Here is a 109675-nt window from a genome sequence, read left to right on the forward strand (position 1 = left end):
GCGCTGGCGGCTCTGCTCGTCCGGTGCCTCTGCGGCCTGCGCGACCAGCGTGTCGAAGGCGGCATTGCTCCAGCGGCCGTAGTTCAGCCCGCCCGTGGTCGGCGAGTTCGTGCGCAGCACCTCGTTCAGCGTGGAGTAGCTGTCCGCCAGCGGCAGGCCGGCATGGCCGAGCATGAAGATCGAGAAGTCGCGGTTCGCGGTGCGCCGCGACCACACCGCCGTCGGCTCGCTCTGCAGCTGCAGCCGGATGCCGACGCGCGCCAGCATGCCCGCGATGGCCTGGCAGGTGCGCTCGTCGTTCACGTAGCGGTCGTTGGGGCAGACGATGCCGACCGAGAAGCCGTTCGGGTATCCGGCCTCCGCCAGCAGGCGGCGCGACATCTCGGGGTCGAAGGGCAGGCGCGTATTGAGGTCCTGCGGCGCGCCGGCGAGGAAGGGGCTCACCATCATGCCTGCCGGCCAGGCCTTGCCGCGCATCACGCCGCGCACCAGCGCATCCACGTCGATGGCGCGGTAGATCGCCTCCCGCACGCGGCGGTCCTTCAGCGGGTTGCGGCCCTGCACGTCGCTGTAGAGAAGCTGGTCGCGCTCATGGTCGAAGCCGAGATAGATGGTGCGCAGCTCCGGCCCCTCGATCACCTGCACGCGCTGGTCCTGCAGCAGGCGCGGGATGTCCTGCAGGGGAATCTCCACCGCCGCGTCGATGCCGCCAGAAAGCAGCGTCGCGGTGCGCGTGGCGGCCGAGCGGATCGGCTGGAAGGTGACGCGCGTGAGGTTGTGCTGCGGCCTGTCCCACCAGCGCGCATGGGGCTCCAGCACGGTGCGCTCGTCCGGGCGGCGATCGGTGATGCGGAAGGGGCCGGTGCCGTTCGCCGTGCGCGTCGCGCCGCTTTCCTGCTGCTGCGCCAGGTTGGCCGGGTTCTCCGCGTTGTTCGCGCGGCTCCAGCCCTCGTCCATCACGTAGAACTGCGTGATCGAGGCCAGCAGGATCGGGAAGGGACGATGCGTCTCGATCTCGATCGTGTGGCTGTCGACCTTGCGCACCTCCTTGATCTGGCCGAGCAGGCCGCGCGCCAGCGAGCCCGGCGCGTTCACGCGGCGCCAGGTGAACAGCACGTCGTCCGCGTCGAAGCTCTCGCCGTTGTGGAACACCACGTTGCGCCGCAGGGCGAAGCGCCAGACGGTCGGGCTGGTGCGCTCCCAGCTCTCGGCCAGCGCCGGCTCGATCTCGATCTTGTCGTTGTGGCGCACCAGCGCCTCGTAGACATTGCCGAGGAAGCTGTTGGTGAAGGTGTTGTTGGAGGAGTGCGGGTCGAGCGTCAGCACATCCGCGTTGAAGGCCCAGGTGAAGTCCTTGGCCGCGGCGGGTTGCGCCAGCGCGAGCCCGGCGAGGCAGGCGGCGAGCGCCCAGGGACGCATTGTGTCTCGCATCGGTGTGATTCCCTGTCCGGTCAGGGAAGCCTCCGCCGCGCGCCCTTCGGCGTCAACCGGCGGCCTTGCCTGTGCCATGCTGCCGCCACGGGCGCCCCGCCCCATCGCGCCACCGGAACGGAGGAATCGCATGCGCCGGATACTCGCCCTGCTCGGGCTGCTCGCCCTGCCCACCGCCCTCGCCGCGCAGCCCACGCCGGTGGCGGAGACGGAGCTGCATATCGGCGAGAGCGCCGAGGTCACCCGCGCCCCGGACGAGGTGGTGGCGACGCTGCGCGCCGAGGCCCGCGCCAGCACCGCCGCGGCCGCGCAGGAGGCGGTGAACCGCGCCGTCGGGGCTGCGGTGGAGCGCGCCCGCGCCGTGCCGGGGCTGCGCGTCTCGACCGGCGGCTATTGGACCGGCCGAGTGGATGAGGGCCGCGCCTGGCAGGCGGCGCAGCAGGTGACGCTGCGCGGCGGCGACGGCGCCGCCCTGCTCGACCTCGCCGGCACGCTGCAGGGCCAGGGCCTCGCGATGAGCGCCCTGCACTGGCAGCTCACGCGCGAGACCGAGCGCGCGGCGCGCGAGGAAGCCTCCCGCCTGGCGCTGGACGGGGTGCGCCGCCGCGCCGCGGCGGTGGCCGAGCAATTGGGCCTCGTGCTGGTCGGGCTGAAGGAAGTGCGGATCGACGTGCCGGACCGGATGCCGCGCCCGATGCCGATGGCCATGGCCGCCCGCGCCGCCAGCCCGGCCGCGCCGCCGCCTGTCGCGGTGGCCGAGGATGTCGTGGTGCAGGCCAACGTGCAGGCGGTGGCGGTGCTGCGGCCGCGGTAGGGCGGTGCGGCCGGCGGGCTGCAAGGCACGGCGTCGGTCGCTATCCCGCCCCCTGCTCAGCGGGTGCCGGACGCCCCGCGAGGCAGAGCCCGCACCACAGCGCGAGCCCCGCATGCAGCAGCACCGCGGGCCAGAGCGCTGGGCCGGCCATGCCCAGCCCCGCGCCGGCATAGCCGAGCAGCGCCGCGGCCAGGATCGTGTAGACCGCAAAGCCGCCGACCAGGCCTCGCTGCATTCCGGCCGAGGCGTGATTGCGCGTCAGCCGGATGCTCGCCGCGATGCTGAGCAGTGCGGCGCCGAGCACGCGTCCGGCCAGCAGCGTTTCGGCGGGGGCCTGCCGCACCCCGAGCAGGAGCGCGAGCCCCAGGCCGGGAGCCAGCAGCAGGCCCGCACCGGCCACGACCTCGACCGCGGCTGCGACCTGCAGCAGGCGTGCCGGATTCGCGCGCATGGCCGATGACCTCCCCCGTGCCATCCGCGCGGCCGCGGGCCATGCCGGGCCGGGCGGAGGGCGTCTCGCGTTGCAGCGCGGGCAGGCTACCGCAGGAACGGGTTCGACCGCCGCTCCTCGCCGAAGGTCGAGCCCGGGCCGTGTCCGCACAGGAAGCGCATCTCGTCGCCGAGCGGCAGCAGCTTGGTGCGGATCGAGTCCAGCAGCGCCGCGTGGTCGCCATAGGGAAAGTCGGTCCGCCCGATCGAGCCGCGGAACAGCACGTCGCCGAGGATGGCGAAGCCGAGAGTCGGCGAGACGAAGACCACATGACCCGGCGCATGGCCCGGGCAGTGCAGCACCTGGAAGGACTGGTGGGCGATGCAGACCGCCTCGCCATCCTCCAGCCACCGGTCGGGCGTGGCGTTCTCCATGCCGTCCAGGCCGTATTGCGCCGCCTGCGCCGCGATGCCCTGCAGCAGGAATTCATCGGCGCGATGCGGACCCTCGATCGGCACCACGCTGGCCTGCTTCGCCTCCAGCGCCGTCTTCAGCGCCGCGGCGCCGCCGGCATGGTCGAGATGGCCATGGGTCAGCAGGATGCGGTCCACGCTGAAGCCCGCACGCTCGATCGCCGCGAGGATGCGCGGCACTTCGCCGCCCGGGTCCACCACCACGCCGCGCTGCAGCTCCGCATCCCAGATCAGGGTGCAGTTCTGCTGGAAAGGAGTGACGGCCAGCTGCGCGGCCTGGAGCTTCGGCATGCGCGCGGAAGTGCCGCCGCGCGGCGGATGCGTCAATGCCGCGCAGCGCGCGGCGGGTGCGTCAATGTCGGGTGGCTTGGAAGACGTAGCCCTGGCGGTGCGGCTCCCGCGCCAGCCGCACGAAGACCTGCCGTGCTTCCTCAGCCGTGGCGCCTGCCACGGCGCCGGCGGCCAGCGCCTCCCGGCTCCACATCCAGGAGGGGACGGCGTCGTCGCGCATCGTCCAGTCCGGGAACAGCCGCGCCGCGGCATCGCCGCTCCAGAGCAGCGAGACCTCCACATGCCGGTCGTCGCGCAGGATGCGGCCGAAGGCGGCGGTGACCTTGGCGCGCGGGCCTTCCAGTAGCTGCATGAACAGGTCGTGGCGGCAGATCAGCGCGCCGGTGATGTCGTCCTGCGCGTTGCGGTGGCGCGCGATGGCCAGGATGTCCTCCAGCGCGCCCGCATCGAAGCCGAAGGGGCGGGACGCGTAGACCAGCTGCAGCACGCGCATCGGCGGCCCTCCGCGGCGAAGGCCCTCCCTACACCGTTTCAGCGCCGGGCGAACAGCTTTTCCAGCTCCGCCTTGCCGAGGCGGATGAAGGTGGGGCGGCCATGGCTGCAGGTGGCGGCGCGCGGCGTGCGCTCCATGTCGCGCAGCAGCGCGGCCATCTCGGCCGCCGTGAGCCGCCGCCCCGCGCGGATCGAGCCATGGCAGGCCAGCCGCGCCACCGCGGCGTCCAGCCGGGTGGCGAGCGCCAGGCCCTCTCCCTCCTCGGCCAGTTCCTCCGCCAGGTCGGCCAGCAGGGGCGCGGGATCGGGATTGCCGAGCAGCGCCGGCAGGGCACGCACCAGCACGGCGCCGGGGCCGAAGCCCTCGATCTCCAGCCCGAGCCGCTCGAGCGACCCGGCCGCGTCGAGCAGCCGCGCCACCGCGCCGGAGGCAAGTTCCACCACCGCCGGCAGCAGCAGCGGCTGGGCGCGCACGCCGCCCGCCTCGAGCTGCGCCTTCAGCGCCTCATGCGTCAGGCGCTCATGCGCGGCGTGCTGGTCCACCAGCACCAGCGCGCCATCCGGCGCCTCGGCGAGCACATAGGTGGAGAGAAGCTGCGCCAGCGGCCGGCCGAGCGGCCCCTCCGCCTCGGGCAGGATCGGATCCGGCATCGGCGCTGGCGGCGGCGGGGCGAAGCCGAGCGGCAGGCGCGGTGACGGCGGGCGCGGCGGCGTGGGCTGCGGGCGCCAGCCTGCGAAGGACGGCGGCGGGGATGGCGGCATGGGCGCGGGTGATGCGGCTTCGGCGAAGCCGGCCATCGCGGCCTCGGGCATGGGTTGCGCCCCCGGCACGGCAGCGACGCCGACCGCCAGCGCCCGGCGCAGCGCGGAGATGAGCAGCCCGCGCACGCCCTCCGTGTCGCGGAAGCGCAACTCGGTCTTCATCGGGTGGACATTCACGTCCACCGCTTCCGGCGGCAGGTCGAGGAACAGCGCCGCGGCGGGGTGCCGCCCGCGCGGGATCAGCTCGCGGTAGGCGACGCGCAGCGCGGTGCGCAGCTGCGGATCGCGCACCGGGCGGCGGTTCACCACCAGATGCTGCGCGATCCCGGTCGGGCGGTGATGCAGCGGCGCCGCGGCGAGGCCCGACAGCGCAAGCCCCCCGCGCTCCGCCTGCACCGGCAGCGCCGCGGCCGCGAAATCCGGGCCGAGCAGCGCGGCGATGCGCGCATCGCGCTCCTGGGCCGGCAGCGCCAGCACTGGCCTTCCATCGCTCTCCACCTGGAAGGCGACGCCGGGCCAGGCCAGCGCGAGTGCGCGCACCGCCTCCAGGCTCGCCTCCGCCTCGCTGCGGGGCGATTTCAGGAAGGCGCGGCGCGCGGGCGTGGCGAAGAACAGGTCCCGCACCTCCACCCGCGTGCCGGTCGGGCCGGAGGCGGGTGCGACGGCGGAATTGTGGCCGCCCTCCACCGTGATCGCATGCGCCGCCCCGCCCTCGGGGCGGGAGGTGATGGTCAGCCGCGCCACCGCGCCGATCGAGGGCAGCGCTTCGCCCCGGAAGCCGAGGGTGGCGATGCGGAACAGCGTCGCCTCCTCCGGCAGCTTGGAGGTGGCGTGGCGCTCCACCGCCAGGTCGAGCTCGGCGGCGGACATGCCGGCGCCGTCATCCTCCACCAGGATGCCGCCGATGCCGCCTTGCTCCAGCCGGACGGCGATGCGCCGCGCGCCGGCATCGAGCGCGTTCTCCACCAGCTCCTTCACGGCGGCGGCCGGGCGCTCCACCACCTCGCCGGCGGCGATGCGGTTGGCCGTGGTGGGCGGCAGCAGGCGGATTCGCGGCGCGGCCATCGCCACCGGAATGCGCCGGGGCGCGGCGCCGGGCAAGCGCGAAGCGCCGCTCGGGGGGGCTCCCTTGCCGTGACCGTGAAAATTTTGTCATTGCCCGGGAATAAGGGCGGACGCTGGTGCGTCCCATGCATCACAACAACCTCGCGACAAGCGGATGCCGGGGATGGGGACGGGAACGGTGAGCGAGCGGGACGCGCGCATGGAAGCGCTGATCCCGGCGCTGCGCCGTTTCGCCTGGTCGCTGAGCCGCAATGCCGACGAGGCCGACGACCTTGTGCAGGACAGCCTGGCGAATGCCCTGGGCGCCTGGCACCAGCGACACGCCGAGAAGGATCTCCGCGCCTGGCTCTTCAGCATCCTCTACAACCTGCATATCTCGGGGCGCCGGCGCTGGGCGCGCCGATCCCGGCTGCTCGGCGAGGCGCTGCGCTTCCAGGACGCGGCGACGCCGAGCCACGGCCAGGACGCCGCGGTGCAGTGCGCCCAGGTGCTGCTCCAGCTGGACACCCTGCCGGAGGAACAGCGCGCGGTGCTGCTGCTGGTCGGCGTCGAGGGGCTTTCCTACGAGGAGGCGGCGCGCGTCCTCGACATCCCGGCCGGCACGGTGATGTCACGCCTGGCGCGGGGCCGGGAGCGTCTGCGCCGCATGGCGGAGGGACAGCCCGCGCCGGCGTCGCGCCTGCGCCGGGTGGTGTGAGCCGATGACCCACCACCCCGAGCCCCCGATCGGCGAGGATGACCTGCAGGCGCTGGTGGACGGCCGGCTCGATCCGGCGCGGCTTCCTGCCGTGCAGCGCTATCTGGACGCCCGCCCGGACGAGGCCGCGCGGGTGCAGGCCTTCATCGCCCAGCGCGACGCGCTCCGCGCCGCGCTCGCCTTCAAGCACGCCGAGCCGATCCCGCCCCGGCTGCGCATCGCGCATCTGCGCGTCGCTCGCCGGCAGGCGGCCCTGGCCCGCTGGCGCGTCGCGGCGGCGGCGGCGGTGCTGCTGCTGGCGGGCAGCGGCCTCGGCTGGGCGCTGCGCGGCGCGGTGCAGCCCGAGATCGCCGCCCTGCCGATGCCCGCGCCGGACCGCAGCGCCATGCCGGCACCGCAGGACTGGCCGGGACCCGACACCGATCTCGCCGCCTGGCTCGAACGCCGGCTGGGGGAGGCGCTGAGCCCGCCCGACCTCGAGGGTTTCGGCTTCACGCTGAAGGCGGCGCAGGTGCTGCCCGACAGCCTCGGGCCCGCCGCGCTGCTGCGCTACGCGGATGCGGCCGGCACGACACTGACCGTCTGGCGCGGGCCGACACGCGATCCGGTGCCGCGGGAGTTGCGCTGCGCCGACGTGCCGGGTGGCCTCGTCGCCTACACCTGGTCGGACGGCCAGCGGATGCACGCCGTCACCGCCGCGCTGCCGCGCGACCTGCTGCGCCCGATCGCGCTCGCGGTCGAGCGCGACCTCAAGGCGCCGCCGCCCGGCGCCTTCCTCACCAGCCGCGCCCGTCGTCCCTGCGACGCGGCGCTGGGCTGAACCGCTCCACACAACGTCCAACGGGAGGACATCAGGACATGACCCTGCGCCACGGCAAGGCCGAACGCTCCATCCAGGAACTCTACCGCGACGACCCCGAGCGCGCGGATGCGGTCGCCTTCGGACGGCGCGGCGCGCTGAAGGGCACGGCGCTGGCCGCGATGGGCGGCATGCTCGGCGCCGCCATCCCCTTCGCCGGGCGCATGCCCGAGGGCACGCTGCCCGCGCTGTTTGCCCGCCCCGCGGCCGCCCAGGGGGCCGCGCCGGCGGTGCTGCGCATGGAAGGCAAGGCGCCGCTGATCCTGCAGCAGGAGCGCCCGCTGGTCGGCGAGACGCCGGAGCACCTGCTGGACGAGCCGGTGACGAGCTACGCCAACTTCTTCATCCGCAACAATGGCGGCATCCCCGACCCGGTCGCCGATCCACGCACCTGGAAGCTCCGCATCGACGGCGAGGTGAACACGCCGCTGGAGCTGACGATGGGTGACCTGGAGAGCCGCTTCCCGGTTGTCACGCGGCAGCTGCAGATGGAATGCGGCGGCAATGGCCGCGCCTTCTTCGCGCCCCAGACCCGCGGCAACCAGTGGGGCAACGGCGCGATCGGCAATGCCGAATGGACCGGCGTCCGCCTGCGCGACGTGCTGCAAGCCGCCGGCGCGAAGGAGACCGCGCGCTACACGGGGCATTTCGGCGCCGACCCGCATCTCTCGGGCGCGGCGGACAGGGCGGCGATCAGCCGCGGGATGCGCATGGCCAAGGCGATGGACGAGGACACGCTGATCGTCTTCCGCATGAACGGCCAGCCCATCCCGCACATCCATGGCGCGCCGCTGCGCCTGCTGGTCCCGGGCTGGCCGGGCAGCCTGAGCCAGAAGTGGCTGACGCGCGTGACGCTGCTGTCGCAGCCGCACACCGGCGCCGGCATGGGCGGCACCTCCTATCGCATGCCGGTCCGGCCGATCGTGCCGGGCAGCAACAACAACGGCGCCGACTTCGCCGACATGGAGAGCATGCCGGTGCGCTCCATCCTGTCCTCCCACGCGCATGGCACGCGCTTGCCCGCGGGCACGCGCAGCCTGGATCTGCGCGGCGCGGCCTGGGCCGGTGACCTCACGGTGCGCGCGGTGCATGCCAGCGTGGATTTCGGCGCGACCTGGACCGAGATGCAGGTTGCCGCGCCGGCGAACCGCCACGCCTGGCAGCGCTGGACGGGTCGTGTGGCCCTGCCCTCCGACGGTTATTACGAGATCTGGTACCGCGCGACGGACAGCGAGGGCCGGATGCAGCCGCATGCGCCGGCCAACTGGAACCCGCAGGGCTACGGCGCGAACCCGATCAGCCGCGCCGCGATCCTGGTGGGCTGAGCCGTGCTGCGACGCCTGACGCTCGAGACCGTCGTCGTCGCCGGGCTGGCGGCGTCGGTGCTGCTGGTGATCGTGGAGGGGTCGGGGCCGCATGTCGCCCCGCCCCGCCCGGCCGCCCCGCCGACGCCGGCCGCGCTCGCCTTCCAGCAGGCGCAGGCCGAGGCCGCCGCGCGAGCCGAGGCGCAGCGCCGCCAGGCGGAGGCCGCGCAGGCCGTGATGCAGCCCGCCGAGGAGGAGACCATCCTGCCCGAAGGGCATGGACGGGCGGAGACCTTCGGCTACTGCGTGGCCTGCCACAACACCGCGATCATCCGCCGCAGCCACTTCACCCGCGCGCAGTGGGACGGGCTGATGGACTGGATGACCGAGAAGCACGGCATGAACGCGCTGGATGGCGAGCTGCGCCAGACGATCGTGGACTATCTCGCCACGCATTTCGGCCCGCGCCAGGCGCCGGCGCGCGGCGGCAACCCGTTCCTGAACTGAACCCGATCCCGTTCGCGCGGAGCCGCCTCCGGTTCCGCGCGACGAGGCGTCGTGTCATACCGGCGAGCCTTTCTGGTGATCCGATGGCGGCCCGCGCGTTTCGCGCGGGCGGAGCGGCCGAATGGCCGCCGCCGCGTGTGCGGCGCAGCCAAGCGAGCGGATGAGAGCGCCGGCGTCTGAGGGCGTTCTCGGGGCACCGAAAACGCAGGCCGGTATCAGTCCCGATGCGACAGGTAGTGCGCGAGCGCGGCGAGATCCGCGTCCGTCAGGCCGAACACCGCGCTGTTCATCACCGTGTCGGCGCCGACGCGCTGGCCGTCGCGGTATTCCTTCATGGTGTGCAGCAGGAAGTCCTCCCGCTGGCCGGTGATGCGCGGGATCTGCTCGCGCCCCGCGAGGCTCGGCAGGTGGCAGGAGGCGCAGTTGCGCGGCCCGATCAACGCCTGGCCGGCGGCAAACAGCGCCGGATCCCGCGCATTGCGGTCGTCGGGCGGGCCGGGCGGCAGGCTGGCGAACCAGGCGGCAAGATCCTCGATGTCCTTGTCGGGCATGTTCTGCGCGAAGGCCTGCATCGCCGGCACCTGGCGGATGCCTTCGCGGAACAGGATCATCTGCAGGGTGATGAAGCCCGGCTGCTGGCCGGCGAGGGACGGGATCCCCTCCATCTGGCTGCGCCCGTCGGCGCCGTGGCAGTTCGTGCAATGCGCCGTTGCGGCAAGCTCCCGGCCCCGCGCCGCGTCCTGCGCGACGGCGAAGCCGGGAAGCGCGGCGGCCAGCACGGCCGCCGCGAACAGCACCCGCAGTCTCACTGGCGATAGGTGATGCGGTAGATCGCGCCCATCTGCTCGCCCGAGACGAGCAGCGAGCCGTCGCGCATCACATGCACGTCCACGGGCCGATCGGCGAAGCGCTGGTTGGCGTCGTCGCGCAGGCCGGTCATGAACTCCTCGAGCCGCATCACGTTGCCCTGCGAGTCCAGATGCGCGACGACCACGTCGTAGCCGCTCAGCCGCGCCCGGTTCCAGGAGCCGCGGCGGGCGATGAAGATCTGGTTGCGGTACTGCTCGGGGAACATGGTGCCGGTGTAGAAGCGCATGCCGAGGGCGGCGACATGCGGGCCGAGCAGCGCGGCGGGCTGCACGAAGCCGCTGCAGGCGTGCCCCATGTTGTGCTGCGGATCCGCGGCGCCGCCCGAGCAGAAGGGGAAGCCATGGTCCTCCCCGCTCTGGCGGATGCGGTGGAGCGTGTCCTGCGGCCAGTCGTTGCCGGCCCAGTCGCGGCCGTTGTTGGTGGCGTAGAGCTCCCGCGTCACCGGATGATGCGCCATGCCGACGCTGTTCCGGATGCCGCGCGCCTCGATCCGGCGGTCGCTGCCATCGGGCTTGAAGGAGACCAGCAGGGCGAACTTGTCGCGGTCCGTCTGGCAGACGTTACAGTTCACGCCGACATTGGTGTAGATCCGCCCGTCCGGGCCCAGGATGGTGAACTTCCAGTGGTGGTTGCCGCCATGCTCCTGCTCCGTCGGCAGGCCGAAGGCGGCCGTCATGTCCACCGGCTGCGGCACGTTGTCGAGATTCGCCTCGATGTTGTCGTAGCGCAGCACGCGGTTGACCGCGATCACGTAGAGGCTGTCGCCCACCATCACCACGCCGTTCGGCTGCGCCAGACCCTGCGCGATGACGCGCGTGCGGGTCGTCCCGTCCGGGTTGCGGCTGATCGCGTAGACGCGGCCGATGGCGCGCGTTCCGGCGAAGATCGTCCCGTTCGGCCCCTCGGTCATCATCCGCACGCCCGGCATGCCATGCGCATACACCTCGGCGTGGAAGCCGGGCGGCAGACGCAGCGCACCGACCGGCACCTGATCGAGCGGCGTGACCGTCAGGCGCGGCGCATGTGGGGCGAGGGTGGAGCCTTCGGGCCGTCCGACAGCCCAGCCGGGCACTGGTGCGGCGGGGGCCTGTGCGAAGGCGGGCAGCGCTGTGGCGGCGGCGATCAGGCCGGCCGCGAGGGTCTGGCGGATCATGGATGCTCCTCTCCCGAGTGCGCCGCCTGTTGCCGACGGCCACTTTGATCGAGGATGTCCGAATGCATGGCGATCCGCAACAGGCGCGCGGCGTCGCGCCGACGCGCATGACAAGTCAGGATCAATTCGGGCAGAAGGACAGCATGATCCAGCTTCGCCGTCGCCACCTGCTGGCCGCCACCCTCGCCTTGCCCGCGCTGCGCCCGGCCGCCGCGCAGGGCGCCGCGCGCATCGCGCTGCTGCACCTCAACGACTTCCACAGCCGGCATGAGGGGGCGCAGGCCAATGGCGCCGCCTGCCGGCCGAATGCCGATTGCCTGGGCGGCAGCGCGCGCCTCGTCGCCGCGGTGAAGGCCGCGCGCGCCGCCGCGGCGGCGGAAGGCCGCGCGAGCCTCGCGCTCGATGCCGGCGACCAGTTCATGGGCAGCCTTTTCTACACCTACCACCGGGGCCTCGCGGAGGCGGCGATCCAGCAGGAATGGGGCTGCGAGGCCATGACCCTCGGCAACCACGAATTCGACAACGGGCCAGGGAATGCGGCGCGCTACATCCGCGCGCTCGGCGTGCCGGTGCTGGCCGCCAACCTCGACGCGTCGGCCGAGCCTTCGCTCGACGGGCTGGTGCGGCCCTTCGTCGCCTTCGGGCGCGGCGGTGCGCGGATCGTGGTGATCGGGCTGATCACGGAGGAGACGCCGCATGTCTCCTCGCCCGGCCCGAACCTCCGCTTCCGCTCGGCGGAGGAGGCGGCGGAGCGTGCCATCGCGATGGCGCGCGCCGAGGGGCCTGCCACCATCGTGCTGCTCTCCCATCGCGGCCTCGCGGCCGACCAGCGCCTTGCGGAGCGCTTGCGCGGCGTGGACGTGATCATCGGCGGCCATTCCCACACGATCCTGGCGAACCGCGCAGACGCGGCGGGGCCCGCGCCGACGCTGGTGGACGGGCCGGACCGGACGGTGCGCATCGTGCAGGCGGGCGCGCTCGGGCGGTTCCTCGGGCGGCTCGACCTCGACCTGGATGCGACGGGGCGCGTCGTCGCGCATGGCGGCGATCCGGTGGAGCTGACGCCTGCCCTCGCCGAGGATGCGGAGGCGGCGGCCATCGTCGCGCGCTTCGCCGCGCCGCTCGGCGAGATGCGCGCGCGGGCCGTGGCGCCGGCGCTGGCGCCCTTCGACAACGGCAGCTGTCGCACGCAGGAATGCGCGATCGGCAACCTGATCGCCGAGGCGATGCTGGCCGCGACGCCCGGCGCCGACATCGCGCTGCAGAATGGCGGCGGCATCCGCGCGAGCCTGCCGGCGGGGATGATCACCTATGGCGACGTGCTGACCGTGCTGCCCTTCGGCAACACGGTGGCGACGGCCACGATTCGCGGCGCGACCCTGCTGGCCGCGCTGGAGAACGGCCTCTCGCAGCCGGGCGCGGGGCGCTTCCCGCAGATCGCCGGGCTGCGCATCGAGGCGGACCTGAACGCGCCGGCCGGACGCCGCCTGGTCTCGGCCGAGGTGCTGCGCGGCGAGCGCGCCGGGCGCGTGGACCCGGAGCGCGCCTATCGCATCGTCACCAACAACTTCCTGCGCGCCGGCGGCGACGGCTACACCATGCTGCGCGACGCCGCGCTGGAGGCATACGATTCCGGGCCGCTGCTGGAGGAGATCGTCGCGGCGCACCTGACCGCGCTGGCGCCGGCCCAGCCGCGCACCGACGGGCGCATCCGCCTGCGATGAGCGGCGCGGATGCGCGGCTGTTCGCGCCGGCCGTCGCGCGCAACCGCGACGCCATCCTGGCGGTGCTGCGCGATGTGCTGCCCGGATCGGGCCTGGTGCTGGAAGTGGCGAGCGGCAGCGGCGAGCATTGCGCGCATCTCGCGGCCGCATTGCCCGGCCTGACCTTCCAGCCCACTGATCCGTCGCCGGAGGCGCGGGTGAGCTGCGACGCCTGGTGCGCGGGCATGCCGAATGTGCGCCCCGCGCTGGCGCTGGATGCGGCCGCGCCGGGCTGGCCGGTGGACCGCGCCGATGCCGTGCTGTGCATCAACATGGTCCATATCGCGCCCTGGTCGGCGGCGCTCGGATTGCTGCGCGGCGCGGCGCGCGTGCTGCCCGCTGGCGGACCGTTGGTGCTCTACGGCCCTTGGATCAGGCCGGGCGTGGAGACGGCGCCGAGCAACCTCGACTTCGATGCGAGCCTGCGGGCGCGGAACCCCGAGTGGGGGCTGCGGCGGCTGGAGGATCTTCGCGCCGCGGCGGGCGACGATTTCGAGGCGCCGGCGGTGACGGAGATGCCGGCGAACAACGTGACGCTGGTGCTGCGGAGGGCATGAAAAAACCCGCCCTTGCGGGCGGGTTCCTTCGTGGCCGGTGTCGCCGTCAGCCCTGCCGCGCGGCCAAAAGCTGCTTGATCTCGCCGATCGCCTGCGCAGGGTTCAGACCCTTCGGGCAGGTGCGGGCGCAGTTCATGATGGTGTGGCAGCGATAGAGCTTGAACGGGTCCTCCAGCGCGTCCAGCCGCTCGCCCGTCGCCTCGTCGCGGCTGTCCGCGATCCAGCGATAGGCCTGCAGCAGCACCGCAGGGCCGAGATAGCGGTCGCCGTTCCACCAGTAGCTGGGGCAGGCGGTGGTGCAGCAGAAGCACAGGATGCACTCCCACAGCCCGTCGAGCTTGGAACGCTCCTCCTTCGACTGCAGCCGCTCGGCGTCCGGCGGCGGCGGCGTGTCGGACTTCAGCCAGGGCTCCACGCTGCGCAGCTGCGCGTAGATCTGGCTGAGGTCGGGCACCAGGTCCTTCACCACCGGCATGTGCGGCAGCGGCGAGATCTTCACGTCGCCCTTCACGTCCTCGATCGGCTTGAGGCAGGCGAGCGTGTTCAGCCCGTCGATGTTCATCGAGCAGGAACCGCAGATGCCCTCGCGGCAGGAGCGCCGGAAGGTCAGCGTGCTGTCCACCTCGTTCTTGATCTTGATCAGCGCGTCCAGGACCATCGGGCCGCACTGGTCGAGATCGATCTCGTAGGTGTCGGTGCGCGGATTGTCGCCGCTGTCCGGGTCCCAGCGATAGATCTTGAACGCCTTGACGTTCTTCGACCCCGAGGGCGCTGGATGGCGCTTGCCCTCGGTGATCGTGCTGTTCTTTGGCAGCGTGAAGGTAGCCATTTCCGTCCGATCCTCAGTACACGCGGGCCTTCGGGGGGAAGACCTGCACCTCGTTCGTCAGGGTGCGCATCTTCACCCCGCGGTAGTCGAGGCGGACATTGCCCTCCCCGTCGCACCAGGCGAGCGTGTGCTTCATCCAGTTCTCGTCGTCGCGCTCGGGGAAGTCCTCCTGCGCATGGGCGCCGCGGCTCTCCTTGCGGGCGTCGGCGCTGACGATCGTCGTCATCGCGTTGCCCAGCAGGTTGTCCAGCTCCAACGCCTCCATCAGGTCGCTGTTCCAGATCAGGCCGCGGTCGCCGACCTTCAGGTCACCCATCCCGCCCCAGATCTTCCGCATCTTCTCCACGCCTTCCTTCAGGCTGGCGCTGTCGCGGAACACCGCGGCGTGGGTCTGCATCGCGCGCTGCATCTGCACGCGCAGCTCGGCCGTCGGCGTGCCGCCCTTGGCGTGGCGGATGCGGTCGAAGCGGTCGAGGTCGCGCTCCCCGGCATTGGCCGGCAGCGGCGCCTGGCTCGCACCCGGCTTGATCGTCTCGGAGGCGCGATGCGCGGCGGCGCGGCCGAACACCACGAGGTCGAGCAGCGAATTGGTGCCGAGCCGGTTCGCGCCGTGCACAGAGACGCAGGCCGCCTCGCCCACCGCCATCAGGCCGGGCACCACCGCGTCCTCGTTGTCCTTGGTGGGGCGCAGGACTTCCGTGTGGATGTTCGTCGGGATCCCGCCCATGTTGTAGTGCACGGTCGGCAGGATCGGGATCGGCTCCTTCGTCACGTCCACGCCGGCGAAGATCTTTGCCGTCTCGGAGATGCCGGGCAGCCGCTCATGCAGCAGCTCGGCGCCGAGATGCTCGAGGTGCAGCAGGATGTGGTCCTTGTGCGGGCCGACGCCGCGCCCTTCGCGGATCTCCACGGACATGGCGCGGGAGACGACGTCGCGCGAGGCGAGATCCTTCGCGGTCGGCGCGTAGCGCTCCATGAAGCGCTCGCCCTCGGAATTCGTGAGATACCCGCCCTCGCCGCGCGCGCCCTCGGTGATCAGGCAGCCGGCGCCGTAGATGCCGGTGGGGTGGAACTGCACGAATTCCTGGTCCTGCAGCGGCAGGCCGGCGCGCAGCACCATCGCGTTGCCGTCGCCGGTGCAGGTATGCGCGGAGGTGCAGGAGAGGTACGCGCGGCCATAGCCGCCGGTCGCCATCACCACGGTCTGCGCGCGGAAGCGGTGGATGGAGCCATCCTCCAGGCACCACGCCGTCACGCCGCGGCAGACGCCCTCGTCGTCCATGATGAGGTCGAGGGCGAAATACTCCACGAAGAACTCGCAGCCATGCTTCAGCGACTGCTGGTAGAGCGTGTGCAGGATCGCGTGGCCGGTGCGGTCGGCGGCGGCGCAGGCGCGCATCGCGGGCGTCTTGCCGTAATGCTGCATGTGGCCGCCGAAGGGCCGCTGGTAGATGCGCCCGTCCTCGGTGCGGCTGAAGGGCACGCCGTAGTGCTCCAGCTCGATCACCGCCGGGATCGCCTCGCGGCACATGTATTCGATGGCGTCCTGGTCGCCGAGCCAGTCCGACCCCTTCACGGTGTCGTACATGTGCCAGCGCCAGTCATCCTCGCCCATGTTGCCGAGCGCGGCGCCGACGCCGCCCTGGGCCGCCACGGTGTGGCTCCGCGTGGGGAAGACCTTGGTGATGCAGGCGGTCTTGAGGCCCGCGGCGCCCATGCCGAAGGTGGCGCGAAGCCCCGCGCCGCCGGCGCCCACGACCACGACGTCGTAGGTGTGGTCCACGATCCGATAGGCGCCCCGGGAGGGCTTGGAGATGGCGTTCATCGTGCCGTCCGTTGGTCTGGCCGCCGCCGGAATGGGCGTCGACCGGTCATCCGAAAACCTTGTGCGTCCTGCTCAGACCGCAATCCGCAGGACCGCGAGCGCCGCGGCGATGCCGAGCAGCCAGCAGATCCCCTTCACCGCCAGGACCAGCCCGATCTTCAGCCATTCCTGGTTCGTGTAGTCCTCGATGATCACCTGCAGGCCGGACGCCGTGTGGTGGAAGGTGAGCCCGATCAGCGCCAGCAGCAGCACGACGTTGAAGGGCTGCCCGATCCACAGCAGCACCTCGGCATGGGTCATCCCGGCCGAGGTCGCGAGCGAGAGGATGAACCAGATGGTGAGCGGCAGCAGCGCGATCGAGGTGACGCGCTGCATCCACCAGTGATGCGCGCCGGACTTGGCCGAGCCCATGCCGCGGACGCGGCCGAGCGGGCTGCGGAGGGTGGCCTGGCGCGGCGGCTGACCGGAAGTGGTGTGCGACATGCTCAGGCCCTCACCAGGAGATCAGCAGCATCAGCCAGGTGAGCGCCGTCAGCACCGCCGTGCCGATCAGCACCGCGCGGCCGGTCTTGTAGACCGTGGGGATGTCGTATCCCCAGCCGGCGTCCCAGGCGAGGTGGCGGATGCCCGCCAGGGTGTGGAACCACGCCGCGGCGGTGACGCCCATCAGGAACAGGATGCCGAGGAAGGACCCGAGGAACCACTGCACTGCATCGAAGGCGGAGGGACCGGCCGCGGCGGCCACCAGCCACCAGACCATCACCACCGCGCCCGCGGTCCAGATCACGCCGGTGATGCGGTGGGAGATCGAGAGCGCGCTGGTCATCTGCAGCATGTCGTACACCTGCAGGTGCGGCGATAACGGCCTGCGCACGAGCGTGCCGTCCGACCGGCGACCGATCATGGTCGCCTCGCGGGAATCCTGCATGGTGGACATACGCATACGCTCCCCATGACGCGCCGTTAATGCAGTCACGGCGCGCACCTTCCTCTCGGTTACCTTTATGGTGCAGTGCGCCAGAGCGTCAACGCGCCCCCGGCCAGGTACTGCACGGCCGGGGGCGCATGCCTGCTGTCCTGGGAAAGTATACCACGCCGGGCCGGGGTGCGGTCAGGCCCGCGACCGCGCCAGGCCGCGCCATTGCAGCAGGGCGAAACCCCCCACCGCCGCCGCCTGCGCCAGCACGAAGGCGGTGCCGAGGGCCGTCGGCGCCACCCAGCCCGAGGCCAGCAGCAGCAGGCTGTCGGCGGTCCAGACGGCGTTCAGGCCGATCACGCTCCAGACCGCCCAGGCCGGCAGGCTCGGGCGGCCGGTCATCCAGGCGAGCACGGCGGCGTAGGGCAGGCAGACCAGCCCCGCCCCGCGGAGCAGCCCCTCCGGCAGGCCGAGCGGATCGGCGAGCAGCGGCGCGCCGAGCAGCATGAGCAGCGCCAGCACGCCGCTCGCCGCGGCGTCCAGCCGCAGGGCGAAGCGCAGGAGAGGGGCAGGGGTGAGGGCGCGGGGGCGCCCGGCGATCGTGGCGTCCATGTCGAGAAGAATCCTCCGGCGCGGGCGGCGGCCGGGATGGCCGCCTTCTGGCCCGCGGCGCCAGGATCGCCACCGCGGGGTCGCGGAGCGATGACCCCGGAGGTAATCGAAAGTCTGCGCCGTTCCCGGCATGATCCGGCCATGGCGACGATGACGCGCGAGGTGGGCGGGCTGATCCGGGAATGGCGCCGGCGCCGACGTCTCAGCCAGCTCGACCTGGCGAGCGAGGCAGAGATCTCCCAGCGGCATCTCAGCTTCCTGGAATCCGGCCGGTCGCGGCCGAGCCGGGACATGCTGCTGCACCTGGCCGAGCAGCTCGAGGTGCCGCTTCGCGAGCGCAACCTCCTGCTGGTCGCTGCCGGCTTCGCGCCGCATTACCCGCAGCGCGACTACCAGGACCCGGCGATGGCGGCCGCGCGGGCGATGGTCGGACGCGTGCTGGCGGCGCATGAGCCCTTCCCGGCGCTCGCGGTGGACCGCCACTGGACGATGCTGGACGCCAACCGGGCCGTCGCGCCCCTGCTGGCCGGCGTCGCGCCCTGGCTGCTGCGCCCGCCGGTGAACGTGCTGCGGCTCGCGCTCCATCCCGAAGGCGTCGCGCCGCGCGTCGTCAATGCCGGCGAGTGGCGCGCGCACATCCTCGAACGCCTGCGCCGCCAGGCGGAGCAGACGGCCGACACGGTCCTGGTCGCGCTGCTGGCCGAGCTTCGCGCCCTGCCCGGCGCCGCGCCGCCGCGCCTGGACCATGCGGCAAGCGCCGTCGCCGTGCCGCTGCGGCTGCGGAGCGATGCCGGCGAGCTGTCCTTCATCAGCACGACCACCGTGTTCGGCACACCGGTTGACGTGACGCTCTCCGAACTGGCGATCGAGACCTTCCTGCCTGCCGATGCGGCGACTTCGGAGGTGTTGCGGCGTGCCGCTACTCCAGCAGCTTGAGCCGCAGCAGTTCCTCGGCCACCTGCACCGCGTTCAGCGCTGCGCCCTTGCGCAGCGAATCGGTCACGCACCAGAAGGCGAGACCATGCGGCACGGTCAGGTCGCGGCGCAGGCGGCTGACATAGACCGCATCCTCCCCGGCGACTTCCGAGGGCGTGGCGTAGCCGGCCTCCTCCCGCCGATCGAGCAGGATCACGCCCGGTGCCTCCCGCAGGGCAGCCCAGGCCTGCTTCTCCTCGACCGGGCGCTCGAAGGCGACGGTCACGCTCGCGGCGTCGCCGATGAAGACCGGCACGCGCACGCTGGTCGCGACGGCGGCGAGGTCGGGGTCGATCAGCTTGCGCAGCTCGGCGGCGATGCCGCGTTCCTCCGCGGTGAAGCCGTCATCGCCGATGTCGCCGACCTGCGGGATCAGGTTGAAGGCGATGGATTTCGGGAACTGCTCGGCCGGCGGCGCCTCGTTCACGTAGATGCCGCGGGTCTGCGCCCAGAGCTCGTCCATCGCCTCCTTCCCGGCGCCGGCGACCGCGTGGAAGCCGGTGATCACCGCGCGGCGCGCCTTGCCGATCGCATGCAGCGGCTTCAGCGCGACGGCGACGGCGGCAGCGAGCGGCGCGGGGCAGGCCACGATGCGCCGCTTGCGGGCGCGAGTCAGCGTCGCGGCATTCGCCTCCGGCACCACCAGCGGCACGTCGGGCTCCAGCCGGAAGCGCGCGGAGAGGTCAATCACCATCGCGCCCGCGGCCGCCGCGCGTTGTGCCTCGGCGGCGCTGGCGGCCTCCCCGGCGGCGAAGAAGGCCAGGTCGGTGTCGCGGAAATCGTGGCCCTCCAGGCCGCGCACGCGCAGCACGCGCTCCTCGCCGAAGGAGACTTCCTGCCCGCCGCCGCGCCCCGGGACGAGGGCAGCGACCTCCGCGGCGGGAAACTCGCGCTCCGCCAGGGTGCGCAGGATTTCCCGCCCGACCTGGCCGGTGGCGCCGACCACCGCGACCTTGATGCCCATCTGTCCTGTCCGTTGCCGTCACGGGGCAGGTAGTCGCGTCCCGCCCTCCGGACAACCGGCTGCGGCCTCACATGCTGCGCACGGCGCGCAGGAAGCCGGCGGACTTGTCGCGCAGCGCCGCGGCCTGGCCGGCCAGGGCGCCGCTGTCCTCGCGCATCGCCTCGGCCGACTGGCCGGTGCTCTCCGCCGCGCCGCGCACGCCGGCTATGCGCCCGGCGACCAGCTGCGTCGCCTCCGCCACCTGGGCGGCGCTGCGCGCGATCTCCTGCGTGGCCGCGCCCTGTTCCTCCACCGCCGCGGCGATCTGCGTGGCGATGTCGCTGGTGCGCTCCACCGTCGCGCCGATGCCGCGGATCGCGGCGACCGCCTGGCCGGTCGCGGCCTGCATCTCCGCGATCTGGCGGCCGATCTCCTCGGTTGCCCTGGCGGTCTGGCTGGCGAGCTGCTTCACCTCGCTCGCCACCACCGCGAAGCCCTTTCCGGCCTCGCCGGCGCGCGCCGCCTCGATGGTGGCGTTCAGGGCCAGCAGGTTGGTCTGGCCGGCGATGTCGCCGATCAGCTTCACCACGTCTCCGATCCGGGCCGCCGCCTCCGACAGGCCCTGCACCGTGGCATCGGTCGCGCGCGCCTCGGCCACGGCGCGGCTGGCGACCTCCGCCGCCTCGCCCACCCGGCGCGCGATCTCGGTCACGCTCGCCGCCATCTCCTCCGCCGCGGCGGCGACCGATTGCACGTCGCCATGCGCGCGGCTTCCCGCCTCCGCGACGGCGGAGGCTTCCGACCCCGCGGTTGCCGCCGTGGCGGAGAGGCCGCGGGCCGAGGCCTGCAGCCGCTCGGCCGAGCTCGCCACCGCCTCCACCACGGCGCCGATGTCGCGCTCGAAGGTGTCGGCCAGCCGCGCGCGCTGCGTGATCACGTCCCAGGTCAGCATGGCGCTGACGAACTCGCCCGCCGCGTCGCGGATCGCGGAGACCCGCAGCGCCAGCACCTCCTCGCCCATGCGGATCGTCGCCGTGTGCGGCAGGCGGGACGGGTCGCCGACGATGGAGCGCGGATGCGCCGGGTTGCGATGGAACATGTCGAAGCTGCGGCCCAGCATCTCCTCGGGCCGGCAGGGGAGGCCCGGCAACTTCCCCAGCAGCGCGTGGGAGGCCGGGTTCATGTAGCCGATGCGGAACTCGTCCTTCGGGTCCACGCTCATCACCGCGGTCGGCATCTGCTCGATCATCTGGCTCTGCGCGAAGGCATGGCGGACCGTGCCGCGCAGCGTCTCGAGCGCCTGCGCGATCGCGCCGATCTCGTCGCGGCGCGCGCGGTCCGTCACGGCGGTGTCGGTCCGGCCCTCGGCGATGGCGCCCATCGCGGCGGCCAGGCGGCGCAGCGGCGCGCCGACCCAGCGCCCCACCAGCACCGCGGACAGCAGCAGCAGTCCCGCCACCGCAAGCCCCGCCAGCAGCGTCGCCTCCCGCATCTGCTCCGCGGCGAGCGTGACGCTGGCCTGCCGCGCGGACGAGACCTGCCAGGCGGTCTCGGCCAGAGGCTCCAGGCTCTGCAGCAGGGCGGTGCGGGCGGGCTCCACCCGTTCCGCGCGGATCTTCGTCACGGCCTCGCCGGCGTTCAGGACCCCTTCCGCCGCCTCCGCCAGCGCCACGGCGCGCTGCGACAGCCGCGCGAACTCCTCCCGCAGGCGCTCAGGCCCCTCCTGGATTGCGGCAAGGCCGCGGCCATGCACGCGCACCTGCGCGATGCCGCGCCTGACGCGGCGGATCTGCGCCTCCTCGCCCGTGGCGAGCAGGCGCTGCACGCCGAGGCTGACATCGTTGACGGCGCCGTGCACGGTCATGATGCGCTGCCGCACATCCTCCAGCGCCTCGGGCGGGATGTCGAAGGCGATGCTGCCGTTCACCACCTCGAAGGCCGAATCGTATTCGGCCGCCTGGCCGAACAGCCTTTCGTCGCGCGTTGCGATCAGCCTTGCGCGTTCATCCGCCAGCGCCGTGATCGCCGCGCGGTAGGCTTCGCCCCGCTCGCGCAGCGGCGCCGCCTGGTCCGTCATGGCCGCGTCGCCGAAGTTGCGCACCGCGGTCTCGACATCCGAGAGCCCCTGGCCGAGCTGGCGCAGCAGGCGTTCCCGCGCGGGGGCCTGCCCCGCCGCGTCGGCGGTCAGCAGCAGCTCGAGCTCGCGTTCGGCGAGGCCGCGCAGCAGGTCGGCGCCCTGCTCGATGCGGTCGAGGACGCGGCTGGTGCGCGCCTGGTCATGCTGCGCGCGCAGCACCTGCCCGCTCTGGCTCCAGACCAGCGCCACGAGGCCGATGAGCAGGGAGATCGCCAGCGCCGCCGAAAGGCCCAGCTTCCGGGCGACGGAAAGGTTGAGCAGGAATGACATGCGGGGCCTTTCCCGTGGACGAAAGATGCGTCGCCACGTGGTAGCCCCGGCCCGCTTGACGGTCGGTGAATGCGAAGCCCGGCGCTGCACCGGGCAGGGGCGGCGAAGGCCGGAGCCTCCGCCGCCGCCGGGATCAGGCCGCGACCAGGTTGTCGGGCACCTGCTGCCCGACCTCGCGCAGGTAGCGCGCGGCGCCGGGGTGGAAGGGCAGGAAGGTGTTCTTCGACCAGTTCTCGGCCAGCGTCTCGGACGCCGCGGCGATCGCCGCCTTCAGCCGCGCATTCTGGCCCAGCACCGACTTGGTGATCTCATAGACCAGGTCATCGGGCAGGCTCTTGTGGGCGATGGCGAAGTTGTACATGCCCACGATGCGCAGCGGCCGCTCCTGCTTGCGATACGTGCCGACCGGCAGCGAGCCCGCCGCCATCTCCGGGAACTTCGCCGTGAGCTTCCGCACCTCCTCCTCGGTGAAGTCGAGGAAGTTCACGTCGGCCTGCACCTCCAGCTCGCTGAAGGCCGGAACCGGCACGCCGGAGGCGAAGACGAAGGCATCCAGCAGCCGGTCCTGCAGCTGCCCCGCCATGTCCGAGGCCGAGCCGAAGCGGATCGCGGAGGGCCGCGCGCCGAGCTCGTTCAGGATCAGCGGATAGTAGGTGCCCGGCGTGCCGCCGCGCGGCCCGACGCCGACATTCTTGCCGGCGAGCTGGGCATGGCCCGTGATGCCGGAGCTCTTCAGCGCAATCCCGTGGAACGGGGTGTCATACATCGGGAAGAGCGCGCGGATGTCACGGAAGCGGTTGCCCTGCGTCCAGTCGCCCTGGCCGTTCCATGCCTGCAGCGCGACGCCCATGGTCACCATGCCCAGCTCGACTTCCTTGCGCTGGACCAGGATGATGTTCTGGTTCGGGCCCTGTGTGGTGCGGTAGGAGATCTGCACGCCCGTGGCTTCCTGCGCCAGCTGGCCCCAGGCCGGGCCATACAGCGCATAGGTGCCGCCCGGGGCGGCGGTGCCCATGTTCAGCGCCCGCGGCCAGGCGGGGTTTTTCGGCTGCGCTGCGGCCGGCCGCAGGCCGATCAGCGCAGGTGCCGCGGCGCCGAGCGCGCCGATGATGATTCGACGATGCATATGTTGCCTCCCTTGGCGTTTGCTCGAACCGTTTTGCGTTACCCAATGCGTGCCGCATCCGCAACCCGCGCAGCCGGGGGCTTGCGCGGACTCGGCCGCCTGCCACATCGCTTTCCTGCGATGTTGCACATCATCAAGCTCTGCGTCGGCGTGAAGGAGGTGGCGGAGCTCGCCCAGTGGCAGGCGCAGCGCGCCCGGCTCGATCCGCCGCTGCGCCACCAGACGCGGATGATGCCGAAGCGCGTGGCGGAGATCCTGGATGGCGGCTCGCTCTACTGGGTGATCGGCGGCTTCACGCGGGTGCGCCAGCGCATCCTGGATGTGCGCGAGGAGACCTGGGACGACGGCACCGCCTGCTGCGGCCTGGTGCTGCACAAGGATCTTGTCCCGGTGGAGCTACGCCCGCAGAAGCCTTTCCAGGGGTGGCGCTATCTTGATCCCGCCGCGGCGCCGCCGGACCTGCCGCGCGGGACGGTGCCGGCCTCCGGTCTCGAGAAGCTGCCGCCGGCGCTGCGGCGCGAACTCCAGGCCCTCTGCCTGATCTGACCGCGAGGCGGTAGGGTCGTCCCCCGAACCGAGGAGGGACCATCCATGCCGTCACCCCAGCACGCCGCCCTGTTCGACCTCACCGGGCGCGTCGCCCTCGTCACCGGGGGCTCGCGCGGGCTCGGGGCGGCGATGGCGGTCGGCTTCGCCCGGGCCGGGGCCGAGGTGATCCTGAACGGCCGCGACCAGGCCGCGCTCGACCGCCAGGCGGAGGCGATGCGCGCCGAGGGGTTGCGGGTCCGCACCGCCGTCTTCGACGTCTGCGACCGCGCGGCGATGGATGCGGTGGTGCCCGGCCTCGGGCCGATCGACATCCTGATGCACAATGCCGGCCACCAGCATCGCGGCCCGGTCGAGACGCTGACCGACGAGGGCTGGTACGGCGTGCTGGACACCCACCTGACCGCACTGTTCCGCCTCTCCCGCCTGCTGGTGCCGGGGATGAAGGAGCGGCGGCGGGGCAAGATCCTGGCCATCGGCAGCCTCGCCAGCGATCTCGGGCGCGGGACCATCACGCCCTATGCGGCGGCGAAGGGCGGGCTCAAGATGTTCATCCGGGCGCTGGCGGTGGAGCTCGGGCCCTACAACGTGCAGTGCAATGCGATCGGGCCGGGCTGGTTCGACACCGAGATCAACAAGCCGCTGCTCGACAATCCGGAATGGCTCGCCACCGTGAAGCGCCGCTGCCCTGCCGGCCGCTACGCGCAGCCGGAGGAGATCGCGGGCACCGCGGTGTTCCTGGCCTCCCCGGCGAGCGACTTCGTCTCCGGCCAGCTGATCTTCGTGGATGGCGGCGTCACGGCCAACATGATGTAGGGGTTGCGGAGCCGGCGCCGGGGACGAGCACCAAGCGCGCGAAGCGCGCCGCGCGGCTCGCAACAGCGGAGCCGGCACGCCATGTCTGAGGCGCGAAGCCAAGCGCCCGGAGGGCGCGCCGGCGCCTGAGGACACAAAATGACTCTCGATTTCACCGAGAACGAGCTCCGTCGCTACTCGCGCCATATCCTGCTGGCGGAGGTCGGCGCCATCGGGCAGGCGAAGCTGCGCGAGGCGCGCGTGCTGGTCGTCGGTGCCGGCGGGCTCGGCTCGCCGCTCGCGCTGTATCTGGCGGCGGCGGGGGTCGGCACGCTCGGGCTGGTGGACCACGACACGCTGGAACTGTCGAACCTGCAGCGGCAGGTTGCCCACGTCACCGCGCGCATCGGGCGCAACAAGGCCGAGAGCGCGGCCGAGACGCTCGCCGCGCTCAACCCCGAGGTGCGCGTGGAGATCCACGCCCGCCGCATGGACGCGGAGGCGGCGCGCGAACTCATCCCGCACTATGACATCGTGTGCGACGGCACCGACAATTTCGGCACGCGCTTCCTGCTGGGCGATGCCTGCCACCTGCTGGGCAAGCCGCTGGTCTCGGCCGCCGTGCTGCGCTTCGAGGGGCAGCTTTCCGTCTTCCAGGGCCATCGCGGCGCGCCCCATCCCTGCCATCGCTGCCTGCACCCGGAGCCGCCGCCGGAGGGCCTGGTGCCCACCTGCTCCGAGGCCGGCGTGCTCGGCGCCGTCACCGGCGTGATGGGCACGCTGCAGGCGACGGAGGTGCTGAAGCTGATCCTCGGCATCGGCGAGACGCTGACCGGGCGCCTGCTGCTGTGGGATGCGCTGGATGCGCGCTTCCGCACCGTGAAGCTCTCGCGCGATCCGGCCTGCGCACTGTGCGGGGAGGCGGCGACGATCCGCGACCTCTCGGCGCATGAGCATGCGCCGGCGCCGGCCTGCGTGGCGTGAGCAAACTCCCCCCGCTTGGCATCCTGCTGATCTCGGGCGGGCATGAGCGCGCGCATTACGCGCTGGTGCTGGCCACCGGCGCCGCGGCGGTCGGACGCGAGGTCGTGATCTTCGCCACCAATGCCGGCTGCCGCTTGTTCGACGCCGCCCGCCCGCTCGAATCCGATCCGCGCGAGAAACTGCTGGCGGAACGCGGCGTCGCCGGCATCGCCACGCTGCTGGACGCGGCGCAGGAACTCGGCATCGGCTGCATCGCCTGCGAGGCCGGGCTGCGCGCCGAGGGCATGGCCCCCGAGTCGCTCCTCCCGGGCGTGGAGCTTGCCGGCGTGGTCACCTTTCTCGGCGCCGTCGGGGCCGGTCAGATCGTGACCTTGTGAGCGCGGCTTGACGCGGCGCAGCAAACTGTCGGAGGGAACGGCGATGCGCCTCTTCCTTCCGCTGCTGGCGGCGCTGCTGGCGCTGCCCCTCGGTTCGGCCTGGCCGCAGATCGTGGCGCCCGGCAGCCTGCCGCCGCCGCGCCCGCTGAACGGTTCGCCGCCGGCGAGCCCGCCGCCCAGCCCCGCGCCCGCGCCGCGGCCGCCTGTCGCCGCGCCCGCGCCGCAGCCCGCCCCGGCGGCGCGCCCCGCCCCGCCGCGTCCGAGCAGCCCGGCGCCCGCCCCGCGCAGCCAGGCCCAGCCCGCCCCGCGCACCCCGAGCCAGCCGGCGCAGCGAACCCAGCGGCCACCCGCGCAGCCGCCGACCGTCGGCGCCTCGACCCCGCCGCAGAATCGGCGGCCCGGCAGCGCGGCCGGGGCGGCCGCCGGCGCCGCGGCGGGCGCCGCAGCAGCCGGCGCCGCCAGCGCCGCAAGCCGCACCCCCGAGCCGCCCGCGGCCGCCACCCCTGCGCCGCCGCCCCCGCCCAGCGTCGGGCCGGTCAGCGGTTTCCCCTTGCCGCGCTTCGCCTCGCTGCGCTCCGACCAGGTGAACATGCGGGTGGGCCCGAACACGACCTTCCCGATCGACTGGACCTTCCAGCGCCGCGACCTGCCGGTGATGATCATCGGCGAGTTCCAGGTCTGGCGCCGCATCCGCGACGTGGACGGCGCCGAGGGCTGGGTCCACCAATCCACCCTGCAGGGCCGCCGCACCGTGCTGGTGCGCCCCGCCGGCGCGCAGGAGATCTCGTTGCGCAGCGAACCCTCGCCGGATGCGGCGGCCGTGGCGCGGCTGCGCTCCGGCGTGATCGCGCGTGTCCGGGAGTGCGAGGCGGAAAGCGCCTGGTGCGAGGTGCAGGTCGCCCGCCATCACGGCTATCTCCGCCGCGCCGATGTCTGGGGCCTGCTGCCCGAGGAAGAGGTGAAGTAGCGCGCGATTGAGCGCGCCGCCTCTCCGCCCTAACCTCGGGCGCCATGGACGACACGCCCCCGCCCGCCACCCATGACCTCGGCGGCGCGCCGCGATTCCGCTGCACGCCGGTGGACCCCGACGACGAGGCGCCGCCCGACGCCTTCGGCAAGCGCGTGGACGCCATCCGCCAGATCCTCGCCCGCAAGGGCCTGCTGACGGTTGACGAGATGCGCCGCGGCATCGAGGCGCTGCCCGAGGCCGAGTACCACGCCCTCGGCTATTACGAGCGCTGGCTGCGCTCGATCAGCGGGATCATGGCGGAGAAGGGCGTGATCGGCGCGGAGGATCTTCGGCCATGACCTTCCAGCCCGGCCAGCCCGTGCGCGTGAAGCGCGATTTTCCTGAGTTGCGCGGCCCCTGCCACATCCGCACGCCGCATTACCTGCGCGGCCTGGACGGCACGATCGAACGGCCGCTCGGCAGCTTCGCCAATCCCGAGGACCTGGCCTTCGCCCGCCCCGCGGCGAAGGTGCCGCTCTATCACGTGCGCTTCGACCAGCCCTCGCTGTTCAACGAGGGTGCGAAGGGCGACACGCTGCTGGTCGAGATTTTCGAGCATTGGCTGGAGGCCCGATAACGATGGCCGCGCCACCCACCGGCGATAGCATCGCCCTGCTCGAACGCTTCGTCGCGGCGCTGGCCGCGCGCGGCATCGTCAGCGAGGAGGAGATCGCGACGCAGATCGAGCGCACCGACCGGGCGAGCCCCGAGATCGGCGCGCGCATGGTCGCCCGCGCCTGGACCGACCCCGCCTATCGCGCCCTGCTGCTGCGCGACGGCACCGCGGCGGCGGAGCAGATGGGCGTTTCCATGGCCGGCGCGCCGCCGCTCGGCGTGCTGGAGGATTCGGCCACGCTGCATCACCTGGTCGTCTGCACCCTGTGTTCCTGCTACCCGCGCATGGTGCTGGGCTATCCGCCGCACTGGTACAAATCGGCCGCCTATCGCGCGCGCGCCGTGCGCGATCCGCGCGGCGTGCTGGCCGAATGGGGCACCGTGCTGCCGGACGGCGTCGGGGTGCGCGTGGTGGACTCCACGGCCGATTATCGCTGGATGGTGCTGCCGCAGCGCCCCGCCGGCACCGAGGGCTGGGACGAGACGCGGCTCGCCTCCATCGTCACGCGCGACCATCTCGTCGGCGTCGCGCTGCCCAGCGCGGCCTGAGATGGCCGGCATCAAGGGCATCGTCGTCTGCCCGCAGCCGCGGGCGGCGGATGTGGGCGCGGATGTGCTGCGCCGCGGCGGCACCGCCTTCGATGCCGCGCTCGCCACCGCCTTTTGCCAGATGCTGCAGGATCCCTTCATGTGCGGCATCGGCGGCATGGGCACGCTGCAGTACCGCGAGGCACGATCCGGCCGCCAGGGCATGATCGACTTCCACGCCCGCGCCGGCGCGACGGTGACGCCCGACATGTGGGCCGCCGACAGCAAGGGCCGCTCCGCCATCTCCGGCTATGCGCTGTTCGAGGATCACCGCGCGGAGCTCGGCTACACCGCGATCATGACGCCCGGCACCGTCGCGGGCCTCGCCCGTTTCCACGAAACCTTGTGCACGTGGGACTGGGCCAACCTGCTCGCGCCCGCGATCCGCATGGCGAAGGAGGGCATCACCGTCACGCCCTTCTTCGCCGACTTTCTCGTGCGTCCGCCGCAGCCGGGCCTGCCGACGGGGATGCAGCGCGTGACGAAGACGCCCGCCTGCGCGGCGCTCTACCTGAAGGACGGCGGCTTCCACGCGGTGGGCGACGTGATCCGCCATCCGCAGATGGCCGAGACGCTGGAACGCCTTGCGGCGAAGGGCGCCGCCGATTTCTACACCGGCGAGATCGCCGGGCGCATCGCCGACGACTTCGCCCGCAACGGCGCCTTCGTCACGGCCGACGACCTCGCCGCCTACAGGCCCGTGGAATCACCGCCGGTGATCGGCAGCTATCGCGGCTACGGGATCGCTTCCAACCCGCCGCCCGGCTCGGGCGCGGTGCTGATCGCGATGCTCAACATCCTCGAGCAGTTCGACTTCGCCGGCGTGCACCCCGGGAGCGTCCGGCACCTCGATCTCGTCGCGCGCGCCATGGCCGCAGCGCATGAGGATCGCGAGCAATGGCTCGGCGACCCCGCCTTCGTGGAGGTGCCGGTGGAGACCATGATCTCCAAGGCGCGCGCCGCGGAATGGGCCCGAAAGATCCGCGACGGCTGGCTGCCGGGCGGGAAGATCGGCGCGCCGCCCTCCTGCACCACGCATCTCTCCGTCTGGGATGCGGCGGGCAATTGCGTCTCCCTCACGCACACCCTCGGCACCGGCGCGGGCGTGGTCACCGAAGGTCTCGGCTTCAACTGGAACAACGCCATGAAGCTGTTCGACATGCGGCCCGGCCGCGCGAACAGCATGGCGCCGGGCAAGGCGCGCACCACCGGCATGGTGCCGACCATCGTCTCGAAGGAGGGCGAGCCCTGGATGGTGGTGGGCGCACCGGGTGGCAGCGTCATCATCTCCTCCGTGCTCACCACCATCGTGAACGCGATCGATTTCGGCATGAGCGCCGTCGAGGCGGTCTCCTTCCCGCGCATCCACTGCGAGGGCGGCCCGGTCTTCTGCGAGGCGCGCGTGCAGGGCGACGTGGTGGAGGGCCTGCGCGCGCTGGGCCATGAGGTGCGGCATTCGCCCATCTCCTACGACCCCACGATGAGCCGCGCCCATGCCGTGCTGCTGCGCGACGGCCGGCCGACCGGTGCCGCCGATCCGCGCGGCGGCGGCGGCGTCGCCATCGCCTGGTAGGGGCGCGTCACGTCGCGGGCAACGCCGCAACCTTCGCGGTCCCTGACGGTTCCGATTCCTGTTCGCCGGCGCCGCGCATCGCGACGCGGGCGCAGGAAGGAGAATCGTGCGGATGGGCGCAGGCGGCAAGGAAGCCTGGCTCGGCGCGGCGGCGGGCGCGCTGGGCGTGCTGGCGGTGGCCGGCGCGGCCGGGCTGCTCGTGGTCTATAGCGGCGCCTACAACGTGGCGGCGACGGAGGAGCATGCCTCCTTCACCCGCTGGGCCTTCGACACCACCATGCAGAACTCGGTGGAGCGCCGCGCCTCGGACCTGCCGGCGCCGGCGCCGACGGCGGAGATGGTCGCGGCCGGCGCCTCGGAATACCGCGAATACTGCCAGCATTGCCATGCCGGCCCGGGCGTCGAGCGCGCGGAATGGGCCAGCGGCATGCGCCCGCGGCCGCCGCACCTGACGGAGGCGGCCGCGAACTGGTCGCCGCAGGAGGTGTTCTGGCTCGTCCGGCACGGCGTGAAGATGTCCGGCATGCCGGCCTTCGGGCCGACGCATGACGATGCGACGCTTTGGAACATCGTCGCCTTCGTGAAGGAGCTGCCGGCGATGACGCCGGAGCGCTACGCCGAGCTCGGCGCGGGCGAAGAGGCCCATTGAGCATGTCGTACTGGCGCTTCGCCGCGATGATCGCGACCTCCACCGTCGTGATGTACGGGCTGATGTATCTGAACACCTATGCCTGGGAGCATGTGTTCTGGAGCGAGACGCGCGCTTGGATGGCGCTGCTGATGGGCGCGACCATGGCGGTGATCATGCTCGGCTTTATGCTGGGGATGTATCGCCGTCGCGCCTTGAACCTCGGCATCTTCGGCGGCGCGATTGCCGTCTTCGCGCTGTCGCTGTGGCTGGTGCGCAGCCAGGCGACGGTGAACGACCAGGACTACATGCGGGCGATGATCCCGCACCATTCGATCGCCATCCTGACCAGCGCGCGCGCGCAGATCTCCGACCCGCGCGTGCGCAAGCTGGCCGACGAGATCATCGAGGCGCAGGAGCGCGAGATCGCGGAGATGAAGTTCCTCGTCCGCGACCTGGCGGCGCGCGACTGATGCGCGCGCACGCAGGCTTCGGGGCGGTGGCGGCGCTGGGCGTGCTGCTCGGCGGCTGCGACGGCAGCGACGCGCCCGACGATGTGGTGCGGCCGGAGCGCGCGCCGCGGATCGCGACCGTGGTGCCGGTGGACCAGGCGCTGGAGAATGCGCATGTCCCGACGCTCGACCCCGGGACGATGAACGACGCGGAGATCCGCCTGGCGCTCGGCGCCGGCCCGCTCTGCATGGTCCAGTACACCACGGTGGGCGGGCCGGTGCTGGCCGTGTCGCAGGATCCCGGCGCGGCGGGTGCCGGGCTCGTGAAGTTCAACGGCCATCTGGTGCGCCTCGAGCCAGCCGCCGCGGAGCCGGGCTGGAGCCGGCTGCAGGCCGGCCCCGTGCGCCTTTCCGTCGCGCCGCCGCTGCCGGAAGGCGTGGCCCCGCTGCAGGACGCCGAGCTCGTCTTCGAGGTCGGCGAGGAGCTCCGCGTCGGCTATCGCGGCTTCCTGGACTGCGCGGGGGCACCGCCCACGCACCTGTCCCGCCGCTGAGGCCGCGCGCTACGCGGCCGCGAGGCGCGGCGTTCCGCGTGCGCGCAGCAGCAGCGTGGTGACGATCACCACATTCACCGCGTTCCACGCCACGCCGTTGAGGAAGGCGGCGAAGTAGCTGCCGGTCATGTCGAAGATCAGGCCGGAGAGCCAGCCGCCGAAGGCCATGCCGATCAGCGTGGCGAACAGCACGATGCCGACGCGCGTGCCCACCTCGGAGGCGGGGAAATGCTCGCGCACCACCACGGCATAGGAGGGCACGATGCCGCCCTGCATCAGCCCGAACAGCGCCGAGAGCACATAGAGCGATGCCAGCCCGTCGAAGAACAGGAACAGCGACAGCGACAGCCCCTGCGCCACCGATCCCAGCAGCAGCGTGCGCAGCCCGCCGATCCGGTCCGCGATGAAGCCGGACGCGATGCGGGAGACGATGCCGCAGGCCAGCATCAGGGAGAGCATCTCCGCCCCGCGCGCCACGCCGTAGCCGAGGTCGCCGCAATAGGCGACGATATGCACCTGGGGCATCGCCATCGCGACGCAGCAGGCGACACCGGCCGCGCAGAGCACCACGGTCAGCCCGTTGCGCGACAGGCCGATCGGCCGGTCGCCGCCGCCAGCCGGAAGCGGCGCGCCGCCACGCTGGCCCGGCGCGCGGGCGCGCAGCAGCAACGCCAGCGGCAGCATCGTCACCAGGCAGAAGATCCCGACCATGATGTGCGCGCTGCGCCAGCCATGCGCCGCGATCAGCGCCGTCAGCACCGGCGGCCAGACCGCGCCGGCGAGGTAGTTGCCCGACGCCGCGAGCGCCACCGCGATCCCGCGCCGCCGGCGGAACCACAGCGAGGCATCCGCCATGAGCGGCCCGAAGCAGGCCGCGGCGCCGAGCATGCCGATCAGCACGCCCTGCGCCAGCGCATAGATCGTGAGGCTCGGCGCGAGCCCCGCCGAGACATAGCCGACGCAGAGCATCACGGCGGAGAGCAGCAGCGGGCGCATCACCCCGTATCGGTCGGCGAAGCGGCCCATGATGATGCCGCCCGCGCCGAAGCCCAGCATGGTCAGCGTATAGGGCAGGGAGGCGCCGGCCCGCGTCGCGCCGAATTCCGCCTGCACATGCGGCAGCGCGACCACGACGGACCACATGCCGACGCCACCCAGCGTCGCCAGTGCGACCGTCGCCGCAAGCCGCAGCCAGGCCGCGCGGGAATCGACAAGCTCCTCGCTCATGCCTCTGGCCCGAAGGTGACGAAGGCCGAGAGCGGCTCGCGCGCGGTCAGCAGGCGGTTGGCCGGCTCGTCGGGGTCGGGCCGGCCGAGCGACATGCCGCAGACCAGGATGCGGTCCTCCGGCAGGCCGAGCTCACGCCGCACGATCCAGTGGTAGTCGCAGAAGGCCGCCTGCGCGCAGGTCTCGAGGCCGTGGCCGCGCGCGGCGAGCATCACGTTCTGGATGAACATGCCGCAGTCGAGCCAGGAGCCGAGCTCCATGTCGCGGTCCATGGAGAAGAACAGCCCGACCGGCGCGCCGAAGAAGTCGTAGTTGCGCGCGTGCTGCGCCTTCGTCGCCGCATGGTCGCCCCTGCCGATGCCGAGGAGCCCGTAGAGCCCCCAGCCCGTGGCGCGCCGGCGCGCCAGATAGGGCTCGCGCCATTGCCGCGGATAGTAGTGGTATTCCCGCGCCGCGGGCTCGCCCGCCGCGTGCGCGGCGCGCAGCGCGTCGGAAAGCCGCGCCTTCTCCGCACCTGTCGTGACCCGCACATGCCAGGGCTGGATGTTGGAGCCGGAGGGCGCGCGCGAGGCGGCGGCCAGGATCGCCTCCACCGTTGCGCGCGGCACGGGATCGGGCAGGAAGCCGCGGATGCTGCGGCGCCCCGTCATCGCCTCGATCACGTCCATCGCCGCGCCTGGTCCTTCCCGGTGGGACGCATCCTGGCCCGCCGCGGCGTGCCGCGCCAGATCAGGGGATGCGATCGGCCACGGCCTGCGCGACCTCACGCGTGCCGACGCCGCCGAACTCGGCGCTGCGCAGCCCCGCCGCGAAGGCGCCGTCCACCGCCGCCTCCAGCTCGCCGGCCGCATCCGTCCAGGCCTGGCCGGCGCCGCGGCTGCCGAGCCAGTCCAGCATCAGCGCGGCGGAGAGGATCATCGCGGTGGGGTTGGCGATGCCCTTGCCGGCGATGTCGGGGCCGGTGCCGTGGCTCGGCTGGAACACGGCGTGGGTGTCGCCGATATCGGCGCTCGGCGCATAGCCCATGCCGCCGATCAGCCCCGCGCCGAGGTCGGAGAGGATGTCGCCGAACATGTTCTCGGTCGGGAGCACATCGAAATCCCAGGGCCGCCGCACGAGATCCAGCGCCATCGCGTCCACATAGTGTTCGCCCGACGGAACATGCGGGAATTCCTGCGCAACGTCGCGAAAAACCTTCCGCATGAAGGCCATGGAGGTGAAGACATTGGCCTTGTCCACCAGCGTCACCGTCTGCGGCCGGCCGAGCTTCGCCGCGCGGCGCTCCGCGAGGCGGAAGGCGAAGCGGGAAAGGCGCTCGGTGGTGGCGCGCGTGATCACCATGGTGTCGCGCGCCTCGCGGTCCTCGATCACCTCGCCGCGGCCGCGTGCGGCGAAGAGGCCTTCGGTGCTCTCGCGCAGGATGACCATGTCGATCTCCTTCGCGCGCGGATGCGCCAGCGCGAGCGGCACGCCGGGGATGGCACGGATCGGCCGCACGCCCGCGTAGAGGCCCAGGCGGAAGCGCAGGTCGAGTTGCGGCGCGATCTCGGTCCCGTCGGGATAGCGGATGCCCGGCCAGCCCATCGCGCCGAGCAGGATCGCATCCGCCGCTTCCGCACGCCGGAATGTCTCCTCGCTCATCGCCGTGCCGTCCTGCCGGTAGGCGAAGGCGCCGGCGCGCAGCGTCTCGGTGGAGAGGCCGAGGCCGTGGCGGCGCGCCAGTTTCTGCAGCACGCCCATCGCGGCATCCATCACCTCCACGCCGATGCCGTCGCCCGGCATGAGCGCGAGGTTGATGGCGTTGGACCCGAGGGCCATGCGGGACGCTCCGTGCGGCGAGGATGGGCGATGGCGGCATAGAGGCACGCGGGTGGACCGCGGACAAGCGTCAACCTATGCCCGCCCTGCGTGCAAAGATGGGCAAAAACGTCCGACTGGTGGTTGAGAAACACCTGGTTCATACATCGCGGCATGGGACGCGCCGCAAAGCCCCTGCTGCTCGCCTCCACCGCCCTGCTGGCGGTCGCGCCGGCCCGCGCCCAGGCGCCCGATGCGCGGCCGCAGGGCGGCGCGGTCGTCGCCGGCCAGGCCAGCATCACCCAGACGCCGGGGCGCACGCAGGTGAACCAGTCGAGCAACCGCGCCGTGATCGAATGGCGCGGCTTCGACATCGGCGCCCAGCACCAGGTGGATATCCGCCAGCCCAATGCCGGCTCGTGGTCCCTGCAGCGCGTCACCGGCCCCGACCCTTCCGCGATCGCCGGGCGCCTCACCTCCAACGGCGGCGTCGCGCTGGTAAATCCGAACGGCATCGTGTTCCACCAGGGCGCGCAGGTGGATGTGGCGGGACTGATCGCGACCGCGTCGGATACGACGAACAACAACTTCATGGCCGGCCGCATGGCCTTCGACCGCGCGCCCCGCCCCGGCGCCCGTGTCGAGAACCGCGGCACCATCACCGTGCGGGAGCAGGGGCTGGCCGCGCTGGTCGGCCCCGTCGCCGCCAATTCCGGCACGATCCGTGCACGCCTTGGCCGCGTCGCCGTCGCGGGCGCCGAAGCCTTCACGCTCGACCTCGCCGGCGACGGGTTGCTGTCCTTCGACGTGACGCGCGAGGTCGGCGCCGGACCCTCCGGCGCCGCCGCGCTCGCCACCAACAGTGGCGTGATCGAGGCCGAGGGCGGCCATGTGCTGCTCACCGCGCAGGCGGCCTCTGGCGTGCTGGAAACGCTGGTGAGTGCCGGCGGCAGCATCACCGCCGGCACCATCACCGCGCATGCGCCGGGCGGCGGCGTGCTGGTGCCCGGCGGCGCGGTGCTCGACGCCTCCGGCGCGCAGGGCGGGCGCGTGACGGTCGGCGCGGGCGCGGCCAGCCGCATCGGCGCGCCGACGCAGCTCTCCGCCCGCACCAATGTCGCGCGCGACGCGACGCTGCGCGCCGATGGTCGTTCCGGCCGTGGCGGGGAGGTGATCGTCCACGCCGCGCAGCGCACCGAGATGCGCGGCCGCGCCGGCGCGCGCGGCACGCCGGGCGGCGGCATCGAGGTGTCGTCCCGCGGCGCGCTGGCGCTGGATGCGTCGCTGGATGCGGGGCGCGACGGCACGGTGCTGCTCGATCCGGAGACGCTGCGCATCGTCGCCACGCTCTCCGGCGCCACCGAACCGGCCGAGGTCACGGCCGACACCGTCAATACCACGCCCGGCCACCTGGTGCTGCAGGCCGAGCGCAGCATCCGCGTGGAGGCCACGGTCAACCGCGATGCCGGCCCGCTGACGTTGGAGACCACCAACGCGACCGCCGCGCCCGGCGACGGCATCGCCGTCGACGCGCCGCTGACGGTGCTGGGCGACCTGCGCCTGCTCTCCGCCGGCGACATCACGCAGACCGCGCCGCTCGATGCGACCACCCTCGCGGCGCGCAGCCTGGGCGGCGCGGTGCGGCTGGAGCACGCCGGCAACCGCATCCTGGCGCTGGATGGCGGCGGCGCCGCGACGCGCTTCGATGTCGCGAGCGCGCTCTCCTTCTCCGTGGATGCGCCTGTCGCCGCGGCGGCGATGCGGCTTTCCACGCCCGGGACGCTCTCGCTTTTCGCGCCGCTCTCGGCCGCCGGCACGCTGGAGATCGCGGCGCTTGGCGGTGTCACGCAGCAGGCATCCGGCGCCGGCATCGCCGCCGGCACGCTGCTGCTGGAGGCGCCCTTCGGTCCCATCGCGCTGCAGGGCGCGGGCAATGCGATCGGTGCCCTCGGCGATGTCACGGCGCCCTTCGGCCTGGCGCTGCGCAACGGCGGCGCACTGCAGATCGCGGGCGTGCTGAACGGTCTCGGCGCGGCGGTGACGCTCGGCCTCGATGCCGGCGACCTGACGCAGGGCCCGGCGTCTCGCCTGCTTGCCGACAGCCTGCGTGCCGAGGCGCTGGGCGGCTCGGTGCTGCTCGACGGCGCGGCGAACGACATCGCGCGCCTCTCCGGCGCCGCGCGCGACGCCTTCGTGCTCGATGCCGGGCGCGCGCTGCTGCTGGAAGGGCCGGTCACCGCCGCGCGGATCGCGCTCGCCGCCTGGGGCGAGCTGGCGCAGGTGACCGATGCGCTGCTCGTCACGCCCGATCTGTCCGTGCGTGCCACCGGCGGTCGCGTCGCGCTGAACGACCCGCTGAACGAGATCGGCGCGCTGCGGCAGGGTTTCGCCGATGGCCCGTTCAGCCTCGCCAACTCGGGCACGCTGCGCCTGCTCGGCCGCCTCGCCGCGCCCGCCGTCACGCTCACCGCCGGCGGCGGCCTGTTGCAGGAGCCGGGCAGCATCATCGAGACCGCGCTGCTGCGCGCCACCGCGCTGACCGGCTCGGCACGCCTCACGGAGCCGAATGCCGTCGCCGCGCTCGGCGCCTCCGCCGCCGCCCAGGATTTTTCGCTCGTCAGCACGCGCCCGCTGGAGGTTCTGGGCCGTCTCGATGCCGGCGGCGCGCTGCTGCTGGAGGCCGCCTCGCTGCGCCTCGCGACACCACTCGCGGGCGGTGACGTCACGCTGCGCGCGCTCAACGGCGGCATCGCGCAGGACAGCTTCACGCTGCTCGCCGCCACGCTGCGGGCCGAGGCGACGGAGGGCGTGGATCTTTCAGGCGCGGGCAATGCCATCGCCACGCTGTCGGGCCGCGCGGGATCCGCGTTCCGCTTCCGCACGCAGGGCGTCCTCGTGGTGGACGACCTCGTCGCGCCCGATGTGACGCTGCGCGCCGGCGGCACCATCACGCAGGGCAGCGCCGGCATCGGCATCGCCGCCGACAGCCTCGCGCTCGATGCCGGCGGCGCGGTGAGCCTCGCCGCGGCGACGAACGCGATCCGCGAGCTCGGCGCCGTCAGCGCGCCCGGCGGCTTCGTGCTGCGCAGCACGACCGATCTGCGCCTGGCCGGTCCCGTCGCGACGGCGGGCGCCGAGATCACGACGGGCGGCGACCTCACTCAGCTGCCCTTCGCGGGCCTCGCGGCGGATTCCCTGCGCCTCGACGTCGCCGGCGCGGCTACGCTGGACAGCGCCGGCAACGCCGTGCCGCGGCTGCTCGGCGCGACGATCGGCGGCGATCTCGCGCTCTCCACCGCCGGGCCGCTGGCGCTCGATGGCGTGGTGCAGGCGGGCGGCGGCGTGACGCTCATCGCCGCGGGCACGCTGAGCCAGGCCTCCGGCTTCGTCGCCGCGCCGATGCTCACCGCGCGCTCCGTCTTCGGTGCCGTGACCCTCGATGGCGCGAACCGTCTCGGCGCCGCGGGCGGCAGCGCGGCCGGCACCTGGCATCTGCGCGATGCAGGCACCGGCACCCTCGGCATCGCCGGGCTGATCGTCGCGCCGGAGGTAACGCTCGCGCTCGGCGGCGGGCTGCAGGAAGGCGGCGGGTCGCTGCGCGCGGATGTGCTCGGCCTCGACATCGCCGGCGCCGTGGTGCTGGAGGGCGCGGGCCATCGCGTCGGCGCGCTGTCCGGCCGAGCCGAGGCGCTGCGGCTCGCCGCGGGCGGGCCGCTTGACGTGACGGGGCCGCTCGAGATCGGCAGCGCGCTCGCGCTCTCCGCCGACCGGATCGGCTTGGCCGCGCCCGTCTCCGCCGGCGGCGCGGCGCTGCTGGTCGGGCTTTCGGGCGACGTGGCGCAGGCCGCGTCGGGCGCGCCGCTCCGCCTCGGCGGCGCGCTGGAGGTGCATGCCGCCGGCGCAGTCGCGCTCGCCGGCGCCGGCAACGCGGTGCCGCGGCTTCTGGCGGGGAATGCCGGGGCCGATTTCGCGCTGGCCAGCGGCGGTGCGCTCACCGTCGCGGGCGGCGTCTCGGGGGAGAGCATCACGCTGCACTCGCTCGGCGCCATGCGGCTGGATGGCGCGACGCTGCAGGCCGGGCGCGCCGTGCTGCTCGCCGCGCCGGCGGGGATCGAGGCCGGCGCGCCCAGCATGCTGGAAGCGCGCGATGCCGCGCTTCTGCCGGTGCTGATGCTCGACACGCGCCGCGCCAACGGCCTCTCTGCCATCCCGTCCTTCGTGCAGCCGGACATTCCCGGCCTGCCGGCCGCGCAGCAGCCGACGCAGCTTGCCGATTTCGGCCCGGCGAGCAGCGCCGCAGCGGGTGGCGCGGCCTTCGTGATCCAGGCCGGCGCCGCGCCGGTCTTCCTGCTGCTGGACGGCGCCCCCTCGGTCGGCACGGTGGAGGCCGGGCGCCTCGGCGTGCTCGGCCAGGGCGGCTCGGCCTTCCTGGTCGGCGTGATCGGCGGCGTGGGCGGGGAGGAAGCGGCGGCGCTCGTCACCCTGTCGAGTGCCGGCGCGAGCTACCGCTTCAACAACTGCCCGATGGGGGTGGCGAATTGCGGCCAGACGCCGCCGCCCGGCCCCGGGCCCGATCCGGGACCGGACCCGGGCCCCGACCCCGGGCCGGAGCCGCCGCCGCCCGATCCCGGCCCGGGCATTCCGCCGCTGCCGCCCCTCGGCGTGGCGCCGCTGCTGGTCGTGCCGGTGCGCGTGGACCTGTGGGATCTGGAATGGTTCGGGGAGGCGGCGGTGCCGGTCGAAGGGCGCCCCGCCGCGCCGCCGGGCTGGGCGCCCTGGCCCGTCGCGTGGCCGCTGCAGCCGCTCGCCGAGCTCGAATAGGCCGGATCGCCGAACCTACCGCGCGCCAACGCGTTCAAACCGGTGCGAGAACCAAGGGGGTGACCATGCCGGCAGACAGGAAACGCGACACCAGGCAGGACGAGGCCGTCCGCGAGACATTTCCCGCCAGCGACCCGCCGGCCAGCATGGCCAGCGGCGCTGCCCGCGCCGTGCCGCCCGGCGAGATGCTCGACCGGCCCGGACCCGGCGTGCCGGGCGCGGTCGCGTTGCACCGGCGCTTCCCGGACGGCGACGCCGCCAAGCTCGCGCTGGAATCCCTGGTGCGCCAGGGCCCGGTGGATCGCGCGGCGGCGGAGATCCAGCACGCTGATGGCGGTGCCGAATTGCGCCTCGCCGTGCCTGCGGAGGATGCGGAGCGCATCCGGGCGCTGTTGACGAAAGCGTGAGCAGCGCCCGCGACTGTGTCCGGGCAGCCGCATGATGGATCAAAACAGGAACAGATCGTAACGCGGGCCTTGATTTCAGGGGGTTGTCAGGCCTAGCCTCGCTCTGCAAGCGAGGGAGAGGCAGCCCATGCAGGCATGGCGCGAGCGTGCCCGGAGGCTGATCCGCGGGCTTTTCCTCGCCGCGCCGGCCTTGTTGCTGGCGGGCGTCTCTTTCGGCCAGCCCGTGGCGGTCGAGGCGCCCGGCGCCGTGGTCGTCGCTCCGCCCGCACCGCCGCCGGACCTGAGCGCGACGCTCACGCGGCTGCTGCCCTGGCTGATCGTCACCGGCATCCTGCTCGCGTTCCTCTGGGGATCCTGGCTGCTGCTGCGGCACCTCGCGAAGGAGACCCAGGCCAAGACGCCGGCCGGCGGCGCGCCCGAGGCGACGACGCTGACCGGCCGCTACTTCGACCTGCCGCTCGGCGTGCCAGAGGGCTCGGTACGCGCGCTGCTCTCGGTCTTCATCGTCGTCTTCGGCTTCGTGCTGCTGGCCTTCCAGAATGCTCTCGAGTTGCGCTCCGGCGAGGCGCTGACGGGCTTCATCGGCACGGTCATCACCTTCTACTTCGCCACGCGTTCCAGCGAGCAGTCGCGCAAGATCGTCGAAGGCGCGCAGGACGCGGTGCAGCGCGCGACCCAGGCCGCGGAGGGCGCCAGCGCCGCCGCCAACAATGCCAGCGCCGCCGCCACGGACGCCGGCGTTGCCGCGCGCAGCGCCGCGGGCACGGCGGTGGTGGTGGCCGGGGCCGGCGCAGGTGCCGGCGGCGCAACGCCGGAACAGCAGTCGCGGATGGCCACGCTGCGGGATGCGCAGACCAAGCTGCAGGCATTGCGCAGCCTGATCGCGGTGGCCGGCACGCTCGGCGTGGGTACCGGCGCGGTGGCCGGCGCCGATCGCGCGCTGCAACGGGTGGACGGGCTGCTGACCCGCATCACCCCCGTCATCGGCGGCCAGGCGAATGCGGAGACCGTCGGCAAGCTGGCCGAGGAAGCCGGCGCCGCGCTGCGCGACCTGGGCGATCTCGGCCCGGTCGGGAATGCGGTGGCGGACGCGATGGCGACCGTCGGCCGCGTCGCGCAGCAGAGCGCGCCCATCGCCAGCATGCTCGGCGGCATCTTCGGCGGCGGCGCGGTCGCCGGCCCCGCGGGTCTCGTCGCCGCGGTCGTCGTCGGCGGCCTGCAGCTGGTGAAGGAGAAGGAAAAATTCGACCGCTGGAAGGCGGCGATGCTGGACACGCCGCTCGATCTCGGACTGCTGCCGCAGGTGGTGGATGGCGGCCTCGCCACGGCGGCGCTGCTGCGCGCGCCGCTGCTCGCCCAGCGCCTCGCCCCGGGCGGCACGCTGGAACCCGCGCTGGCGCTTGCGGTGTGGGAGGCGGTCGGCGTCGCGCCCGGCCGGCCGCCGGTGCCGGCGCGCGAGCTTGCCGCGCAGGTGCTGGCCGACCTGCCCGGCCCCGGCTGCGACGAATTGCGCCGCCACTTCACCGGCAACCCGGACGCGCTGTCCGACGCCATCGAGGATTTCCGCGCCGCCATGACCGGCGCGGCGGCGCTGCAGGGCCTCGACATGCAGCGCATCACCGTGGGCGGGGCCGAAGTCTCGACCATGGCGCTGGCCGGCGCCGTGCGCGCCGCGCGCCAGGACAGTCGCGTGGCCGCCGAGCTCGAGCGGATGGTCTACATGGTGGAGGCGCTGGGCAAGGCCGATCCGGCCACGCTGGCCGAGGTCTCGGCCCGGCTCGGGGCGCCCGATTTCCTGCGCGGCGCCGAGGCCGAGGCAGCCGCCAAGGCACGTGCGGCGGAGCAGGCCTCCACCGCACCGCCGGCCGAGGGAGGATCGGGCTGATGCGCCGCACCGCCGCCCTTCTGCTCGTGCTGCTGCTGGCCGCCTGCCAGCAGCCCTCGCGCGAGACGGTGCAATTGGCCGGGGAGCTGCGCCGCAGCCCGCCTGGCACCACCCTCGCCATCGCCGACCGGCCCTTCGACTGCGATGTCGCGGATCGCGCCTGCGTCACGCTGTGGCTGCATCGCGGCGCCGCCTGCGCGACGCTCGCCGAGGCACCGACCACCCCGGAAGCGCAGCGCCCCGCGCGGCGGGATTGCGCCGTGCAATCCTTCAGCCGCGCGCGCGCCCTGATGCCGCCGGACGCGACGGCCGATGAGCGGATGGAGACCGCGATCCGGCTCGCCGATGCGCTGGAACGCCAGCGCGACCGCGCCATCGGCGAGCAGCGCCGCACGGACAATGCCGCCATCCTGGCGGCCGTCGCGCCGCTGCGCGCCAGCCCGCGCGGGCCGGGCGACGGCTATGCCGACTACTACGCCGCGGGCGTCACGCTGAACCGCGTGCAGTCGGGCGATATCGCCGCCGCGGGCCGTTGCGCCGCGCTGGCCGAGGCGCGGGACCAGGCGGCCGGCGCGGCGGAGGCGCCCGGCCTGCCGCCGCTCGGCAACCGCATCGGCCAGCGCCGTGCCGCCATCGCCGCGCAATTCGCCGCCCAGACCCCGAGGTGCCCCTGATGTCCGAGGTGGCCGCTCCCCCCGCGAAACTGACGCGCAGCTGGTGGTTCACCCAGCCGATGATGCGCGGCGACGAGGTGTTCTGGGCGCAGCGCCTGCTGAACGACCGCGCCGGCGCCGCGCTGAAGCCAGACGGCCTGTTCGGCGCCGCCACCCGCCAGGCGGTGATGGCCTTCCAGCGCCGCCGCGGCCTGGTGGAGGATGGCGTGCTCGGCCCGGTCACCTGGGCGGCGCTGAGCGGCGAGGGCAGGCCGGGCGCCGCGCTGAAGATCGGCGTCGAGAGCATCCTCGATGCCGATGCGCTCGCCGTGCTGGGCAAGGCGCATAGCCGATACCCGGATGGCGTGCTCTGGCGCCTGACCCGCTCGGGGTTGGAGGTGGACGGCGCGCTGGTGGAGCCGAGCGCGGCCGAGGCCGATCTCGCGATGCGGGTGCTGGTGGATTACGACGATGCCATCGCCACCGCCTCCGCCCGCTTCCCGGTGCCGGCCGAGCTGGTGGTCGCGACCATCTGCACGGAATCCAGCGGCGATCCCCGCGCCAAGCGCTTCGAGCCCGGCTGCGACCTGGAGGATCCGTCGCGAACGCCGCGCCGCGTCTCGGTCGGGCTGATGCAGACGCTGCTTTCCACCGCGCGGGAGGCGTTGGGCGAGGAGACGCTGAGCCTCTCCGCGCTGGAGAACCCGAGCACCTCGGTCCGTGCCGGCATGGCGTATATGTGGCGCCAGGCCGGGGCCACGCACTTCGATCCGCCTCTGGTCGCCTGCGCCTACAATGCGGGATCGGTGCGCTACCAGGGCTCGGCGGGCAACCGCTGGAAGCTGGCGCAGTACCCGATCGGCACCGGCAAGCATGCCGACCGCTTCGTCCGATTCTTCAACGCGGCGATGGCGGCCATCGCCACCCGCGGCACCGACGCGCTGCCCTCCCCGGCGGTGTGCTTCGTGGGGCTGCTGAAGCGCTGAGACGGCTTGGCGCCGGGGATCACCCGGCGACCGGCAGGCCCTTGCTGGTGCTGTATTCGAAGTGCAGCGCCTCGCCGGGGAAGACGCGCGGATGGATCGCATGGGCGGCCATCGCGGCTTCCGAAAACCCCTGCAGGATCAGCTTGAGCTTGCCCGCATAGGTCGCGATGTCGCCGATGGCGTGGACGCCGGGGATGTTCGTCTCGCAGGTGGCGGGGTCCACCCGCACATGCTTCATCTCGACGCCGAGCCCCCATTCGGCGATGGGGCCGAGCTCCATCGAAAGCCCGTAGAAGGGCAGCAGGAAATCCGCGGGGATCGCCTTCACCTCGCCCTTCAGCGTCGCGACCTCCACGGCCGTCAGCGCGCCACCTTCGCCCTGCAGCCCGTGCAGCTGGTAGGGGATCGCCATCTCGATCTCGCCCCGCTCGCCCGCCGCCTTGAGCTGCGCGGCGCTTTCCGGCGCGCAGCGGAACTTGTCGCGCCGGTGGACGACCGTGACCTTTTGCGCGATCTGCTTCAGCGACAACGCCCAGTCCACCGCCGAATCGCCGCCGCCCGCGATCACCACGCGCTTCCCCCGGAAGTCCTCGCGCCGCGTGACCATGTAGCGCACCGCGCCGGTGGCCTCGTAGGCGGCGAGACCATCGAGCGGCGGGCGGTTCGGGCCGAAGGCGCCGGCGCCCGCGGCGATGATCACCGCCTTGCAGGCGATGGCGTCGCCCTCGCTGGTCGTCAGCTCGAAGCCGCTTTCGGTGCGCGTCAGCTTCTCCACGCGGCGCGAGAGCAGCATCAGCGGATTGAAGGGCCGCGCCTGCTTCTCCAGCGCGGCGATCAGGTCGGCCGCCGCGATCTCGGGATGCGCCGGGATGTCGAAGATCGGCTTCTCGGGATAGAGCGCGCTGCACTGCCCGCCGGCGGCGTCGAGCGCGTCCACCACCACGGTCTTCATCCGCAGCATGCCGCATTCGAACACCGCGAAGAGTCCCACGGGCCCCGCGCCGATGATCGCGACATCCGTCTCTACCCTGGCCGGCATCGTCCGTTTCCTTGCCGAAAGCGGGCTTCCTTAGCGGGTGGCAGCCCTGCGATCAAACCGCGAACCGCGTGCTTGTGCCGGCCACCTTGCCGGGGGCAGATTGCGCCGCGAACCCGGCATGCAAGCTCCCGTGACGATCCATCTCCCCGATGCCGCGGCGACCGAGGCGCTGGCCGCCCGCCTCGCCGCGCGCGCGCGGCCCGGCGACGCCATCCTGCTGGAAGGCCCGCTCGGCGCCGGGAAGAGCACGCTCGCCCGCGCCTTCCTGCGCGCGGCCAGCGGCGACCCGGGGCTGGAGGTGCCCTCGCCGACCTTCACCCTGGTGCAGGGCTACGAGCTGCCCATCGGCGCGGCGCATCACTTCGACCTCTGGCGACTCGACGGCCCCGCGGACCTGGCGGAGCTCGGCTGGGAGGAGGCGCGGGAAGGGATCGTGCTGGTCGAATGGCCCGACCGGCTCGGGCCGCTGGCGCCGGCCGACGCGCTGACCATCGCGCTGACGCCCGGCGCGGCGGAGGAGCAGCGCGTCGCCACCCTCACCGGCTGGCCCGGCCGGCTGGCGGGGCTGGCATGAGGGAGGGCGCGGAGGACCTGCTGCGGGAAGCCGGCTTCGGCGCGGCGCGGCGCGAGGCGCTGCCCTCCGACGCGTCCTTCCGCCGCTATGTGCGGTTGCATGGCGGCCCGCGGCCTGCGCTGCTGATGGACGCGCCCCCGCCGCAGGAGGATGTGCGGCCTTTCCTGCACGTGGCGCGGCACCTCGCGCGCATCGGCCTGTCGGCGCCCGAGATCCTGGCCGCCGATGCCGAACGCGGGTTCCTGGTGCTGGAGGATCTCGGCGCCGACACGATGGCGATGCGGCTGGATTTCGGTGCCGATCCGCTGCCGCTCTACCTCGCCGCCGCGGAGGCGCTGGCCGCGTTGCACGCCGCACCGCCACCCGAAGGCCTGCCGGCCTGGGACGCGGCACGGATGGCGGAGACGGCGGCGGCCACCTTCCTCGACTGGTGGTGGCCTGAAGCGCTGGGCGCGCCGCCGGATGCCGCGACGCGCGCCGCCTTCCGCGAGGCGATCCTGGCGATGCTGGCCCCCTTCGCCGCGCGCGGCTTCGTGCATCGCGACTTCTTTCCGGCCAACCTCATGGCGCTGGACCGCGCGGCGCCGCGCCATGTCGGAATCCTGGATTTCCAGGACGCGGCCTACGGCCATCCGGCCTACGATCTGGTGTCGCTGGTCGAGGATGCGCGGCGCGACGTGCTGCAGCCGGTGCGCGAGGCGGCCGTGCGGCGCTACCTCGATGCCAGGCCCGAGCTGCACAAGGACGAGTTCGCGGCGGCGATGGCCGCGCACGCGGCGCAGCGGCATCTGCGTGTCGCGGCGCTGTGGACGCGGCTGGCCCGGCGCGATTCGAAGCCGCAATACCTGCGCCATGGCCCGCGCTGCTGGGCGCTGCTGGATCGCGCGCTGGCGCATCCCGCCACGCTGCCGCTGCGCGCGTTCCTCGATGCGCATGTGCCGCATGCGCTGCGCGCCAATCCCGCCTCGCTTCAGGAAGAACCGGCATGATCGCACCCACCCACGCCATGGTGCTCGCCGCCGGCCTCGGCACGCGCATGCGCCCGCTCACCGACGACCGCCCGAAGCCGCTGCTGCCGCTCGAGGGTCGCTCCCTGCTGCATCACGCAATGGACCGGCTGCGCGATGCCGGGATTTCGAACCTCGTCGTCAACGCCCACTGGTTCGCCGAGCAGATCGCCGACGCGGTCGAGGCCTATGGCGGAGCGCCGCCGCCCGTCGTGCTGCGCGAGACGGCGCTGCTGGAGACCGGCGGCGGCGTGAAGGCCGCGCTGCCGCATCTGGGAAGCGCGCCTTTCGTGGTGGTGAACGGCGACGCCTTCTGGCTGGACGGCCCGAACGCGGCACTCCGCCGCATGGCCGCCGCCTTCGATCCGGAGGAGATGGACGCGCTGCTGCTGCTGGTCCGCACCGCGCATGTGGATGGCGAGACGGGGCGCGGTGACTTCCTGCTGGACCCGCTCGGCCGCGCGCGCCGCCCGAAGGAGCGCGAGATCGCGCCCTACCTGTTCGGCGGCGTGCAGATCCTCTCGCCAGCCCTGTTCGCCGACACGCCGGACGGGGCCTTCTCGCTGAACCGCGTCTATGACCGCGCGATCGAGAATGGCCGCCTCTTCGGCCTGGTGCATGACGGCGCCTGGTTCCACCTCTCGACGCCGCGCGACCTCGACCGCGCCGAGACGATGCTGCGCGCGGGAATCCTGCCGGCGCTGTTCTGAGACGCCAGCGCATGCGGCTGTTCGACATCCCCGCGCATCTGCCGTTCCTGGACTGCCTCGCGGCCGGCATCCTGGAGGCGATGCGCGACCAGCCGCCGGAAGCGCTGGCGCGCGCCACCATCCTGCTGCCGACGCGGCGTTCTGCGCGCGCGCTGCGCGATGCCTTCCTGCGGGAAGCACGGGAGAACGCGCTGCTGCTGCCGCGCATGCGCGCGCTCGCCGGCCTGTCCACGGAGGACGCGGATGAGCTCGCCTTGCCGGCGCTGCTCGACCTGCCACCCGCGGTGGAGCCGCTGACGCGCCAGGCCGTGCTGACCGGCTTCGTCATCCGCCTGCCGCCGCGCCATGGCGGGCCCACCACGCCCGAGCAGGCGTGGCAGCTCGCCGGCGAGCTCGCGCGGCTGTTCGACGAGGTTGCGCTGGAGGAGAAGGACCCCGAGCTGCTGCAGGCCGCCGATCCGCTGCGCTTCGCGGAGGCCTGGCTGGCACGGCTGGAATCCCTCGTGCCGCAGGAACAGGCGGTGCATTGGCAGATCACCACCACCTTCCTGCGCGGCGTCGCCAGCGCCTGGGTGGGCTGGCTGGGCGAGCGCAACCTGCTCGACATCGGCCTGCGCCGCGTCCTGGCGCTGCGTGCGCAGGCCGAGGCGTGGCGCGCCGCCCCGCCGGCCGATCCGGTCATCGCCGCGGGCATCGGCATCGGCGGCACCATCCCTTCGGCGGTGGAGCTGCTGCGCATCGTGGCCGACCTGCCGCAGGGCGCGGTGGTGCTGCACGGCCTGGACCGCGCCGCGCTCGGCCGCATCTGGCCGCATGTGGAATCCGCGCCGACGCATCCCTTCGCCTCCCAGGCGCGGCTGCTGACGGCGATGGGCGCCGACGCCGCGCGCATCCGCCCCTGGCCCGGCTGCGATGCCATCGCTGCGCGCCGGGTTCCCGAAGCGCGTGCCCGCATGATCGAAGTCGCCCTGCGCCCGCCGCAGGCACTGGAGGAATGGACCGCCCCCGCGCCCGACACCTGGCGCGACGGGCTGCAGGGTCTCTCCCTGCTGCACGCCCCCGATGCGCAGTCGGAGGCCGTGGCGATCGCGCTGCTGCTGCGGGAGGCGCTGGAGAATCCGGGCAGCCGCGCCGCCCTCGTCACGCCCGATCGCGACCTGGCGCGCCGCGTCTCGGCCGAGCTCACGCGTCACGGCATCCTGGCCGATGACAGTGCCGGCGAGCCGCTGGGCACCACGCCGACCGGCGCTTTCCTGCGCCTTGTCGCGCGCATGGTCGCGGAGGATTTCGCGCCGGTGCCGCTGCTCGCCGCGCTGAAGCATCCGCTCGCCGCCGCGGGGATGGATCGTGCGGAATGGCTTGCGGCGCTGCGCCTGCTGGAACGCCGCGCGCTGCGCGGGCCGCGCCCGCGCGGAGGCCTCGCGGGTCTGCGCGATGCGGCGGAGGCGTCGCCCGCCAAGGACGCCGCGATGCAGGCGCGCATCGTCGCGCTGCTGGATGCGCTGGTCTCGGCGCTGGACGGCTTCGCGCGCCTCTCCGGCCCGTCGCGCCCGCCCGCCGATCTTCTGCAGGCGCATCTCGCCGCGGCCGAGGCGCTGGCCGGCACGCCGGAGCAGCCCGGCGGGTTGCGGCTCTATTCGGGCGAGGAGGGCGAGCTGCTGGCGACGCATCTCGCCGATCTTGCGCCGGCCATGGCGGAACTGCCGGCTATGGACCCGAAATCCTGGCCCGCGCTGTTCGACGCGGCGCTGGAAGGCGTCGCGGCGCGTAGCCGGCGCAGTGCCCGCGGGCGCGATGCTGCCGCGCATCCACGCGTCGAGATCCTCGGCCTGCTGGAGGCGCGGCTGCTGGCCTTCGACCGCGTCGTGCTCGGGGCGCTGGACGAGACGGTGTGGCCGCTTGCGACCGATCCGGGCCCCTGGATGAGCCGCCCGATGCGCGCGCAATTCGGCCTGCCGGAGCCCGAGGCGCGCATCGGCCGCGTCTGCGCCGATTTTTTCCTGACGGCCTGCGCCGCGCCGGAAGCGGTGTTTTCGCGCGCGGCACGGCGCAGCGGATCGCCGACCGTGCCGGCGCGCTGGCTCACGCGCATCCGAACCTTCCTGTCCGGCCAGGGACTGCAGCTTGCCGAGAGCGAGGCGGCGCGCTGGGCCGCCGCGCTGGATCGGCCAGACATCGTGCGCCCGGTCGAGCGGCCGCGCCCGGCACCGCCCGCCGCGCTGCGCCCGCGCGAGATCAGCGTGACGGAGGTGTCCGACCTTTTGGCCGATCCCTACGCCTTCTACGCGAAGCGCATGCTGCGGCTGCGGCGGCTGGACGAGCTCGACGCCGATGTCGGCGCCATCGACTACGGCCAGATCGTGCATGGCGCGCTGGCCCGCTTCATCCGCGACGTCTCGGGCGGCCCCTGGCCCGGCGAGGACGCGGCACGCGCCATCTGGCAGCGCGCCGCGGCGGAGGCGCTGGCGGAGCAGGGGCCGCGCCCCGGCCTCGCCGCCTTCTGGCGTCCCCGCCTCGCGCGCATCGGCGACTTCGTGATCGAGCAGGAGGCAGCGCGCCGCGCCGCGGGCGGCATCAGCACGAGCCATGTGGAATGCGAGGGGCGCCTGGTGCTGAAGCGCCCGCGCGGCGAGGTGGTGTTGAAGGCGCGCGCGGATCGCCTCGACCGCTTCGCCAACGACCAGCTTGCGGTGCTGGACTACAAGACCGGCAACCCGCCCAAGGCCGATGCGCTGCGCACCGGCGACGCGGCGCAGCTGCCGCTTGAGGCCGCGATCGCGGAAGCGGGCGGCTTCGCTGGCGTGGAAGCGGCGCCGGTGCGGGAGCTGACCTACTGGAAGCTGACCGGCGGGCAGGAGCCGGGCACGATCATCCCGATGGAGACCGAAGCGCAGGAGATCGCGGAGCTCGCCGCGGAGTCGCTGCGGAACCTTGCGGCGCTCGTGGACCGGTTCCTGTTGGGCGAGGCGCCCTTCACCGCGCGCCCGCATCCGCTGCGCGCCCCGCGCGGCGGCGACTACGACCACCTCTCGCGCATCGCGGAATGGGCGGAAGCGGAGGATGACGGCGAATGACCCTCGTTCGCACGCCCCGCCAGGAAGCCGAATACGAGCAGGGCCGCGGCTCCGATCCCGCGGCCTCGGCCTGGGTCACGGCATCGGCCGGCTCCGGCAAGACGAAGGTGCTGACGGACCGCGTGCTGCGCCTGCTGCTCGCGCCCGATGCGCGGCCGAATGCGATCCTCTGCCTCACCTTCACCAAGGCCGCGGCGGCGGAGATGGCGACGCGGCTGGCCACGCGCCTCGGCGCCTGGGCGGTGCTGCCGGAATCGCAGCTGGCCGATGAGCTGGGAAAGCTGCTGAACGCCACGCCGACGCGCGAGGATCTCGCGCGCGCGCGAAAACTGTTCTGCAACGTGCTGGAACTGCCCGGCGGCATGCGCATCAGCACCATCCACGCCTTCTGCCAGTCGCTGCTGCGTGCCTTCCCGCTGGAAGCGGGCCTGTCGCCGCAATTCGGCGTGGTGGAGGACAGCGAAGCCGCGGCGCTGCTGGCCGATGCGCAGGAGGAGGTGCTGGCCGGCCCGCTGACGCCGCGGGAGGCGCTGGAAGCGCTCGCCGCGCTGGTGCCGCCCAATGCCTTCGCCGACCTGGTGAAGGCGCTCACGCGCGACCGTGTGCGCCTGGCGGCCGCGCTGCGCGGCGCGGGCTCGCTGGACGGTCTCTGCGCGGCGATCGCCGCGCATCTAGGCATCGCGGCGGCGGCGCATGAGGCGGCGATCATCGAGGCCGCGGCGCAGGCCGGCGCGACGGAACTCCTTGCCGCCGCGCGCCTGCTGCAGGCCAGCCGCAACGCCAACGACCAGGCGCGCGGCGCGAAGCTGCTGGCCTGGCTGGAACTGGACGGCGCAATGCGCGGCGCGCAGTGGGACGATTGGTGCGACATCTTCCTGACGCAGGACGGGACGGTGCGCGCGCGGCTCGGCACCAAGGACATCGGCGCGCGCCAGCAGGAATGCCTCGCCATCCTGCAGGCCGAGGGCCAGCGGCTGATGGCGATCGAAGGCCAGCGCCGCGCCTGTCGCCTGCTGGCCGCGACGCGCGCGCTGCTCGGACTCGGCAAGCCGGTGCTCGATGGCTATGCCGCGCGAAAGCGCGCCCGTGGCCTGATGGACTATGACGACCTGATCCTCGCGGCCGAGGGCGTGCTGAAGGATCCCGGCAGCGCCTGGGTGCTCTACAAGCTCGATGGCGGGCTCGAGCATGTGCTGCTGGACGAGGCGCAGGACAGCAACCCCGCGCAATGGGGCATCGCCGCCGCGCTGACGGCGGAGTTCTTCGCCGGTGCGGGGCGGGAGCGGAAAGGCGCGCCGCCGCACCGGACCGTCTTCGCCGTCGGCGACGTGAAGCAGTCCATCTACGGCTTCCAGGGCGCCGACGCCTCCGGCTTCGGGCGGTGGCAGCGCCATTTCGAAACCCGCTGCGCGGCGATCGACAGCACGCTGCGCGACGTGCAGCTCAAGGTCTCCTTCCGCTCCACCGAGCCGGTTCTTGCACTGGTGGATGCGGTCTTCGCCGCCGGCGCCGCGCGGGCCGGCGTGGTGGAGGGCGAGGCGGTGCTGGAGCATCGTGCCGACCGCACCGGCCATGCCGGCACGGTCGAGCTCTGGCCGATGCTCGAAGCCGCCGAGACCGAGCCGCCGCCGCCCTGGGCCGTGCCGGACGCGCCGAGCCGCACCGCGGGCCCCGACGCGATGCTGGCCGAGGCCGTTGCCGCGCGGATCAGGCACTGGCTCGACAATGGCGAGATGCTGCCCGCGCGCGGCCGCGCGATGCGGCCCGGCGATATCCTGGTGCTGGTCCGCAAGCGCACCGGCGGCCTGGTGCCGCGTCTGCTCAAGGCGCTGAAGGAGAAGGGCGTGCCGGTGGGCGGCGCGGACCGGCTGCGGCTGGCCGAGCAGATCGCCGTGCAGGACATGCTCGCCCTGGCCGATGTGCTGCTGCTGCCGGAAGACGACCTGCAGCTCGCCGCCGTGCTGAAATCGCCGCTGATCGGCTTCGACGAGGCGCAGCTGTTTGCCCTGGCCCACGGCCGCACGGGCAGCCTGTGGGGACGCCTCGCGCAGGAGCGCGGGCGGGACACGCCGGAAGGCCGCGCGGCGGACTGGCTCGTCCTGCTGATGAACCGCGCTGACCTCGTCACGCCGCACACGCTGCTGGCCGAAGTGCTGGGCGAGCATCGCGGGCGACAGAAGCTGCTCGCGCGACTTGGGCCCGACGCCGCCGATCCGCTGGACGAGTTGCTGAACGCCGCGCTCGACCATGAGCGCCGCCATCCGCCGAGCCTGCAGGGTTTCGTGCACTGGCTGCGCCGCGGCGGGGCGGAGATCAAGCGGGAGCAGGAAGGCGCGGCCGACGCCGTGCGCGTGATGACCGTGCACAACGCGAAGGGCCTGCAATCACCCGTGGTCATCCTGCCGGACACGGTGAACCGCGACCGCGACGACCGCTCCGTGCGCTGGCATATGAGCGGCGCCGCGCCGCTCCCCCTCTGGGCGCCGCGCAAGGAGGCGCATGCGCCCGCCTACACCGACCTGCTGGAGGCCGAGAGGCGCGCGCGGGCAGAGGAGGAGCACCGCCTGCTGTATGTCGCGTTGACCCGCGCCGAGGACCGGCTGCTGGTCTGCGGCTGGCAGCGCCGGCCGCCAAAGAACGCGGCGTGGCCGGAGGGCTGCTGGTACGACCTGGTCGCGCAGGGCTTTTCCCGCGCGGGCGCCACGGAACTGCCTTTCTACCCGGCCGGCTTCGGCGCCTCGGCCGAGTGCCGATTCGCGGGCGCGACGCTGCGCCGGCTGGACTGCGTGCAGACCGAACCGGAGAAGCCCGACGGCCGCGACGCCCCGCCGCCGCTCGCCGCGGACCTGCCGCCCTGGGCGCTGGCGCCGGCGCCGGCCGAGGCGGGCCATGCGGTGCTCGCCCCCTCCGCCGTGCCGGCCGAGGACGAGACGCCGGCCGCGCCGCCGCATGGCAGTGCCGATCCCACCGGGCAGCGCTTCCGCCGCGGCCGCCTGGTGCACGCCCTGCTGCAGCACCTGCCGGAGCAGGACCCGGCGGCGCGGGAGGCCTCGGCCCGCGCCTTCCTCGCCCGCCCCGGCCATGGGCTCACAGCAACCGAGCAGGCGGAGACGCTGGCCGAGGTGCTGGCCCTGCTGGCGGAGCCCGACCTCGCCGCCGCGCTCGGGCCCGGCAGCCTGGCGGAGGCGCCGATCGCCGGGCGGCTGGGGGAACGGCTGGTGAGCGGCCAGGTGGATCGGCTGGTGGTGAGCCCGGATCGCGTGCTCGTGCTCGACTACAAGACCAACCGGCCACCGCCTCTCACCCTGGCCGATGTCCCCCCGATCTATCTGCGCCAGATGGCGGCCTACCGCGCCGTGCTGCGGCTGGCCTTCCCGGGGCGCGCGGTGCACTGCGCCCTCGTCTGGACCTATGGCGCCCGACTTATGCGCCTTCCAGGCGAACTTCTCGACCTCCATGCGCTCGGCGCATGACGCCCTGTGCCCTCCGGCGACAGCAGTTGCTTGACCCGGCGCCGCCCCGCCACGATCTTGCCGCGAACCCGGCCGCCCCGTCCCCACCCCTTGGGACAACCCCCAGGGGCGGCCCCCGGAGACATGAGATGAGCGAACTCACCAAGGCGGTGACCGACGACAGCTTCAAGCAGGACGTGCTGGAGGCGCCCGGCCCGGTGCTGGTGGATTTCTGGGCCGAATGGTGTGGCCCCTGCCGGATGGTGGCTCCCATCCTCGACGAGATCGCCAAGGAATACGAGGGCAAGCTGACCATCGCGAAGGTCAACATCGACGACAACCCGATGACGCCGAACGACTACGCGGTGCGCGGCATCCCGACCATGATCCTGTTCAAGGACGGCAAGCCGGTGGACACCAAGGTCGGCGCCCTGCCCAAGAGCGCGCTGAAGGACTGGGTCGCCAGCCGGCTCGGCTGAGCCGGGCCCGGGCCGGCGGGCGGGCCTACCGGTCCAGCGTCTGGGGCCAGGTGATGAAGATGCCGACCTCCCCAGGCATGCCGCCCGGATAGGTGATCACCCGGGCGGCGAAGCCGAAGCCGCCCGGCTGCAGCTTGGTCTCCCACCAGCGATGCACGTCGCGGAAGGCGCCCGGCAGCGTTTCCTGCCAGCCTTCCAGCTGGTTGTTGATGCGGCGCCCGCTGTCCTCGCAGAGCGAGGAGGGGAAATGCGCCAGCATCACCTCGCGCTCGCCGTTCTCGAAGGCCTTGGCGATCTTGGACATGGCGCGCGCCTCGTCCTCCTCGGTGAGCTTGTAGCTCATCACCTTCTCGGTATAGGCGGCGCGCTCGGCGCGGGCGGTCTCGGCGGCGGCCTCGGCCTCGGCGCGCTTGCGGGCGGCTTCCGCGTCCTTGCGGGCGAAGAGATCAGCGACGGTGAGCGTCATGCGGCACCTCCATTCCGGCGCAGCATAGCGCCGGCCGGGCCGGCCTGAACTGATGAAGGTCAAGCCGCGTCCAGCTTGAGGACCTCGCCCGCCAGGTAGAGGCTGCCGCAGATCAGCACGCGGGCCGGCGGACCTTCCTTCGGCAGCGCGGCCAGCGCCTGCTCCACCGTGCCGCCAGGGCGCGCGGCGCCGCCGCTGGCCGCGACGATCGCCTCCACCGGCATGGCCAGGTGCTGGCCGGGCTCGGCCACCGCCCAGAGCGTCGTCGCATGCGGGGCAATGGAGGCCAGGAACTCGGGCGCCTGCTTGCCGCCCTTCATGCCCACCAGGATATGCGCCGGCCGGTCCGCGAAGGCGTCGGCGAGATGCGCCCCGAGCGCGAGGCCGCCCCCGGCATTGTGGCCGCCGTCCAGCCAAAGCTCCCACCCCGCTGGCAGCTGCGCGGCGAGGCGGCCGGTCAGCCGTTGCATCCGCCCCGGCCATTCGGCGCGCGCCACGCCCTCCGCAATCGCCTCCGTGCCGAGCCAGGGCGGGTTCCAGGCGCGCAGCGCGGCGATGGCAATGCCGGCATTGTCGGCCTGGTGCGCGCCCGGCAGGCCGAGGCGCGGCAACGCGACCACACCCGCGCCGTCGCGCCAGAGATGCGCCCCGTCCGGCTGGCGCACAACGTCCCAGTCGCGCCCGCGGGCGAGCAGCGGCGCGCCCTGCGCCGCGGCGGCCTGCGCGATCACGTCCATCGCCTCGTCGGCCTGGGCGCCGGTTGCGCAGGGCACGCCCGGCTTGATGATCCCCGCCTTCTCGAACGCGATCTTCGCCAGCGTGTCGCCCAGGAAATCCATGTGGTCCATGGAGATCGAGGTGATCGCGGTGGCGACCGGCGCATCCACCACGTTGGTCGCGTCGAAGCGCCCGCCGAGGCCGACCTCCAGCACCAGCAGGTCGGCCGGCACGGTCGCGAACAGGTGGAAGGCGACGGAGGTGGTGATCTCGAAGACCGTGATGGGTTCGCCGCCATTCACGCGCTCGACATGCTCGAGCGCATCCGACAGCGCCTCCTCGCTCACCAGCGTGCCGGCCAGGCGGATGCGCTCGTGGAAGCGCACCAGATGCGGCGAGGTGTAGACATGCACCCGCAGCCCCGCGGCTTCCGCGATGGCGCGCAGGAAGGCGCAGGTGCTGCCCTTGCCGTTGGTGCCCGCCACATGGATCACCGGCGGCAGCCGCCGCTCGGGATGGCCGAGCTTCGCGAGACACTCGCGCATGCGCCCGAGGCTGAGGTCGATCAGCTTCGGGTGCAGGCTGTGCAGGCGCTCGATGATGGCTTCCGAGCGGGAAGCGGGCAGGCTCATCAGGCGGGCTTCGCCGGCTCCGTGGCTTCCGCCGGCTCCGGCGCCGGCAGCGCGACGAGCTCGGGCGCCGGCTCGGCCGGCTCCGGCGGCAGCTTCTCGCGCAGCAGGGAGATCAGGCGGCCGAGCGTGGCGCGCATCTCGTGCCGCTTCACCACCATGTCGAGGATGCCGTGCTCGAGCAGGTATTCGGCGCGCTGGAAGCCCTCAGGCAGCTTCTCGCGCACGGTCTGCTCGATCACCCGCGCGCCGGCGAAGCCGATCAGCGCGCCGGGCTCCGCGATCTGGATGTCGCCGAGCATGGCGAAGCTTGCCGTCACGCCGCCGGTCGTCGGGTCGCAGAGCACGACGATGAAGGGCAGGCCGGCTTCCTTCACCAGCCGCGTCGCGATCACCGTGCGCGGCATCTGCATCAGGCTGATCGTGCCTTCCTGCATGCGCGCGCCGCCCGAGGCGGTGAAGACGATCAGCGGCGCATCCTGCAGCACGGCGAGCTTGGCGGCGGTGACCAGCGCCTCGCCCACGCCCGCGCCCATGGAGCCGCCGAGGAAGGAGAACTCGAAGGCGGCGACCACGACCTTGCGGCCCTCGATCGCGCCCTGCGCGACGACCACCGCATCATCCATCGCGGTTTTGGTCTGCGCGTCCTTCAGCCGTTCGGAATAGCGGCGCTGGTCGCGGAAGCGCAGCGGGTCGGCCGGGGCCTTCGGCAGCTCGATGCGCGACCAGCCCTCATCCAGCGTGGCCTTGATGCGCCCCTGGGCGGAGAGGCGCATGTGATGGCCGCAGCTCGGGCAGACATGCAGGTTCCGCTCGAGGTCGCGGTGGAAGATCATCTGCTCGCAGGCGGGGCATTTATGCCAGAGGTTGTCCGGCACTTCCCGCGACGTGCCGATCAGCCCCTTGATCTTGGGCAGCGCCCAGTCGGTGATCCAGTTCATGATTCTATGCCCTCAAGCGGCGGGCGCCGCCTCCGGCGGCTTGCCTTGCGCGCCGCAGACATGGTGCGCCGGCGGCAGGGATCGTCGCCGCGCGGGCCGCCTGCGTCGGCCTTGTGATGCCCTCAAGCGGCGGGCGCCGCCTCCGGCGGCTTGCCTTGCGCGCCGCAGACAGGGCGCGCCGGGCGGCACGGTCGGTCGCCGCGCGGGCCGCCTTTGGCGGCCGCAAAGTGTGGCGCAGCTGCCGAGCGGCGGCGGATGCCATCACGCCGCCGCCTTCTTCGCGGCGCGGATCGCCTGGGAGAGGCCACGCACCTGCGCGAGCACCTTCGGCGCGGTGTCCGCGGTGGCGCGGCCTTCCGCGTCGAGCGTCGCGGCCAGCGTGTCCACCAGTGCCGTGCCCACCACCGCCCCATCCGCGACGCTGGCCGCGATGGCGGCCTGCTCGGGCGAACGGATGCCGAACCCGATCGCGACCGGAAGGTCCGTGTGGCGCTTCAGCGCGGCGATGGCCGGCGCGAGGGAGGCGTAGTCCGCGCTCCGCGTGCCGGTGATGCCGGTGATCGAGACGTAGTAGATGAAGCCCGTGGTGGCGCCGAGCACGCGCGGCAGCCGCGCCTCGTCCGTGGTGGGCGCGATCAGCCGGATCAGGTCGAGGCCGTGGGCGCGCGCATCCGGCTCGATCTCGTCGGCCTCCTCGGGCGGCACGTCCACCACGATCAGGCCGTCCACGCCCGCGGCGGCCGCATCCGCGCAGAACCGCGCGACGCCATAGGCCAGCATCGGGTTGTAGTAGCCCATCAGCACGACGGGCGTGTCCTTCTCGGTGGCGCGGAGCTCGCGCACCAGGTCGAGGATGCCCGGCACGGTCGCGCCGGCCCTGAGCCCGCGCTGCCCCGCCTTCTGGATCGAGGGGCCGTCCGCCATCGGGTCGGTGAAGGGCACGCCGATCTCGATCACGTCGGCGCCCGCCCCGGGCAGTCCCTGCAGGATCCTGAGGCTGGTCGCGCGATCGGGGTCGAAGCCGGTGAGGAAGGTGACGAGCGCGCCGCGGCCCTCGGCCTTCAGCGCGGCGAAGCGTGCAGCAATCCGGCTCATGTCAGATCGTCTCGCCCAGGTGGCGCGCCACGGTGAAGATGTCCTTGTCGCCGCGGCCGCAGAGATTCATCAGCAGGATGCGGTCCTGCGGCAGCGTCGGCGCCATCTTGATGACATGGGCCAGCGCATGCGCGGGCTCGAGCGCGGGGATGATCCCCTCCTGCCGCGAGCAGAGCTGGAAGGCGGCCAGCGCTTCGTCGTCAGTCGCGCCGACATACTGCACGCGGCCGATCTCGTGCAGCCAGGAATGCTCCGGTCCGACGCCGGGGTAATCCAGGCCGGCACTGATCGAATGCGCCTCGGTGATCTGGCCGTCGCCATCCTGCAGCAGGTAGGTGCGGTTGCCATGCAGCACGCCGGGCCGGCCGCGCGACAGCGCCGCGGCATGCTCATGCGTGTCGAGGCCGCGCCCTGCGGCCTCGACGCCGAACATCTGCACGTCCTTGTCGTCGAGGAAGGGGAAGAACAGCCCCATTGCATTCGATCCGCCGCCCACCGCGGCGATCAGCGCATCCGGCAGGCGGCCTTCCGCGGCGAGCATCTGCTCCCGCGCCTCCTCGCCGATCACGGACTGGAAGTCGCGCACCATCTGCGGATAGGGGTGCGGCCCCGCGACCGTGCCGATGCAGTAGTAGGTGTCGTGGACATTCGCGACCCAGTCGCGCAGCCCCTCGTTCATCGCGTCCTTGAGCGTCGCCGCGCCGGAGGTGACGGGCCGGACCTCGGCACCGAGCAGCTTCATCCGGAACACGTTGGGCTGCTGCCGCTCCACATCGGTCGCGCCCATGTAGACGATGCAGGGCAGGTCCATCAGCGCGCAGGCGGTGGCGGTGGCGACGCCGTGCTGGCCGGCGCCCGTCTCGGCGATGATGCGCGTCTTGCCCATCTTCTTCGCCAGCAGGATTTGTCCCAGGACTGCGTTGATCTTGTGCGCGCCGGTGTGGTTCAGCTCGTCGCGCTTGAAATAGACCTTGGCGCCCATGCCCGGCGCGGCGTTCTTCCGCAGATGGGCGGTCAGGCGCTCGGCGAACCAGAGCGGGCTCGGGCGGCCGACGTAATGCGTCAGCAGCCGGCGCCATTCGGCCTGGAAGGCAGCGTCAGTCTTCGCTGCCTCGTAGGCCTTCTCCACCTCCAGGATCAGCGGCATCAGCGTCTCGGCCACGAAGCGGCCGCCGAATTCGCCGAAGCGGCCGCGCGCATCGGGCCCCTGACGCAGGGAGTTCGGGAGAGGCTTGTTCACCGGGCGTCGTCCTCCTTCGGCCCCCGGATCGCGAAGACCGTCGGGCATGGCGGCGCCGGTCTAGCGCGGCTCGGCCGGGAGGTCACGCAGGCGGCGGCACGCCCTCCGCCCCGCTGATCGGCACCTGCGCCCAGCGGCCTTGCCGGCCCGCGCCCTCGCCCATGGCCAGCCGCGCCAGCGGCAGCCACGCTTCCCAGCGCAGGCCTTCGCGATCCCAGTGGCTCGCCATCCGCCCGCCGAGCTGCCGCCTGATCGTCGCCGCGATCAGGGTGGACCCGAAGCCCTGCCCGCCGGGTGGCGAGACCACCGCCGGCCCGCCACGCTCGCGCCAGACCAGATGCAGGATGTCCTGGCCGAGGATCTCCCAGCGCAGGGCCACCGAGCCGCCGGGGACCGACAGGGCGCCATGCTTGGCGGCGTTGGTCGCCATCTCATGCAGTGCCATGGACAGCGCCTGGACGGCGGAGGGCGAGAGCGCCAGCGCCGGCCCCTCGAAGCTGGCGGTGGTCGGCGGCGATGCGGCGCCGAGAAAGGGGGATAGCGCATCCTGCGCCACCTCCTCCAGGCTGGCGCCGGTCCAGCCGCCGCGGGCGAGAAGGGTGTGGGCCCGGGCAAGCGCATTGATGCGCCCCTCCACCGCCTGGGCGAAGCCGGCGGCGCTGGTGCGCGGCGTCAGGCGCAGCGCGGCCTGCACCACGGCGAGCGTGTTCTTCGCGCGGTGGTCCAGTTCATGGACCAGGATCTCCTGCCGCTCCTCCGCCTCCTTGCGGGCGGTGATGTCCTGGGTGGTGCCGATCAGGCGCGTGGGCAGGCCGGTCTGCGGGTCGTGCCTCACGGCGCGGCCGTGGCTCTCCAGCCAGATCCAGCGCCCGTCGGGCCGCAGGAAGCGGTATTCGAGGCCGTAGCTCTCGGCCTCTCCGGTCCGCAGCGCCTCCACCGCCTCGGACAGGCGCTTGCGGTCGGATGGGTGCACGCGGTCGCGCCAGGAGGGGTAGGTCGCGGTCTGATCCTGCGGACCGAAGCCGAAGATCTCCAGCGCGCGGGGCGTGCGATGCGCCGTGCCGTCACGCAGGTCCACCTCCCACGCGCCCAGGCGCGCGGCCTCGAGCGCCAGGCGCAGCCGCTCTTCCCGGTCACGCAGCGCGGCCTCGGCCAGCTTAAGGGCCGTGACATCCACATGCGCGCCCACCATGCGGGTGGCGCGGCCCTGCGCGTCGCGCTCGATCTCGCCGCGGGCATAGATCCAGCGCACGGTGCCGTCCGGGTCCACCACCCGGTATTCCTGCTCGTAGTCGCTGCCGCCGTCCTCCCCGATCGCAGCGAAGAAGCGCTGCTCGGCGCGCGTCCGGTCCTCCGGATGCAGGCGCTGGACCCAGTCCTGGTGCGTCTCCACCGACGGCAGGGATGCCGTGCTGTAGAGCTGCCGGTATTCGGGCGAGCGCAGCGAGCGCAGCCATGCATCCGGCCGCAGATCCACCTCGAAGCCGCCGACCCGGCCGATCCGCTGCACCCGCCGAAGCGCGGCGTCGGCGGCCGCCATGGCGAGGCGCAGCCGCTCGAACTCCCGCACCGGCACGGGCAGCGGCGGCGGGACCCCCGGCGCGCGCCCGGGCCCCTGCGCGACGGTTTCGGCCCAGCTGGCGAGCTGGTCGAGCGGGCGGAGCATCCGGCCGGCGAGCGCGGCGGCACTCGCCATGCCGAGGGCCAGGGCCATCAGGCCACCCCCGACCAGGGCGATGAGGGGCGCGCGCCGCGCCTCGGCGAAGGAGGATTCCGGCTCGTTGACCCAGGCGTGCCAGCCAGGGGCCACCGACAGGCGGTGGTAGGCGGTGCGGATCGCGCTGCCGTCGGGCAGGCTCCGCCCGCGCAGCACGCCGGCCTCGCCGAGCGGGCCGTCGTTGCGCGGCGGTCGCCGCTGGCCGACCACCTGGCCCATGTCGCGCGACCTCGCGACGAAGACCCCGTTGCCGTCGGTCAGCGCCGCGGCACCGCGCCCGGCGGCCGCCTGGCCGGCGAGCAGTGCCGCGAAGTTCTCGGGCAGCAGCGGCATGCCGAGGACGAAGCGCACGGTCCCGTCGCGGCTCAGCGGCACGAAGACGAAGGCGGCGGGCCGGCCGGACACCCGGCCCGTCGCGACATCGCTGATGACGGGCCGCGCCTCCGTGAAGGCACGGGCGATGGCGACGCCGCCGCCGGCGATGCCTACCCCGCCCCCCGGACCGGGCAGCGGCGCGCCGGGGGGCAGGCGGGTGTTCAGCACCTGCGTGCCGTCCGCCCTGTAGAGGTTCACCCAGCCGCCGAAGACCGCCGCGGTCGCCTCCGCATGGTCGCGCAGATGCGGGTCGCGCTCGATCGGATCGCCCTCGGGCGTGCTGGCCAGCACCTGCAGCGCCGCGATCCGGCCGGCGATCTGCGCGTCCACCGCGACGGCCAGGGCGCGGGCGGTGTCGAGCAGCCTTGCCTCCGCCGCCGCATCCTGCCGCCGAAGCGCGTCCCAGGCCGCCGCGGTACCGAACGCCATCGCGGGCAGCAGCACGACGAGGACGAGGGCAGCCAGATGCGTGCGGAGCCGCGGCGGGCGCGGCTGCGACCTGACGGCCATGCGTGCTGTGCGCCGCGCCCGGCCTGATGTCGCCCCGTCCGTCCCGATATCCAATAAGGCCTGCCTTCTGAGGGCATCCGAAGGCGGCATTGGCGCCGCCGCGGCTCAACTGGCGCTATAGAAAATGTAGCGGAAGCGCTCCGCACGTGACGACTGCGTGACCGGCCCGGTGCCGGCATACGCCCCGGGCGCCGCGGCTATGCGCGCGCCGCCGATACGAACCGAGCGATCAGGGCCGGATCCTTGACCCCGCGCCGCGCCTCGACGCCGGAGGACACATCCACCCCCGGCGCGCCGGCGATTTCGATGGCCCGCTTCACGTTTTCCGGCGTGAGGCCGCCCGCCAGCAACCAGGGGCGCGGCACCGAGGCGCCGGCAAGGACCGACCAGTCGAAGGGCGCGGCGTTGCCGCCCGGCAGCGGCGCGCCCGGCGGCGCCTTGGCGTCGAGCAGGAAATGGTCCACGGCCGGCGCATACTCCGCCAGCTGCGCAAGGTCCTCGCGCGCGGCGATGCCGAGCGCCTTCATCACCGGCAGGCCGAAGCGCGCCCTGACCGCGGCGCAGCGCGCCGGCGTCTCCTCGCCATGCAGCTGGATGATATCGAGCGGCACGGCGTCGAGCACGGCGGCGACCGCCTCATCGGACGGATCCACGAACAGGCCGACCCTGGCTGGGCCGGGCTGTACGAGGTCGGCGGCCCGGGCGGGCGTCACGGCGCGCGGCGAGGGCGGGAAGAAGACGAAGCCCACCAGGTCGGCGCCGGCCTCCACGGCGGCCCGCATCGCCGCGGCATCGTTGATGCCGCAGATCTTGACGCGGATCACCGTGCGGCCAGGGCGCGCGCGATGGCGGCGGCGGCGGCGGCGGGATCGGCGGCGCGGGTGACGGGACGGCCGACCACGACGAAATCCGCGCCGGCCTCGGCCATCTCCTCCGGCGTCGCGGTCCGCGCCTGGTCGTCCGCGGCGCTGCCGGCGGGCCGCACGCCGGGAACCACCAGCGCCGGAGCTTCGCCCAGGGCATCGCGCAGCGGTGCCACTTCCCGCGGGGAGCAGACGAGGCCGTCCGCCCCCGCCGCCACGGCGAGGCGCCCGAGCCGCAGCACCTGCTGCACGGGACCGCCCGCCACCCCCGTCTCGGCCAGGGCCGCGGCGTCCAGGCTGGTGAGCACCGTGACGGCGAGGATGCGGATGCGATCGCCGCCGCCTGCCTTCTCGGCGGCCTCGCGTGCCGCGGCGATCATCGCCGCGCCGCCGGCGGCATGGATGGTCAGCCAGGCGGGCCGCAGCGGCGAGAGTGCACGGATGGCGCCGGCGACGGTGTTGGGGATGTCGTGCAGCTTGAGGTCGAGGAAGACCGGGCCATGCGCGGCGATCCGCCGCACCGCGGCGCCGCCCTCGGCCGAGAACAACTCGAGCCCGACCTTGAGCAGCGCGGCCTGGGGCGCGGTCGCGCGCGCCCAGCCTTCCGCCGTGGCAAGGTCAGGCGCGTCGAGCGCGACGCAGAGGCCGCAGCGCCGCGCCATGCTCAGCGGCGTGCCGGCGGGACCAGGGCGGTGGAGGCCGGGACCACCGCGGCGTCCGGCACGCGCCCCATGGCAACCTCGCGCTGCGCCTTCTCGTCCCGCGCCTTGTAGGCGGCGAGCTCGCCTTCCATCAGCCGCGCGGCCTGCTCGAGCCGCGCCCCGCGGCGGCGCGCCGGCAGGGTGGCGCCCCAGACGACCAGCGCGCCGGCCAGGAAGGCGAGGGCGGCGATCAGCAGCGCGGCGATGCCGAGCGAGGAGACCCAGACGAGGTCGAAGGGCCAGAGGCGGATCTGCACGTCCTGCTGGTTCGACAGGGCGAACAGCGCCAGCAGGATCACAAGCGGCACGAACAACACCCAACGCATGGCGGTCCCCTCGTCGAAGCAGGCGGGATATCCGCGACCCTTACGCCCGGCCGCGGCGGCCGAAAAGCGTCAGCCGACGGGACTGGGCGCGCGCGGCTTGCGCGCCGGCGCCTGGAGCGGTCCGCCATTCACCCGCTCGCGCAGTTCCTTGCCGGGCTTGAAATAGGGCACGGCCTTGGCCGAGACCTCCACCGCGGTGCCCGTGCGCGGGTTGCGCCCGGTGCGCGGGTCGCGCTTCTTGATCGAGAAGGCGCCGAAGCCGCGCAGCTCCACCCGGTCACCGCGCGCCAGGGCCTCCGTGATCTCATCGAAGATCGTGGACACGATCAGCTCGACGTCGGGCTGCCGCAGATGCTGGTTCGACGCCGCAAGCTGGGCGATCAGTTCCGACCGCGTCATCGGTCTAGCCGAGCCTTCTCCCTACCTGAAGGCAGGCTGCCAAAGGGCGCGCACGCGGTCAACGACAAGCCATTCCGACGTCAGGTCGCGCAGCGCGCCGGCCATGGCCGCGCCGAAGGTTCGCTCGGCGAAGCCGCGCGTCTCGATGTCGCGAATCGGCAGCGAGGAGGGCACGGCGCGCTGCTCCGCCAGCCAGGCGCGCGCCTCCGCCTCGCCGCCGATGGCGTCCACGAGGCCGAGCTCGATGGCCTGGCGGCCGGTGAAGATGCGGCCATCCGCCAGCTCGCGCACGCGCTCGGCCGGTAGCCTGCGGCCCGCGACGACCTTGGCCACGAACTGCTCGTGCAGGTCGCGCACCACGCTCTGCAACTGCTCGCGCCCTTCCTCGGTCAGCGGGCGGAAGGGGCTCGGCTGCGCCTTGAAGGCGCCCGAGGCGATCGTCTCGGCCCGCACGCCGAGGCGCGCCATCAGCTCCGACGCGTCGAAGGACTGCAGCAGCACGCCGATCGAGCCGGTGACGGTCGCTTCCCGCGCGAAGACGCGTTGCGCCGGCAGCGCCGCCATGTAGCCGGCCGAGGCGGCGGTCCCGCCCATCACGGCGATCACCGGCTTGTCCTGCGCGACGCGGGTGAGGCTGGCGTAGAGCGCCTCGCCGCCGGCGACGCTGCCGCCGGGGCTGTCGATGGCGACGATCACCGCGCGCACCGCATCGTCCCGCCGCGTGCGCTCCAGCGCCTCCGCCAGGCGGCGGTCGTCGCCGATGAAGCCTTCCACCTTCAGCCGCGCGACATGCGCGCCGCCCGGCAGCAGGCCGGCCGCGTCGTCGCGCAGCGCCACGGCGAAGGCGATGAGGCCGGCGACGGCCAGCACCGCGAGGCCGCGCCAGAGGGACAGCCGTCGCTTCAGCCGGCGGCGGTCGAGCAGGAGATCGGCATCGAGGGACATGCCCCGCATATGCCTGTCCGGCCCCCGCGGGCCAAGGGCCGTTCGCGATGCGGTCGCAGTACCGTGCCCGAACGAAAAAGCCCCGGGCAGCGGCGCTGCCCGGGGCCTGGTCCAACCGGCCGTGTGGCCGGAAGGCTTACTCCTCGCCGCCCTGGTTCCGGCGGCGGATGGCGGCGCCCAGGATGTCGCCGAGCGAGGCGCCGGAGTCGGAGGACCCGTACTCCTGCATCGCCTGGCGCTCCTCCTCGACTTCCTTGCCCTTGATGGTCAGGGCCAGGCGGCGGCCGGCGCGGTCCACGGCGGTGACCTTCGCGTCCACCTTCTCGCCGATGGCGAAGCGCTCGGGGCGCTGGTCGGCGCGGTCGCGGGCGAGCTCGGCGCGACGGATGAAGCCCGTCAGCACGTCGTCCACCTTCACCTCGATGCCGTTGGACTCGACCTTGGTCACCACGCAGGTGACGACCTCGCCCTTGCGGATGCGATCCAGCACTTCCGCGGCCGGGTCGGCCTGGAGCTGCTTGATGCCGAGGGAGATGCGCTCCTTCTCGACATCCACGTCCAGCACCTTCGCCTTGACGGTGTCGCCCTTCTTGAAGTGCTGCATGGCGACCTCGCCGGGCTCGTCCCAGCTGAGGTCGGACATGTGCACCATGCCGTCGAGATCCGGGCCGAGGCCGATGAACAGGCCGAACTCGGTGATGTTGCGGATCTCGCCCTCGATGACGGCGCCGGGCGGGTTCGCTTCGGCGAAGACATCCCAGGGGTTGCCCACGGCCTGCTTGAGGCCGAGCGAGATGCGCCGCTTCGGGCCGTCCACGTCGAGGATGACCACGTCCACTTCCTGGCTGGTCGCGACGATCTTGCCCGGATGGACGTTCTTCTTCGTCCAGGACATCTCGCTGACGTGCACGAGGCCCTCGACCCCCGGCTCCAGCTCCACGAAGGCGCCGTAGTCGGTGATGTTGGTGACGCGGCCGGAGAACTTGCCGCCGACCGGGTACTTCGTCGCGACATTCTCCCACGGGTCGGCCATCAGCTGCTTCATGCCGAGGCTGATGCGCTGGGTCTCCGGGTTGAAGCGGATGACCTGCACCTTGACCTGCTGGCCGATGGTGAGCGCCTCGCTCGGATGGTTGATGCGGCGCCACGCGATGTCCGTCACGTGCAGCAGGCCGTCCACGCCGCCGAGGTCCACGAAGGCGCCGTAGTCGGTGATGTTCTTCACCACGCCGTCGAGCACCATGCCTTCCTTCAGGCCCTGGACGAGTTCCGCGCGCTGCTCGGCGCGGGTCTCTTCCAGCACGGCGCGGCGGCTGACGACGATGTTGCCGCGGGCGCGGTCCATCTTGAGGATCTGGAAGGGCTGCGGGCTGCCCATCAGCGGCGTCACGTCGCGGACCGGGCGGATGTCCACCTGGCTGCCCGGCAGGAACGCGACCGCGCCGCCGAGATCCACGGTGAAGCCGCCCTTGACGCGGCCGAAGATCACGCCGTTCACGCGCTGCTGCGCGGTGAAGGACTTCTCGAGGTTGGTCCAGGCTTCCTCGCGGCGGGCCTTCTCGCGCGAGAGGATGATGGCGCCGTCACGGTCCTCGTAGCGCTCGACGAAGAGCTCGATGCTGTCGCCGACCTTGACGTCCGGCTTCTGGCCCTGCGGGGCGAATTCCTTGAGCGGCACGCGGCCTTCGGACTTGAGGCCGACATCCACGACGGCGACGTCGTCGTCGATACGGACGACCTTGCCGGTGATGACGGAGCCGGCGAAGCCGGTGTTGTCGCCGAGCGTGGCGTCGAGGAGGGCGGCGAAATCCTCTTCCGCGGAGGGGCGGGCGAGGGTGGTGGCACTTGCCATGCGGTGGGTGGTTCCTGGATCTGGCCCGATGCGGGCCAAGGGGTATGCGCCCCCGCGGGCCTCGCCCACGGGCACGACCTGGCTGCGTCGGTCCCCTGTGGATCCGGGCGGCCCTTCGGCTGAAGGCGGTGTGACGGTCCGCCGCTCCCGGCCCCTGCTGTGGCGGCTGATCCCTCGCGGAATCGTCCCCGGACCGCCGTAACGAAGGGCACCGCAGCGCCCGGGGGCGTGCGGTTCGGCGGTGCGGTTACGCCGCAAAGCTTAACGGAGTCAAGGGAAATCGGCCCATGCGGCGGCGATCCGGCCGGAATCTGGCGCTCGCGGCGCGGTCTGCGGCAAGCTCACGGCCCGATCCCCGGAGACGACCATGTCCGCCAGCCGCACCCTGCCCCCCTCCGCCCGTCCCTTCACGCGCTCCGCCGAGGCGGAGACGACGGTGATCACCGCGGTGGAGGGCCGGCCCCTGCCGGGTCCGGTGCGGCTGCGGACGTTGGCGGTCACGCCGAGCATGGTCTTCGTCGAGACCACCTTCGCGCCCGGCGTCGGCTCCCCGCCGCACAGCCATGCCGACCATGACTCCATCGTCTATGTCGTGCGCGGGCGGATGCGCGTGACGATCGGCGGGGAGACCTGGGAAGCCGGACCGGGCGACGCGTTCCAGCACCTGCCCGGCGTCGTGCATCACATGGAGGCGCTGGAGGAGACGGTGACGGTGGAGGTGAAGAGCCCGCCGGTCAGGACCTGGTAGGCAGACCGAACAGGCGGCCGATGAACGCCAGCGCATCCGCCCGCGCCGCGGCGCCGGCCGCGGAATGGCCGCCGACATGCGCTTCCCGCGCGACGCAGGGATCGTCATAGGTGAAGGGCGCGCCGGTCGCGGCATTCACCAGCAGGCCGGGCTCGATCTCCTCGATGCGACAGTCCCGCACGCTCTGCGCCGGGCCGCGCGCCGCGGCGCCGGACAGCGGGTTGTCGAAGCCGTGGTGGCCGCCGGGATATTCCAGCAGCGCCGCGTCATGACCGGCCGCGGCCAGGCGCTCTACATGCTCGCGCGCGCGGGAGAGCGGGTTCATGTCGTCCGGCGTGCCGTGGAACACCCGGATCGGCCCGGGGATCATCGCCGTGTCCTCCAGGTAGCGCGTCGCGCAATCCGGGTAGAAGGCGAGGTTGCCGACCGGCCGCGGGCCGTCAGGGTTCCACAGCCGGTGGAACCGCGCCATCGCTGCATAGAGCGCACCCTGCCCGCCGCGCGAGAAGCCGAGCACCGCAAGCCGCGCGGGATCGAGCAGCGGATGCGCCGCCAGCAGCGCGAGGGCGCGGTAGATGTCGAGGCAGAAGGCCAGCCGCCCGAGACGCGCCTGGTCCTGCGAGACGCTGGCGAGGCCGCGCCCGCTGAACCCGTCCAGCACGCAGGCCGCCGCACCCATCGCGTTGATCTGCCGCACCCAGAGCGGAATGGACGGCCCGATCCCGCCGGAGCCATGCATCAGCAGCACGCAGGGCTGCCGTCCGCCCCCTTGGGCCAGCGACAGCATCGCCGCGAGCGTGGTCGGCGCACCAACGGCCTCGCCGCGCAGGAATTGCGCGTCGCTCAGGGTCAGCGTCTGCACCGGATGCAACTCGATGCGCGCGGGCAGGTCGCTGAGGCTCATGCCGGCATCCGTGCGCGCACGAGGTCCAGCGCCGCGGCAAAGGCGGCGGCTGCGTCGAGATCCGTGGTGTCCAGCACCACCGCATCGGGGGCAGGCTTCATCGGCGCGGTGGCGCGCTGCGCATCCTGCGCGTCGCGCGCGGCCATCTCGGCCTCCACCTCCGCAAGGTCGCGCGTGACGCCCTTGCCCTGCAGTTCCAGCCAGCGCCGCTTCGCACGCGCGGCGGGGCTGGCGGTGACGAAGAGCTTGGCCGGGGCGTCGGGGAAGATGACGGTGCCGATGTCGCGCCCGTCCATCACCGCGCCGTGGCGGCGGCCGAAATCGCGCTGCCAGTCGAGCAGCGCCGCGCGCACCTCCGGGATCACCGCGACGGCGGAGGAGGCCATGTCGGCCTCCGGGGTGCGGAGGTCCTTCCGTTCCAGGTCGGCCGCCGTCAGCGCGCGGGCCTCGGCCGCGGCGGTGGTTGCGTCGCGCGGATCGCCGCCGCGGTCGAGCACGCGGCGCCCCACCGCACGGTAGAGCAGGCCGGTGTCGAGATAGGGCAGGCCAAGCTCGGCGGCGAGCCTGCGGGCAAGCGTGCCCTTGCCGGCGGCTGCCGGACCATCGACGGCAACGACCCGCGGCGCGCTCACGGCGCGCCCAGCGCCTCCCCGCCCGCCAGCCGGTTCATCAGCGCGGCGAAGCCGGGGAAGGAGGTCTCGATGAAGGCGGCGTCGTCGGCCGTGACGGGGCGTTGCGCCGCCAGGCCGAGCACCAGCGCGCTCATCGCGATGCGGTGGTCCATATGGGTCACCACGGTGCCGCCGCCGGGCGGCGGGCCGCCCGCGCCATGCACGACCAGGTCGTCCCCCTCGATCGCGAAGCGGATGCCGTTCGCTTCCAGCAGCGCGGCGGTGGCGGCCAGGCGGTCGCTCTCCTTCACGCGCAGCTCCTTGAGCCCGCGCATGCGCGTGGTGCCCGCGGCGGCGGCGGCGGCCACGGCGAGGATCGGGTATTCGTCGATCATCGAGGGCGCACGCTCGGGCGGGACATCCACGGCGCGGAGTGCGGAAGCCTTCACGCGCAGGTCGGCCACCGGCTCCCCGCCCTCGATCCGCTCGTCCAGGCGGGTGATGTCGGCGCCCATCTCGGCGAGAGTGGCGAAGAGGCCGGCGCGCAGCGGGTTCATCCCCACGCCGCGCAGCAGGATCTCGCTGCCCGGCACCAGCAGGGCCGCGACCGCGGGGAAGGCGGCCGAGGAAGGGTCGCCGGGCACCACCACCGGCGCGGCGACCAGCTCCGGCTGGCCGGTGAGTTCGATCACGCGGCCGTGGCCCTCGATGCCGACTTCGACGGTCGCGCCGAAGTGACGGAGCATGTTCTCCGTGTGGTCGCGCGTCGCCTCGGGCTCCACCACGCGGGTGATGCCGCGGGCGCAGAGCCCCGCCAGCAGGCAGGCCGATTTCACCTGCGCCGAGGGCACGGGCACGCGATAGTCGAGTGGCAGGGGATCGGCCGCGCCCTCCACCGCCAGCGGCAGCCGGCCGCCGGCGCGGGTGGCGAAGCGGGCGCCGGTGGCCGACAGCGGCTCGGTCACCCGCTTCATCGGGCGCTTCCGCAGGCTGGCATCGCCCGTCATCACCGCGAACAGCTTGTGGCCGGCCAGAAGGCCGCAGAGCAGCCGCGCCGCGGTGCCGGAATTGCCCATGTCCAGCACGTCCTCGGGCTCGACCAGGCCACCGATGCCGCGGCCGGCCACGCGCCAATGCCCGCCGCCGAGATTCTGCACCGTCGCGCCGAGCGCGCGCATCGCCGCCGCGGTCCGCAGCACGTCCTCGCCTTCCAGCAGCCCGGTGATCTCGGTGGTGCCGACCGCGAGGGCGCCGAACATCAGGGCGCGGTGCGAGATGGACTTGTCCCCGGGGACGGCGGCCTTGCCCGAAAGGGGCCGGGCGGGCGCCCGGGCGGCCAGGAGACGAGCGGCGGGGGTGTCGTGCATGGGCGGCGCGTTTGACATGGGGGGCGCAAAGTGGCAATCGCGCGGGTCATTTTTCAGCCCCGCAGCGCGCAGCCGCCACACCAACCCTGCGCGCTGCGGGGCCTTTTGCGAGAACACTCCATGGCCAAGCCTGAACTCGGACTGAAGCGCGTCTGCGTCGCCTGCGGCACGAAGTTCTACGACCTGATGCGCGCACCGGCGATCTGCCCGAAATGCGGCACCGAGCAGCCGGCGGAGCAGCCGAAGCTGAAGCGCGCCCCCGCGCCGCCGGATGACCGCGTGAAGAAGCGCGCCGCCCCGGCCGAGGCCGATGCCGACGACATCGTCGAGGTGGACGCCGAGGAGGGCGACGAGGCGATCGAGGACGCCGAGGAGCTCGAGGACGCGGACGAGACGCTCGGCGACGAGATCGAGGTCGAGAGCGACCGCGAGGAAGAGACCTGATCCTCGCCGCGCGGGCCGGGGCGACGGCGTGTCGCCCTTCCGCATCGGCCTGACCGAGGCCCTCGGCGCCCCGGCACTCGCCATGGGCGCCACCTTCCTGGCCTTCGGCGCCGCGGTCGCCGAGGTCGGGCTGACGCTCTCCTGGGCGCTGCTCTGCACCGCGACGGTCTATGGGATGGCGGGGCAGCTCGTGCTGCTGGGGCTGGCCGCCGGGCCGGGCGGAGCGGTGCTGCCGGCCGTCGTCGCTGCAACGGCCGCCAATGCCCGCTTCCTGCCGATGTCGGTGGCGATCGCGCCGCTGCTCGGGCGCGGCTGGAAGCGCGCCCTGGCGCTGCCTTTCATCGCGATCACGCCCTGGGCGCCGGCGATGCGCCGGCTGCCCGGCCTGCCGGAGCCGGACCGGCTGGCCTGGTTCCTGGGATTCGCACTGGCCTCCTGGACGGCGGCACTGGCGGCGACGGCGGCGGGGCATCTGCTGGCGCCGCACCTGCCGCCCTTCCTCCGCGCCGCGTTGCTGTTCACCAACCCGCTCTATTTCGGCCTGCTGCTGGCGGCCGACCTGGCGCGGCCGGGCGTGCGCCCCGCGGTGATCGGCGGAATCGTGGCGGCGCCGCTGGCGCTCTGGCTCGGCCCGGCCTGGGGGCTGCTGGCGGCGGGGCTGGCGGGCGGCACTGCCGCTTTCCTCTGGCAGCGACGCGGGAAGGGGTCGCGCCGGTGACCGGTGCCGACCTCGCCCTGGCGCTGACCGTTGCCGCGATGGTGACGCTGCGCGGCGCGGGGCTGCTGCTGGGCGGCGTGCTGCGGCCCGATCATCCGGTGATCGCCTGGGCGGCCGCCGTCTCGGTCGCGACGCTCGCCGCCTTCGTCGTGCTGGCGATCGCCGTGCCGGGCGGGCTGCTGGCGACGGTGCCCTGGCCGGCGCGGGTGGCGGGCGTGCTGGCCGGCGCGCTGGGGTGGCGGCTGTTCCGCGGCGCGCTGCTGCCGGCCCTGCTGACCGGCCTGGCCGGGCTGATGCTCAGCTGGTGGGCGCTGGGCTGAACCCGTAGAGAAGCGCCGGATTCTCCACCAGGATCTTTTGGCGCGTTGAAGCGTCCGGCGCCCAGTCGGTGAGCGCGTCGAGCAGCGCGGCGTCGTCCGGCATCGCCGTCGCGTTCGGATGCGGCCAGTTGGTGCCCCAGAGCATGCGATCCGGCGCGGACCGCACCAGCGCACGGGCAAGATCGCGCACGGCAAAGGGATCGGCCTGGTCCAGCGCATAGGGCGACGAAAACTTCACCCAGCCGGTGCCGGCCTGCAGCCGGTCCATCACCACGCACCAGGCGGGATGCGCCGCCCAGTCCCGCAGCGGCAGCAGCGCGAAATGGTCGAACACCACGTCGCAGGGCGCGGCGCGCAGCACATCGGCGAGGTCGGCGATCATCGCCGCGGTCATGAACACCTGCAGATGCCAGCCGACGTCCGCCAGCCGCTTCGCCAGCGGCGCGACATCCGCGGCTGTCAGCGGAGGGCCGGAGACGAGGTTGGCGCGCGCGCCGCGCACGCCCTTCGCCGCCATGACGCGCAGATCGGCGGGCTTCGCATCGGGCGGCACCACCGCGACCATGCGCGCGCGCTCGCCGGCCTGCTCCAGCGCCGCCAGGTGCAGCGAATTGTCGAAGCCATAGGTGGAAGGCTGGATCAGCACATGCCGCTGCACGCCGAGCCGCGCCAGCAGCCGCGCATGATCGGCCAGCGTCGCCGTCGCATGCGGCCGCCCGCCCGGCGCGATCGGCGCGGCGGCGTCGTAGACATGGTGGTGGCAGTCCACCGCGCCGGCCGGCACCGCGAGCCTCGGCCGTTCGGTGCCGCGGGTGAAGGGAATGGCGTGCTGCTCCATAGGGTCTAGGCTAGCCCGGCCCCGAGGAGGAAACGAGATGCGCGTGCTGCTGACGCACACCCCCGAGATGCGCGTGAACTACTACCCAGACCGCGCGCTCGCCGCGCTGCGCCAGGTGGCGGAGGTGGTGCTGCACGACGGCGAGGCGCCGCTGTCGGGCCTCGCGCTGGCGCGCGCGGCGGCGGGTTGCCAGGCCATCGTGGCGGACCGCGCGACGCCGGGCACGAAGGAGACCTTCGACAACGCGCCCGACCTCGTCGCCTTCCTCCGCGTGGCCGTGGATGTCTCGACGATCGACATCGCGGCGGCGTCCTCGCAGGGCGTGCTGGTGACGCAGGCGACGCCGGGCTTCGGCGCGAGCGTGTCGGAACTCGCCATCGGCATGATGGTGGACCTCGCGCGCAACGTCTCCGAATACACGGTGGCCTACCAGGCCGGCCGCCTGCCGGAGCCGCGCATGGGCCGCCAGCTGGAAGGCCGTACGCTGGGGCTGGTCGGCTATGGGCTCATCGCGCGGCGGATCGCCACGGTCGCGCTGGCGATGCGCATGAGCGTCATCGCGCATGACCCCTTCGCACCGATCGAGGATGCGGGCGTGGAATCCGTGCCGCTGGACCGCGTCTGGGCCGAGAGCGACGTGGTGATGCCGCTCGCGGTCTCGATCCCCGCGACGCGGCACATCGTCAACGCGGCCTCGCTCGCCGCGATGAAGCGGGGCGTGCTGCTGGTGAATCTCTCGCGCGGCGAGCTGGTGGACGAGGCGGCGCTGGCGGCGGCGCTGGGCAGCGGGCATGTCGCGGGCTTCGCGATGGATGTCGGCAGCGCGCCCGACCAGCGCCCGGACCCGGCGCTCGCCGCGCGCGCGAATGTCGTGGCGACGCCGCATATCGGCGGGCTGACGCCTGAAGCGGCGGAGCACCAGGCGATGGATACGGTGCGCCAGGTGGCGGATTTGGCGCGCGGCGTGATGCCGGAGCGCGGGCTGAATGCGAAGAAGGCGACGCGGCTCGCGCGCCTCGGCATCACCCCTTCGGCAGCACCCAGCGGTTGATCGCCACCGCCAGGGCCACGGTGCCCGCGGCCGCCAGCAGGAAGCCCGGCGTGAAGCCGGCTTCCGCGATGATGGTGCCGAACACCACCGCCCCGAGGCTCTGGCCGAGGAAGAGCGACATCGCGAAGCCCGCTACCGCCGTGCCGCGCGCTTCCGGCAGCGCTTCCGTCGCACGCGCCTGCAGCACGCCGTGCAGCATGAAGAACAGCAGCCCGAGCATCGCCTGCGCGCCCGCCACCACCCACCAGGCGGGCGCGAGGGCCATGGCGGCGAGCGCGGCGCCGAGGCCGAGGCCGCCCCACAGCACCATGCCCCGCTCGCCGAGCCGCTTCACGAGACGGCCGGCGCTGCGCGTGTAGACGAAGGCGCCGAGGCCGAAGCCCGCCACGGCGAGCCCCGCCTCGGCGGCCGAAAGGTCGAAGCGCTGGATCAGCAGCGAGGCGATGAAGGGCACCGCGCCACCGAACAGCAGCATGCCGTCCAGCGCCGTCACCAGCATCAGTCGCCGCCCCGCGGGCCGTTCCAGCAGGCGCAGGAAGCCGCCGAAGCCGGGGCGGCCGCCGCGCCCGCCCTGCTTCCAGCCGGGACCGAGCAGCAGGATGAAGAGCAGCGCGATGGCCGCGCCGATGCCGCCGAGCACGAGGAACGAGGCGCGCCAGCCGGCGAATTCGGCGACGATGCCGGAGATCGGGCCCGCCAGCAGCGTCGCCATCACCATGCCCGTCAGGAAGCGCCCGATCGTCGCCTGGCGATGCTCATAGGCCACGCTGTCGCCGATATGCGCCATGAAGAGCGGGATGGTCGCCGCGGCGAAGAAGCCGGACAGCACGCGCATCGCCAGCAGCGCGACGAGGTCGGGCGCGAGCGTCGCGCCGAGCAGGGTGGCCGCGTAGAGCGCCATCGCAACCGCTGCGACGCGCATCTTGCCGAGCGAATCGCCGACCGGCCCGGCTGCGAACTGGCCGAGGCCATAGGCCATGGCGAAGCCCGCGATCAGCGGCGCGACCGCGCCGAGCCCGACGCCGAACTCGCCCGCGAGCATCGGCAGCAGCGGGTCGAGGATGCGCAGGCCGCAGCCGACGGTGAAGGCCGCCATCGCCATCAGCCAGATGGGCGGCGAGATGGCGGGCTGGCGGTCAGACACGCTGCAGGCGTTCGTGCGGTTCGGGCGGCAGTTCGACCGCGATGGCATCGCCGGCCGCGACCTCGCCGCCCGCGATCACCACGGCCATGATCCCGGCCTTGAGCAGCACTTCGCCATCCGCGCCGCGTCCGATCAAAGCGCGCATCAGTCCCGGCCGGAAATCGTCGAGCTGATGACAGGGATTGCGCAGCCCCGTCACCTCCGCGACCGCATCGGCGCCCAGATGCAGCCGCGCGCCGCGCGGCAGCGCCAGCAGGTCGAGCCCGCGAGTCGTCACGTTCTCGCCGAGATCGCCGGGCGCGACGTGGAAACCGGCGGCGGCGAGATCCTGCAGCGTCTCCTCCGCGATCAGGTGCAGCTGTCGGAGATTGGGCTGCGACGGATCGCGCGCGACGCGCGAGCGGTGCTTCACCGTGACGCCCGCATGCGCGTCGCCTGCCACGCCGAGGCCGGAAAGCAGGCGGATGCTGGGCAGACGGGGCTTCGAGAAGCCGTGGATGGCGCTGGCGGCGACGGCCTGGACCGTGCCGCTCACGCGGCGTCGGCCTTGCGGCGCGCGCGCTCGCTTTCCGTCTTGAGCTGGCCGCAGGCGGCCAGGATGTCGCGGCCGCGCGGGCGGCGGATCGGGCTGGAATAGCCTGCCGCCGCGACGATCTCCGCGAAGCGCCGCACCTGCTCGGGCTTGCTGGTGAGATACGGGCTGCCGGGCCAGGGGTTGAAGGGGATCAGGTTGACCTTTGCCGGGATGCCCTTGATCAGCCGCACCAGTTCCTTCGCTTCCGCCTCGCTGTCGTTCACGCCGCGCAGCATGACGTATTCGAAGGTGATGCGCCGCGCATTGCTCGCACCCGGATAGCGGCGGCAGGCGGCGATCAGCTCCTCGATCGGATACTTCCGGTTCAGCGGCACGATCTCGTCGCGTAGCTCATCTGTCACGGCGTGCAGCGAGACGGCGAGGTTCACGTTCAGCTCCGCGCCGCAGCGATCCATCATCGGCACGACGCCGGAGGTGGAGAGCGTGATGCGCCGGCGGCTGAGGGCGAGGCCCTCGTGGTCCATCACGATCTTCAGCGCCTTGGCGGTGTTCTCGTAGTTGTAGAGCGGCTCGCCCATGCCCATGACGACGATGTTGGACAGCAGCCGCGGCGTGCCGTCCTTCGGGCTCGGCCATTCGCCGTAGCTGTCGCGCGCGGCCATGAACTGCCCGACGATCTCCGCGGCGCCGAGGTTGCGTACCAGCTTCTGCGTGCCGGTGTGGCAGAACCGGCAGGAGAGGGTGCAGCCGACCTGGGTGGAGATGCAGACCGCGCCGCGATCCTCGTTGAGGTCGGGGATGTAGACCGTCTCCACCTGCTGCCCGTCGCGGAAACGGAACAGCCACTTGCGCGTTGTGTCCTCGCTGGTCTGCTCGGTCGCGACCTCGGGCCGGCCGACCACGAAGCGCTCCGCGAGCTTCGCCTGCATCGGCTTGGCGATGGTCGGCATCTGCGCGAAGTCGGTGACGCCCTGGTGGTAGATCCAGTGCCAGAGCTGGCGGGCGCGGAAGGGCTTTTCGCCGATCGCGACCATCTCGGCTTCCAGCTCCGCGCGCGAGAGGCCGACGAGGTCGCGGCGGCCATCCGGCAGCGTCGCCGCCGGCGGCGCGAAGAGCGCGGCCTTGGCCAGGATGCGTTCCCGCTCGGTCTGCGTAAGGTCGGCGGCCGCCGGAGAAGCGCTCACCGGCCCGGCCTTGCCTGGGGCGGGCATTCACGGCCGATCGCCTCATACGCCGCGGTGAAGCCGCTGAGCGAGAAGGTGTCGGTCACGTTGCCGCGCGACCCGGGGGTGCGCGTCAGCGCCTCCCGTCCGGCCTTGAAGGCGGCGATCAGCTCCGCCCCGTCCTGGAAGAAGGCGCTCGACTGCACGACGCCGTAGGAGCGGTATTCCTGCGTGCCGACCGCCAGCGCGGATTCGGCGCCGCGCGCCAGGGCGAACCCGACCGAGACCGCCACCTGGTCGCGCCCGCCCGGGCGATGCGTCACGGTCAGGGTGACCGGGCCGCGGTTCGGCGGCGCGCCCTCGCTGCGCATGGCGCGGGTGAAGGCGTAGCAGACCTTGCGCCCGCTCTCCTGATGCGTCGCGGCCGTCCAGTTCTGGAAGGCGCCGAGCCGCGCGGGCGCCTGCCTCTGCTGGGCGGCGGCGGGAAGGGCGAGGAGCAACGCGGCGGCGGCGGCCGGAACGGCGAGGGAACGGCGGCGGAGCATGCCGGCTAGATACGGCGCGAGGTCCGGGGGGACAACCTCGCGCCTTCCGCGATGGGCGCGGCGCGCCTATGCAGGCCGCCGATGGCCGACCGCACCGACCTCCAGCTCGCCGCGCAATACGAAGCCTATCCCTACCCCGCCCGCGACCCGCGGGACGAGGCGAAGCGGCTGGTGGTGGGCAGCCCCTCCCACCTGCGGGAGGTGGACCACTGGATCTTCGGCGCCCGGCGCCCGGCCTCCCGCCCGCTGGACGCGCTGATGGCCGGGGGCGGATCGGGCGACGGCACGATCATGCTGGCGCAGCAGCTGGCCTGGCTCGGGCGGCCCGGCCGCGTCACCTGGCTCGACCGCTCGGCCCATGCGCGCAAGGTGGCCAGCGCCCGGGCGGCGGCGCGGGGCCTCGACAACATCGCCTTCGAGGAAGGCTCGATCCTGGAGCTGCCGGGATCGGGCCTCGGGCCCTTCGACTATGTGGATTGCTGTGGCGTGCTGCACCACATGCCCGACCCGGCTGCGGGTCTCGCCGCGCTGGTCTCGGTGCTGGCGCCGGGGGGCGGGATCGGGCTCATGGTCTATGCGCCGCATGGCCGCACCGGCGTCTACATGCTGCAGGACGCGCTGCGCCTGCTCGCCCCGCCCGACCAGCCGCCGCCCGCGCGCGTGGAGGTGGCGAAGCGGCTTTGGAAGCAGGTGCCGGAGACCGCCTGGCTGCGCCGGAACCCCTGGATCGAGGACCACATCAAGGGCGGCGATGCGGGCCTCTACGACCTGCTGCTGAACCCGCGCGACGTGGCCTTCACCGTGCCGCAGCTCGCCGCGCTGATCGCCGGCGCCGGCCTGCGCATCGCCTGCCTGGTGGAGCCGCTGCGCTACGATCCCGACACCTGGCTGGCCGATCCCCGCCTGCGCGCCCGCACGGCGGAGCTCGACCCGCTGCAGCGCGCGGCGCTGGCCGAGGCGATCTGCGGCAACATGGGCATCCACATCGCCTATTGCGTCCGCGCCGAGGACCCGGTGCTTACGCCGGCCTGGGAGGACGACGCGGCGGTGCCGGTGCTGCGCGAGCTGGACGGGCCGAGCCTGGCCAAGGGCCTTCGGCCGGATGGCGTGGTGCCGGTGACCTGGGACGGGTTGCGCGCGATGGTGCCGTTGCCGCGGCTGGCCGGCGCCTTCCTGCAGCGCGTGGACGGCCGGCGCAGCTGGGGCGAGATCACCGCGGAGGTCGTGGCGGCCGGCGCCTCGGCCGAGCAGGCGGCGCGCGACCGCGCCGCGCTCTCGCGCACGATGGAGAAGCTCAATCGGCTCTTGCTCGCCGCCCCCGCACACTGACCGCGGGCCTTGTTGGCGCGGCGTCCGGCGCCCACATCCGGGGTGAACCGCGGGTGCCCATGCGGGGCCCGCACCCTTCCATGTTGCTCCCCGCGAGGATGTGGAGATGACCGACGACCCCTACGCCGCGCTCGGCGTGAAGCGGGACGCGTCGCAGGACGAGATCCGGCGCGCCTACCGCAAGCTGGCGCGCAAGCACCACCCCGACCTCAATCCCGGCGACAAGGCCGCGGAGGAGGCGTTCAAGCGCATCGCGGCGGCGAACGACCTGCTCTCCGACCCCGAGAAGCGCGCCCGCTTCGACCGCGGCGAGATCGACGCCTCGGGCCAGGAGAAGCCTCAGCAGCGCTACTACCGCGACTTCGCAGAAGCAGGCGGGCCGCAGGGCTATGCCTCCGATGCCGGCTTCGCCGACATGGCGGATGCCGACGAGATTCTTTCGGAACTTTTCGGCCGGCGCGCCGGCCGTGGCGGCGCGCGCGGCGGCGCCGGCATCCGCATGCGCGGCGCCGACCTGCATGGCCGGCTCTCGCTCGATTTCCTCGAGGCGGTGAACGGCGCGAAGAAGCGCGTGACGCTGCTGGAAGGCGAGACGGTGGACGTGACGGTGCCGCCCGGCACGCGCGACGGCCAGGTGCTGCGGCTGCGCGGCAAGGGGGCGCCCGGCTTCGGCGGCGGCCCGGCCGGCGACCTGCTGGTGGAGGTGCAGGTCGGCGAGCACCGGCACTACAGCCGCAAGGGCGACGACATCCTGCTCGACCTGCCGGTCACGCTGCCGGAGGCGGTGCTGGGCGGAAGGATCGAGGTGCCGACGCCGGCCGGCGCCGTGATGGTGAACGTGCCGAAGGGATCGAACACCGGCACCGTGCTGCGGTTGAAGGGCCGCGGCGTGCCCCGCGCCGATGGCAGCCGCGGCGATGCCTATGTCACGCTGCGCCTGGTGTTGCCCGACCGGCCCGATCCCGAGCTCGAGGAGTTCGCGGCACGATGGCAGGCGGGGAAGGCGCAGCAGCCGCGCGCCGGGATGGAGGGCTGAGCATGGAGGACGGCGACGATGCGCTGCGCCGTGCCCGCCTCGATCCGGCGCTGGTCGAGGCCTGGGTGGCAGAGGGCTGGATCCTGCGGCGGGAGGAAGGGGGCTGGACGGAGCTCGATCTCGCGCGGGCCTGCCTGATCCGCGACCTGCGCGAGGATCTCGGCGTCAACGAGGCGGGGATCGAGGTGGTGCTGGACCTTCTGGACCAGCTGCACGGCCTGCGCGCCGCGCTGCGCGGCCTGGCCGGGACGGTGCAGGGATTGCCGGAGCCGCTGCGCCAGGAGGCACTGGCGGCGCTTCGGCGCGGGCGCGGCTGAGGCGGGCCTCAGCCGCCGCGCTGCCCCCGACCAGCCTGGGTAAGGGGCAGCAGGCTGCCCCTTACTTCGGCGTCCGACGCGATGCGTCGAACCCCCCGCAAGCGGGGGAGGGGGAAGGCCCTCAGATGGCTTCCTTCAGCTCCTTGGCGGGGCGGAAGGCGATCTTCTTGGAGGCCGGGATCTGGATCTCGGCGCCGGTCGCGGGGTTGCGGCCGGTGCGCGCCGCGCGGGAGCGGACCTCGAGCACGCCGATCCCCGAATAGCGGATCTTGTTGCCCTTCTTGAGGTGCGCCGCGAAGGCGTCACCGAGGTCGTTCACGATCGCCTCGACCTGCCGCTTCGGCATGTCGTGCTTCTCGGCCAGTTCCGCCGCGATCTGCTTCACCGTCACCGTGCTGGGAGCGGCGGCCTTGGCCTTGGCCGCCGGAGCTGCCTTGGGTGCCGCGCCCTTGCTGCTCGCCTGCTTTGCCATCTGGTTTCCTCATCCATGGTTGCACGCCCGGACCGGATGGCCGGCGGGGCGCCGGCACCGCCCCGAGTCCTGCAGGGCGCGGACTCTCGATAGGAGAGCGCAAGGGCCGCCGCAACTGGTGAAACGGCCACGTACGCACGGAAAATGCGGCGCGGCGGGCATCCGGCCGCCGCGCGGCCGAAGTTTCGTCCGATTTCGGAACGAAGGGCCGGGTCAGTCGGCGCGCGGATGTGCCTGGCGCCAGGTCTGCAGCAGCGCGGCCGCGTCCACCCTGGTGTAGCGCTGCGTGGTGGAGAGGCTGGCGTGGCCCAGCAATTCCTGGATCGCCCGAAGGTCTGCGCCGCCGCCGAGCAGATGCGTCGCGAAGGAATGCCGCAGCGCATGCGGCGTCGCGTGTTCCGGCAGGCCGGCGAGGCGGCGGAACTGCCGCAGCGACCGCTGCGCCACGGCCGGGTCCAGCCTGGCGCCGCGGGCGCCGAGGAACAGGGGCTGGTCCGGCGCCGGATCGGGATGCTGCGCCAGCCAGGCGGCGATCGCCTGGCGCACCGCCGGCAGCACCGGCACCAGGCGCTCCTTGCCGCCCTTGCCGCGCACACGCAGACCGCCTTCCGCGCCCGGTCGCGGCGCGTCGCGCACATCGAGGGCCAGCGCCTCCGCGATGCGGAGGCCGCAGCCATAGAGCAGGGTGAACAGCGCGACGTCGCGCGCCGACTGCATCGCGGGATGCATCGCGCGCTCCGGGTCGTGCACCAGGCCGATGTCGCGTGCCACTTCCTTCGCTGCCTCGGGCGTCAGCGCGCGCGGGACCGGCGCCTTGGCACGCGGGCCGCGCAGCCCGGCCAGCGCGGCGGTGTCGCCGCCATGCCGCCGCGCGAGATGGCGCAGGAAGCCGCGGATCGCGGCGAGGCGGCGCGCCCGCGTGGCGTTGGAATCGCCTTCGCGCGCACGGTCGGCCAGGAAGGCGCGCAACTCGGCGGGGCGCAGCGCGCCGAGCGCGGCGCGGTCCGGCTCCTCGCCCAGGTGCCGCGTGAGGAAACCGAGGAAGAAGCCGAGGTCGCCCCGGTAGGCTTCGATGGTGTTGTCGCTCGCGCGGCGTTCGCGCGCGAGGAGGTCGAGCCATTCCGCGACGGCGGCGGTGCCGTCCATCACCTGGCGAGCGCGGCGGCGACGGCGCGGCCGAGGAAGGCGAGGGTCTGCGCGGACTGCCGGGCCGGCAACGCGACCGACTCGCGGGCGCCGAGGGCGAGCAGGCAGGGCGTGCCGCACCAGAGCGGCACCTTCACCAGGGCGTCGCGCACCACCAGCGGCGCGGCTTCCGCATGCAGCAGGTCGCGCTCCGTCACCTCGCTGCGCACGAGCGCGTCGCGCCCCGGGCCGATCAGCCGCGCCACGGCGCCCGGCGGCAGGATGCGCACGCCGTGGCGGGGCAGGGCCGTCTCGGCACGGCCGTTGATCACGGCCCGCGCCGCGGGCGCTTCGGCCAGCAGGGCGCAGCTTTCCACCCGCAGCAGCGGCGGCCATTCATGGGCGATGGTGTCGGGCACGTCGCGCGCGCGCATCAGCGCCAGCACGGCGAGGCGCACGCGCAGCACCAGGCCGGTGCCTGCCCGGCCATCGGCGACCGCCGCCTGCATCTCGGCTTCCAGTGCGCGCAGCCGGGCGCGCTCGGCGGCGACCATCGCGGCCATGTGATCGGCGAGATTCTCGCCATGGACCCGCTTCGGCGGCGTGAGGGCCCGGTAGAGTTCCGGGCGTCGCGCCAGGAAATCGGGGTTCGCAACGAGGAAGGCCGCGACCTCCTCGGCCATCGGATCGTGGTCGAGGATCGGCGCGGCCGCGTTGCTCACAGGATGGACTGCCCCGTCTTCTTCCAGTCGGCGAGGAAGGCCGAAAGGCCGCTGTCGGTCAGCGGGTGCTTGAGCAGCTGGCGGATCACCGCCGGCGGAAGGGTCGCGACATGCGCGCCCATCTTCGCCGCCTGCACCAGATGCATCGGGTGGCGGACGGAGGCGACCAGCACCTCGGTCTTCAGATGCGGGTAGTTGCGGTAGATCTGCACGATGTCGGCGATCAGCCCCATCCCGTCGGTCGAGATGTCGTCGAGCCGGCCGACGAAGGGGGAAATGAACGCCGCGCCCGCCTTCGCCGCCAGCAGCGCCTGCGCCGCCGAGAAGCAGAGCGTCACGTTCACCGGCGTGCCCTCGTTCGCAAGCGCGCGGCAGGTGCGGAGCCCCGCCTCCGTCAGCGGCACCTTCACGGCGACGTTGGCGGCGATGCCGCGCAGGTACCGACCCTCGACCAGCATCGTCTCGAAGTCGGTGGCGGTGACCTCGGCGCTGACGGGGCCCGGGGTGATGGCGCAGATCTCCGCGATCACCTCGGCCATCTTGCGACCCGACTTGGCGATGAGGCTCGGGTTGGTGGTGACGCCGTCAACCAGGCCGGCCTCGGCCAGGGCGCGGATCTCGGACACCTCGGCGGTGTCCACGAAGAATTTCATCCTATATTGTCCCTGGAACGCGCACCCTGGATGGGATTGCGGTCTGCACATGAACTGAGAGCAAACATACAGGATGCATGAGCCCAGGCGGAAGTCGCCGCCACCGAACCAACCATCGGGCGTTGCCGCCGCGCCACGGATTCGCGTTCTGCTGCCCCTGCCGCTGACGGCGGGTGCCTATGACTACCGGCTGCCCCCCGGGTTGCAGGCGCGGCCTGGCAGCTTCGTGGTGGTGCCGCTCGGCGGACGGGAGGTGGTGGGCGTCGCCTGGGATGGCGAGCCCGATCCGTTGCTGCCTGCCCGGCGGCTGAAGGACGTCCGGGGCGTGCTGGACGCGCCGCCGATGCGCGAGAGCCTGCGCCGCTTCGTGGACTGGGTCGCCGCCTACACCATCACCCCGCCCGGGGCCGTGCTGCGGATGGCGATGAGTGCCCCCGCCGCGCTGGAACCCGCGCCGCAGAAGGCCGGCTGGCAATTGGCGCCGGAGGCGCTGCGGGAGGGAGTCCGGCTCACCCCCGCCCGGCAGCGCGTGCTGGACCACCTGCAGCCGGGCGAGGTGCGCTCCGGCACCGACCTGGCGGAGGCGGCGGGCGTCTCCGCGGGGGTGGTGCGGGGCCTGGCCGACGCCGGGCTGCTTGTGCCGGGCCTGCTGCCGCGGGGCGCCGCCTTCCCGCTGCCCGACCCGGAGCATCCCGGCCCGACGCTCGGCCCCGATCAGGCGGCCGCGGCCGAGGCGCTGCGCGCCAAGGTGATGTCGGGACAGTTCGGCGTGACGCTGCTGACCGGCGTCACCGGCTCCGGCAAGACCGAGGTGTATCTGGACGCCGTCGCGGAATGCCTCCGGCAGGGACGCCAGGCGCTGGTGCTGCTGCCGGAGATTGCCTTGAGCGCGCAATGGCTGGAGCGCTTCCGGCGACGCTTCGGGGTGGATCCGGCGCTGTGGCATTCGGAGCTGTCGTCCCGCACGCGGCGCGACACCTGGCGCGCCGTGGCGGAAGGCGCGGCGCCGGTGCTGGTCGGGGCGCGGTCCGCGCTGTTCCTGCCCTATCCCGATCTCGGCCTGGTCGTGGTGGACGAGGAGCACGAGACCGCCTTCAAGCAGGAGGAGGGCGTGATCTACCACGCGCGCGACATGGCCGTGGTGCGCGCGCGCTTCGCCGCCGCCGCCTGCGTGCTGGTCTCCGCCACGCCCTCGCTCGAGACGCTGACCAATGCGGAGACCGGGCGCTACGACCACCTGCACCTGGCGGAGCGCCACGGCAGCGCCGGCCTGCCGGCGGTGGAGGCGATCGACCTGCGCAAGGACCCGCCGGAGCGCGGGCGCTTCCTCTCGCCGCCCTTGATCGAGGCGGTGAAGGACACGCTGGCGCGCGGCGAGCAGGCGATGCTGTTCCTGAACCGTCGCGGCTATGCGCCGCTGACGCTGTGCCGGTCCTGCGGCCATCGCATGCGCTGCCCGAACTGCACCGCCTGGCTGGTGGAGCATCGCGCGCAGCGGCGCCTGCAATGCCACCATTGCGGCCACGCCGAGCCGATCCCGGCGCAGTGCCCGGAATGCAAGGCGCTGGGCAGCCTGACCCCGGTCGGCCCCGGTGTGGAGCGCGTGCTGGAGGAGGTGCAGCAGCTCTTCCCCGATGCGCGGCGCATCGTGATGGCAAGCGACACCATCCCCGGCCCCGCGGCGGCGGCGGCGGCGGCGGAGGCGATCGCGACGCGGCAGGTGGACCTGATCATCGGCACGCAGATCGTCGCCAAGGGCTGGCACTTCCCGCATCTCACGCTGGTCGGCGTGGTGGATGCCGATCTTGGCCTCGCCGGCGGCGATTTGCGCGCGGCGGAGCGCACGCTGCAACTGCTGCACCAGGTGTCGGGCCGCGCCGGGCGCGCCGAAGCGCCGGGCAAGGTGCTGCTGCAGACCTTCTCGCCGGACCATCCCGTGATGCGCGCGCTGGTCTCCGGCGACGTCGCCGCCTTCATGGCGGAGGAGGCGGCGGGCCGCCGCCCGGGCCATTGGCCGCCCTTCGGCCGGCTCGCCGCGCTGATCGTCAGTTCCGAGGATGAGCGGGAGGCGGACCGTGCCGCGCGCGACCTCGGGCTTTCAGCGCCGCGCGCCGAGGGCGTGGAGGTACTGGGCCCGGCGCCCGCGCCGCTCGCGCTGCTGCGCGGCCGGCATCGGCGGCGCCTGCTGTTGAAGGCGCGGCGCGACGTGCCGGTACAGCCGCTGCTGCGCGACTGGCTGCATCGCGTGGAACTGCCGAACAGCGTGCGCGTGCAGGTGGATGTGGACCCGGTGGGCTTCCTATAGTCTCCGGGTCAACCACCACGGAGGAGCGACCGTCATGCCCGTCATCCTGCACGGCCCCGGCTATTCCACCTATGCCCGCACCGCCCGCCTCGCGCTGGAGGAGAAGGGCGTCGCCTATGAGCTCAACGAGGTGGACATCCTGACCGGCAAGGGTCATGCGCCGGAGCACCTTGCGCGCCATCCCTGGGGCAAGGTGCCGGCCTTCGAGCATGACGGCTTCACCCTGTTCGAGACGCTCGCCATCACGCGCTACGTGGACGAGGCCTTCCCCGGCCCCGCGCTGCAGCCAAGCGATGTGAAGGCGCGCGCGCGGATGACGCAGATCTGCAGCGTCGTGGACAGCTACGGCTACGCAGCGATCGTCGGCAAGCTGTTCTGGCAGGAGGCGATCGTGCCGATGCAGGGCGGCACGCCGAATGCCGAGATCGCCGCCGAGGGCCTCAAGGTCACGCGGCAGGTGCTGGACGTGCTCGAGGGCCTCGCGGCGGGCGACCTGCTCTGCGGCGGCAGCGTCAGCCTCGCCGACCTTCATCTGCTGCCGGTCGTGGAATATCTGCGCATGACAAAGGAGGGCGGCGCCGCCTTCGCCGCCAAGCCGAAGCTGTCGGCCTGGTGGGAGACGATGAACGCGCGCCCCGCCGTGGTGAAGACGCGGCCGAAGCTCGGCTAGACGCGCTGCTGCCGGCGAAGCGCGTCCTCGACCAGGCGACGGTCGCGCGCTTCCTGGCGGCGGTTGTAGACCACCGCCACCGCCCAGACGACGGCGACGAGCCAGGCCGCCTGCCCCGCCACGAAGGGCAGCAGGATGAAGAGAAGGCCGCCCAGCCAGAGCAGCCCGTTGAACACCGCCTGGAAGGGGCGCCCCTGCAACAGGATCGCCAGCGGCGGAACCAGGATCGCGAGGAGGTAGGACATGCGCGGCAGATGGCCCCGGCATGTCCGCGATTCAACGTCACAGGCCGAGCGCGGCGCGCAGCAGCAGCGCGATCGCACTCAGGCTGAAAACGCCGGCGAGCCACAGGCCGATGAACCAGGCGAGGCGCTTCACCTCAGTGGTGGTATCCCTCGCCAGGCCGCACCTTGCCGCGGAAGAGCCAGTAGACGAAGCCGGTGTAGACCAGGATCACCGGCACCAGCACCGCCGCGCCCACCAGCAGGAAGGCCTGCGTCGCGGGCGGCGCGGCGGCCTGCCAGATCGTCAGCGCGCCCGGCACGATCATCGGCCAGAGGCTGATGCCAAGGCCCGCATAGCCGAGCAGGAACAGCCCGAGCGTGCAGCCGAAGGGAATTGCGTCGCGCCACAACAGGCTGGTGCGCTTGCCCGGGATCGGCGGCGCGGCCAGCGCGCGGAACAGGATCACTGTCAGCACCACCACCAGCACCGGCACGATCCAGGCGATGAAGAGCGCCGGCGCGCGGAACCAGCGCTGCGCGAAGGTGGGCTCGAGGAAGGGCATGATCAGGCTGACCGCCGCCATGAAGCCGAGCGTCACGAGCGTCAGCCAGCGCGCCTGCCGCCGCGCCACCTCCTGCAGCGCGCCTTCCGTCTTCCACACCAGCCAGGTGGCGCCGAGCAGGCCGTAGCCGGCGACCAGCGCGACGCCGGTCAGCACGGAGAAGGGCGTCAGCCAGTCCCACCAGCCGCCGGCATAGCCGCGGCCTTCCACCGCGATGCCCTGCACGAAGGCGCCGAGCACGACGCCCTGGCAGAAGGCGGCGACGGTGCTGCCCAGCCAGAAGCCGTTGTCCCAGGCGCGCTTGCCTGTCTCCGTCTCCTGCCGGAAGCGCATCTCGAAGGCGACGCCGCGGAAGATCAGCGCCAGCAGCATGACGATCAGCGGCATGTAGAGCGCGGGCATGACGATGGCGTAGGCCAGCGGGAACACCGCGAGCAGCCCGCCGCCGCCCAGGATCAGCCAGGTCTCGTTGCCGTCCCACACTGGCGCGATGGAGTTCACCGCCGTGTCGCGCTGCTCGCCGCGCGCTAGGCGCGGGAACAGGATGCCGACGCCGAGGTCGAAGCCGTCCATCGCGATATAGAGGAACACCGCGGTGGCCAGCAGCAGCGCCCAGATCAGGGGAAGGTCGAGCTGCTCCATGCCGGCTACTCCGCGGGACCGGGCTGGGTGATGCGCCCTTCGGGCAGTGACGGGGCGGGCGTGATGCCGGCGGTGCGGATCGGCGCGCCCTCGGCCGGGCCTTCCTGCGCCGGATGCGGCGGCGCGCCCATCAGGCGCAGGATCAGCCAGATGCCGGCGCCGAAGACGACGAAATAGACGACGACGAACATCGCCAGCGAGGTCGCGACCGCCGGCGCTGCGATGGGCGAGACGCTGTCCGCCGTGCGCAGGTAGCCATAGACCGTGTAGGGTTGCCGTCCCGCCTCCGTCACGATCCAGCCGGCCGTCACGGCGATCAGGCCCGACGGCCCCATCGCCACGGCCCAGCGATGCAGCCAGGGCGTGCCGTAGAGCCGGCCGCGCAGGCGCAGCACGAAGGCGGCGATGCCGAGGGCCGCCATCAGCAGCCCGATCGCCACCATCACCCGGAAGGACCAGAACACCAGCGGCACGTTGGTTGGCCGGACGGAGGGCGCGAAGGCCTTGAGCCCCACGATCTCCGCCTCCCAGTCATGGCCGAGGATCAGGCTGCCGAGTCCCGGGATGGCGAGTTCCAGGTCATTGCGCTCCTCCGCCATGTTCGGCAGGGCGAAGAGGATCAGCGGCGCCATCGGGCGGCGTTCCTCCCAATGGCCTTCCATGGCCGCGACCTTCGCCGGCTGGTGTTCCAGCGTGTTCAGCCCGTGCAGGTCGCCCATCACCACCTGCGCGGGCGCGACGAGCAGCGCCATCCACATCGCCATGGAGAACATCAGTCGCGCATGCGCATTCGCCGCATCCCGCAGCAGGTGCGCGGCGCCGACCGCGCCGACGATGAAGGCGGTGGTCAGGTAGGCGGCCAGCACGACATGGCCGAAGCGATAGGGGAAGGACGGGTTGAAGATGAGCGCCCACCAGTCCACCGGCAGGAACAGCCCCTCCGGGCTGATCTCGAAGCCGGCGGGCGTGTGCATCCAGGAATTCGCCGCGATGATCCAGAAGGTGGAGAGCAGCGTGCCGAAGGCGACGGAGCAGGTGGCGACGAAATGCAGCGCCTTCCCCACGCGGTTCAGCCCGAACAGCATCACGCCGAGGAAGCCGGCCTCGAGGAAGAAGGCGGTCAGCACCTCGTAGCCCAGCAGCGGCCCGATGGAGGGCGCGGCGCGGTCGGTGAAGACCGACCAGTTGGTGCCGAACTGGTAGGACATCACGATGCCGGAGACGACGCCCATCGCGAACGCGACGGCGAAGATGCGGAGCCACCACTTGTAGGTCTCGATGAAGACTGCGCGCCCGGTGGCGAGCCAAAGCCCCTCCAGCACCGCGAGGAAGGAGGCGAGGCCGATCGTGAAGGCCGGGAACAGGAAGTGCCAGACGACGGTGAAGGCGAACTGGAAGCGCGCGAGGTCGAGCGCGCTCGGGAAGGCATCCCACGGCATCGGCGGCTCCCGGTTGCCTGGCCGGGAGCCTAGCGCCTTTGCGGCGGCTAGCGCCGCGTCACCTTGGCGTGACGCCGCTTGGTGTGACCGCGGTCGTGCTCAGGCGGCGAGGCGGACCACGCGGCCTTCCATCGCCTCCACGCGGCGCACGCCGATGATCTGGCCGAGATTGCCGGCGACGAGATGCACCATGCCGAGCGGCATGGCGGTGAGCGACACCTCCGCGCGCATCGCCGCGCCGTCGCGCGTAGCGCGCACCGCGTCGGGGATCAGGTCGCGCTTGGCGAAGGGTTCCAGCACGCGGGAGAGCAGGCCGGGCGAGACCTCGGCCGTGACGGTGAAGCGGGCCGCGACCAGCGGCTCCTCGAACTCTGCGGACATTTTCGGAAAACTCCGGATCGGGGGGGGGGACTGGCGGGCACCCGGCCGCGCGCGCCCGCGCCCCGAGGGGCGCTGCGTCTCAGGCGGCCGGGCCGCTAATTCGTCCCGTGAGGATCCGGAGGTGCGTCACGACGCCGTTTTAGCGCCCGGCGCGGCTTCGGGGAAGTCCTCCTCCGCCGGGTGCTTCCCCCCGCCGGTGATGACGAGCTTCTGGTGCGGGTAGGGGATCTCGATGCCGAGCTTGTCGAAGCGCTGCTTGATCCGCCGGTTGAACTCGCGCCCGACGCTCCAGCGTGCCGAGGGATCGGTCTTCACGCGCGCGCGGATCACCACGCCGGAATCCGCCAGCCGCTCGACGCCCAGGATCTCCAGGTCGTCGCGGATCTGCGGGCCGAGCTTCGCATCGGTGCGGATCTCGGCGGCGATCTCGCGCAGCACCTCGCCGACGCGGTCGGTGTCCTCGCCATAGGCGACGCTGACATCGAGCACGGCGAAGCCGAAGTCCCGCGTCATGTTGGTCACAGTGGTCACGGCGCTGAACGGGATGATGTGCACGCTGCCATCCATGGCGCGCAGCTTGATCGAGCGGATGGAGAGCTGCTCCACCACGCCCGACAGGCCGGAGAGCTGCACGACGTCGCCCACCGCCACCGCGTCCTCGAACAGCAGGAAGATGCCGGTGATCACGTCCCGCACCAGCGTCTGCGAACCGAAGCCGATCGCGAGGCCGATCACGCCGGCGCCGGCGATCAGCGGCGCGACGTTCACGCCGATCTCCGTCAGGATGTTGAGCGCGACGAAGATGATGATGCTGGCCGACAGCACGGTGCGCAGCATCGGCAGCAGGGTGCGCACGCGGGCACTGCGCGCCGCCTGCGCGTCCCGCGAGAGCTTCGTGAGGTGGCGCTGGATCGCGGCGTTGGAGAATTCCCAGATCGCAACCGCGACCACGATCGTCAGCGCCATCGAGACGAGCGAGGCGAGCAGCCGCGCGCCGAGCTGCCCGCGCCCGAACCAGGCGAAGGCGTCGAAGCCCCAGGCTTCCATCAGGAACAACAGCGTGACGCAGCCGATCAGCGCGCTGGCGAAGCCCTTGAGCACCGGCAGGTAGCGGTTCGCCCGCGCCTCCAGCCCCGGGTAGCGGCGCGCGAGGTCGGGCCCGATGCGGAAGCCGCGCGTGACGATGCGGCGCATCAGCACATCCGCCAGCTTGGCGAGGCCGAAGATGACGAGGGTCAGCGCCGAGCCGCGCAGCAGGCGCTCGAAGCCGTCGCGGATCTCGAGCGCCCAGACGCCCCAGAGCGCGAACAGCCAGAGGATGGCCAGCAGGTGCCAGATCTCGGCGAGCCGGTTGCGCAGCGCGCGGAACAGCAGCCGCGTGCGGTCCGCCGTCTCCCCTTCCGGCAGGGGCTTGGCGCGCAGGGCATCCGCCACCTGGTGGCGGTTCTGCAGGATCACGATGACCAGCAGGATCGAGACGATCAGCAGCGAGATGCGCAGGATCGCGTCATAGGCGCTCCAGGGCAGGCCGAAGAGCAGGCCGGCCTCGGCCACGGCGTAGCCGAACAGCGCCACAACCACGATCCGGCGGATCCAGATGTTGATGTAGGCCGATGTCTCGTCGCCCACCTGCACCAGGCGCAGATGCGCGGAGGCCGGAGAGAACAGCATCCGCGATCCGGCCATCACCGCGCGCAGCGCGATATAGGCGTTGTTCGCGGTCAGCAGCACGAGCTCGGTCGTCGGCAGCGGACGGACGAAGCCGATCAGGCCGTAGGAGACGACCGCGAAGGCCGCCACGGGGATCAGGTCCAGAACGAAGCGGCCGAGCACCAGCGGGACACGGCGCATCCAGGTCCAGACATTGCCGCGCTCCGGCGCCATCGCGTCCAGCCGGTCGGACCAGCGCCGCAGCGCGCGCGCGGTGATCCACTCCGCCAGCAGCGCGAGGCTGAACAGCAGCGCAAGCTTCCAGGCGGCGTCCAGCACCCGCGTCTGCGTCACCGGGTCGCGCACGATGCCGGCGGCCCAGACGGCGACGCCCTGCACGTCGGTCAGGGCCTGCGCGGCGGCGAGCACGCTTTCCGACAGCGCCTGCAGGCGTTGCGAGGCGCCCATGAGCAGCTGCGCGCCGAGCGTGTTGGGCGCGAGGATCGTGACCTCTGTCGCGGCCGGTGCCGCGGCAGCGCCCTCGGCGGCTGCCGGGGCGGCGGCCGGCGTCCCATTGGCCGCGGCAGGCGCGGCGGAGGCCGGGGCGGTGGCCGCAGGCGCGGCAGCGGCGGGCGCTGCGGCGGCCGGGCTGGCCCGCTGCGCCGCCTCCAGCGCGCGCAGGAACTCGGCGCGCCGCGCATCGTCGCGCAGCACCTCGATCAGCCGTTGGATCTCGCCCGCGGGCGCCGCGGGCGCCGCGGCCGGCGTGGCGGGCGCCTGGGCGCGTGCCGGGCCCAGCGCAGGCATCGTGACCAGGCAGAGCAGGAGGAGGAGTCGGGACAGGACCATCAACGCGGGGGTGAACCGCGCCCCTCCGGCCCGGTCAACCCTGGCGTGCGGCACGCCGGTTGCAGCGCAACAGGCCCGGCCACAGGATCAGCGCCGTGCAAGCCGGCGGCCCCTCCCTCTTCACATTGATGTTGGCACTGCTCGCGGTGCACCTGGCGGGCATGGGCGCCTTCCTGACGGTGCCCGTGCTGGCGCCGGCGATCGGCGCCGAGACCGGCCTGCCGGCCAGCCTCGCCGGCCTGCATACCGCGCTGGCCTATGCCGGCGCCCTGGTCACGGCGCCGCTGACCGGCCCCCTGGTGCGGCGGCATGGCGGCATCCGGGTGCTGCAGGTCGGCCTCGTGGTGGTGGGCTGCGGCCTCATGCTTGCGACGCTTGGCGCGCCCTGGGCGCTGGCGCTCTCGGCCTTCGCGGCCGGCATGGGGCATGGGCCGGTGACGCCGGCGAGCAGCCATGTCATTGCCGCGCGCACCCCGCCGCGCCGCCGGGCGCTGGTGTTCAGCCTGAAGCAGGCCGGCGTGCCGGCAGGCGCCATGATGGTCGCCGCCGTGGCGCCCGCGGCTGCGGTGCTGGGCGGCTGGCGGGCGGGCGTGCTGACGATGGCGCTGACCGCCTTCCTGGTGGCCGCCGCGCTGCAGCCGCTCCGCGCCGCGCTGGATGCGGAGCGCGACCCGCGCGCGGGCGCCGCCGGCCTTCGGGCCGTCGCGCGTGAGGCGACGGGCGCTGTCGGCATGCTGCGGCACGATGCGCTGCTGCGGCGGCTGACCGTGATGTCCTGCTGCTATGGGGTGGCGCAGTTCTGCTTCCTGACCTTCTTCGTCGCCTACCAGGTCGGCACGCTTGCGACGCCGCTGCCCGAGGCCGGGCTGCGCCTGGCGGTGGCGCAGGCCGCGGGGGTGCTGGGCCGGGTCGGCTGGGCGCTGATCGCGGACCGGGGCGGGGCGCGGGCGGTGCTGGTGGCCTGCGGCGTGCTGGCGGCGGCGGCCGGGCTGGTTCTGGCGGCCGCGGGCCCGGGCTGGCCGGTGCTGCCGGTGGTGCTGGCCGGCATCGTGATGGGGGCCTCGGCCGTCGGCTGGAACGGCGTGATGCTGGCCGAGGCCGCCCGGATCGCCCCGCCCGGCCAGGTCGGGGCGGCCACCTCGGCGTTGTCCTTCGCCTTCGGGGTGACGATGCTGGTGGCCCCGCCTGCCTTCACCGGCCTGGTCGCCCTGACCGGGGGCTATGCCGCTGGCTTCCTGCTCTGCGTGGTCACCGCGCTGGGCGGCGCCCTGGCCATCGCGACAGCGCCCCGCCGATAGGTCAGGCGGGTTGCCGTGCCGGCCGGACCTGCCATCTTGGCCGCATGGTGACGGTCCTCAAGGTGCTGGTCGTGGTCTCGGTGCTGGCCACGCTCGGCGTGATGTTCGCCGGCATGGCCGGTCTGGCGCGCAGCGAGCAGGGCGGCGGCGCGCGGTCCAACATGCTGATGCGATGGCGTGTCGGCCTGCAGTTCCTCACCGTCATCCTCTTCCTGCTGCTCCTCCTCGTGATGCGGGGCTGAGGGGAAGCCGCCGTGCCCGCCTTGCCCGGCCGGGTTCCGGCAACTATGGTCCGGCCCGTTTCGCGGCCGCGCCGGCGGCCGGCGGCAGGCCCGGTGCGCCGGCATATCCTGCGCGCATGACCAAGGGATCCGTTGACCGATGAAGATCCTCGTCCCCGTGAAGCGGGTGGTGGACTACAACGTGAAGGTGCGGGTGAAATCCGACGGCACCGGCGTCGAGACGGCGAACGTCAAGATGTCCATGAACCCCTTCGACGAGATCGCGGTCGAGGAAGCCGTGCGCCTGAAGGAGAAGGGCGCGGCGACCGAGATCGTCGCCGTCTCCGTCGGGCCCGCCGCCGCGGCCGAGCAGATCCGCACCGCGCTGGCGATGGGCGCCGACCGCGGCATCCTGGTCGAGCATGATGGCACGGTCGAACCCCTCGCCGTGGCCAAGATCCTGAAGGCGCTGGTGGCGAAGGAATCGCCGCAGATCGTGCTGATGGGCAAGCAGGCCATCGACGACGACATGAACGCCACCGGCCAGATGCTGGCCGCGCTGATGGGCTGGGGCCAGGGCACCTTCGCCAGCAAGGTCGAACTCGCCGATGGCGGCGTGAAGGTCACGCGCGAGGTGGATGGCGGGCTGGAGACGGTGGCGCTGAACCTGCCCGCGATCGTGACCGTGGATCTTCGCCTGAACGAGCCGCGCTATGCCTCGCTGCCGAACATCATGAAGGCGCGCAAGAAGCCGATCGAGACGGTGAAGCCGGGCGATCTCGGCGTGGATGCGACGCCGCGCCTGACCGTGCTGAAGGTGGAGGAGCCGCCGAAGCGCCAGGCCGGCGTGAAGGTGGGGTCCGTGCAGGAGCTGGTGCAGAAGCTCCGCAACGAGGCGAAGGTGATCTGACGATGGCGGTTCTCGTTCTCGCCGACCGCAGCGGGTCGGCCGTCTCACAGCCGACGCGCAGCGCCGTCGCGGCCGCGCAGAAGATCGGCGGCGATGTGCACCTGCTGGTGCTCGGCGCCGAAGGTGCGGAGGCCGCTTCGAAGCTGCCCGGCGTGGCCAAGGTGCTCGTCGCCAAGGGCGAGGGCGTGGAGGCCGCGCTGGCCGAGCCGGTGTCCGCGCTGATCGTCGCGATGGCGCCGGGCTATTCGCATCTGCTCGCGCCGGGCTCGGCGATGGGCAAGAACATCATGCCCCGCGTCGCGGCGCTGCTGGACATGCAGGTGATCAGCGACGTGGCGGGCGTGGAGGGTGCGGACACCTTCCGCCGCTTCATCTATGCCGGCAATGCGCTGGCAACGGTGAAGACCTCCGACGCGACCAAGGTGCTGACGGTGCGCGCGGCGAGCTTCGATCCGGTGCCGGCCGAGGGCGGCTCCGCCGCGATCGAGGACGCGCCGTCGGCGGCCGATCCGGGCGTCTCCCGTTTCGTGGGCGCGGAGATCGCCAAGCTGGAGCGGCCGGAGCTGACGGCCGCGCGCGTGGTCGTCTCGGGCGGGCGCGCGATGGGCTCGTCCGACAACTTCAAGATCCTCGAAGGGGTCGCGGACCGCCTGGGTGCGGCGATCGGCGCGTCCCGCGCGGCGGTGGATGCCGGCTATGCGCCGAACGACATGCAGGTCGGCCAGACCGGCAAGATCGTGGCGCCCGAGCTCTACATCGCCTTCGGCATCTCCGGCGCGATCCAGCACCTGGCGGGGATGAAGGACAGCAAGGTGATCGTCGCCGTGAACAAGGACGAGGAGGCGCCGATCTTCCAGGTGGCCGACTACGGCCTGGTCGGCGACGTCTTCAAGGTGATCCCGGAGCTCGAGACCGAGCTGGACAAGAAGTAGCGCGCGGATTTCGCCCCGACCCTCCCCGGTGATCGGGGCAGGGGGATCCGGCGCAGACATTCCCTCTCCCGCCTGCGGGGGAGGGTGCCCGAGCGAAGCGAGGGCGGGTGGGGGCCGCGCGCCCTTGTCCGCCGAGAGGAAGGCACTCATGCCCGGCATCGAAAAACTCGGCGTCATCGGCGCGGGCCAGATGGGCAACGGCATCGCCCATGTCGCCGCGCAATCCGGCCTTTCGGTCGTCATGCTCGACGTGGCGGAGGAGGCGCTGGCGAAGGCGCGCGGCACCATCACGAAGAACATGGACCGCCAGGTTCAGAAGGGCACGCTCTCCGCCGCCGACAAGGACGCGGCGCTGGCGCGCATCGCTTCCACCACCGACTACGCCGCCTTCGCGGAATGCGACCTGGTGATCGAGGCCGCGACCGAGCGCGAGGACATCAAGCGCAAGATCTTCGCCACCCTCGCGCCGCATCTGAAGGCGGATGCGCTGATCGCCACCAACACCTCCTCCATCCCCATCACGCGGCTCGCCGCGGCGACCGACCGGCCGGGCCGCTTCGTGGGCATGCATTTCTTCAACCCCGTGCCGATGATGAAGCTGGTCGAGGTGATCCGCGGCCTCGCGACCGAGGACGCGACGGTGCGGACGGTGGCCGCCCTGGCGGAGCGGATGGGCAAGACGGTGGCCTATGCCGCCGACTACCCGGCCTTCATCGTCAACCGCATCCTCGTGCCGATGATCAACGAGGCGGTCTTCGCGCTGCAGGAAGGCGTGGGCGACGTGGTGTCGATCGACGCCGGCATGAAGCTCGGCTGCAACCACCCGATGGGCCCGCTCGAGCTCGGCGACTTCGTCGGGCTGGATGTGTGCCTGGCGGTCATGGAGGTGATGCAGGCGGGGCTCGGCGATTCCAAGTACCGCCCGGCGCCGCTGCTGCGCACCTATGTCGAGGCCGGCTGGCTCGGCCGGAAGTCCGGCAAGGGCTTCTACGACTACGCGACGACGCCGCCGAAGCCCTCGCGGTAGCCTGGCGCGCTGAACCGGTGGAGGAGCGCGGCCTCGGCGGCTTCTTCGGCGCCGGCGGCCGCCCCGGCGCGCGTGCCGCCTATGCGCTGCTCGCGCTCGACCTGGCGGCGCTGGCCTGGGTCATCGCCGAATCCTTCCTGCCGAAGAACGCGGTCGTGTTCGCGATCGACATCGCCTTCGGCCTTGTGCTGGCGGCGGAGCTGATCATCCGCCTGCGCGACTCCCCGGCCGCGAGGAGGGAGTTGCTGCACCCGGCGGGCATCGCCGATCTGATCGCCGTGGTGTCCTTCCTGCTGGCGCCCTTCTTCGCAGGCTGGGGCTTCCTGCGCAGCCTGCGCACGCTGCGGCTGCTGCGCTCGGCGCGGCTTGTGGCGCATCTGCGCCACGACCTGCCGGTGTTCCGCCGCAACCAGGACGCCTTCGTCGCCGCGGCGGACCTGCTGGTCTTCATCGTGGTGATGACGGGCATCGTGCATGCCACGCAGCACTGGCGGAACCCGGACATCAGCAACTGGGCGGATGCGCTCTATTTCACCGTCACAGCGCTGACCACCACGGGCTTCGGCGACATCACCCTGCCCGGCACCACAGGGCGGCTGATCTCCGTGGTGATCATGCTGGCGGGCGTGACGCTGTTCCTGCGCCTCGCCCAGGCGCTGTTCCGTCCGAACAAGGTGCGGTTCCGCTGCCAGGCCTGCGGCCTCGGCCGGCACGAGCCGGACGCGGTGCACTGCAAGGCCTGCGGCGCGCTGCTGAACATCCCCGACGACGACGACTGACGCGCTGGTCTGCTAAGCCGGCCGCTTGAACGCCACCTTGTCGTTCTCGCCGATCTGCGGCGGCTCGCCGCTCAAGCGCGACTTCACGTAGCCATAGGCGTGCACGAAGCTGGAAGAGGGCGAATCCCAGTATTCCGCGCCCTCCACCTCCACCTTCAGCAGTGCCGCTTCCGGGTCCTCCGGGCCGCCGGGGAACCAGGTGCGCAGCGGCTCCGACCAGAGCTCCTTCTGCTTCGCCGGGTCGCGCAGCACCTGCGCCGTGCCGGAGACCGAGACATAGTTCTGCGCCGACGGATCCGCATACGCCAGCAGCACATGCGAGTCCTGCGCGATCTCCTCGGCCTTCGGACTGTGTCGGGTGGTGAAGAACCAGAGCGTGCCGGTGAAATCCTTCGCCTCCACCGCGCGCATCGGCCGGCCGCGGAGTTGGCCGCCCTGGTCGTTTGTCACCAGCATCGCGACCTTCACCTCGCGAATCAATTCCCAGACCTTGTCCCGGGCTTCCTGGTCGGTGCGCGTCTGGACCATCCTCGTCCCTCCTGCGTGTCGCACTGCGCAACGGCGGGGCGGCGGCGTGGTTCCGGCCTGGGGCGGGTTTCGCGCCGTCGGGGCGTCATCACCGACCGGCTTCGCGCCGCCGGGTTCTGGCGGCGGGCGCGCCTCTCGGGTAACACGCTCGGCATGCCGCACCCGATGATCCGTTCCGACCGCGACGGCGAGATCGCCGTCGTCACGATCGACCGCCCCGCCAAGCGCAACGCGCTGGACCTTCCCATGTGGATCGCGCTGGCGGAGGCGATGGAAGCCGCCTCGGCCGACGGGACGGTCCGCTGCGTGCTGATCCAGGGCTCGGGCGAGGAGGCCTTCAGCGCCGGGGCGGACATCGGCGCCTTCGAGCAGGAGCGCGGCACGCCGGAACGCGAGGCGGTGTACGGGCGCGAGATCTCGCGCTCCTTCCAGTCCATCCGGCGCTGCGTGCACCCGGTGGTGGCCGCCTGCCGCGGCTGGACCATGGGCGGCGGCTGCGGCATCGCGACGATGTCGGATTTCCGCGTCGGCGGCCCGGCCACGCGCATGGGCATCCCGGCGCGCAACCTCTCGATCTTCTACCATCCGGGCGAGCTCGACCCGCTGCTGCAGTCGGTCGGCTACGCCGTGACCTGCGAGCTGCTGATCGAGGGCCGCGTCTTCACCGGCGAGGAGGCCTTCCAGAAAGGCCTGCTCACCCGCCTGGTGCCGGACGAGGAGGTGAAGGCCGAGGCGATGGCGCTGGCGAAGCGCATCGCGCAAGGCGCGCCGCTGTCCAACCGCTATCACAAGGCAATGCTGCAGCGCCTGCGCGGCCCCCTGCCGCTGACCGAGGCCGAGCTCGCCGCCGTCAGCGACTTCGCCTACACCGAGGACTTCCGGGAGGCCACGCGCGCCTTCCTCGAGAAGCGCAAGCCGGTCTTCCGCGGGCGCTAACCCTTCATCCACCGGCCGGGCGCATGCTGCCGCGATGCAGCCTGAGCCGGATCGCGACATCGGCGCAGCCCTGGCCGCGGCGCCGCCCGAGAAGCTCGGCCGCATCGTCGGCCTGCTCGACTCGCTGCAGGCGCGCGGCGCGGCGGATGCGCTGCTGGCGGCGGCGCGCCCGCGGCTGAAGGACCTGCGGCCCGACCGGCCGATGCGCTTCACGCGGCTTCTGGCGGTGCCGCTGGAGCCGGCGCTGGTCGCGCCGGAGGCCTGGACCCGTGCCCCGATCGAGATCCCGCGTAGCGCGCTGACCCCGATCGGGGATGCGGTGCGCGGCGCGCTCGGCCTTGCCGCGGACGAGATCGAGGCCGCGGCGCTGGGACGGACGATGGCCGATGCGGCGCTGGTCGCGCGGCTTGGCGCAAGGCTGTGGCCGCTCGCGGCGGGGGCGGTGCTGCCCGCCATCCCGCCGGGCTGGGAAGCGGCGGGCCTGCCGGCCGCGAGTGCGGCCCCGGTGCTGGCGCTGTGCCGGGCGCTGTGGCGCGGCCCGTCGCGTCAGCCCGCGCCGGGCGGCTGACCCTCCACGCCTTCGCTGCCGGCGCGCCAGCGATGCGTGCTCGCGCCGAAGGCGACCAGCGTGCCGGCCGCGTCGAACACCTCGGTCCGGCAGAAGAAGATGTTGCGCCCGCGTGTGGCCACGCGACCTTCCGCGACCAGCCGCGCGCCGGCGGCCACCTGCCCGGTGAAGCGACAATCGAGGTCGAGCGTGACGGCGCGGCGGATGTTGCCGGGCACGCTGCACCACAGCCCCGCATAGGCCGCCGCCTGGTCGATCAGCGACAGCATCACCCCGCCATGCGTGATCCCGGAGCGGTTGGCGTGCTGCGGGCCGGTCGCGCAGGCGACCCGCGCGAAGCCGTCTCGCCACTCGATCAGTTCCAGGCCGATCAGGTCGTGGAAAGGGGCGTTGTGCGGATCGAGCGGCGCATCGGTCATGCGGGCCCCCTGCCGCCGCCTCGGCACGCCGTCAAGGCCGCGGCGTCGGCGCCCGCCCCCGACAAGGCCGCCGCTTGCCGACACGGCGCCGCACGCCGCATTGTCGCCACGCCAGCCGGTCCGATGGGGAACGACGCCGCATGACGAGGTTGCAGGTCCTGGCGCGCCGCGCGCTCGCCGCCGTCGCGCTCGCCGCCTGCCTTGCAACGCAGGCGGGGGCCCAGACCGCGCCCGCCCCTGGCCCTGCCCCTGCGCCTGCCCCTGGGCCTGTCCAGCCCGCGCCATCCCCGGTGGAGAGGGAGCTGGTGCTGCAGAACGAGACCGACCTCGTCCTGATGCAGTTCTTCCTCTCGCCCCCGGACAGCAGCGCGCGCAGCCCCGACCTGCTCGGCGCCGAGGTGGTGCGGCCGGCCAGCACGCATCGCATCCGCCTCGGCCGCGTGCCGGCCTGCGTGTTCGACGCGGTCGCCCTCTTCGCCGATGGCAGCAAGGAGGTGCGGCGCGGCCTGGATGTCTGCGCCACGCCGCGCCTGGTGTTCGGGGATCCCGCCCTGCCGACCCTGGACGTCGCGGTGGCGAACCGCAGCCCGCTGCGGCTGCGTGAGCTCTATGCCTCGTCGCGCGACCCGGCCGATTGGGGGCGCGACCGGCTCGGCCGCGCCGTCATCCCGCCCGGCGGGCGCTTCACCCTGCGGATGCGCACGCGCGACTGCGTCTTCGACCTGCGCGCCGTCTACGAGGACAACCAGGAGGAGCTGCGCGAGCGCGTGGACCTCTGCGCCGCGCGGGAGATCGCCTTCGACCGCAGCGCCATCGCGCGCCCGCCGACGCGGCGCATCGTGCTGGCCAACCGCCACCTGGCGACGGTGCGGCAGGTCTTCCTCTCGGCCAGCACCGAGGCCGATTGGGGGCCGGATCGCCTGGGCAGCGCCATGCTGGCGGTGGACGAGGACACGACGGTGGAGACGACCGGCGGCTGCCAGGCGGATCTGCGCATCGTCTTCGCCGACGGCGCCGCCGAGGAACGCCGCGCCATCGACATATGCGAGACCACGCGCGTGGTGCTGCGGCCCGGATGGGTCGTCGCCGCGCGGCTGGATGGCGAGGAGCCCCTGGCCCCCGAGCCCGAGCCGTCCGGGCCCGATCCGCTGCGGCTGCGCAATGCCGGGCCGCTTCCGATCGTCGAGATCTACACCGGGCCACCCGGCGGGCCGCGTGGCGAGGACCGCCTCGGCGAGGACACCCTGCCGATCGGCGCGACGATCGAGATCGAGGCCACCGATCCGGCGGCCTGCGCCGTCGATCTCGTCGCCGTCTTCCGCGACGGGCGTGCGGTGACGCAGCCAGGCGTGGACCTCTGCGTCGGCGAGGAGATCGAGATCCAATGAGCATGCTGCCTCGCCCGCTGGCCTTCCTGCTCGCGGCCCTGCTGCTCGGCGGCCCCGCCGTGGCGCAGGAGGTGCCGCAGGCGCTGCGCGGCGCCTGGTTCGCCGGCGACTGCGCCGACCCGGATGCGATGCTGGTGCTGACCGGCCGCAGCGCCGCGCGCCTGGAGGTGGAGACGGCGGGGCGGCTGTTCCGCTTCGACGCGACGCGGCCGGCGGCGGGCTTCACCCTCGGCGTGGGTGTCGGCGCCGAGGCGCCACGGCTGATGTTCCGCGCGGCCCGCGACGGGCTGGAGACCGTCGAGCCGGAGGCGAAGACCCGCGACGACAGGCTGCCTGGCGACGCGCCGGTGGTGACCTGGCGCCGCTGCCCCACGCCGCCCGCCGCGATCGCGCTGCTGCATGGCGAGGGCATCGCCTTCATGGCCGCGCTGGAACAGCTCGAAGCCGCCTGTGGCACCGCGCCGGGCGCCTGTGCGGAGGCGATTCTGCGCCAGGGCGATGTCAGCGGCGATGCCCGGCTGGCGCCAGCCGAGATCGCGCGGTTGCTGCGCGGCGCCGCCTGGCTGCTGGCGGTGCAGGACGGCGCGACCCTCGACTCCGTGGTGAGCGCCATCGGCGCCGGGGCGCTCGGCGGCATCGTCAGTGCGCGGCTGCTGGTGGAGAGCCTGGATTATGACGGCGACGGCCGGCTCTCGGCCGCCGAGCTGCTGCAGGATCGCGGCACGGCCTTCGCGCGTGCGCCCGGCACGCCGATGGGCCGCCCGCTCGAGCTCGAGGGGCTGGCCGAAGGCGTGGGCCTGCTGCGCGGCCTGCTGGAGGGTCTGCTGGACCGGTAGGGGCAGGCCGTCAGAGCCGCGCTTCGCGCCAGAGGCCGAGCTTCTGCTGCGCCGCAGCGTCCGAATAGCCGAACAGCACCAGCTCGCTCTCTGCCTCGAGCCGCAGCGTCGCCCAGGCGGGCACGACCAGAAGGTCGCGCGGCACGAGGGCGAAATCCTGCTCGCCGACCGTCGCGCGGCCCTCGCCTTCCACCACGACGAAGACGGTGGCGTCGGTGGCACGGCGCGGGCGCGTGACAAAACCCTTCGGCAGCAGCCGAACATGCGCCGCGATGGTCGGCATCACCGGCCCGCCATCCGCCGGGTTCACGAATTCGAGCGCATGGCCGAGATGCGGGTCCGGATCGCCCGCGCGTGCCATCGCCGCCAGGCTCTCGCGCCACTCGGCATAGGGGTAGTGGAACAGCGGCAGCGACGCGGGCCGCCGGGCCGCCGTGGAGCCGGCGAAGGGCCGCAGATTGCGCCCGTAGCGCGCCGCCGTGTCGCCTGGCGGCGCCGTCTCCGTATGCGCCATGGCGCCATCCGGCAGGCGCTCGGCGAAGGAGGCGGCGAAGTGGCGGACGGTCGGGATGTCGAGCCCGTCCAGCCAGATCATCGGCCGGCCGCTTGTGTTGCCGTGGTCGTGCCACTGCCAGTTCGGCGTCAGCACCAGGTCGAAGGGGCGCATCACCGCCTTCTCGCCATCGAGCGCGGTGAAGGCACCGTCGCCCTCCATCACGAAGCGGAGCGCGCACTGCGTGTGCCGGTGGCAGGGCGCCACCTCGCCCGGCAGGATCAGCTGCAGTCCGGCATAGAGGCTGGTGGTGACGGCCGAGCTGCCGGGCATGCCGGGGTTTTCCAGGATCAGCACGCGCCGCTCCGCCTGCTCGGCGGTGATCAGGTCGCCGGCGCGCAGCAGATGCGCGCGGGCGGCGTCGTAGCGCCAGAGATGCGCCTGGGCCGGCGAGGTCGGCGTGGGCGTGACCAGCGCGTGCAGGACCTCCCAGAGCGGGTAGAGATGCTGCGGCGCCATCTCCGCATAGAGGGACTGGAGGAGGCTGCGGGCTTCGTTGGAGCCTGGGACTGGGCCATCGGTCATCGGCGTGAATCCTCCGGCGCGGCGGTGCTTCGCGCCCTGCTGTTCGGCGGGAAGCTAGCCGATGCGAGGGGCGGCCGGGAATGCCAAGGGCTTCCTTCCCGGCCCGGCTTTCGGTAAGGAGATCGGGACGGACCCGTAGCTCAGCTGGATAGAGCGTTGCCCTCCGAAGGCAAAGGTCGCACGTTCGAATCGTGTCGGGTCCGCCAAGTTTTCAAAGGGTTAGCCTGAGGCTGGCCCGGGAACGAAAAGGGCCGGGGTCACACCGGGGATGCAGCGGAGCGCTGAGGCGCCACCGCTGTCGGCCAATTGGCCAAGTCACTTACAACGACGCCCAGAATCGCTCTGCCTCTTCTGGTTCGCCGAAGCAGAGGCAGTCGAGCCAAACGCCAAAAGCGATGACCCCTAAGGCGGACTTTCGTTCACCCCTCCGTTCATAGACTTCTGACCTCTCGACCAATTTGGCCAGAAAGACGTTCCGTTGCTCCGGAGGGAGGTCCAGGAATCTGGACGGTGTCCCAAACTCCTGCAGGAAATGCTGGTGCTCATCCAGAACCTGCATACGGCAGATCTGACGGCCGTAGCCGTCGAGGCGATGGATTTTTCGGACGATACTCTCCCGGTAGAGCCTGCGGTTGCGGTGCATCTCCTCTTGCGGCGGCAGCTTCGGCTTGAACCACCCGAACATGTAGCGCCCCTGTCAGACCGTCTCGGCAATTAAACACAAACGAGCACGGTGCGGGGAGACGCGTTTGCCTTCGGGAAGGTGCACGTCGCGGGTCTTCATCACCAAACCACGGCAACTACGCGCCAGCAGCCTGGGAGGGGGAGCAGCCTCCCCTTCCCTATGCGGTAGGTGGCGCCCCGCCGCCCGAGCCTTCGACCCTAAGCGTCCCCCGCCTCCGCGACACGGTAGATGGTGTAGGAGCCGCGGCCGCCGGCGCGGTTCGGCCCGACCGACCGCACCTTCTCCACCGCCTCGACCCGGATGCCCTTCTTCTTCAGCCCGACGAAAAAGCCGCGCACCGTGTCCTTCGTCCAGCCGGTGGCCTCGCAGACCTGGGCGACGGTCGTGCCCCCCGGCTGCTTCAGCAGGGCGACGACCGTCAGGAGCTTCGTCCCCTGCCGCGGCGGGCGCGGCCGCGCCGGGCGGCGCGTGGGCTTCCCGGCGAGGGCGGTGCGCAGGGCGTCCATCGCGTCGGTGAGGTCGTATCGCTGGTTCGCCTCGTCGTCCCAGGCGTCGAGCACCCGCCGCGCCGCGGTCGGCGAGGTCCCATCCCTCGGGCCAGGACTCGGGCACCGCGACGATACCCACGCTGCTGGCGCCGGCCTTCTCCGCGGCGCGCTTCACGGAGGCGGCAGCCTTGCGGCCGGGCGCGTCGTTGTCGGGCCACACGTTCACGTGGCGGCCACGCAGCGGGCTCCAATCCGCTTTGCCGGTCGCATTGCAGCCGCCCTGCCAGGTCGTGGCCACGAAGTCGGGGAACAGCGCCGCTGCGGCATCGGCCGCCTTCTCGCCTTCGACGACGAGGATGGGGGCTTCGAGGCGCGCGGTGAGGCCCGGCAGGTTGTAGATCGGACGCGGCGCAGGCGGCGCCTTGAACCCCCACCCGTCCGCGCCGCAGGTGAAGGGCAGCACCTGCTTCCTGCCGTCCGCCGGATCGAAGCGCAGCACGGCGTAGAGGAGCGCGCCCTCGGCGTTCGTGTAGCGCCAAGCCCGCGATGGCGTGCCGTGTCGGCGATGCTGGATCACCTCCGGCAGCGGCAGCGCGGCCGGCAGCATCGGCGTCACGGCCGGCGCATCGGCGATCGGCGCCGATTCACGAGGCTCGGATGCAGGCGGCAGCGGCGCGAAAGGGTCGTCGGTCATCAGCGACCGCCACCCATCGGCTCAAGGCCGAGCATCCGGGCGAGGCGCCGGGCGCCCTCCACCTGCCGCGTGCCCGCAACGGCGGCGGCGAGGCTGATCGGATCGCCGCCCTTCTCGCCGGTGGCGAAGTCAGCCCAGCGACCAGCGCGCTCGCCGCGCATCCGAACCCGCAGGCTGTCGCCGGGCTCGCCACGCAGGCTGCCGGCGTGCCACTCGGGACCGATGATCCGGCCGCCGGGCAGCAAGCGGGCCAGCACCTCCGGCAGCCGGTGCAGCGCCGCGCGGTTGATCACCTCGAAGTCCAGAGGCGGGCGGCGCAGGATCGGGTGGCGCTCAGCGCGCGGCAGCGCCAGTAGAGGGGCACGCATCACGCGAGTTCCTCGAAGCGATCCCGTCGCAGCGGTGCCTTCGCCCCACTCCACTCGGCTTCCGAGATGACGTGCCGCAGATCGTGCGCCTTCACCTTCCATTCCGCGCCGAGCATGACCCGCAGCAGCCGCGCGATATCGTGCCGATTGCTATCTTCCTGGCAGTGTGCGGGCATCGAGCCGATCAAGGCGTAGGTCGTGGCAAGGGCCTGCGCGATGATGTGGCCGTCGCGCCCGGTCAGATCGGCGGTCGCCATCACGCGGCGCTCCGCTGCGCGTCGGCCTCGGAGGTGCTGCGGCGCGGGGCGGTGGTCAGGCTTTGCGCCCACTCCAGCGCATCACCCCAGCGGTAAAGGGCCCGGCCGGAGAACAGCGAGTAGGGCGGGCCGCCACCGCGCGTGGCCTTGGTGGCGAGCGTCCGCGGCGAGATGGGATAGCCGGCTTCGGTGAGCGCTTCGGCGACACGCTGCCGCGTCAGCCGAGCGTCGTTGGTTTCAGGGATCTGTGCCATCGGGGCCTCCATCGTTTGCGCGCAACGGCGCGCGGTTGATGGCCCTGGATGGCGGGGAAAAATCGCGCCGCCGAGAAACGCCGAATTCGCGCCGCCGTGTTCAGCGCGGCGCTTTGCGCGGCCCCGGTTTCAGCCAGTGCGCTGGGGCGAGTTCGCGCCGTATCGCGCGGAGGGCCGAGCGCGGAATCGCCCTGCCGAAATGCTTGGACGCTGCGCGTCGGTCTTCTGCTTCACTCGGCGGCAGCTGCGTCGCGGGCCAGCCCGCGCATCGAAGCCGGTACCAGCTCCGCAGCACCGCGAGAGAATAGACGGGCGCCGGCTCGCCGTCGGTGCGCGTCAAGGGGGCCGCAGGCGGTACGAGCACAGCCGCCGGAGACGCCAGCCCGGCGAGGGCAACGCGCACGTCGTAGAGTGCGATCTGGCCGTTACCGTCGCTCGCGCTGCTGTCGCCGAAAACCGGGGCCAGATAGCGCCAGGCCGCGGTCGGAACATCAATGCGTGGTCCGACGGGCCGTTCCCTCGCTGTGGCGATGAGTTCGCCGTCGCGAAGTTGCCGATGAAGTTCATCATGCAGGAGACGACGGTGATAGTCGGCATCGCGATACGCGGCGACCTTCAGCATCGCGCGGTGCGGATCCAGAGGGCCGGGCTCGGAGTCCTGGGCTTCCAGTCGAGCGGCTTCGCTCTCCGCGGCGGTGAGAAACAGAAGGATAGCTGGATCGCCATGCGCCCTGGCCGCCTCGGCGAGCGTCAGACCTGCCGCGTCCTGGTGCTTCATTCCGTACCCCCACCCCGCAACTCAGGCGGCCCGGATGCCGGCGCGGGCCGGTCCGAGTCGCCGTTGGGGAAGGATGTAGGAGCTTGTTCCTGCTTTGTGCTATGCCCTGGATTGTAACGGCGCGATTGGGGTCGCGGCGGTTTGCAGGTCAGGCAGAATAGCTGTCGGCTTCGCGGACCGGGGCAGCGCTGGGAGACGCTGCGCCTGGCTCAGATTGCGGCCCAGGCCCCGCCACCTGGGTCGATGCGGGATGGATGACGGCGCCCGGCACTGTCTCACCGCGCGCCATCGCGGCGGCCTCGTGGGCTGCCTGGAACAAGCGGTCCGCCAATCGGTTTGCCACCCCGGCCTCCTTCATCGGTGATTGCGCGATAGACGCCTCAGCAGTTACGGCCTCCCCCGCGCGGCGGGAAGCGACCGGCCGTCGGCCCTTGGATTCTGGTCGACAGGAACCCAATTTGCGGCTAGGCGTAAGCACACTCGTGCTCACACTCGGCTTTTGGAGATCACCAGGGTGGCCACCCCACGCAGCAATGCCCCGGCGCGCAGCCCCCGCACAAGCAGCCGCAAGGCCGGCGTCAGCTTCACCGGCTCGATGGGCCGGGCGGGGAACAGCCGCGCCTTCCGGATCGAGGCCGCCTTCTTCAAGGCAGCGCCCGAGTTCGCCGCCGCTGAGAAGAAGGTCCGCGTCGACCTGATCGGGCCGGGCAAGGCGCTGGTGAGCGTGGATGTCGAACCGGAAGCTGGCGAGGATCCGGTGATCGGCGCCTGGCTGAGCTTCCTGGCGCGCGACATGCGCGACAACCCCCAGCGCATGACCTCGCTCAGCGAGACCGAGGCGACGGCGCTGGAGGCACTGGTGAGGGGCGTGAAGGTCCGCGACGACGAGACCATCCCGGACGACGTGACCTTCTGAGGTGTCGCAGGCGCCGCGGGACAAGAAGGCATCGCCGTCGCTCGTTCTGAAGCGGAACGGCTGGCACATCATCCTCCATCCGCTGTTCCGCGACCGCCTGATCGGCCTTCAACGCGACGTGGAGGCGTTGCGTCAGGCCGATCCAGACGGTTGGGAGAGCAGGCCTCAGGCGAAGCTGCTGAAGCGCGTTGTGGACCTCGTGCTGACCGAGATCCCGCGCGATCCGGCTGCGGCGGAGTTCGAGCAGGGCGCGACGCTCGGGCGAGATGCGCAGGGCTGGCGGCGAGCCAAGTTCCTCGGCCGCTTCAGGCTGTTCTTCCGGTTCCACTCGGCGTCGAAGGTGATCGCGATCGCCTGGGTGAACGACGAGAACACGCTGCGGAAGGCGGGCGCCTCGAGCGATCCCTACGCGGTCTTCCGCGGGATGCTCGTGAGGGGCAACCCGCCATCCGGCTGGGAGGCGCTGGTCGAGGCCTGCCGGATGGCGCCCGACGATCCGGCGCGAACCGTGGCCCAGGCCGCGCTGGGGAGGATGGAGGTGGCGCCGGACCTCGCCCTTGCGGAGCCCGCTGTCCCGGCAGCATCGAAGCGGAAGAAGCGGCGCTGAAACACGCGGTGGTCTGCGCGCGCCGGATCACGCCCCCGTCCAGGGCGCCAGGTCACACACCGAGATCACTCGGCGGCGCGCGATCGCGGCGCAGCTCCGCGCCCTCGGGGAAAGAAAGCAGAAGATGGGCCAGCGGGCGCCGGGCGGCGGTCAGGCGCTGCCATTCATCGAAGCCAACGACCACTGCCACCGGCTGGCCGCGCCGGGTCAATACGGTGGCATCCCCTCTGGCCGCGTGATCCAAGACGTCTCCAAGGGCGGCCTCCGCCTCCTCCAATGGCATCGACCGCATGGCCCTGCCTCCCGTCACCGCCAACCGTCCCCGTGACCCCCATGGTACCCGGCGGGGCGGGAAGCGCGCGCCGGAAAATCTTGCTCCACCTTCGCCCCCCCGTCGCTGATCACGCCACCACCAGCCCGGCCCGCGGCCCCTGCACCACCACCGCGCTGCGCTCGCCCTCCAGCTTCCGCAGCGTCGCCGCGGCCACCCGGTCGGCGATCGAGAGCAGCACGTCATCCGCCGCATGGGTGTAGCGCGCGGTGACGCTGCCGGCCCGGTGCCCGAGCAGCGTCGCGATGGCGAGTTCCGAGCAGCCGAGGTCCGCCGCCAGGCTGGCGAAGGAGTGCCGCAGGATATGCGGCGTGATGTCCTTCGGCAGCCCGCCCTTCTTCGCGATGCGCTCAAAGACCGTCGGGAAGCCGGTCATGATCCCGTCACCGCGCGAAGGCGGGAACACCAGCGCGTTGGCCTTGCCGGGCCCGATCTTCTGCAGCAGGTCGCAGGCCGCGCTGGAGAGAGGCCGCACGCTCTCCCCCGTCTTCGTGTCGGGCAGGCGGGCTGTGCGCCGCGGCAGGTCGAGCATGCCCCACCGCAGCGCCAGCGCCTCCCCGCTCCGCCAGCCCGTCAATGCCAGGAAGCGCGCGGCCTGGATGGCGGCGGGCCAGATCGCGCGCGCGGGCTTCCCGTCCTTCCGCGGCAGGGGCGGCGCAGCCGCGGCCGCCAGCGCCCGGCCGAGCGCGGCGTACTCGTCGTCCGACAGGCGGCGCTGGCGCCGGCGATCGGCATAGCGGATCACGCCCCGCACCGGATGCTCGGTGATCATCCGCTTGCGCTGCGCATAGGTGAAGATGGCGCTCAGCAGCCCCACCGTGCGCGAGGCCGTGCCCTTGCCGCCGCGGACGTTCGAGAGGCCCCGCTTTCGGCCGGTCTTCACCCGCTTGCGGGTGGCGCCCTCAGCGATGCGGTGCATGAAGCGCTCGACGTCCTCGCGCGTGACGGACGGCACCTTCATCGTACCCATCAGCGGCTTGATGTGGGTGTCGATGCGGCTGCGGTCGGTCAGCACCGTCGAGGCCTTCTTCGCGATGCCCCGACGGGTCAGCAGCCGGCCCGCCTCCGCGTCCTCCATATACATGTCGCAGAGCTCGGCGACGGTCGCGGCCGCTCGTTTTGCCTTCTTCTCGTCGTTGGGATCGGTCCCCTCGATCTTGGCCGCCATCAATACTTGCTGCGCCTTGGTCCGCGCCGTCTCGGGCGTCCAGGGCGCGCCGTGGGTGCCGATCGTGTAGCGGCGCTGCCGGCCGTCCTGTGTGCGGTACATCACGAAGTAGGAGACATGGTGGCTGATGCGGCGCCTGGCGCCAAACCCAGGCACGGAGCCGGTTCCGCCATCGAAGATGGTGCTGTTCGGGCCGAGCGCGCGGATCTCGCGGAGGCCGATGCGGTTGGATGCGACGGGCATGTTCGACCTTTGCTCTCACTTCAAAAATCGGCCCCGAATTTCGGGGTAACGACGGGGTAGTCTGAGAGCGCAGATCAATTCAAGTATGATATCAATACATCATCGGAGTCCAGCGTCAGATAGCGCGGAAAAGCAAATACCGAAGACGCTTATCAATGAACAAAGTAAGTAAAAGACCCCACTCCGAAGGCAAAGGTCGCACGTTCGAATCGTGTCGGGTCCGCCAGTTTTCCCAGGCAGATCGTCACATGCGACGCGGTGAGGCCCGTCGGCGCCGCTCGCGCGCGACACGCCTCTGCGTGGCCGGCGTGCCGCTTCGTTCAGCCTGGCCAGACGGCCCCGTCGTCCGATGGACCCTTCCGCGCCGCCACCTGCGGAATGCATCGCGGGCGTCGGACGAACGGGGCCGCCAGCCGATGGCCAAGCTCCCGAGCTTCAGTTGGCCGGCACCGTGAGAACCGGGGCCTGACGCGGCAATCCTGTCTCCGCCAGGGAGAACAGCAGCATCAGGAAGGACAGCACGGCCTTGGATGCCCGGTCGCCGTCCTCCACCCAGTACCAGGTCTCACGGTACGGTACCGCCACGAAGGCATCGGCTGGCCCTGCCGGGCCGGCGTGGATACGCACGAAGGGGCGGTCCCAGGGGTGCTCCGCCTCGACGGTGCGCGACGCGGCGCTTGTGCGACCCGCGGCCACATGCGGCTCCGGCACGGCGATGCCTTGCCCGAGCTCAAGCAGAATCTCCATCATCGAGCGCGACAGCACCGCGATTTCCTGCTCGTTGCGGGGCACCGCGCCGGTGGTCAGCAGGAACTGCCTGTTCCGGCCAAGCTGCAGGTTCAACGTCGCCGCCACCAACTCCAAGTCGCGCGTGACCGCTTCGGAAAGACCATGGGCCAGGATCAGGTGGGCGATCTCGTCCTGCCCCTGCCGTTCGCGCCGCAGGCTGACCGCGCCGGAGAGCTGCAGGCGCCGGAACGCCTCGAGCAGCGGGTAGAAGCGCGGATCGGCGCTGCGGCTCCGGCCACCCATGCTCGAACGGTTGAACACGCTGTTGAGGGCACGGATGGTGACGAGGAGGATCAGGTCGGC

At 72.7% G+C, this 109675-nt stretch carries 114 protein-coding genes and 1 tRNA gene (2 of these 115 only partly in view); 54 read left to right on the top strand and 61 right to left on the bottom strand.

The window, feature by feature from the left end; translation table 11 throughout:
- Positions 1-1431: the 5' portion of an ABC transporter substrate-binding protein gene (locus tag DFH01_RS06255; protein ID WP_233255987.1), read on the bottom strand. Its footprint begins 150 nt before the window's first position; only the first 1431 of its 1581 coding nucleotides appear in the window; the start codon lies at positions 1429-1431; its stop codon lies off the left edge, out of view.
- Between the two features lie 130 nt (positions 1432-1561).
- Between DFH01_RS06255 and DFH01_RS06260 the strand changes: the two genes are divergently transcribed.
- Positions 1562-2245, top strand: coding sequence for an SIMPL domain-containing protein (locus DFH01_RS06260; protein WP_158287630.1), 684 nt, complete (start codon positions 1562-1564; stop codon positions 2243-2245).
- Between the two features lie 40 nt (positions 2246-2285).
- Here DFH01_RS06260 and DFH01_RS06265 read toward each other — a convergent pair whose 3' ends face one another.
- The 4 genes from DFH01_RS06265 to mutL all read right to left on the bottom strand — a co-directional run bounded on the left by DFH01_RS06265 (position 2286) and on the right by mutL (position 5758).
- A complete protein-coding gene (locus DFH01_RS06265; RefSeq protein WP_109869472.1) occupies positions 2286-2696 on the bottom strand; it encodes a hypothetical protein in 411 nt (136 codons plus the stop codon).
- A gap of 86 nt (positions 2697-2782) precedes the next feature.
- The gene (locus DFH01_RS06270) at positions 2783-3439 is read right to left on the bottom strand and encodes an MBL fold metallo-hydrolase (protein WP_109869965.1); all 657 of its coding nucleotides are present in this window, start codon (positions 3437-3439) and stop codon (positions 2783-2785) included.
- A 61-nt stretch (positions 3440-3500) separates the two neighbouring features.
- Positions 3501-3932, bottom strand: coding sequence for a BLUF domain-containing protein (locus DFH01_RS06275; protein ID WP_109869473.1), 432 nt, complete (start codon positions 3930-3932; stop codon positions 3501-3503).
- Positions 3933-3970: 38 nt separating this feature from the next.
- On the bottom strand, positions 3971-5758 hold the full coding sequence (gene mutL, locus DFH01_RS06280) for a DNA mismatch repair endonuclease MutL (protein ID WP_109869474.1): 1788 nt from the start codon (positions 5756-5758) through the stop codon (positions 3971-3973).
- A gap of 178 nt (positions 5759-5936) precedes the next feature.
- On the opposite strand from mutL, the gene DFH01_RS06285 reads away from it, so the two are divergent.
- Genes DFH01_RS06285 through DFH01_RS28080 form a run of 4 tightly spaced genes read left to right on the top strand, consistent with a single transcriptional unit; the run spans position 5937 to position 9125 of the window.
- Positions 5937-6455, top strand: a complete 519-nt coding sequence (locus DFH01_RS06285) for a sigma-70 family RNA polymerase sigma factor (protein WP_233255988.1) — start codon at positions 5937-5939, stop codon at positions 6453-6455.
- A 4-nt stretch (positions 6456-6459) separates the two neighbouring features.
- The gene (locus DFH01_RS06290; RefSeq protein WP_109869475.1) at positions 6460-7275 is read left to right on the top strand and encodes an anti-sigma factor family protein; all 816 of its coding nucleotides are present in this window, start codon (positions 6460-6462) and stop codon (positions 7273-7275) included.
- A gap of 38 nt (positions 7276-7313) precedes the next feature.
- Positions 7314-8639, top strand: a complete 1326-nt coding sequence (locus DFH01_RS06295; protein ID WP_109869476.1) for a sulfite oxidase — start codon at positions 7314-7316, stop codon at positions 8637-8639.
- Positions 8640-8642: 3 nt separating this feature from the next.
- On the top strand, positions 8643-9125 hold the full coding sequence (locus DFH01_RS28080) for a cytochrome C-552 (RefSeq protein WP_158287631.1): 483 nt from the start codon (positions 8643-8645) through the stop codon (positions 9123-9125).
- A 215-nt stretch (positions 9126-9340) separates the two neighbouring features.
- On the opposite strand, the gene DFH01_RS06305 is transcribed toward DFH01_RS28080, so the two are convergent.
- Both DFH01_RS06305 and DFH01_RS06310 read right to left on the bottom strand, forming a co-directional pair.
- Positions 9341-9922 (bottom strand): c-type cytochrome, encoded by a 582-nt coding sequence (locus tag DFH01_RS06305; protein ID WP_199231139.1) that lies wholly within the window; start codon positions 9920-9922, stop codon positions 9341-9343.
- Positions 9923-9930: 8 nt separating this feature from the next.
- Positions 9931-11148, bottom strand: coding sequence for a PQQ-dependent sugar dehydrogenase (locus DFH01_RS06310; RefSeq protein WP_109869478.1), 1218 nt, complete (start codon positions 11146-11148; stop codon positions 9931-9933).
- A gap of 143 nt (positions 11149-11291) precedes the next feature.
- Here DFH01_RS06310 and DFH01_RS06315 point away from each other — a divergent pair, with 143 nt between their 5' ends.
- On the top strand, positions 11292-12872 hold the full coding sequence (locus tag DFH01_RS06315; RefSeq protein ID WP_109869967.1) for a bifunctional metallophosphatase/5'-nucleotidase: 1581 nt from the start codon (positions 11292-11294) through the stop codon (positions 12870-12872).
- A complete protein-coding gene (locus DFH01_RS06320) occupies positions 12869-13468 on the top strand; it encodes a DUF938 domain-containing protein (protein ID WP_109869479.1) in 600 nt (199 codons plus the stop codon). The genes DFH01_RS06315 and DFH01_RS06320 overlap by 4 nt, the downstream gene beginning before the upstream one ends.
- 46 nt (positions 13469-13514) lie before the next feature.
- Here DFH01_RS06320 and DFH01_RS06325 read toward each other — a convergent pair whose 3' ends face one another.
- The 5 genes from DFH01_RS06325 to DFH01_RS06345 all read right to left on the bottom strand — a co-directional run bounded on the left by DFH01_RS06325 (position 13515) and on the right by DFH01_RS06345 (position 17650).
- Positions 13515-14297 carry a succinate dehydrogenase iron-sulfur subunit gene (locus DFH01_RS06325; protein ID WP_109869480.1) on the bottom strand — a complete coding sequence of 261 codons (783 nt, stop codon included), beginning with the start codon at positions 14295-14297 and terminating at the stop codon, positions 13515-13517.
- A gap of 13 nt (positions 14298-14310) precedes the next feature.
- Positions 14311-16122, bottom strand: coding sequence for a succinate dehydrogenase flavoprotein subunit (gene sdhA / locus DFH01_RS06330; RefSeq protein WP_109869481.1), 1812 nt, complete (start codon positions 16120-16122; stop codon positions 14311-14313).
- 72 nt (positions 16123-16194) lie between these two features.
- A complete protein-coding gene (gene sdhD / locus DFH01_RS06335; RefSeq protein ID WP_109869482.1) occupies positions 16195-16605 on the bottom strand; it encodes a succinate dehydrogenase, hydrophobic membrane anchor protein in 411 nt (136 codons plus the stop codon).
- A gap of 10 nt (positions 16606-16615) precedes the next feature.
- Positions 16616-17059 carry a succinate dehydrogenase, cytochrome b556 subunit gene (sdhC, locus tag DFH01_RS06340; RefSeq protein ID WP_109869483.1) on the bottom strand — a complete coding sequence of 148 codons (444 nt, stop codon included), beginning with the start codon at positions 17057-17059 and terminating at the stop codon, positions 16616-16618.
- Between the two features lie 174 nt (positions 17060-17233).
- On the bottom strand, positions 17234-17650 hold the full coding sequence (locus DFH01_RS06345; RefSeq protein ID WP_109869484.1) for a hypothetical protein: 417 nt from the start codon (positions 17648-17650) through the stop codon (positions 17234-17236).
- Between the two features lie 141 nt (positions 17651-17791).
- Here DFH01_RS06345 and DFH01_RS06350 point away from each other — a divergent pair, with 141 nt between their 5' ends.
- Positions 17792-18586 carry a helix-turn-helix domain-containing protein gene (locus DFH01_RS06350; protein WP_109869485.1) on the top strand — a complete coding sequence of 265 codons (795 nt, stop codon included), beginning with the start codon at positions 17792-17794 and terminating at the stop codon, positions 18584-18586.
- Here the strand turns inward: DFH01_RS06350 and DFH01_RS06355 are convergent.
- The 3 genes from DFH01_RS06355 to DFH01_RS06365 form a co-directional block, all read right to left on the bottom strand.
- Positions 18570-19589 (bottom strand): aspartate-semialdehyde dehydrogenase, encoded by a 1020-nt coding sequence (locus DFH01_RS06355; RefSeq protein ID WP_109869486.1) that lies wholly within the window; start codon positions 19587-19589, stop codon positions 18570-18572. The two genes, DFH01_RS06350 and DFH01_RS06355, sit on opposite strands and share 17 nt — an antisense overlap.
- A 67-nt stretch (positions 19590-19656) precedes the next feature.
- On the bottom strand, positions 19657-21975 hold the full coding sequence (locus DFH01_RS06360) for a HAMP domain-containing methyl-accepting chemotaxis protein (protein WP_109869487.1): 2319 nt from the start codon (positions 21973-21975) through the stop codon (positions 19657-19659).
- A 133-nt stretch (positions 21976-22108) separates the two neighbouring features.
- The gene (locus DFH01_RS06365) at positions 22109-23101 is read right to left on the bottom strand and encodes a TAXI family TRAP transporter solute-binding subunit (protein ID WP_109869488.1); all 993 of its coding nucleotides are present in this window, start codon (positions 23099-23101) and stop codon (positions 22109-22111) included.
- Between the two features lie 120 nt (positions 23102-23221).
- Here DFH01_RS06365 and DFH01_RS06370 point away from each other — a divergent pair, with 120 nt between their 5' ends.
- The 12 genes from DFH01_RS06370 to DFH01_RS06425 all read left to right on the top strand — a co-directional run bounded on the left by DFH01_RS06370 (position 23222) and on the right by DFH01_RS06425 (position 31222).
- A complete protein-coding gene (locus DFH01_RS06370; RefSeq protein WP_109869489.1) occupies positions 23222-23647 on the top strand; it encodes a DUF1489 family protein in 426 nt (141 codons plus the stop codon).
- Between the two features lie 45 nt (positions 23648-23692).
- The gene (locus tag DFH01_RS06375; protein WP_109869490.1) at positions 23693-24463 is read left to right on the top strand and encodes an SDR family oxidoreductase; all 771 of its coding nucleotides are present in this window, start codon (positions 23693-23695) and stop codon (positions 24461-24463) included.
- Between the two features lie 138 nt (positions 24464-24601).
- Positions 24602-25426: a HesA/MoeB/ThiF family protein gene (locus DFH01_RS06380; protein ID WP_109869491.1), complete on the top strand. Its 825-nt coding sequence runs from the start codon at positions 24602-24604 to the stop codon at positions 25424-25426.
- Positions 25423-25803 (top strand): DsrE/DsrF/DrsH-like family protein, encoded by a 381-nt coding sequence (locus tag DFH01_RS06385; protein ID WP_109869492.1) that lies wholly within the window; start codon positions 25423-25425, stop codon positions 25801-25803. The genes DFH01_RS06380 and DFH01_RS06385 overlap by 4 nt, the downstream gene beginning before the upstream one ends.
- Positions 25804-25846: 43 nt before the next feature.
- Complete coding sequence (locus tag DFH01_RS28425; RefSeq protein WP_199231140.1) at positions 25847-26770, top strand: SH3 domain-containing protein; 924 nt, start codon at positions 25847-25849, stop codon at positions 26768-26770.
- A gap of 44 nt (positions 26771-26814) precedes the next feature.
- Positions 26815-27111, top strand: a complete 297-nt coding sequence (locus DFH01_RS29100; protein ID WP_109869493.1) for an SH3-like domain-containing protein — start codon at positions 26815-26817, stop codon at positions 27109-27111.
- Positions 27108-27389 carry an SH3-like domain-containing protein gene (locus DFH01_RS29105; protein ID WP_109869494.1) on the top strand — a complete coding sequence of 94 codons (282 nt, stop codon included), beginning with the start codon at positions 27108-27110 and terminating at the stop codon, positions 27387-27389. The genes DFH01_RS29100 and DFH01_RS29105 overlap by 4 nt, the downstream gene beginning before the upstream one ends.
- A gap of 2 nt (positions 27390-27391) precedes the next feature.
- Positions 27392-27976 (top strand): nitrile hydratase subunit alpha, encoded by a 585-nt coding sequence (locus DFH01_RS06405; RefSeq protein WP_109869495.1) that lies wholly within the window; start codon positions 27392-27394, stop codon positions 27974-27976.
- Position 27977: 1 nt separating this feature from the next.
- A complete protein-coding gene (gene ggt, locus DFH01_RS06410) occupies positions 27978-29588 on the top strand; it encodes a gamma-glutamyltransferase (RefSeq protein ID WP_109869496.1) in 1611 nt (536 codons plus the stop codon).
- A gap of 112 nt (positions 29589-29700) precedes the next feature.
- Positions 29701-30237: a c-type cytochrome gene (locus tag DFH01_RS06415; protein ID WP_109869497.1), complete on the top strand. Its 537-nt coding sequence runs from the start codon at positions 29701-29703 to the stop codon at positions 30235-30237.
- A 2-nt stretch (positions 30238-30239) separates the two neighbouring features.
- Positions 30240-30689 (top strand): DUF305 domain-containing protein, encoded by a 450-nt coding sequence (locus DFH01_RS06420; RefSeq protein ID WP_199231141.1) that lies wholly within the window; start codon positions 30240-30242, stop codon positions 30687-30689.
- Positions 30689-31222, top strand: a complete 534-nt coding sequence (locus DFH01_RS06425; RefSeq protein ID WP_109869499.1) for a DUF6692 family protein — start codon at positions 30689-30691, stop codon at positions 31220-31222. Before DFH01_RS06420 ends, DFH01_RS06425 begins: the two co-directional genes overlap by 1 nt.
- A gap of 9 nt (positions 31223-31231) precedes the next feature.
- Here the strand turns inward: DFH01_RS06425 and DFH01_RS06430 are convergent, their stop codons facing one another.
- The 3 genes from DFH01_RS06430 to DFH01_RS06440 form a co-directional block, all read right to left on the bottom strand.
- The gene (locus DFH01_RS06430; RefSeq protein WP_109869500.1) at positions 31232-32449 is read right to left on the bottom strand and encodes an MFS transporter; all 1218 of its coding nucleotides are present in this window, start codon (positions 32447-32449) and stop codon (positions 31232-31234) included.
- On the bottom strand, positions 32446-33117 hold the full coding sequence (locus DFH01_RS06435; RefSeq protein ID WP_109869501.1) for a nitroreductase: 672 nt from the start codon (positions 33115-33117) through the stop codon (positions 32446-32448). Before DFH01_RS06435 ends, DFH01_RS06430 begins: the two co-directional genes overlap by 4 nt.
- Before the next feature lie 61 nt (positions 33118-33178).
- Positions 33179-34267 carry an isocitrate/isopropylmalate dehydrogenase family protein gene (locus DFH01_RS06440; protein WP_109869502.1) on the bottom strand — a complete coding sequence of 363 codons (1089 nt, stop codon included), beginning with the start codon at positions 34265-34267 and terminating at the stop codon, positions 33179-33181.
- 153 nt (positions 34268-34420) lie between these two features.
- Here DFH01_RS06440 and DFH01_RS06445 point away from each other — a divergent pair, with 153 nt between their 5' ends.
- The 5 genes from DFH01_RS06445 (at position 34421) to DFH01_RS28085 (ending at position 42998) form a co-directional block, all read left to right on the top strand.
- Positions 34421-39067 (top strand): two-partner secretion domain-containing protein, encoded by a 4647-nt coding sequence (locus DFH01_RS06445; RefSeq protein WP_109869503.1) that lies wholly within the window; start codon positions 34421-34423, stop codon positions 39065-39067.
- Positions 39068-39132: 65 nt separating this feature from the next.
- Entirely contained in the window at positions 39133-39474 is a 342-nt protein-coding gene (locus tag DFH01_RS06450; protein WP_158287632.1) for a hypothetical protein, read from the top strand.
- A 127-nt stretch (positions 39475-39601) separates the two neighbouring features.
- Positions 39602-41359 (top strand): hypothetical protein, encoded by a 1758-nt coding sequence (locus tag DFH01_RS06455; RefSeq protein WP_109869505.1) that lies wholly within the window; start codon positions 39602-39604, stop codon positions 41357-41359.
- On the top strand, positions 41359-42033 hold the full coding sequence (locus DFH01_RS06460) for a hypothetical protein (RefSeq protein ID WP_109869506.1): 675 nt from the start codon (positions 41359-41361) through the stop codon (positions 42031-42033). Before DFH01_RS06455 ends, DFH01_RS06460 begins: the two co-directional genes overlap by 1 nt.
- Positions 42033-42998: a peptidoglycan-binding protein gene (locus DFH01_RS28085; RefSeq protein ID WP_158287633.1), complete on the top strand. Its 966-nt coding sequence runs from the start codon at positions 42033-42035 to the stop codon at positions 42996-42998. The genes DFH01_RS06460 and DFH01_RS28085 overlap by 1 nt, the downstream gene beginning before the upstream one ends.
- Positions 42999-43017: 19 nt before the next feature.
- Here the strand turns inward: DFH01_RS28085 and DFH01_RS06470 are convergent, their stop codons facing one another.
- On the bottom strand, positions 43018-44037 hold the full coding sequence (locus DFH01_RS06470; RefSeq protein WP_109869507.1) for an NAD(P)/FAD-dependent oxidoreductase: 1020 nt from the start codon (positions 44035-44037) through the stop codon (positions 43018-43020).
- A 118-nt stretch (positions 44038-44155) separates the two neighbouring features.
- On the opposite strand from DFH01_RS06470, the gene tsaE reads away from it, so the two are divergent.
- From tsaE to trxA, 6 genes are all read left to right on the top strand, one after another.
- On the top strand, positions 44156-44611 hold the full coding sequence (gene tsaE / locus DFH01_RS06475) for a tRNA (adenosine(37)-N6)-threonylcarbamoyltransferase complex ATPase subunit type 1 TsaE (RefSeq protein ID WP_109869508.1): 456 nt from the start codon (positions 44156-44158) through the stop codon (positions 44609-44611).
- A complete protein-coding gene (locus DFH01_RS06480; protein WP_109869509.1) occupies positions 44608-45600 on the top strand; it encodes an aminoglycoside phosphotransferase family protein in 993 nt (330 codons plus the stop codon). The genes tsaE and DFH01_RS06480 overlap by 4 nt, the downstream gene beginning before the upstream one ends.
- The gene (locus DFH01_RS06485) at positions 45597-46328 is read left to right on the top strand and encodes a nucleotidyltransferase family protein (protein WP_109869510.1); all 732 of its coding nucleotides are present in this window, start codon (positions 45597-45599) and stop codon (positions 46326-46328) included. Before DFH01_RS06480 ends, DFH01_RS06485 begins: the two co-directional genes overlap by 4 nt.
- A gap of 11 nt (positions 46329-46339) precedes the next feature.
- Positions 46340-49402, top strand: a complete 3063-nt coding sequence (gene addB / locus DFH01_RS06490; RefSeq protein ID WP_109869511.1) for a double-strand break repair protein AddB — start codon at positions 46340-46342, stop codon at positions 49400-49402.
- Positions 49399-52875: a double-strand break repair helicase AddA gene (addA, locus tag DFH01_RS06495; RefSeq protein WP_109869512.1), complete on the top strand. Its 3477-nt coding sequence runs from the start codon at positions 49399-49401 to the stop codon at positions 52873-52875. The genes addB and addA overlap by 4 nt, the downstream gene beginning before the upstream one ends.
- 128 nt (positions 52876-53003) lie before the next feature.
- Positions 53004-53333 carry a thioredoxin TrxA gene (gene trxA, locus DFH01_RS06500; protein ID WP_109869513.1) on the top strand — a complete coding sequence of 110 codons (330 nt, stop codon included), beginning with the start codon at positions 53004-53006 and terminating at the stop codon, positions 53331-53333.
- A 25-nt stretch (positions 53334-53358) separates the two neighbouring features.
- Here the strand turns inward: trxA and DFH01_RS06505 are convergent, their stop codons facing one another.
- The 12 genes from DFH01_RS06505 to rpsA form a co-directional block, all read right to left on the bottom strand.
- A complete protein-coding gene (locus DFH01_RS06505) occupies positions 53359-53799 on the bottom strand; it encodes a hypothetical protein (protein ID WP_109869514.1) in 441 nt (146 codons plus the stop codon).
- 59 nt (positions 53800-53858) lie between these two features.
- Complete coding sequence (locus DFH01_RS06510) at positions 53859-55148, bottom strand: bifunctional folylpolyglutamate synthase/dihydrofolate synthase (protein WP_109869515.1); 1290 nt, start codon at positions 55146-55148, stop codon at positions 53859-53861.
- Positions 55148-56086 (bottom strand): acetyl-CoA carboxylase, carboxyltransferase subunit beta, encoded by a 939-nt coding sequence (gene accD, locus DFH01_RS06515; RefSeq protein WP_109869516.1) that lies wholly within the window; start codon positions 56084-56086, stop codon positions 55148-55150. Before accD ends, DFH01_RS06510 begins: the two co-directional genes overlap by 1 nt.
- 261 nt (positions 56087-56347) lie before the next feature.
- Positions 56348-57181, bottom strand: a complete 834-nt coding sequence (gene trpA, locus DFH01_RS06520) for a tryptophan synthase subunit alpha (protein WP_109869517.1) — start codon at positions 57179-57181, stop codon at positions 56348-56350.
- A gap of 1 nt (position 57182) precedes the next feature.
- Positions 57183-58421, bottom strand: coding sequence for a tryptophan synthase subunit beta (gene trpB, locus DFH01_RS06525; protein ID WP_109869518.1), 1239 nt, complete (start codon positions 58419-58421; stop codon positions 57183-57185).
- Between the two features lie 82 nt (positions 58422-58503).
- A complete protein-coding gene (locus tag DFH01_RS06530; protein ID WP_109869519.1) occupies positions 58504-61023 on the bottom strand; it encodes a sensor histidine kinase in 2520 nt (839 codons plus the stop codon).
- A 197-nt stretch (positions 61024-61220) separates the two neighbouring features.
- A complete protein-coding gene (locus DFH01_RS06535) occupies positions 61221-61844 on the bottom strand; it encodes a phosphoribosylanthranilate isomerase (protein ID WP_199231168.1) in 624 nt (207 codons plus the stop codon).
- Positions 61844-62548 carry an orotidine-5'-phosphate decarboxylase gene (gene pyrF, locus DFH01_RS06540; protein ID WP_109869521.1) on the bottom strand — a complete coding sequence of 235 codons (705 nt, stop codon included), beginning with the start codon at positions 62546-62548 and terminating at the stop codon, positions 61844-61846. Before pyrF ends, DFH01_RS06535 begins: the two co-directional genes overlap by 1 nt.
- A 2-nt stretch (positions 62549-62550) precedes the next feature.
- The gene (locus tag DFH01_RS06545; protein WP_109869522.1) at positions 62551-62913 is read right to left on the bottom strand and encodes a lipopolysaccharide assembly protein LapA domain-containing protein; all 363 of its coding nucleotides are present in this window, start codon (positions 62911-62913) and stop codon (positions 62551-62553) included.
- A gap of 69 nt (positions 62914-62982) precedes the next feature.
- The gene (ihfB, locus tag DFH01_RS06550) at positions 62983-63312 is read right to left on the bottom strand and encodes an integration host factor subunit beta (protein WP_109869523.1); all 330 of its coding nucleotides are present in this window, start codon (positions 63310-63312) and stop codon (positions 62983-62985) included.
- A gap of 21 nt (positions 63313-63333) precedes the next feature.
- Complete coding sequence (sppA, locus tag DFH01_RS06555) at positions 63334-64257, bottom strand: signal peptide peptidase SppA (protein ID WP_109869524.1); 924 nt, start codon at positions 64255-64257, stop codon at positions 63334-63336.
- Between the two features lie 136 nt (positions 64258-64393).
- A complete protein-coding gene (gene rpsA, locus DFH01_RS06560; RefSeq protein ID WP_109869525.1) occupies positions 64394-66109 on the bottom strand; it encodes a 30S ribosomal protein S1 in 1716 nt (571 codons plus the stop codon).
- Positions 66110-66476: 367 nt separating this feature from the next.
- Between rpsA and DFH01_RS06565 the strand changes: the two genes are divergently transcribed.
- Positions 66477-66857 (top strand): cupin domain-containing protein, encoded by a 381-nt coding sequence (locus DFH01_RS06565; protein WP_109869526.1) that lies wholly within the window; start codon positions 66477-66479, stop codon positions 66855-66857.
- Here DFH01_RS06565 and DFH01_RS06570 read toward each other — a convergent pair.
- From DFH01_RS06570 to aroA, 3 genes are read right to left on the bottom strand one after another with little or no spacing between them, the layout of a single operon-like run.
- Positions 66844-67761 (bottom strand): dienelactone hydrolase family protein, encoded by a 918-nt coding sequence (locus DFH01_RS06570; RefSeq protein ID WP_109869527.1) that lies wholly within the window; start codon positions 67759-67761, stop codon positions 66844-66846. The genes DFH01_RS06565 and DFH01_RS06570 overlap by 14 nt on opposite strands.
- Positions 67758-68393: a (d)CMP kinase gene (gene cmk, locus DFH01_RS06575; RefSeq protein WP_109869528.1), complete on the bottom strand. Its 636-nt coding sequence runs from the start codon at positions 68391-68393 to the stop codon at positions 67758-67760. The genes DFH01_RS06570 and cmk overlap by 4 nt, the downstream gene beginning before the upstream one ends.
- Positions 68390-69739: a 3-phosphoshikimate 1-carboxyvinyltransferase gene (aroA, locus tag DFH01_RS06580; RefSeq protein ID WP_109869969.1), complete on the bottom strand. Its 1350-nt coding sequence runs from the start codon at positions 69737-69739 to the stop codon at positions 68390-68392. Before aroA ends, cmk begins: the two co-directional genes overlap by 4 nt.
- 120 nt (positions 69740-69859) lie before the next feature.
- On the opposite strand from aroA, the gene DFH01_RS06585 reads away from it, so the two are divergent.
- Genes DFH01_RS06585 through DFH01_RS06595 form a run of 3 tightly spaced genes read left to right on the top strand, consistent with a single transcriptional unit; the run spans position 69860 to position 71221 of the window.
- Complete coding sequence (locus DFH01_RS06585; protein ID WP_109869529.1) at positions 69860-70183, top strand: TIGR02300 family protein; 324 nt, start codon at positions 69860-69862, stop codon at positions 70181-70183.
- A 28-nt stretch (positions 70184-70211) separates the two neighbouring features.
- The gene (locus DFH01_RS06590) at positions 70212-70901 is read left to right on the top strand and encodes an AzlC family ABC transporter permease (RefSeq protein WP_109869530.1); all 690 of its coding nucleotides are present in this window, start codon (positions 70212-70214) and stop codon (positions 70899-70901) included.
- On the top strand, positions 70898-71221 hold the full coding sequence (locus DFH01_RS06595) for a hypothetical protein (RefSeq protein ID WP_109869531.1): 324 nt from the start codon (positions 70898-70900) through the stop codon (positions 71219-71221). The genes DFH01_RS06590 and DFH01_RS06595 overlap by 4 nt, the downstream gene beginning before the upstream one ends.
- Here the strand turns inward: DFH01_RS06595 and DFH01_RS06600 are convergent.
- A complete protein-coding gene (locus tag DFH01_RS06600) occupies positions 71199-72059 on the bottom strand; it encodes an amidohydrolase family protein (RefSeq protein WP_109869532.1) in 861 nt (286 codons plus the stop codon). The two genes, DFH01_RS06595 and DFH01_RS06600, sit on opposite strands and share 23 nt — an antisense overlap.
- 37 nt (positions 72060-72096) lie before the next feature.
- Between DFH01_RS06600 and DFH01_RS06605 the strand changes: the two genes are divergently transcribed.
- Entirely contained in the window at positions 72097-73110 is a 1014-nt protein-coding gene (locus DFH01_RS06605) for an NAD(P)-dependent oxidoreductase (RefSeq protein ID WP_109869533.1), read from the top strand.
- On the opposite strand, the gene DFH01_RS06610 is transcribed toward DFH01_RS06605, so the two are convergent.
- Genes DFH01_RS06610 through DFH01_RS06625 form a run of 4 tightly spaced genes read right to left on the bottom strand, consistent with a single transcriptional unit; the run spans position 73082 to position 76497 of the window.
- Positions 73082-74254, bottom strand: coding sequence for an MFS transporter (locus DFH01_RS06610; protein ID WP_158287634.1), 1173 nt, complete (start codon positions 74252-74254; stop codon positions 73082-73084). The genes DFH01_RS06605 and DFH01_RS06610 overlap by 29 nt on opposite strands.
- Positions 74247-74789 (bottom strand): MOSC domain-containing protein, encoded by a 543-nt coding sequence (locus DFH01_RS06615; RefSeq protein ID WP_109869535.1) that lies wholly within the window; start codon positions 74787-74789, stop codon positions 74247-74249. Before DFH01_RS06615 ends, DFH01_RS06610 begins: the two co-directional genes overlap by 8 nt.
- Positions 74786-75973, bottom strand: coding sequence for a dual-specificity RNA methyltransferase RlmN (rlmN, locus tag DFH01_RS06620; protein WP_408609179.1), 1188 nt, complete (start codon positions 75971-75973; stop codon positions 74786-74788). The genes DFH01_RS06615 and rlmN overlap by 4 nt, the downstream gene beginning before the upstream one ends.
- Positions 75970-76497: an invasion associated locus B family protein gene (locus DFH01_RS06625; RefSeq protein WP_109869537.1), complete on the bottom strand. Its 528-nt coding sequence runs from the start codon at positions 76495-76497 to the stop codon at positions 75970-75972. The genes rlmN and DFH01_RS06625 overlap by 4 nt, the downstream gene beginning before the upstream one ends.
- A gap of 81 nt (positions 76498-76578) precedes the next feature.
- Here DFH01_RS06625 and DFH01_RS06630 point away from each other — a divergent pair, with 81 nt between their 5' ends.
- From DFH01_RS06630 to DFH01_RS06640, 3 genes are all read left to right on the top strand, one after another.
- The gene (locus DFH01_RS06630; RefSeq protein WP_109869538.1) at positions 76579-77826 is read left to right on the top strand and encodes a class I SAM-dependent methyltransferase; all 1248 of its coding nucleotides are present in this window, start codon (positions 76579-76581) and stop codon (positions 77824-77826) included.
- A gap of 106 nt (positions 77827-77932) precedes the next feature.
- Positions 77933-78862 carry a DnaJ C-terminal domain-containing protein gene (locus tag DFH01_RS06635; protein WP_109869539.1) on the top strand — a complete coding sequence of 310 codons (930 nt, stop codon included), beginning with the start codon at positions 77933-77935 and terminating at the stop codon, positions 78860-78862.
- A 2-nt stretch (positions 78863-78864) separates the two neighbouring features.
- A complete protein-coding gene (locus tag DFH01_RS06640; RefSeq protein ID WP_109869540.1) occupies positions 78865-79179 on the top strand; it encodes a chaperone modulator CbpM in 315 nt (104 codons plus the stop codon).
- Positions 79180-79300: 121 nt separating this feature from the next.
- Here DFH01_RS06640 and DFH01_RS06645 read toward each other — a convergent pair whose 3' ends face one another.
- The 4 genes from DFH01_RS06645 to fsa all read right to left on the bottom strand — a co-directional run bounded on the left by DFH01_RS06645 (position 79301) and on the right by fsa (position 82151).
- Positions 79301-79651, bottom strand: a complete 351-nt coding sequence (locus DFH01_RS06645; protein WP_109869541.1) for an HU family DNA-binding protein — start codon at positions 79649-79651, stop codon at positions 79301-79303.
- Between the two features lie 213 nt (positions 79652-79864).
- Positions 79865-80797 carry a tyrosine recombinase XerC gene (locus DFH01_RS06650; protein WP_109869542.1) on the bottom strand — a complete coding sequence of 311 codons (933 nt, stop codon included), beginning with the start codon at positions 80795-80797 and terminating at the stop codon, positions 79865-79867.
- Positions 80797-81498 carry a DUF484 family protein gene (locus tag DFH01_RS06655; protein WP_109869543.1) on the bottom strand — a complete coding sequence of 234 codons (702 nt, stop codon included), beginning with the start codon at positions 81496-81498 and terminating at the stop codon, positions 80797-80799. Before DFH01_RS06655 ends, DFH01_RS06650 begins: the two co-directional genes overlap by 1 nt.
- Positions 81495-82151 (bottom strand): fructose-6-phosphate aldolase, encoded by a 657-nt coding sequence (gene fsa / locus DFH01_RS06660; protein WP_109869544.1) that lies wholly within the window; start codon positions 82149-82151, stop codon positions 81495-81497. The genes DFH01_RS06655 and fsa overlap by 4 nt, the downstream gene beginning before the upstream one ends.
- Positions 82152-82224: 73 nt before the next feature.
- On the opposite strand from fsa, the gene DFH01_RS06665 reads away from it, so the two are divergent.
- A complete protein-coding gene (locus DFH01_RS06665; RefSeq protein ID WP_109869545.1) occupies positions 82225-84456 on the top strand; it encodes a primosomal protein N' in 2232 nt (743 codons plus the stop codon).
- A gap of 34 nt (positions 84457-84490) precedes the next feature.
- Positions 84491-85126 (top strand): glutathione S-transferase family protein, encoded by a 636-nt coding sequence (locus DFH01_RS06670; protein WP_158287635.1) that lies wholly within the window; start codon positions 84491-84493, stop codon positions 85124-85126.
- On the opposite strand, the gene DFH01_RS06675 is transcribed toward DFH01_RS06670, so the two are convergent.
- The 6 genes from DFH01_RS06675 to DFH01_RS06700 all read right to left on the bottom strand — a co-directional run bounded on the left by DFH01_RS06675 (position 85123) and on the right by DFH01_RS06700 (position 90874).
- Positions 85123-85371, bottom strand: coding sequence for a YqaE/Pmp3 family membrane protein (locus DFH01_RS06675; protein WP_109869547.1), 249 nt, complete (start codon positions 85369-85371; stop codon positions 85123-85125). The two genes, DFH01_RS06670 and DFH01_RS06675, sit on opposite strands and share 4 nt — an antisense overlap.
- A 37-nt stretch (positions 85372-85408) precedes the next feature.
- Complete coding sequence (locus tag DFH01_RS28965) at positions 85409-85504, bottom strand: DUF2474 family protein (protein ID WP_269846217.1); 96 nt, start codon at positions 85502-85504, stop codon at positions 85409-85411.
- A 1-nt stretch (position 85505) separates the two neighbouring features.
- The gene (cydB, locus tag DFH01_RS06685) at positions 85506-86555 is read right to left on the bottom strand and encodes a cytochrome d ubiquinol oxidase subunit II (protein WP_109869549.1); all 1050 of its coding nucleotides are present in this window, start codon (positions 86553-86555) and stop codon (positions 85506-85508) included.
- A gap of 5 nt (positions 86556-86560) precedes the next feature.
- On the bottom strand, positions 86561-87994 hold the full coding sequence (locus DFH01_RS06690; RefSeq protein ID WP_109869550.1) for a cytochrome ubiquinol oxidase subunit I: 1434 nt from the start codon (positions 87992-87994) through the stop codon (positions 86561-86563).
- Between the two features lie 99 nt (positions 87995-88093).
- A complete protein-coding gene (locus DFH01_RS06695; protein WP_109869551.1) occupies positions 88094-88375 on the bottom strand; it encodes an ACT-like domain-containing protein in 282 nt (93 codons plus the stop codon).
- A gap of 126 nt (positions 88376-88501) precedes the next feature.
- Complete coding sequence (locus DFH01_RS06700) at positions 88502-90874, bottom strand: mechanosensitive ion channel domain-containing protein (RefSeq protein WP_233255989.1); 2373 nt, start codon at positions 90872-90874, stop codon at positions 88502-88504.
- A gap of 128 nt (positions 90875-91002) precedes the next feature.
- On the opposite strand from DFH01_RS06700, the gene DFH01_RS06705 reads away from it, so the two are divergent.
- From DFH01_RS06705 to DFH01_RS06730, 6 genes are all read left to right on the top strand, one after another.
- A complete protein-coding gene (locus DFH01_RS06705; protein ID WP_158287636.1) occupies positions 91003-92172 on the top strand; it encodes an MFS transporter in 1170 nt (389 codons plus the stop codon).
- A gap of 44 nt (positions 92173-92216) precedes the next feature.
- A complete protein-coding gene (locus DFH01_RS06710; RefSeq protein ID WP_109869553.1) occupies positions 92217-92414 on the top strand; it encodes a twin transmembrane helix small protein in 198 nt (65 codons plus the stop codon).
- A 139-nt stretch (positions 92415-92553) separates the two neighbouring features.
- The gene (locus tag DFH01_RS06715; protein WP_109869554.1) at positions 92554-93303 is read left to right on the top strand and encodes an electron transfer flavoprotein subunit beta/FixA family protein; all 750 of its coding nucleotides are present in this window, start codon (positions 92554-92556) and stop codon (positions 93301-93303) included.
- Between the two features lie 2 nt (positions 93304-93305).
- Entirely contained in the window at positions 93306-94235 is a 930-nt protein-coding gene (locus DFH01_RS06720; protein WP_109869555.1) for an electron transfer flavoprotein subunit alpha/FixB family protein, read from the top strand.
- Between the two features lie 148 nt (positions 94236-94383).
- Positions 94384-95262: a 3-hydroxybutyryl-CoA dehydrogenase gene (locus DFH01_RS06725; protein ID WP_109869556.1), complete on the top strand. Its 879-nt coding sequence runs from the start codon at positions 94384-94386 to the stop codon at positions 95260-95262.
- 17 nt (positions 95263-95279) lie between these two features.
- Positions 95280-96041 (top strand): potassium channel family protein, encoded by a 762-nt coding sequence (locus DFH01_RS06730; protein WP_109869557.1) that lies wholly within the window; start codon positions 95280-95282, stop codon positions 96039-96041.
- A gap of 12 nt (positions 96042-96053) precedes the next feature.
- Here the strand turns inward: DFH01_RS06730 and DFH01_RS06735 are convergent, their stop codons facing one another.
- Entirely contained in the window at positions 96054-96569 is a 516-nt protein-coding gene (locus DFH01_RS06735; protein ID WP_109869558.1) for a pyridoxamine 5'-phosphate oxidase family protein, read from the bottom strand.
- Between the two features lie 165 nt (positions 96570-96734).
- Between DFH01_RS06735 and DFH01_RS06740 the strand changes: the two genes are divergently transcribed.
- Both DFH01_RS06740 and DFH01_RS06745 read left to right on the top strand, forming a co-directional pair.
- A complete protein-coding gene (locus tag DFH01_RS06740) occupies positions 96735-97505 on the top strand; it encodes an enoyl-CoA hydratase/isomerase family protein (RefSeq protein WP_233255990.1) in 771 nt (256 codons plus the stop codon).
- Positions 97506-97539: 34 nt separating this feature from the next.
- A complete protein-coding gene (locus tag DFH01_RS06745; RefSeq protein ID WP_109869560.1) occupies positions 97540-98073 on the top strand; it encodes a hypothetical protein in 534 nt (177 codons plus the stop codon).
- Here the strand turns inward: DFH01_RS06745 and DFH01_RS06750 are convergent.
- A complete protein-coding gene (locus DFH01_RS06750; protein ID WP_109869561.1) occupies positions 98052-98492 on the bottom strand; it encodes a PaaI family thioesterase in 441 nt (146 codons plus the stop codon). The two genes, DFH01_RS06745 and DFH01_RS06750, sit on opposite strands and share 22 nt — an antisense overlap.
- Before the next feature lie 290 nt (positions 98493-98782).
- Between DFH01_RS06750 and DFH01_RS06755 the strand changes: the two genes are divergently transcribed.
- Entirely contained in the window at positions 98783-99880 is a 1098-nt protein-coding gene (locus DFH01_RS06755; RefSeq protein ID WP_158287637.1) for a hypothetical protein, read from the top strand.
- Positions 99877-100716, top strand: a complete 840-nt coding sequence (locus DFH01_RS06760) for a hypothetical protein (protein WP_109869563.1) — start codon at positions 99877-99879, stop codon at positions 100714-100716. Before DFH01_RS06755 ends, DFH01_RS06760 begins: the two co-directional genes overlap by 4 nt.
- 10 nt (positions 100717-100726) lie before the next feature.
- Here DFH01_RS06760 and gtdA read toward each other — a convergent pair whose 3' ends face one another.
- Entirely contained in the window at positions 100727-101794 is a 1068-nt protein-coding gene (gtdA, locus tag DFH01_RS06765) for a gentisate 1,2-dioxygenase (protein WP_109869564.1), read from the bottom strand.
- Between the two features lie 129 nt (positions 101795-101923).
- On the opposite strand from gtdA, the gene DFH01_RS06770 reads away from it, so the two are divergent.
- Positions 101924-102000, top strand: a tRNA-Arg gene (locus tag DFH01_RS06770).
- Positions 102001-102113: 113 nt separating this feature from the next.
- Here DFH01_RS06770 and DFH01_RS06775 read toward each other — a convergent pair.
- From DFH01_RS06775 to DFH01_RS27785, 6 genes are all read right to left on the bottom strand, one after another.
- Complete coding sequence (locus tag DFH01_RS06775) at positions 102114-102479, bottom strand: hypothetical protein (RefSeq protein ID WP_109869565.1); 366 nt, start codon at positions 102477-102479, stop codon at positions 102114-102116.
- Between the two features lie 197 nt (positions 102480-102676).
- Positions 102677-103039, bottom strand: coding sequence for a DUF3489 domain-containing protein (locus tag DFH01_RS06780; protein WP_109869566.1), 363 nt, complete (start codon positions 103037-103039; stop codon positions 102677-102679).
- A 621-nt stretch (positions 103040-103660) separates the two neighbouring features.
- Positions 103661-104029, bottom strand: coding sequence for a hypothetical protein (locus DFH01_RS06785; RefSeq protein WP_233255991.1), 369 nt, complete (start codon positions 104027-104029; stop codon positions 103661-103663).
- Positions 104029-104286, bottom strand: coding sequence for a hypothetical protein (locus DFH01_RS06790; RefSeq protein ID WP_109869567.1), 258 nt, complete (start codon positions 104284-104286; stop codon positions 104029-104031). Before DFH01_RS06790 ends, DFH01_RS06785 begins: the two co-directional genes overlap by 1 nt.
- Positions 104286-104540, bottom strand: coding sequence for a hypothetical protein (locus tag DFH01_RS06795; RefSeq protein ID WP_109869568.1), 255 nt, complete (start codon positions 104538-104540; stop codon positions 104286-104288). Before DFH01_RS06795 ends, DFH01_RS06790 begins: the two co-directional genes overlap by 1 nt.
- Positions 104541-104640: 100 nt before the next feature.
- Positions 104641-105318 carry a hypothetical protein gene (locus tag DFH01_RS27785; protein ID WP_146217004.1) on the bottom strand — a complete coding sequence of 226 codons (678 nt, stop codon included), beginning with the start codon at positions 105316-105318 and terminating at the stop codon, positions 104641-104643.
- Positions 105319-105832: 514 nt separating this feature from the next.
- On the opposite strand from DFH01_RS27785, the gene DFH01_RS06805 reads away from it, so the two are divergent.
- Complete coding sequence (locus DFH01_RS06805; RefSeq protein ID WP_109869570.1) at positions 105833-106234, top strand: type II toxin-antitoxin system PrlF family antitoxin; 402 nt, start codon at positions 105833-105835, stop codon at positions 106232-106234.
- A 1-nt stretch (position 106235) separates the two neighbouring features.
- Positions 106236-106841: a type II toxin-antitoxin system YhaV family toxin gene (locus DFH01_RS06810; protein ID WP_233255992.1), complete on the top strand. Its 606-nt coding sequence runs from the start codon at positions 106236-106238 to the stop codon at positions 106839-106841.
- A gap of 52 nt (positions 106842-106893) precedes the next feature.
- Here DFH01_RS06810 and DFH01_RS06815 read toward each other — a convergent pair whose 3' ends face one another.
- The 3 genes from DFH01_RS06815 to DFH01_RS06825 form a co-directional block, all read right to left on the bottom strand.
- Positions 106894-107133: a type II toxin-antitoxin system Phd/YefM family antitoxin gene (locus tag DFH01_RS06815; RefSeq protein ID WP_109869571.1), complete on the bottom strand. Its 240-nt coding sequence runs from the start codon at positions 107131-107133 to the stop codon at positions 106894-106896.
- A gap of 109 nt (positions 107134-107242) precedes the next feature.
- A complete protein-coding gene (locus DFH01_RS06820) occupies positions 107243-108583 on the bottom strand; it encodes a tyrosine-type recombinase/integrase (RefSeq protein ID WP_109869572.1) in 1341 nt (446 codons plus the stop codon).
- A 435-nt stretch (positions 108584-109018) separates the two neighbouring features.
- Positions 109019-109675: the 3' portion of a hypothetical protein gene (locus DFH01_RS06825; protein WP_146217005.1), read on the bottom strand. It continues 480 nt past the right edge of the window; the window shows 657 of its 1137 coding nt (coding positions 481-1137); its start codon lies off the right edge, out of view; its stop codon occupies positions 109019-109021.

Origin of the sequence: Falsiroseomonas bella, from assembly GCF_003173615.1 — a bacterium.
Classification (GTDB): domain Bacteria; phylum Pseudomonadota; class Alphaproteobacteria; order Acetobacterales; family Acetobacteraceae; genus Falsiroseomonas; species Falsiroseomonas bella.

Bases quoted from the DNA above. Each gene is read 5' to 3' on its own strand.
- DFH01_RS06820 (WP_109869572.1), bottom strand. From the start codon at position 108,583: ATGCCCGTCGCATCCAACCGCATCGGCCTCCGCGAGATCCGCGCGCTC.
- DFH01_RS06405 (WP_109869495.1), top strand. From the start codon at position 27,392: ATGGCCGCGCCACCCACCGGCGATAGCATCGCCCTGCTCGAACGCTTC.
- DFH01_RS06565 (WP_109869526.1), top strand. From the start codon at position 66,477: ATGTCCGCCAGCCGCACCCTGCCCCCCTCCGCCCGTCCCTTCACGCGC.
- trpA (WP_109869517.1), bottom strand. From the start codon at position 57,181: ATGAGCCGGATTGCTGCACGCTTCGCCGCGCTGAAGGCCGAGGGCCGC.
- DFH01_RS06375 (WP_109869490.1), top strand. From the start codon at position 23,693: ATGCCGTCACCCCAGCACGCCGCCCTGTTCGACCTCACCGGGCGCGTC.
- DFH01_RS06430 (WP_109869500.1), bottom strand. From the start codon at position 32,449: ATGAGCGAGGAGCTTGTCGATTCCCGCGCGGCCTGGCTGCGGCTTGCG.
- DFH01_RS06795 (WP_109869568.1), bottom strand. From the start codon at position 104,540: ATGGCACAGATCCCTGAAACCAACGACGCTCGGCTGACGCGGCAGCGT.
- DFH01_RS06695 (WP_109869551.1), bottom strand. From the start codon at position 88,375: ATGTCCGCAGAGTTCGAGGAGCCGCTGGTCGCGGCCCGCTTCACCGTC.
- mutL (WP_109869474.1), bottom strand. From the start codon at position 5,758: ATGGCCGCGCCGCGAATCCGCCTGCTGCCGCCCACCACGGCCAACCGC.
- DFH01_RS06425 (WP_109869499.1), top strand. From the start codon at position 30,689: ATGCGCGCGCACGCAGGCTTCGGGGCGGTGGCGGCGCTGGGCGTGCTG.
- fsa (WP_109869544.1), bottom strand. From the start codon at position 82,151: ATGAAATTCTTCGTGGACACCGCCGAGGTGTCCGAGATCCGCGCCCTG.
- ihfB (WP_109869523.1), bottom strand. From the start codon at position 63,312: ATGACGCGGTCGGAACTGATCGCCCAGCTTGCGGCGTCGAACCAGCAT.
- DFH01_RS06790 (WP_109869567.1), bottom strand. From the start codon at position 104,286: ATGGCGACCGCCGATCTGACCGGGCGCGACGGCCACATCATCGCGCAG.
- DFH01_RS06725 (WP_109869556.1), top strand. From the start codon at position 94,384: ATGCCCGGCATCGAAAAACTCGGCGTCATCGGCGCGGGCCAGATGGGC.
- DFH01_RS06450 (WP_158287632.1), top strand. From the start codon at position 39,133: ATGCCGGCAGACAGGAAACGCGACACCAGGCAGGACGAGGCCGTCCGC.
- DFH01_RS06345 (WP_109869484.1), bottom strand. From the start codon at position 17,650: ATGGACGCCACGATCGCCGGGCGCCCCCGCGCCCTCACCCCTGCCCCT.
- DFH01_RS06625 (WP_109869537.1), bottom strand. From the start codon at position 76,497: ATGCTCCGCCGCCGTTCCCTCGCCGTTCCGGCCGCCGCCGCCGCGTTG.
- DFH01_RS06690 (WP_109869550.1), bottom strand. From the start codon at position 87,994: ATGCCGTGGGATGCCTTCCCGAGCGCGCTCGACCTCGCGCGCTTCCAG.
- DFH01_RS06745 (WP_109869560.1), top strand. From the start codon at position 97,540: ATGCAGCCTGAGCCGGATCGCGACATCGGCGCAGCCCTGGCCGCGGCG.
- DFH01_RS06675 (WP_109869547.1), bottom strand. From the start codon at position 85,371: ATGTCCTACCTCCTCGCGATCCTGGTTCCGCCGCTGGCGATCCTGTTG.
- DFH01_RS06480 (WP_109869509.1), top strand. From the start codon at position 44,608: ATGAGGGAGGGCGCGGAGGACCTGCTGCGGGAAGCCGGCTTCGGCGCG.
- DFH01_RS27785 (WP_146217004.1), bottom strand. From the start codon at position 105,318: ATGAAGCACCAGGACGCGGCAGGTCTGACGCTCGCCGAGGCGGCCAGG.
- DFH01_RS06570 (WP_109869527.1), bottom strand. From the start codon at position 67,761: ATGAGCCTCAGCGACCTGCCCGCGCGCATCGAGTTGCATCCGGTGCAG.
- DFH01_RS06640 (WP_109869540.1), top strand. From the start codon at position 78,865: ATGGAGGACGGCGACGATGCGCTGCGCCGTGCCCGCCTCGATCCGGCG.
- DFH01_RS06630 (WP_109869538.1), top strand. From the start codon at position 76,579: ATGGCCGACCGCACCGACCTCCAGCTCGCCGCGCAATACGAAGCCTAT.
- DFH01_RS28085 (WP_158287633.1), top strand. From the start codon at position 42,033: ATGTCCGAGGTGGCCGCTCCCCCCGCGAAACTGACGCGCAGCTGGTGG.
- DFH01_RS06355 (WP_109869486.1), bottom strand. From the start codon at position 19,589: ATGGGCATCAAGGTCGCGGTGGTCGGCGCCACCGGCCAGGTCGGGCGG.
- DFH01_RS06415 (WP_109869497.1), top strand. From the start codon at position 29,701: ATGGGCGCAGGCGGCAAGGAAGCCTGGCTCGGCGCGGCGGCGGGCGCG.
- DFH01_RS29105 (WP_109869494.1), top strand. From the start codon at position 27,108: ATGACCTTCCAGCCCGGCCAGCCCGTGCGCGTGAAGCGCGATTTTCCT.
- sppA (WP_109869524.1), bottom strand. From the start codon at position 64,257: ATGTCCCTCGATGCCGATCTCCTGCTCGACCGCCGCCGGCTGAAGCGA.
- DFH01_RS06370 (WP_109869489.1), top strand. From the start codon at position 23,222: ATGTTGCACATCATCAAGCTCTGCGTCGGCGTGAAGGAGGTGGCGGAG.
- DFH01_RS06435 (WP_109869501.1), bottom strand. From the start codon at position 33,117: ATGGACGTGATCGAGGCGATGACGGGGCGCCGCAGCATCCGCGGCTTC.
- DFH01_RS06275 (WP_109869473.1), bottom strand. From the start codon at position 3,932: ATGCGCGTGCTGCAGCTGGTCTACGCGTCCCGCCCCTTCGGCTTCGAT.
- pyrF (WP_109869521.1), bottom strand. From the start codon at position 62,548: ATGGCGCGGCGCTGCGGCCTCTGCGTCGCGCTCGACGCGCCTGACCTT.
- DFH01_RS06750 (WP_109869561.1), bottom strand. From the start codon at position 98,492: ATGACCGATGCGCCGCTCGATCCGCACAACGCCCCTTTCCACGACCTG.
- sdhD (WP_109869482.1), bottom strand. From the start codon at position 16,605: ATGTCGCACACCACTTCCGGTCAGCCGCCGCGCCAGGCCACCCTCCGC.
- accD (WP_109869516.1), bottom strand. From the start codon at position 56,086: ATGAACTGGATCACCGACTGGGCGCTGCCCAAGATCAAGGGGCTGATC.
- DFH01_RS06510 (WP_109869515.1), bottom strand. From the start codon at position 55,148: ATGAGCCTGCCCGCTTCCCGCTCGGAAGCCATCATCGAGCGCCTGCAC.
- DFH01_RS06485 (WP_109869510.1), top strand. From the start codon at position 45,597: ATGATCGCACCCACCCACGCCATGGTGCTCGCCGCCGGCCTCGGCACG.
- rpsA (WP_109869525.1), bottom strand. From the start codon at position 66,109: ATGGCAAGTGCCACCACCCTCGCCCGCCCCTCCGCGGAAGAGGATTTC.
- aroA (WP_109869969.1), bottom strand. From the start codon at position 69,739: ATGCACGACACCCCCGCCGCTCGTCTCCTGGCCGCCCGGGCGCCCGCC.
- DFH01_RS06445 (WP_109869503.1), top strand. From the start codon at position 34,421: ATGGGACGCGCCGCAAAGCCCCTGCTGCTCGCCTCCACCGCCCTGCTG.
- DFH01_RS06775 (WP_109869565.1), bottom strand. From the start codon at position 102,479: ATGTTCGGGTGGTTCAAGCCGAAGCTGCCGCCGCAAGAGGAGATGCAC.
- DFH01_RS06670 (WP_158287635.1), top strand. From the start codon at position 84,491: ATGCCCGTCATCCTGCACGGCCCCGGCTATTCCACCTATGCCCGCACC.
- ggt (WP_109869496.1), top strand. From the start codon at position 27,978: ATGGCCGGCATCAAGGGCATCGTCGTCTGCCCGCAGCCGCGGGCGGCG.
- DFH01_RS06760 (WP_109869563.1), top strand. From the start codon at position 99,877: ATGAGCATGCTGCCTCGCCCGCTGGCCTTCCTGCTCGCGGCCCTGCTG.
- DFH01_RS06715 (WP_109869554.1), top strand. From the start codon at position 92,554: ATGAAGATCCTCGTCCCCGTGAAGCGGGTGGTGGACTACAACGTGAAG.
- DFH01_RS06420 (WP_199231141.1), top strand. From the start codon at position 30,240: ATGTCGTACTGGCGCTTCGCCGCGATGATCGCGACCTCCACCGTCGTG.
- DFH01_RS06460 (WP_109869506.1), top strand. From the start codon at position 41,359: ATGCGCCGCACCGCCGCCCTTCTGCTCGTGCTGCTGCTGGCCGCCTGC.
- DFH01_RS06265 (WP_109869472.1), bottom strand. From the start codon at position 2,696: ATGCGCGCGAATCCGGCACGCCTGCTGCAGGTCGCAGCCGCGGTCGAG.
- DFH01_RS06720 (WP_109869555.1), top strand. From the start codon at position 93,306: ATGGCGGTTCTCGTTCTCGCCGACCGCAGCGGGTCGGCCGTCTCACAG.
- tsaE (WP_109869508.1), top strand. From the start codon at position 44,156: ATGCAAGCTCCCGTGACGATCCATCTCCCCGATGCCGCGGCGACCGAG.
- DFH01_RS06270 (WP_109869965.1), bottom strand. From the start codon at position 3,439: ATGCCGAAGCTCCAGGCCGCGCAGCTGGCCGTCACTCCTTTCCAGCAG.
- DFH01_RS06360 (WP_109869487.1), bottom strand. From the start codon at position 21,975: ATGTCATTCCTGCTCAACCTTTCCGTCGCCCGGAAGCTGGGCCTTTCG.
- addB (WP_109869511.1), top strand. From the start codon at position 46,340: ATGCGGCTGTTCGACATCCCCGCGCATCTGCCGTTCCTGGACTGCCTC.
- DFH01_RS06635 (WP_109869539.1), top strand. From the start codon at position 77,933: ATGACCGACGACCCCTACGCCGCGCTCGGCGTGAAGCGGGACGCGTCG.
- DFH01_RS06815 (WP_109869571.1), bottom strand. From the start codon at position 107,133: ATGCGGTCGATGCCATTGGAGGAGGCGGAGGCCGCCCTTGGAGACGTC.
- DFH01_RS29100 (WP_109869493.1), top strand. From the start codon at position 26,815: ATGGACGACACGCCCCCGCCCGCCACCCATGACCTCGGCGGCGCGCCG.
- DFH01_RS06380 (WP_109869491.1), top strand. From the start codon at position 24,602: ATGACTCTCGATTTCACCGAGAACGAGCTCCGTCGCTACTCGCGCCAT.
- DFH01_RS06440 (WP_109869502.1), bottom strand. From the start codon at position 34,267: ATGGCCCTCGGGTCCAACGCCATCAACCTCGCGCTCATGCCGGGCGAC.
- DFH01_RS06455 (WP_109869505.1), top strand. From the start codon at position 39,602: ATGCAGGCATGGCGCGAGCGTGCCCGGAGGCTGATCCGCGGGCTTTTC.
- DFH01_RS06700 (WP_233255989.1), bottom strand. From the start codon at position 90,874: ATGGTCCTGTCCCGACTCCTCCTCCTGCTCTGCCTGGTCACGATGCCT.
- DFH01_RS06650 (WP_109869542.1), bottom strand. From the start codon at position 80,797: ATGGACGGCACCGCCGCCGTCGCGGAATGGCTCGACCTCCTCGCGCGC.
- DFH01_RS06320 (WP_109869479.1), top strand. From the start codon at position 12,869: ATGAGCGGCGCGGATGCGCGGCTGTTCGCGCCGGCCGTCGCGCGCAAC.
- cydB (WP_109869549.1), bottom strand. From the start codon at position 86,555: ATGGAGCAGCTCGACCTTCCCCTGATCTGGGCGCTGCTGCTGGCCACC.
- DFH01_RS06645 (WP_109869541.1), bottom strand. From the start codon at position 79,651: ATGGCAAAGCAGGCGAGCAGCAAGGGCGCGGCACCCAAGGCAGCTCCG.
- DFH01_RS06365 (WP_109869488.1), bottom strand. From the start codon at position 23,101: ATGCATCGTCGAATCATCATCGGCGCGCTCGGCGCCGCGGCACCTGCG.
- DFH01_RS06295 (WP_109869476.1), top strand. From the start codon at position 7,314: ATGACCCTGCGCCACGGCAAGGCCGAACGCTCCATCCAGGAACTCTAC.
- DFH01_RS06545 (WP_109869522.1), bottom strand. From the start codon at position 62,913: ATGCGTTGGGTGTTGTTCGTGCCGCTTGTGATCCTGCTGGCGCTGTTC.
- DFH01_RS06740 (WP_233255990.1), top strand. From the start codon at position 96,735: ATGATCCGTTCCGACCGCGACGGCGAGATCGCCGTCGTCACGATCGAC.
- DFH01_RS06585 (WP_109869529.1), top strand. From the start codon at position 69,860: ATGGCCAAGCCTGAACTCGGACTGAAGCGCGTCTGCGTCGCCTGCGGC.
- DFH01_RS06260 (WP_158287630.1), top strand. From the start codon at position 1,562: ATGCGCCGGATACTCGCCCTGCTCGGGCTGCTCGCCCTGCCCACCGCC.
- DFH01_RS06710 (WP_109869553.1), top strand. From the start codon at position 92,217: ATGGTGACGGTCCTCAAGGTGCTGGTCGTGGTCTCGGTGCTGGCCACG.
- DFH01_RS06290 (WP_109869475.1), top strand. From the start codon at position 6,460: ATGACCCACCACCCCGAGCCCCCGATCGGCGAGGATGACCTGCAGGCG.
- DFH01_RS06530 (WP_109869519.1), bottom strand. From the start codon at position 61,023: ATGGCCGTCAGGTCGCAGCCGCGCCCGCCGCGGCTCCGCACGCATCTG.
- sdhC (WP_109869483.1), bottom strand. From the start codon at position 17,059: ATGTCCACCATGCAGGATTCCCGCGAGGCGACCATGATCGGTCGCCGG.
- addA (WP_109869512.1), top strand. From the start codon at position 49,399: ATGACCCTCGTTCGCACGCCCCGCCAGGAAGCCGAATACGAGCAGGGC.
- DFH01_RS06315 (WP_109869967.1), top strand. From the start codon at position 11,292: ATGATCCAGCTTCGCCGTCGCCACCTGCTGGCCGCCACCCTCGCCTTG.
- gtdA (WP_109869564.1), bottom strand. From the start codon at position 101,794: ATGACCGATGGCCCAGTCCCAGGCTCCAACGAAGCCCGCAGCCTCCTC.
- DFH01_RS06785 (WP_233255991.1), bottom strand. From the start codon at position 104,029: ATGCGTGCCCCTCTACTGGCGCTGCCGCGCGCTGAGCGCCACCCGATC.
- DFH01_RS06600 (WP_109869532.1), bottom strand. From the start codon at position 72,059: ATGGAGCAGCACGCCATTCCCTTCACCCGCGGCACCGAACGGCCGAGG.
- DFH01_RS06310 (WP_109869478.1), bottom strand. From the start codon at position 11,148: ATGATCCGCCAGACCCTCGCGGCCGGCCTGATCGCCGCCGCCACAGCG.
- DFH01_RS06735 (WP_109869558.1), bottom strand. From the start codon at position 96,569: ATGGTCCAGACGCGCACCGACCAGGAAGCCCGGGACAAGGTCTGGGAA.
- sdhA (WP_109869481.1), bottom strand. From the start codon at position 16,122: ATGAACGCCATCTCCAAGCCCTCCCGGGGCGCCTATCGGATCGTGGAC.
- DFH01_RS06505 (WP_109869514.1), bottom strand. From the start codon at position 53,799: ATGACGCTCACCGTCGCTGATCTCTTCGCCCGCAAGGACGCGGAAGCC.
- trxA (WP_109869513.1), top strand. From the start codon at position 53,004: ATGAGCGAACTCACCAAGGCGGTGACCGACGACAGCTTCAAGCAGGAC.
- DFH01_RS06665 (WP_109869545.1), top strand. From the start codon at position 82,225: ATGCATGAGCCCAGGCGGAAGTCGCCGCCACCGAACCAACCATCGGGC.
- DFH01_RS06325 (WP_109869480.1), bottom strand. From the start codon at position 14,297: ATGGCTACCTTCACGCTGCCAAAGAACAGCACGATCACCGAGGGCAAG.
- DFH01_RS06705 (WP_158287636.1), top strand. From the start codon at position 91,003: ATGTTGGCACTGCTCGCGGTGCACCTGGCGGGCATGGGCGCCTTCCTG.
- DFH01_RS28425 (WP_199231140.1), top strand. From the start codon at position 25,847: ATGCGCCTCTTCCTTCCGCTGCTGGCGGCGCTGCTGGCGCTGCCCCTC.
- DFH01_RS06350 (WP_109869485.1), top strand. From the start codon at position 17,792: ATGGCGACGATGACGCGCGAGGTGGGCGGGCTGATCCGGGAATGGCGC.
- DFH01_RS06470 (WP_109869507.1), bottom strand. From the start codon at position 44,037: ATGCCGGCCAGGGTAGAGACGGATGTCGCGATCATCGGCGCGGGGCCC.
- DFH01_RS06605 (WP_109869533.1), top strand. From the start codon at position 72,097: ATGCGCGTGCTGCTGACGCACACCCCCGAGATGCGCGTGAACTACTAC.